Raw genomic sequence first — 115343 nt, forward strand, 5'->3', positions numbered from 1 at the left:
GTTACGTAAAATAGTATCAATGACCATTTTTGCAAAATGATCTGCCTTCTTTCTGTAATCTTTGACCCAATTTGGATCACCGAATTTTTCAATTGGGAATATTTGATAAATAATATCAACAACTTCGCCTGTAACAATTTCTACTGTAACAGATAGCTCAACCTCTTCGTACCCTTTGGCATCAACATCATCCATATTTTGTTCCTTCCAGCGATAGGTTGCATAGATTCTATCTGCATACATGTCCATCTCAAAAGCCTTTTTGAGGCCATCATGAACGGATTTGAGTTCTGCAGGTTCCTCTAGTTTAATTGGTAATCGGTATAGTCCAAGTTTGTAACCATGTAAAGGATAAACGCCACGCTTTGCAGTGGGAGCCTCCATGGAATAAACTCGATCTTTTAAAAGTAAAGACATCTGCTTTTGATGATTCTAATTTATTTAAAAAGGTTATCCGTCGTCATCTGGACAGGTTAACTCTCTAAGCTCCGTGTATTTTTTTTCCATGGCTTGCGCATGTTCTAATACTTGAGATAGATCGTAAGAGTCTTTTGAGAAATACCACCTAATTACTACCCAGTGTCCAATGCCATCCATATCATGAATCATTCCCTTGTCAGCTGTGACATTTAATTTCTCATCAACAGATGTCTCCTTTATGGTAAGACCGCGTTTTGTTTTGTCCTCCAAGATGAATTGGGAGTCACCGTCTTTGATAAAGTAGAAATTTCCTTTCTCAAGTACAGGAAGGTCTAGAAGCAATTTATTTTTCCACAGGATTTCCGATCATGTTGCCCCATTCAGTCCAAGAACCATCATAGTTTCGAACCTTGGGATATCCAAGTAGATATTTTAGAACAAACCAGCTGTGAGAAGATCTTTCTCCAATTCTGCAATAACAAATTACATCCTTGTCAGGAGTCACACCTTTTGGTTCATAGTTTTGTCTTAATTCTTCAACTGCTTTGAACGTGCCATCAGCATCATTAACTGCAGTAGCCCATGGAATATTATTTGCACCAGGAATGTGTCCACCTCTCTGTGCGTGTTCCATCGGATACTCTGGAGGAGCAGTGATTTGACCAGTAAATTCTGCAGGTGATCGGACATCAACCATTACAGTATCTTCTTTGTCCAGTGCTCTGCTCACATCAAATAGATATGCTCTGAGTCCTTCATCAGGTGGTTGTGCTATGTAAGTCGATGGTGACAATTGTGGCTCTTCAGTAGTATAAGATTTATTTTCTAATTCCCATTTCTTTCGTCCACCATTCATAATTTTGAGATTCTCATGACCGTAAATTTTGAAAACCCAGAACACAAATGCTGCAAACCAATTGTTAAAGTCACCATAAAGAATTACTTCTGTATCAGCAGTGATTCCATTTTTTGCCATCAAGGCTTCAAATTGTTTTTTACCAATGATATCTCTAGTAACTGGATCATTAATGTCACGTTTCCACCAAATCAGTGTAGCGCCATTTATGTGACCTTTTTGATAGCCATTGACTGGATCATAATCAACTTCGACTAGTTTTCTATTTTCATTTGGAGGATTTTGAGACACCCACTCAGTATCAACTAAAACTTCAGGATGTGCGTAACTCATGATGTTTTTGCCATTGTTTTCACACTTATTTGTTTTTTTCCAAAACAGACTAAAAATATCATTTTTAAGTACAATGAAATTCAATAGAACTGCTTGAAGCTTCAAAAAGTTGCAGTTGTGAGTAAAGTAGGTTCAAAAGATTCTGAAAAAGCTGCAAGGGAGGTAGCAAAAAAATTTTTAGCAAAAAAATCTACTGTTTATACGATTTCTCCAATTGAGGTAGAAGGGGCAGAGAAAATAGAAGATTTATCAGAATTAAAAAAAATAAAGCTGGATCTAGTAATAACTTTAGGAGGAGACGGAACAACACTCAGAGTCTTCAGAAACCTCCAAAACGAGACTCCGATTTTAACCATCAATGTTGGAGGGAATAGAGGAATTTTAGCTGAAATTACGATTGAAGAAATTGATAATGCAATAAATGAGATTTTAAAAGACAATTTCTTTTTGGATAAAAGAATCAGAGTTGTTGCATCTTGCGGCGGAGTGGAATTTCCTCCAGCATTAAATGAGATATACATTAGCAGAGTGAACCTGACTAAAACGGCAGAGATTGAAATCAAATTTCAAAATGATACAGTAAAGCAAAAAATGGATGGAGTAATCATCGCGACTCCCAGCGGATCAACTGGTCATTCATTTTCATTGGGCGGTCCAATATTACATGAAAGTTTGAATGTGTTAATTATCACACCTGTTGCACCAGTATACAGATTAGCATCCATTGTAGTTCCAGATGAGAAAATTGAAATTATTTGCTCGCATGATTGCAATATTGCAATGGATGCTCAAGTAATCAAAACAGTAGGATATGAAGAGCCAATAATTATCAAAAAATACAATAAACCAGCAGTCTTCATAAGATTAAAAAAACGAGGACTGAGGCAAATGAGCAAACTTGGGTTTTAGAATTTTAGATGCAAGTGCATTTTATGCAGGGGTCCCATTTGGATCAGCTGATGATTGTTATACAACATCTTTGGTTTTTGAAGAAATCAAGCACATAAAGAAGAATCAAGATGCACTTGGAACACTGCTTGAAACTAACAGACTAAAAATTAGAGAACCAGACAAAGAGTCAACTGTTGCTGCAGTAAAGGCTGCAAGAGATACAGGAGATTATCAACAACTATCAAAGCAAGATGTCTCAATTATTGCATTATGTATTGAGATGAATGGAGAAATAATTAGCGACGATTTTGCAATTTCAAATGTTGCAAGAAACCTAGGACTGAAAATATCACCAATTATGACTCAGGGAATCACAGATGTTGGCAAATGGGTTCATTATTGTCCAGGTTGTAGGACTAATCACACATCTGGGAATGAATGTCCAATGTGTGGAACGCCATTAAAAAGAAAATTACTCAAGGGGTAACTTTTTGCCATTCCACTCTACAAAAGAGCCATCATAGAGCCTTACATTTTCAAACCCTGCAATCTTTAATTGTAAAAATAGATTTGATGCTCTATGACCATGCATGCAATAGCAGACAATTGCTTCTTCCTTGGACACATTATTTTGCAAAAACAATTCATCAAGAAATTTTTTCTCTTGGTATAAGCTTCCATCATAACCAATCCCCTCAGTAAATGGAATCAATTTTGAGTTTGGAAGATGGCCTCCCATGAATTCTTGAGGACTGCGTGCATCTAAAATTTTAAAATCATCGAGATGTTCTTTTAGAAAATCAGATTCTATTCTAATTGCATTATTTATTTTTGGAATAAATTTTGCAGGTTTTGGGGCAAATAGTTTTTTTGTGAATTCGAATCCATATTTTTGCAAATCAGATACATTTGCGTCAAGTAGACAAGTTTTTTCATGTCCAAGATACAAAAATGTCCATGCAATTCTCGCAACAGATGGATCCATAGAGTCACCGACTAGGACAACAGTTTTTGTTTCATCAATTCCCAAGTTGCCAAGTAATTCAGCAATTTTTTCTTGCTCTAATACAAGATTAGAGCCGAACTGATCAAAACGGATTACTTGTTCTACTGAAAGTGATTGTGCATTTGGAAGATGGCCATAAAGAAACATTGTTTTTGGACGCGAATCTAAAATAACAACATCAGGATCAGTTAGATGTTCTTTTAACCAGTCAACGGACACTAACATGAATGATATGATTTTTCTAAATTATTAAATTATATCATGCAAAGTTTTTTGATCAGATTTTTTGAGATGCTTGCTTTTAGAGTCTAACATGTTTTTTATTTTCTTTGCTCTAGCTTCCCCCAAACCCTCAACTTTTGCCAAATCTGCAGTTGTTGCAGTTAATACTTTTAATGGTGTTCCAAACTTTTCTAGCATTCTAACTGCAAACTTGTCACCAATTCCAGGTAGGCTGCAAAGAACGGAGAGTTGCTGTCGTTCAATATCAGATGATTTTTTTATTTTTTTAAGATAAGGTCCCTTGTAGGATTCTTTTCTGGAACACATTGAGACTAGTAATTTTGCAGTGTGAACTGCACTAGGAGTTGGAATTACTGGAATTTTAAAATCCAAAACTACAGTTGAGATTGCGCCATAAAATATCAAAGGATTTTCTGTTATTTCCTCAATCTCGTCTACATTTCCCTCCATGAGAACAATCGGATTCTCAAAGTGTTCCTTTAATCTTGAGCATTGATCAAAGAGCCTTCCATCAAAGACAGAGGCCATAAGATCACGAATGCTTTTTCTCTCAACGATTGTTTCGGGTCCTACAATGTAATCTCCAATAGGTAGTGTCTTCATCTCAAGATTCAGCCCTACGGATTTTAAGAGTTCAGGAATTCCACTTTTGCGCTCTCGCTCATCTACAATGATTCGAAGATTTTCTAATTTCACAAATAACACTTGAAAGGAATTGTTAATATCTTATATGAAATTGAATTGAAGATTATTTTCTAGGGTTATCTTCTGCTGGGGGCGTACTAGTAGAACCGCCCTTCATCATCTCAGTAATTTTTGTTTCTTGTTCTTTGAGTGATTCTTTTAGACGTATCTCTTGTTTGTCAAGAACAGTGACACGTGTTTTTGCCATCTCTGCTCTCTCTTCTAATTCATCAATGAGTTCTTGTTTTTTTGCTTTAATCAAAACGGTTCCTGCTTGCTTGAAAACGGCATCGCCATCCGCAACTTTTTTTAGTTCATCTAATGCCTTTGCAGTTTCTGCTTTTTCCATTTCAAGATGTTGTTTTTGAGTCATCACTGACTGGAGGCTTTGTTGAGATTGTTGTAGTTTCATTATTTGTTCTTGAAGCCATGGAGGCATTTGCGGTGAAGACATGATTACTCAAAAAATTTATTTCATTATATCTTTACCGATTCAATTGAATCGTAGCTTGCCTGAATGAGTCTAAGTGTTGAATTAAGATTTGCCCGGAGATGAGTTAATTGGTCAGATTCTGCAGTGATTGTAATTTTTTTATCAAACTTTATCTTGGTTTTAACAGGATTTTCAGGATAAAAGTCGTTGTCAACATTTACAGAATCAAAAATTGCCTTTGTCTTGTCTTTTGCATCAACTGTAATTTTTGCACTAAAGTTTAATGTCATATGCAGTTCCAGCTACTTTATAGCTGCATTTTTTACAAGACCAAATTCCCACAGCATCTCTACCAAACGTTTTTGAACCGCACTCAGGACATGTTCTTTTTTCTTTTAATTGGAGATGAATTTTCGTATACTGTTTTCTAAGTTTAATTCCGTAACGAGCGCCCAATCCTTTCAGAGATTTCTTGGTTTTTGCCATTTTACTGACCTGCCATTTGGGCTTGTTTTAATTTTTCTCTTATTTTTGCGCCTACTCGTACTGAAATTTCTCCACATCGATTAATTTCGTCTTGTGTGAAACCATCAGAGCCTCCTTTTTGTAAAGCACAGATATTTCCATCAGAATCAGAAGTAATTGTAATTCTCGCATCCATGCTAGCCCACTCATCCCCATTTGGATCAACTATGATATAGTTTCCAATCTTACCCATAGTTACTGAGACGGGAATAGTTGCAATTGGCACTGAAGTTTCTTCACCTTCAACTAGCGTTGGAGCATCATCAATCCAATTCCATTTTGGGGTTTTTGATGAAAGTAGTGCCGCAGCTGCAGCATAAGAACATGCATCAAAGAGATTACCATCATAATCAACAACAACATTATCTGCAAAGACACCAATTACTGATTTGTTTTTCTCAATTACTAATTGAGAAACATCAATCATATGACTCTCTCTAATTCCTCTATCAACAACTCTTGCCAGTTCAATTACATCAGGTCCAGGCGGACCAGTTTCGACAGTTGGATGAGACAAGGGTAAAAGCTCAGCAGTACAAATGAAAATTCCTTTGTCACCCATATCAGGGAAAGGTCTATCAGGCTGGATTTTAACGCCACAAATTACTTCAGTTTCACCAAGGCGAACTCTTGCAGAGCCATTTGCTTTTGGGATTGCACCAGTTTCAATGAAGATTTCTCTTGGTTCGTCTAGTGCGCGTCCATCTACTCTTTTTCCTTGTTCAAGCAATTCAAGAATTTGTGATTTCTTTAGATCATCAAGAACAGAAGTGGATGTCATTTTTAACCTGCTCCGTTTCCAAAGTATTTGTCTTGTAATGCTTTCTTTTGAAGATCATAAACTAATTTACAACCTTCAACACCAACTTGAACACATTTCTTGTATTCTTCGGGTGTAAGAACTCCATCTAATTGCAATAGTGTGATTTTTTCTAGATTTGGCATATAGCCAATTGGCATATCTGCCTGACCTGCTTGGTCTTCTTCATTGTTTACATCAAGGATTACAGTATCTGCAACTTTACCTGCTGCAATTGCTGCAACCATATCTCTCATAGGAATACCTGCATCTGCTAATGCGACAGAAGCTGCTGTAAGTGCAGCACATCTGGTTCCACCATCGGCTTGCAATACTTCAATGAATACATCAACTGCAGTTCTTGGAAATTTATCCAACATCACTGCAGGCTCTAAAGCTTCTTTGATTACTTTGGAAATTTCAATCTCTCTTCTTGAGGGAGCGGGATTTTTTCTTTCTCCAACTGAGAATGGCTCCATATGATACCTAACTCGTAAAATTCCTGTATCAGTGTTTGACATGTGTTTTGGATGAACGTCTCTCGGACCAAAAACACCAACTAAGATTTTGTTATCGCCAAATTCAATGTATGCTGAACCATCTGCGTTTTTGAGTCCGCCAGCTTTAATCATTATTCGTCTTGGTTCGTCTACTTTACGGCCATCACATCTAATACCATTCTCGTCCAATAGGACCATTGTTGCGTCTCGTCCGCCCATTATGATTCACCTTTTGAGTCTAACATTTCTTTCACTTGATCAGTCAAATTAGCAACGTGTGCTTTTTCATTAACCATTTCGATTGCCTTTTTAGCCTTTAATAATCCCTCGGGCGACTCGCATGAAACTACTACCCAGCCGTTTTGACCAATAGTAATTGCAGCATCAGTTGCCATCTCTATCATTTGGATCATAGTACCTCTCTTTCCAATTAGGCGTGGGACTTTACTTGGTGATATTTGTAGTAGTATTCCGGTGTCAATTTTGCCTAAATCCCTATCAGAAATTGTAACTAGTGGATCACGTGTTCTATCAAAATTGGCAATTCGTGCAGCAACCAGATCACCTGACTTTAGCTTTGATGCAAGTTCATCTGCATGTGCAGAAAAGTCTCGTCCGAAGACATCTTGTGCTGGTAAAAATCCAACATAGCACGAATTAATGTCCAATTCCCACGACAGTGATGTATGAGATATCACTTTACCAATAACGAGATCATTGATTTTTGGAATGTATTTTCCAGTAAGCGGAATTACCTTAACGGAGTCGTCATAAATTTCAGAAATTCCAATAGTAGTTGAAATTATCTTATTTCCTTGAAGTTCTACATTTTGTTCAGGTCTGAAAGGCCCTGTGGTCACTACATCACCTGGAATAACGTATTTTCTTTTATTATCCATTATTTCATTACCTCAACTGTAGCAGAACCCTTGGTTATAGAGCCTAATCTGTCTATCACATTTGGCCTTGCTGCAGCGGGTATTTCAAGTATTGCTTTTAAAGATCCATTATTTTGCCATTCTTCTTTGTTTAGAGAACCTACAGATTTTAGAACGGCATATGATTGAGATGCAAATTGTGCAGGTATTGTTATTTCTAATTTGAGATTCTCAGATTTTAGAGCAATTATTGAACGCAATTTTTCAACAATGTCTTTTACTTGCTCATCTATAGTTTTGTGAGGATCTATTGATACTCGTCCATCTTTCATTGCTTGCTCAATTCTTAGTGGAGGATGGGGCAAGTGAGTTTTGGGATCCACGTATGTTTTTGCAATAAATGTTACAATCTGTTTTCTTTTCTCTTCAATCATTGTTCGTCTTTGTTCAGTTGTGAGATTAAGGTCACCTTTCTTGAGAATTATCTCTGCAATTTCTGCTGGGTCTTCAGTTTTGAAAGCATGAAGTAGTTTTTCAGCCGTGGGCCTTGTTCCCTTACTAGCATCAGTATAAATTTCATCAGAAACTAAAATTGACGAAATATCCTTTTTCTTACCTAATCTGTAATCTAAGGCAGGATCAGGCTTTACCATAATTTCAAATTTTTCTCCCTCGTAAGAATATCGGACCAATGTGTAATCTGCCATGTCTAAAGCATCTATGACAATTTGGTATTTATCTATACATAAAACTAGCTAGATTTTTATGTGGACTTTGAAGATTTTGTTCAAGATTTGTCATCCTTAGAGGTAATTAGCAAAGATAATCACAAAATAGCTATAAAGCTAAAAGGCATACCATTACAATATGCAAATGCATTAAGACGCGTGTGTCTTAACGGCGTTCCAGTCTTTGCAATTGATACAGTAGACATTATTGAGAATTCCTCAGTATTGCCTGACGAAGGGCTAGCACACAGACTTGGACTAATTCCATTAAAAACAGACTTGAATAGATTTAATGAGCCATCAAAATGTGATTGTAAAAGTGAGACAGGGTGTTCAAACTGCAGGGTGATGTTAGTGTTAGATTCTGGAGATTCGGATGTTACAAGAACCATTCTTTCAAACGAATTGTCTTCTGAGGATGAAACAGTAAAGGCAGTTTCAGATAAAATCCCAATTGTTCAACTAGCACCAGGTCAGAGAATCAAAATAGAATGCTATGCAAGACTTGGACGCGGAACAGAACACGCAAAATGGAATTCTGCAAACATTTCAACATTAATTGATACGGATAAAGAAAACGAGAAAGTGCTTACCGTAGAATCAACTGGTGCATTAGATCCAGAACAGATTGTTCTTGCAGGTGTGGAAGAAGTAAGCAACAAACTAGGCCAATTCAAAGAAACTATTGGTCAAATTGAAGAGTAAATAAAGCATAGACATTATATTTGGGTTTCAAGGCGCATTATTCACATGACTAATCAAGTAGTTATCCAGATGGCAAAGGATCTGAAAAAGGCATCAACTAAAAATGACGCTCCAATTTGGGCAAAATTAGCAGAGTATGCACTAAAACCATCTATTGCAAGAAGAGATCTCAACTTGAATAGAATTGGACAACTAACAAAAGAAAATGATATCGTAGTATTTCCAGGTAAGGTTCTAGGGACAGGCATCGTTCCTCATAAAATTACATTATTCTCATTTTCAATTTCAAATACTGCTGCAAGCAAAATCGTAGAGAAAGGTGGAAAGATAATTAGTTATTCAGATTTGATTGAACAAAATCCAACAGGAAAAGGAGTCGTATTACTTGGCTGAGCAAGTCATAAGAACTGATAGGCCAATAGTAGTAGATGGAACAAATCACATCGCTGGAAGATTATCATCATATGTTGCAAAATTACTAATCAAAGGAAATAGAGTTTCAATTGTAAATTGTGAAAAAATCATGATGAGTGGAACTAGAGTAAACCAAATCAAAGAATATAGAGAATTTTTAGAAATTAACAGTGTCATTAATCCAAAACACGGACCAGTGCATTATAGAAGACCAGATACGCTAATTGCAAAAATGATTCGACAAATGTTACCATTTGATAGAAAACCATCTGGAAAAGAGTCATACCAAAGACTAAGAACATACATTGGGTCTCCAAAAGAAATCAAATCACTAGAGAAAATTCAATTTGAAAAAGCAAAAATTAAAAAAACTGCTGCAAACTATACAAGCGTAGGCGAATTATGCAGAATTATAGGGTGGACTGAATGACAACTCCAAAAACAGAAATTTATTTTGCAACCAGAAAAAGAGCTAGTGCACATGTCTACATTACAAAGGGACAAGGTAAAGTAAGAATTAACAACATTCCGGTCGAAATGATTCCTCAAGAAACTGCTCGTGAAGTAATTCTAGGACCACTAGAAATCACAGGTGACTTGAGAGACAAAATTGATATTTCTGTAAGAGTTAGAGGTGGAGGTTTTATGGGGCAAGCCAGTGCAGCAGCAACTGGAATTACTAGAGCACTCATTGGATGGACAAAATCTAAAAAAGATCCAAAAGATCATCCTTTTCCAAAATCCACTAGAGAAGATCTTCGAAAACGAATCACGGATTTTGATAAGTACCTAGTCAGCGGAGATGCCAGGCAGAAAGAACCAAAGAAATTTGGCGGACCTGGTGCTAGAAGAAGAAAGCAGAAATCATACCGTTAGACTGTGAAGGCCATAATTTTAGCTGGCGGCAAAGGTACTAGAGGCAAACCATACACAGAATATTTTCCAAAGGCAATGTCACCAATTAATGGAAAGCCACTAATTGACTATGTCGTAAAATATCTAAAATCATTTAGTTTCATAAAAGAGATAATCATAATTTCTGATTTCACAGGATTAGGCGGACAAATCAAAAATTACTATGAAAATCAAGAGGGCGTCACCTTTGTTCAAGATTCTCAAAGTGGTACTGGAGGGGATCTGCTTCACATCGAGAACAGACTCAAAGGCGAATCAGAATTTGTATTATGGTTTGTAGATAACTTGTGCGCAATAGACCTAAAAAAGATGAAAGAGCAGTTTGTAGATAAAAAAAGTACTGCATGTATTGCAACAAGATCAAAAAGAAAAGAAGAAACTGGATTCGCAGTAGTCAAAGATGGAATAATTCAAGAATTCAAAGAAAAACCAGTTATGAAATTGCAGCACTCCGAATGTTTGGGAATCTACATGTTAGGGATTGATGTCATCAAAAGAATAAAGGCCAAAGCAAAACAAAAGGAGATCAATTTGTCATATGATATTTTGCAGCAACTATCAAAGGAAGGAAAAATTAGTGCGTATGACATTGGAGATGTAGAATGGATTGATGCAGAATCTCCAATGGTTTTAGAGCGAAATGGGAAAACAGTAAAGAAGATTATAAAACAGATGGGATTTTAGAGTTCTTTTCAAACTCTGTAATTTTATCTTCGTATTGAAAAGTCTGTGCAATATCATCTAATCCCTCTAAGAGAATCTTTTTCAAATGAGAGTCAATATCAAAATGAATTTCTTGAGAGGAAGTTTTGATGGTTTGGTTTTTCAAGTCTACGCTGATGGGATCTTTTTCGTTTTGAAGTGAATCAACTGTTTTTTCATCAAGGGAAATTGGCAGGATTCCATTTTTGAAGCAGTTGCTAAAGAAGATATCAGCAAAAGATGGTGCGATTATTACTGAAAAACCATAGTCTTTTAGAGCCCAAACGGCATGTTCACGACTAGAACCGCATCCAAAATTATCACCGGTAACTAAGATTTTAGATCCGTCATACTTTGACTCATTTAAGACAAAATCAGATTTTTTGTTTCCATTTTCGTCATATCTCCAATTAAAAAACAAGAACTTTCCAAATCCAGACTTTTGAACAAGTTTAAGGAATTGCTTTGGAACAATTTGATCAGTATCAACATTTACTTTATCAAGTGGTGTGACAATGCCGGATATATTTTGAAACGGTTCCATTCTAATTCAAATCCAATTTCCTAACGTCAACGAAATGCCCGTGTATTGCAGCAGCAGCAGCCATTACTGGACTTACTAAGTGAGTTCTTCCACCAGTTCCCTGTCTTCCTTCAAAATTTCTGTTTGAGGTACTTGCGCATCTCTCACCAGGGGATAGAATATCAGGATTCATTCCAAGACACATACTGCATCCGGCTTCTCTCCATTCAAAGTTGGCATCAATGAAGATTTTATCAAGACCCATTTCCTCTGCTTGTTTTTTTACCATTTGAGAACCTGGAACCACCATTGCTCTAACGTTTGGGGAAATTTTTTGCCCCCTTACAACTCTTGATGCTTCAATAAGATCTTCTAATCGTGCATTGGTGCATGAGCCAATGAACACTCGGTCGATTTTTATTTCTTCAATCGGAGTTCCGGGTTTAAGATCCATGTAATCAAGTGCTTTTTGTGCACCCTTCTTTTGATTGGGATCACCTTTTGAATAATCATCTGGAGATGGAATTGATTCAGTTACATCACAAGTCATTCCAGGATTTGTTCCCCAACTAACTTGAGGTGCAATATCATCAATGTGTAAAGTGAATTGTTTTTCAAATTTTGCATCAGCATCAGTCTTCAGATATACTTTCCATGTGTCAACTAGAGACTCGTAATTTCTCGGAGTGTACTTTCGGCCCCTTAGGTAATCAAAGGTTTTCTCATCAGGCGCAATCAAACCTGCTCTTGCGCCTGCCTCGATGGACATATTGCATATCGTCATCCTCTGCTCCATTGATAGATCCTCTATTCCCTCTCCCCTGTACTCAATTACTGTGCCTGTTCCACCTCCAGTTCCAATATTTTTGATAATAGAAAGCACGATGTCTTTGGCAGTTACTGCATGAGGGTTCTTTCTTTTTCCCTCCACTCGGATTTCAAAAGGTTTTGGTTTTTCTAGCCACATAGTTTGTGATGCCAATACGTGTTCCACATCACTAGTTCCAATTCCCAATGCCAATGCACCAAATGCTCCATGAGTTGAGGTATGACTGTCGCCGCAGACAATTGTAGAGCCAGGTAAAGTAATCCCCAACTGAGGTCCAATCACATGTACTATTCCCTGATTTGGGCTGTTAATATCAAATAGGGTAATTCCAAAATCTTTGCAATTTTTTTCTAGTGTTTGAATTTGAACAGCAGATGTTTGATCCAATATTGGCAGAGATCTATCATTTGTTGGAACATTATGATCCATGGTAGCTATAGTAAGATCAGGTCGGCGAACCTTTCTGTTATTCATTCTTAATCCATCAAAAGCCTGAGGAGATGTTACTTCATGTACTAAGTGTCTGTCAATGTAAATTAGAGAAGGACTGTTTGGTTTTTCAACTATAACATGAGATTCCCAGATTTTTTCAAAAAGAGTTTTACCCATTTTAATCCTGGTCAGGCTTGTACTTGAAGAGACCACCTGCAGCAATAATTTTCCCTATAATTTCTGAGAATGGTTTCATTGTGTAGGTCTGGTTTTTTGTAATATTTTTAATTTCATTTGCAGATAGATTAATTTCAACTTCGTCGCCTTCTGCAATTCCATCATATGCATCTTGTTCAATTTCAATTGGCAACAAAAATGCACCATCTACTGCATTTCTGTAAAAAATTCTTGCAAAAGATAATGCAAGTACTGCCTTTATTCCTGAATGAGACAATGCAATTGGCGCATGTTCTCTACTTGAGCCACATCCAAAATTCTTTCCAGATAAAATAAAATCGCCTTCTTTTACTTTTGAATGAAAGTCAGGATCGAGTCCCTCCATTGCATGAGTTGCAAGTTCTGCATAATCATGTACCTTGAGATACTGACCTGGGATAATTACATCAGTGTCGATGTTATCTTGAGCATATTTTATGATATTTCCTTTCATTCTAAATCCCTCGGATCAGTAATTTTGCCAGTAACTGCAGAAGCAGCTGCGACCAGTGGAGAAGCAAGATACGTCTGAGATTCAACATGCCCCATTCTGCCAGGAAAATTTCTGTTTGTAGTACTTATGCAGATTTCATCTTTTGCCAATACTCCCATATGTGCACCGCAGCAAGCACCACATGTAGGTGGACCTACTGTCGCTCCAGCATCAAGAAATATTTTCAATAATCCATTCTCCATTGCACGTTTGTAAATTGAAATTGCTGCAGGTAAAATTTCAGTTCTAATCTTCACTGTTCTTCCTTTGAGAATTCTTGCAGCTGCTTCCAAGTCTTCATATTTTGCTCCAGTACAAGAGCCAATGTATGATTTGTCCAATTCAACATTTGGAGATTCCCGTACAATTGAAACATTTTCAGGAGAAAATGGTTTTGCAATAGTTGGCTCCATCTCTGATGCTTCATACTCAAAAATTTTGGAATACTCTGCATCATCATCTCCTTTAATTAAATTAAAATTCGTAGCGCCTCGGCTTGAAAGATAATCAACTACTTTTTGGTCTGGCTCCACAATTCCATTTTTTGCACCAGCCTCTGTAGTCATATTACACATTGTCAATCTGCTCTCAACAGACATTGCATCGATTCCGCTTCCACCAAACTGCATTGTTCGGTATGCACCACCATCAGTTCCAATATCCCCGATAATTTTTAGAATCAAATCTTTGGCCATAATATGATCTGGCAATTTTCCATTTAGCTTAAAATACATAGTTTCTGGAACCTTGAACCAAATCTTTCCGTTTAACAAAACATATGCAACATCAGTGTGTCCCAGTCCACATGCAAATGCACCTAATGCGCCAGTAGTATTTGTATGAGAATCTCCTCCCACATACACATCTCCAGGCATCACCATTGCCTCTTCATGAGAAATAGTATGACAAATTCCATATTGCCCCATTCCATACTTGAAGTGTTTTTCAATTCCATACTGTTTAGTAAAATTTGATAGTTTCGCAATATTTTCAGCTGATACTTTTTCAGCAGATGGCACAAAATGATCTTCGGCAACCCAAACCTTGGTAGGATCCCATAATTTGTCAACCGAGATTCCTTGCTTCTTTAGTTTATCAAATACCTTGATTACGCCTGGTCCAGACACATCATGTACCATTACCTTGTCAACATTGGCAAAAACCACATCATCAGGGGCAACTGATGATTTTCCAGAAGCACGTGCAAGAATCTTCTCAGCAATATTCATAATCCAAAAAGCTTGCTCTACAGATTAAAAGCTTTACAGAGTTTGTAAGAATAGTTATTCCGCATCGCCTTAAAAGAAATAACTAGATTTTGAAAACCAAGATAATTTTCTAAATATCACAGTAATCGGTTTAGAAAAATTACATATTCTGATTTTCTAAAACTTTCTTTACAGAATTCAGATATTGTTTTCTAGTCGTAGGTATTGATCTCCATTTTGATACCATTATTTCATCTAAAATTTCATAGACTTGAGTGATTTCGGTACCGGATTCCAGTTTGTCTCTTGCAATATTTGCCAATTCTTGTATTCGTAATTGTCTTCTCCAAGTTTGCACACAGTCAGCCATGGAAGTTTTTTAATTTAATGATCTAAAAGGATCACTATCAAATCATAACGTAGGGGGTTTAGCCGTATTTTTGAAATTACTTTATTTTGTATCTAAGAATGGCTATAACTGAATTATCAAGTTCTAGTTTTTGGATAATTTTTGGAGAAGATGCAAACTCTATTTTGCATGAGGTGTTTTTTGCAAGCTCCAACATTTTCATTATTTTTTTAAATTGGGAATCACTGTAATAATTTGCAGAGACAATTAGAGTATCAACTGCTCCAGTTTCCAAAGCTTTGAAGATAACATCATTTCTTTTTGCTGTGAGTCCTTTTTTGACTAGACTTTCATATTTTTTAATAATTTCTGCTACGTATTTTCTTCGATGCTGATAAAGATGATGAATTATTTTCTTTTCAATGTCATTGATTGATGTTGAAAAAGACAAATTTTCTACAAACACACATTTTTTTGCCAACTCTGAATCAAGTTCATCATAGAATTCGGTTTTTGCTTGACCGTTCCCACCCAACAGAATCAAATCTGAATTCAAATCCACCTCACATAGTCTCTTTGCAATTTTCTTAAAGAAAACATGAATTTTTGTTTGCCTTGCCCTTAGGAACCTTCCCTGACTCTGTCCCCCTTTTCTATGTCTTCCTTGTAAGTCAATTCGAAGTTTTGATTCCAATACAATTTTACTTCCATGGAATTTTTGTATTCGTGCAGATTTTTGATCTAGTGTTACTAACAAAACATCATAATTGGTTTTCAAAATATCTTTGAATGGTTTGATGAATGGTTTTTTGCTTGCCATGTATACATATGGGAGTTTTTTTGATGTCCCAATCACTTTGATGTTTACTTTGTTGTTTTTTATCCATCCAAAAATACACAGTGTTTTTGCAAACTTGCCTACAGAAATTGGGTTGTCTTTGAGATCTGCAATTTTTTGTTCAATTTTTGATTCAATTTTTTCAAAGAATTCATTTCGCTTTGTTTCTTCTAGCAAAGACATAGTTTCTTGTCCCTTGCCATACGGATAATACACAGATACGCACAAAGTATCAATCTGTTTAACTTCATACAGAAATCGGTTAATTGATAGCCACTCAGAAGGAGAAATGCCAGTATTGGAATTATTTTTCACACAATACAATATTGTTTGTCTGTAAATAACTAATTCTTTTTAACCAATATTCATCAAGACATCAAAGAAAGGAGTCATAACAATAAAAAAGAAATACCCTATTGAGAAATTATGCAGTTAACCGTTTTACCATTATTATCGGAAAGAAAGGAAGAGAGATTTGATGTTTTCGATGCGTTACTTGAAACTTTGGAAAAAAACAATGCAGAATTGCAAGAAGGCGATGTTTTAGTCATTTCAACAAAATACATTTCAAACTCACAAGGAAGAATAGTTGATCTTTCAAAAATCAAAGCATCTCAAGAAGGTTTGAAGATTTCAAAAAAATATCAATTAAAGCCAGAGATTGCAGAAATCATCATTAGAGAATCAGACAAAATTTTCGGGGGAATTGGAGGATTTGTAATTACATCATCAGACAACATAATGGCACCAAATGCTGGCATCGATAAATCTAATGCAAAAAAAGGCAATGCAATTCTGTATCCTCAAAACCCATATCTAATTTCAGAGCAAATTCGAAGAAAAATTTTCTTAAAGATGTCAGTTCATGTAGGAATAATTCTTGCAGATAGCAGACTAATGCCTGCAAGAATTGGAACGTCGGGAGTTGCAGTAGCATGTGCAGGAATAGAGCCAGTTTTAGACATGAGAGCAAAAAAAGATCTTGATGGCAATCCATTAAAGGTCACATTTCAAGCAGTAGTTGACAACATTGCAACTATTGCAAATTACAAAATGGGTGAAGGTGGAGAATCAAAACCATTTGCAATTGTTAGAAACTCAGAAGCTAAACTAACTGATAGAAAGATAAATCCTTCAGAAACGGCAATATCTCCAGATCAGTGCGTCTATGTCAGAGGATTATCAAATCATCCATAATATTAGGTATTTTTTGGTTCTGCTTTAAATAGAGGTATTTTAGTGAAAAAATTAATGGAGTATCTCACCACATACCCAAAGACAGTTTCATTTTTGGATGGACTAAAACACAAAATTCATGTCGATAACAAACAGGGAGTAGAACAACTTCATGTTGTCGTAAAGAAAAGTTTTGAAGAACTAATGAAAATTTTTACTGCAGAAGGGTTTACCAAAGTAAAATTTGAGCATAAACAACCAGGACAAATTGGGAACGGTTTGAATTTAAAACTAAAGAAACCATGGGAGATGCACATTAGAATGGTTGATCTAAAAAAAGGATTGATTGGAATTCATGCCGAAGTTGAAGTATCTAGAGATTATCTTCAGCACTTGTTCTCACAGAGAACGCCAGTAGTTTACGAAGTAGAAGAGATTCTAAAAAAATATTATATAGATTACAGTTTATGGCATGATAAAATTAAGAAAAATGTTCATGTAATTGTTGATAACTATAAAGTAAAACTTGCAACTCCAAGCATTCCAGTATTTGCATGGAAACCAATGTTATTTGTAATTGGAACAATCGCAGCATTTTACGGTTGGAAATATTTCAACACTATCTTGTAAATCTAAACGCCTAAAGATTCTTCTTTACTTAATTCCAAAAACACCTTATCTCCAACTGATAGACCCATGTCTTTGTATTCATGCATCTCAAGTTTTAGCTGAGTAACACCTTGCATGCCCATTCCACCACCCATTCCAGACATCATTTTATTTAGATCCTTCATCATATCGTTCATGTTTGTGAATCCCATAACTTTTGGTGCGCCAAAAGGTGATTGTTGATTTTGGGCTGATTCTTTAAGATCTTTAATGGATGATAGTGATACTACAACATATGGTGCTCCATCTGGTGCTGAATCAATACTTTTTACTACAAATTCTTTCTTCATGAAAAGTGTAGCTTTTCCATGTAATTTTAATTTTAAGGTCAATTTCGACCAATTTACGTGGTTCGAAGCTTTAATTACGATTTTTGAGATTTCATAATGATGACTGAGGGATTAAAAACAACACTTCGATACTATGGGATTTCACCATGGGAGATTGAAGTGCTATATGGTTTTCTAAACTCGCATTTTACGGTTATCCAAGACGAGATTGAGCAAGACGACAGTGATTTTGTCAGTTCCTTGGACGTAGAAATTCCACTTGCATTTAATGAGGAATTCTTCCAGTGGTTTGATTTTAAACGCTGGGAAAAAGTAAAAGCGGTTTTCAAAGAGATGAAAAGAAGAAGAGGAACCAACAACGCACTAAAAGTCAAAATTAATTTTTCTGGAAATCCTAAAATTGTTTTTAGTGTCGATGTAGAAGACAAACAATGGTTTGATAATGCAATTGAAAAGATTGATTTTGTTTTAGAATTATTACCACATCATCTTGATCCTCAAAAACTCCCATCAGAGATATCAGAGATAAATTACAAGTTTGATTCAGACTCAATTAGATGGCGACTAAATTCTGCATCATCGAAGAGTAAAAAATATTCTTTTACCGGAAATTCTTGGAAAGAGATTACTTGAGATCTTTTTGCAAGGGTTCTAATAATTCATGAAGTTCTTTGTATTTTGATTCTAAAAATTCTAAAGCATCATCTAGCTTTTTGGATTTGCCATACTTGAAACGAATTAATTCACGATGATGCCAAAATGTTTTGCCTTCATCAACCGAGATAGTTGTAAAGTAATCAACTCCTTTTAAATTATCAGGGATTTTTACATCATGAGGAAATAGAAGCTCTACAATAAACCACTCATCACCATCGGGATAATCACAACCTGTATCTACATCAAAGAAGACATGGAGTAAATCAGACTGCATAAGACCGTCATCATTAATTGTAGGATGTTTTATCGCAGATTTTTTAAAATCTAGATTAACCAATTGGGGCTCAAAAAAACCCTTGATGATCGATTTTCGAAATATTTTGTTAGCTTCGTAGATATTCAAAGACAGAATACACTACAATGAAACTTGCCTATAACTTGTTAGGTTTGTAGCAGAAATTATACTTCCAGTGAATCCAATATTGTAGAGATATCCGTCATAGGTTGGCCATTTTCAGATATGGTTTGTTTAGCAGGGGGATTTTCAAGATAGTTTGGAATCTTGTCTTGCAATCTTTGAGTGTAAGGAGAGATAGTCTCATTTTTGTAAAAAACACCAATTGGAATCTTGGTGTCCCATTCTAGAGATTTGATTAGTGATTGGGATAATTTTTCATTTGCTTCTGCTACTGAATCATAATGAACTACGGGATCATATCCTTGCTCTTCTAGTTTGTAAATTCTAGAATGCCTCTTTTGTGCCTCATCAACTAAATCAGCTCCCGCATACCAATCTCGAGTATTGATATCATTGTAAGTTGGACATGGCTGCAATACATCCAAAAAAGACAATCCTTTGTGTTTTACTGCCTGAATAATCAAGTCTTTGAGATGTCTAACATCATATGAATATCCTCTAGCAACAAAAGTGAATCCACTTGCAACAGCCAATCCGATTGGATTAACGTTGAAATTTGTATTTGGGGAAGGCAATGATTTTGTCTTCTCTCCTAGTTTGAGTGTAGGGGATGCTTGACCTTTGGTTAAACCATAAACACCGTTATCAAAAATTATGTAAGTCATGTCCACATTTCTTCTTCCTGCTGCAACAAAATGCCCTGCGCCAATTCCCAACCCATCACCATCACCACCAACGGCAACAACAGTCATCTCAGGATTTGCAATCTTTGCACCTTGTGCAAATGTCAAAACACGTCCATGCAAGGTATGAATTCCATAAGTATTGATGTAGTGAGATGTCTTTCCGGAGCAGCCAATTCCAGAAAACATTGTTGCTTTATCTCTTTGAATGCCCATCTCAGCTAAAGCCATCTGAATTGCATTTACAATTCCAAAATCGCCACATCCAGGACACCAATCATTGTGTACATCTGTTTTATAGTCTGCAAGTTTAAGCGCCATGCATTAAAACCTCCCGTTTGTCAGCTTTATTTTCAACAATTTTCTTAAGTGAATCATAAACTTCAGTACAAGTCATGGCTCTTCCAGTGTATTTTAAGATAAAGTAATCAATATCACGACTCACATTTTGCTTGAATAGTTTTCCTAGTTGGCCTGAGTGATTTGCTTCAATATCGATAATTGTCTTGGCATCTTTGAGCAACGAAGTTACATAATCAGCTGGAAATGGATGCAGTAGTTTTAACTGGACATATCCAATTGAGATTCCCTCTTTTTTTAGCATGTCAATTGCATCCAAAATTGGACCCTTTGCAGAACCCCAAGAAATTATTGTGTAATCTTCAACACCAAATGATACTGCCTGTTGTGATTGCGGGATATCTTTGAGAATCAGATCTAGTTTGAACATTCTCTTATCCATCATTTTTACACGTAAAATTGGGTCTTCAGTGATATGACCCCATTCATCAGATTCATCACCAGTATTCCAAAATATCCCATTATCTATTCCCAATCTAGAACGTGGTGATATCCCATCTTCTGTAAATTCAAATCGTCTATACCCATCCTCTACTTTTTCTAAGAGTTTACCACGGTTTATTGTGACTTTAGAAGGATCAAATCTCTTACAGGTAATCACAGAACTCGCATGGAATTTATCCATCATGTGAATTACCGGAACTTGAAAAATATCAGCATAATTAAAACAGTTTCCAGTGTCATAGAAACTCTCTTCGATATCGCCAGATGCATAAACTATTTTTGGAAAATCTCCATGTCCTGCATATATAGAAAATAACAAATCATCTTGGCCATGCCTTGTTGGAAGTCCAGTTGATGGTCCACTTCTCTGATAATTTGTAATTACTATTGGGACCTCATTCATTCCTGCCCACCCCAGCATCTCAGTCATCAATGAAAATCCGGGACCAGATGTACATGTTGAAGCACGCGTTCCAGTCAATGCCGAACCAATGGTCATTCCTATAGAACAAATTTCATCTTCGCATTGAATTACGGCAGTAGAACCAGGTCTACCGCCAATAACTTCTACTATTTCATTTGATTCAAGAAATACTGATTCATCTGATGCAGGAGTGATTGGATAGTAAGGCTGCATTCTACAACCACACACCATCTTTCCCAATGCAGTTCCTTGGAATCCTTGGACTAGAATTGTGTGAGGTTCTTTTTCAGTACCACTCAACTCATAATTGAAAGATTCAAACTTTGCTGCTGCATAATTATATGAATAAATCGCAGTTTCTTGATTAATTTTTGCAATCTCTTCTTTCTTTGCAAAAATATCCCCGATTGTTTTTTTCAGTGAATCAGGAGGCATCTTTACTAATCCCAATGATAATGCGACACCAATTACATTAAACATTCTAACTAATCCTTTAAGACGAGGATTACCAGTTTCTTCAGCAAGAGTTGCAAGAATAGACTTGAAAGAAACTGGATATAGTAAAACACCTTTTTCTTTTGCAATCTCTAAAACTCCGGCAATTGTAAAGGGTTTATTTTGTAACTCTAATTCTTTATGCAATCTTTCTTTGAATGGAGCATCAAGAGTGTGAACATCACTTGTTTTTGTTTCAAACAAATCAGAATCATAAATTATTCCACCACCAGAAATTACTTCATCATAGTGACGAAAAATTGTTTCAGCATCGAAAGATACCATTAGAGATACATCATTAACATTTGAGTTGATTTTCTCATCACAGATCCTTACTGTAAAGTAGCTATGTTCACCTTTAATATTAGAATAAAATTCACGTTTTCCAAATACATGATACCCCATCTCTGCACAAACCTTTGAGAAAATATTTGCACCTGATTCTACACCACTTCCCTGTGGACCACCAATTAACCAAGTAAAATCTGATGTGCTCACAGTAAATTGCCTCTATTTTTAAGTATAATATTCTGTATTGTCAATATGATTAACCTCCAGTAGCTGCATCAAATAATGCGCATTCGCATTTATCTCGTTCACCACAAAAAGGACAAACACATCCACACTTATCAATAGAATTACCACATTCTACACAAATGGCAAATTCTTCCTCTTCTTCAGATTTAGAAGACATACGAGATTTAGAAAGAAATCGTATAAATGGTTTGAGTTGAATCTCAAGACTGATGAAAAAAGTCTTTCTTACAAGAACCTTACATGATTTTGCATTAAATGAATTGAAAAAAAAGTATCAGATTGAAGTTCATTCGGGGAAAATTCCTATTTCTCAAACAAAACTTAGATCAAAAATTAAAGATGTAGATGGAATCATTTGTTTTCCATATGACAAAATAAATAAAGAAACCATAGAGTTAGCAAAGAATCTAAAAGTAATCAGCACTTATAGCGTAGGATTTGATCACATTGATGTCAATTATGCCAAAGAAAGAAAAATTCGCGTAGGATATACTCCTGAAGTACTAACTGATGCAACTGCAGATTTAGCATTCTCATTGTTGCTTGATCTTCTAAGACGAGTGTCTGAGGGTGACAGAATTATTAGAAATGGTAAATGGAAAGTGATCTATGGCGCACATGATTATGTTGGGGTTGATCTTCAGGGAAAAACTCTTGGTATTTTGGGTTTGGGAAGAATTGGTAAAACACTTGCAAAAAGAGCAAAAGCCTTTGAGATGAACATCATATATCACAACAGAAAACCACTCTCAAAATCGAAAGAAAATGCATTAGGCGTAAAATTTGCCTCATTTGAAAAGATAATCACACAAAGCGACATCATATCAATACATGTTCCACACACTAAAGAGACAGACCAGTTATTTGACATGAAGGTATTTAATAAAATGAAAAAATCGGCATTTCTAATTAATACTGCACGAGGAAAAATTGTAAATGAAAAAGAACTTGTAAAGGCACTAAAGAAAAAAATTATTTCAGGTGCAGGACTAGATGTATTTGAGCAAGAACCAATCGGAGTGAAAAATCCTTTGACAAGATTGGAAAATGTTGTTCTTGCACCACACATTGGCAGTTCAACAAAGGAGACCCGAGCCAAGATGGCAGAGATTACTGTTAAAAATCTGAATCTAGGAATGAATGGAAAAAAGCCGATCTATTCAGTAGGATATTGAATTTTACGCTTGAGTGATCAATTAAAACAATGTGCGGTTTTTATATTGAAATCGCAGTATAAAATCAGATTGAAAAAATTCAAACATACTAATGAAGAATTAGAATTAGCTAAGTTACAATCTGAAAAAGAAAAGAAGAAAAAAGAATTAGAATAACATTTTTTCTCCTTGTCTTTTTCAGACAAGGTTTTTTTTAAAAATTAATGATGGAAGAATATTTTTGGTTTAAATCCTCATAGAGTTTTTTTCGTGAAGGGATTATTGTTTTTGTTCCATCATACATTTTTGTAAAAAATGCAGCCAAAACACGATCCCCATATCCATCAAAGAATTGTACGCTAAAACTAATCCGTTCAGGTTTTTCTTCTTGTAGAAATTTTGCAGATTTTATCAATTCAGAATCAATATGCATGTGTGCAGGATCGTCATTATCACCAATTGTAATCCATTTTTCTTTTTGTTTGATATTAAGAGAGTCGCTTCTAACCTCACATGTTGCGGCGTTACTTTTTACGATGAATAAAACATCATCAGTTGCAACTATATCAGATAACAATTCGAAAAGCATCACATATACTTTAAATCAAAATTATTTCAATTTTTAGAAGATTTCATGTCAATTTGAACAAAATCGGATGAATCTCCATGAATACAGTCGGTTCCAACTGCTTTTACGGGTGAAAAGAGAATTTTACCTTCACGCATTTTTCCTTCATTTTGCAGTATTCCAATTTTACCGGATACTATTTCTTTGTGTTTGTTGCATGTTACTCCAACCATATATTCATCTTCATCTGCAACAATAGATACAATAAATTCAGGAGGATTAACACATTGTTTTCCTTCTTCCATTACGGAGCATCTGTCAGGCAACATACTTGATTTGAAATTTTATTGGATATTAATCTTAATTCTCAGTGACTGGATTTAATATTGACTAAGGCAAAACATGTGTGAGACAATGGTTCATGATTTTGACATAGTAATTATTGGTGGAGGCATACTTGGAACATCCATTTCATATTTTCTCTCTCAGCTTAACAAATCAAAAAAAATAGCAGTCGTTGAGCAAGCACACAGTGTTGCATTTCATACAAGTGGAAGAAACACAGGAAAAGTTCACGCACCATACTTGTACAATCCCGAAAAGAAAAAACTGTTTGCAAAAGCTGCATTTCATGGATATGAGATGTGGGAAGAATATTCAAAATTACGAGACTTACCTTTCAAAAAAGACGGGGTAATTGAAGTTGCTTTGGATAAAAAAGGCACTGCAGTTCTTGAAAAATATCTAAAGTGGGGAAAACAAAATGGCCTGGAAGACAAAGATATCAAACTGATGGACAATGTAGAATTAAAAAAGATAGAACCTGAAATAAAATGTGAATCTGCTCTATATGTATACAAGGATGGGTCTGTGGATTATTCCGTATTTACAAATTCTGTAATGAAAGACAGTAAGGCAAATGGAACAAATTTCATTTTAGACACTAAGGTCACAAAAATAAAAAAAGAAAACAACAAGTGGGCAATTACATTAAATGGCGAACACGAGATATGTACTAAATTTTTAATTAATGCTGCAGGCGGAGAAGCAATCAACATTGCACATGACGTAGGAGTCGCAAAAAAATTCACAGATGTGCATTTCAGGGGAGAATATTGGAGAGCGCCAAAAGAATATCATGACTTGACTAAAACAAGTGTTTACTCTGTTCCAGAATTTCCAGACTATCCATTTTTAGATCCACATTGGATAATCAGAATAGATGGCAGTTGTGAGATTGGCCCCAACGCTGTTCCAGTTTTTAGCCCATATGGATACAACAAATCAGAAAACATCAAAGAATTCATCCCAAAAATTCTAGAGATGTTAGGTTCTGGTGCAAGAAAAGCAATTTTCGACAAACAGTTTCAGGAGCTTGCAATTAATGAGATACAGTCATCAATGTCAAAAACAACAATGGTTAACAGAGTCAAAAGGTTCTTGCCAAAGATTGATCCAGATAAAATTACTGAAAAGGGGACTGCTGGAATTAGATCTTCTGTAATTGATGATGATGGAAAGTTTGTTTCAGATGTAATCTTAGTTGATGATGAGACATCATTTCATATTTTAAATTACAATTCACCAGGGGCTACTGGTGCATTGCCATTTGCAGTACACATCATTAACCATCTAAACAAAACAGGACTCTTTGAGAGTGAAACAGTGGATGCTCAATGCGGCCCATGGAATTTCTCTCAAATATTAGAAAAATTGGGCGAATAAACCAGAATCGTATTTTAAGATCTTCAAAATATCTAAACTTGTGAGTACAAAGTTAATTTTGATAGTTTGTTCAATATTGTTTGTAGTTTCGTTTTCTCCAGTTCATGCACAACATCATTCAGGTTCTCTTGCTCCACCTATTGATTTTGATGGGTTAAAAGTAGCATTAACTACAATCCTTTTTCCAGAGGATTTCACTTCTGACGATTCAAATAATGCCAATTTATCAATTAGGTTTTTTGATAGTGAAACAAATGCAAACATCAAAAGTGTCACATATCGCGTTGAGATATTTCATGAAAACAACCTAGTTGCCAATGAGTATTTTTTTGATGAAGATGGAAAATTGGATTTAGAAATAAAGCCAAAAACAGGATGTCAAGAAAAAGAACTTTGGAAATGTACAAAGTATTATGGTGAAAAACATGCGATAGCTGGTGCTTACTATGCAAGAGGAGATTCATTTCCAGTAATTCAAGGCCCTGTTTTTGATAAAAGCGGACAATACAACATCAAAGTCTCCATAGTGGGTGCAACAAATCCAAAAACAATGACTACGAAAGACTTACTTTTTGAGACTTTTGTAAGCATTCCGCAAAAGGAAATATTTCTTATCAAAACAGCAAATGCTCAAGAATACCCAGTATCAATAAAATCATACAACAGCAAAATTTCTAATTTTAATTATGATGAACTAGCAGATAAAATATCATATGAAATACACTTGGATAACGAACATGCAATGCAACATGATTTCATTAGCAGACATGCAGTAATACTTCAAAAAGATTTCTCGTCTTTCAAGCAAGGATATGATTTGAATGTATTTGTACAAGGAATAAAACTGGAAGACGATTCTATAGAGTTCGATATTTCATCTCCGGATCAAAACATAATCAGAACAAACATCACTCATGACGAACTAATGCAGATTGAAGACAAAGCAGGTATTAGCAATCCACTAAAAGTTGAAATTTTATCAGGAGACAAAAAGGTATTCAGTGAACGTAATTTCATCTTTGAAAATGGATTTTCTGCTAATGTGTCATGGGATTCAAATTCAGACGTAGGTAAGAAAATCCCATTCACATTTTCTTTTTTTGATGCAATAAACAAGCCAGTAAACGAAGTATTGTTTGCATATAGCATTACAGACTCTGCTGGAAAAGAGATTTGGTCCAATATTGGAACAGGGGGAAAATATCTTGGAGTTTTGGCACCACATGGAATTTCTCAAGAATCAATTTTAATTCCAACTCAAGGACAGTATAAAATTAAACTAATTCTAACGGGTCAAAACTCTAAAAACTTTGCAGAGTTTTTAACATCTACGGCAGATTTTAAGATAGGTCAACCATCAATGCAACAAAAGACAGATGGAGTTCCTTCTTGGATAAAAAACAATGCAGGATGGTGGTCTAATGGGATTGTAGGGGATCAAGAATTTGTTCAATCAATTCAATTTCTAATGAAAGAAAAAATTCTCAACATTCCAGCAACTAAAACAAACCCATCAGAATCTCAAGAGATCCCCACATGGGTAAAAAACAATGCAGGATGGTGGTCTCAAGATTTAATTTCTGAGAGAGATTTTGTCAAAGGAATTGAGTTTTTAGTCAATCAGGGAATCATCACAGTAAATTAATTTCAAATTTTCCCAGCATACAGACATAAAAAAACGATGACTATTTTTTGATGATCTAAAGCATTTGATGCTTTGATAATAATTTGAATAAATTAATCGTACATTTTATGATGTTTTAAAAATAAAAAATCATTGGGAGAAACCCGAACCATCAACATTTCTATCCCATATGTCTACCATGGGATTTTGTCTTCTTTCAAGTTCGTCCCAATATCCGTTCAATAGCCCCGAAGGAACATTAAATGTGGCAGATACCGTGTCACCTACTTGTGCACTGCAGTCAGACACAACAACACTCATTCCGTATTGGGATTCTCCAACACAACCATGCTCCGTAACTGCTATTACAGTTACATTTTCAGTAACTTCAGTAGGAACATAGTTCCACGGGGTTACAGTGAAAACTACGGCAACTGCAATTCCTGCAATCATTGCAGACAAAAGCACACGTCGCGATAGTCTTCCTTCTTGTTGTTTGATTTGAACCATGTTTCTCAACCTGTATTGGTGAATATTAGATATAATATAGAAGACTACAGTGTAGTCAATTGCACTTGAATTCTAGGCCTGAAAACTAATTGTTATAGTGTCCTCAGTTATAGTAGTATCACAGTCTTTCTCCAAGGTAGTTTTAATTAACGACTCTAGGAATTGCTTCAAAAACAAAGAGCCTTTTTCTTTCAGATCATGATGTACACTAAAGACGATATTGCTTGCTGTTTTTTCTAGACTGCATCTCCCATATCCACAAAGATCAAAATAAATTTTAATAAAATCAGTCACAGAGTCTAAAGTAATCTTTTTCCATTTGAACAAAATGAATTCTTTTGCTTCTTGAGCACCGCCTCTAGTGGCTATATCAATTAGAGTTTTTTCGTCAATATTATTTAAAATTCTTCGAAGTGTATCAGTACTCATTCTCAAAGTACCAAATTTTTTGGCATAAATCTCAAACTCCACATAATTGCCGAAGATTTGATTTGCCAGGGTATTCAGACTGATTTTATTTTCTTTGGCAATGGTTCTCAATACTTTTTCATATTCTTCATCAATTCTAAATGAAATACTGGATGTCTTTTTGCTACTCATATAACAATGCCTTGAGTTTGTATAGATTTATCTATTTAGCTGCACTTAACCACAATGCAGTCTTGGATTTTAAATCATTCAGAGACATAACATGAGATGTGTGTTGATATGGCAAAACAAAATCTTTTTTCTTTCAAAAGATCCAATTGCCTATGCGGATAATGATTACCGCAACTGTATTGTTCGTCCTACTCTCAGTGTTGGATCTACGCCAATATCAGCACATACTTCAGTTAATGTAGAGAATATCAAAAGTCTAGTTTTCATTTTGGTATTCCCAACTTTTCATTGATTCTTTTTGCAATTTCTTCACTGTTTGTAATCTCCAAGATTATCTTAGAGTAAAAATTGGACTTTAGAACCAAAACAAGAAAGTTATTTTTTCTTCTTTTAATATAACAGAACTGTTTTTGTGTGCCGTAAAGAAACGTGCCAAGCTCAATTAATTTTGGAAAATTCGTTCCTGCAAGCTTGAAGCATACAATTTGATGCGGAGGTTCAGAGAATGCAGACACAATGTTAGTATACGGAATGTAAAATGATGTCTTGGCAGAGCCAAGCATCTCTAAAATATTAAGATTGATTCGCATATGATCATCAAAGAGAATTATTTTCATCTTCTACCCCACATACATATTGCAACACATAGAATTTCTCTGCAGACATAGTAATACCAATTCCGATTTTAGAGGCATTAGGATGAAAGATTGTTTCATAGTTGTTCGGATCAGATATTGAGAAAATCACGTAATAGTTCATATTGTATGAAATTTTGATCGGTCATTGAAAAGTGCTTCTACTTCAACTCAAGTTACATCTAAAGCAGTTATTGCCGGCTGAACAAAAATATCACATAAACAACATAGCCTGCTACCAGAATTACGCCTTCTCTTCTGGATATGACAAACCCACTACGCATAATTGGAATCAATACAAGACTAAACGCCAACATTATTCCAACATCCACTAATACTTGTTCAGTAACTGTGATGCCTGAAATCAATGATGAAATTCCCAATATTGCTAAAATGTTGAATATGTTACTGCCAATTATATTTCCAACACTAAGATCGGCATGACCTTTTCTTGCAGCAACCACTGACGTTATTAGCTCTGGAAGTGAAGTTCCTATTGCAACAACTGTCAATCCCATGAACAATTCGGATATTCCAAAACTTGCACCAATGATTACAACATTATCTACTGTAAGAAATGATCCTCCAGTTAGGAGCAATAACCCAACTATTATGAAAATTATAGATTTGGAAAAAACATTTTTTTGTAATATTTGCGATGCAGGTATCACTTGTGTATCTGTGTCTTTTTTTGAGCTACGATAACTATATCCTGTAAAAACAATAATTCCAATTACAAATAACGCTCCATCAACAAAATCAATTTTACCATCTATAATAATTCCAAGTAAAAGGAATGAAATGCCTATCATTATTGGAACTTCTTTTCTTATGGCAGATTTTGATACAATAATTGGACTGATTATGGCAGACATTCCTAGAATTGCTCCAATATTGACAATATTGCTTCCCACTACATTTCCTAAGGCAATATCAGACAATCCTTGCATTGCAGATGAAATACTTACTGCAAGTTCTGGTGCTGAAGTTCCAAAAGCAACGACAGTTAGACCGATAACCAATTGACTAATTCCAAATTTGTTTGATAGGGCTATTGATCCTTTCACTAACCAGTCTCCTCCAAAATATAACATAGTTAATCCTGCACCTACAAGCAAAAAATTGAAAATTAATTCCATAATGATTATGTAAAAAATGATTATTTGTCATTTTAAGATACTTTTTTACTTAAATTAATAATTGAAAAACTAAGAAGATAGACATACACAAGTTGTCTTCTAGCGGGTTTTAGTCAACTGATTCATAGTTAATAAATAGAATTGTGGTTAGTTAATCATGTTAAAGAATCTATTTGCAAGACTGAAATTGAAACAAGGCAAGACCGCACATGACATTAATGCATCCAAAGAGGTTGCAAAAAAATCAGAGAACATAGAAAAATAATGAAATACAAGTTTAGATATGCCAAATTCTAATAAATGGAGAATGGCAGTTGATCTTTCCACATTACCAGTAATAATAAGTTCCATCACAGCTACAATATTTGCAATTACTTTGATAATTACCTGGAAAAATATCAAAGAAAATACAAGAGCTACACATTCACAATTATTACGAAGCTTTCATGAAGATTTGCTTAACAGATTAAATAAAAATACTATTCTTAAAACAACTGAAGATTGTCAAAGATATGCAAATGATTATTTGAATACAGTGGACGAAATTGCTTATTTAGAATTAAACAGGAAAATCCCATCACATATTGCCACTTATCTGAAGAGATTTTTTGCTTATGGCCTTATGATAGTAGATTGGTATAATGAAATGGTTGGAGAGGATTTTAGGGAGACAGCAAAGAAAAACTGGCCAAATTATATAGAATATTGTAAAAAATACGATATAGTCTCAAACCCTGACGACAAGTTACCAAAAGTAATGCTAGACTATAACAAGTTAAGAGAAAACGAATCACAGTCAAAATAGAATTTTTATTTTATAAAAGCAAGCCATGCAGGAGGGATTCATCTACCGTGTTGGGGATGAAAATGGACGTAAAATAAAAAAAATACTAGACTGTTTTTTCATTATTTTTTCTTTTTATCCAAGATGCTCACTTCCACAACTAATTAGATTGGTTTGATAAAACCTGTATTTTTTTTGAATTGGCTTGGATTATTCGTAACTAGTTGATAAAAAAAGTACAGGAAATCAATTGATTTGCAAAAGTATCTTCATTGCCAATTTCCGTATTAGGCATTATACTACCACGAAAAGGATTCTTTATGGCTTAAGCGTATAAAAGCATCAGATAAAGATAATTTTGATGATTGTAAAACTGGTTCTGATGAAAACTAGGATCTAATCAATCTTTTTTATATCCATTTTTAATCTACAAGTTTTTATCTGAGAATTACAATGCACGTCTGTCCTCGATGGCACTTTCGTCCTCTGTAATCTATGCTTTAAAACTGCTAAAACCAGATTCAATTAATTCAGTATTTTTGTCCTTTTTTGAATACTTCAAATATGATTCTGATGAAATTCGCACTCAGCAAATTATTTTAAAAGAAGATATTCTTGAACAGTTTAAAAAATCAGATAGGCAGAAAGGCAAAACTCTTCCAAAATCGCTCTCAGAAGATTTTGATGAATTAGTAAAGATCTTATCAAAACTTCGATTACTTGAAGAAGATGGTGATGTTTTACAAAATATAAAATGGGATAAAATTATAGATGTTTGTAATATTCTTAGAAAAATTGAATCTAGCGATGAGAGAAAAGTCAGATGGGGATTGTTGCATTTACTTTCTCACGATAAAGATGAAATTAATATCAACGAACTAAAATTATTGTTAAAAAATTTCAAATTAACTAATATTGATAAAATTCTTCAAAAAATCATTAAAATTGAATCAAATTCGGGTTTGATGATTACGAATGACAACAACAAAATCAAATTTGAAACTGAACATAAGATAACAGATCACTATATAGCTGATGCAATTGAAGAAAAATCCAGAAGATCTCCCGGTGAAATTGAGAAAGACATTCTGGAATTGTTAGATGAGGGTTCTTATTCAAATCAAGAAATATCGCGAATTTTAGAACTTGATGAAGCTGTTGTTTCTAGGACAATGACTAAATTAAGAAATCAAAATAAATTAGTATTATCAAATTTTGGTACCAATGGGTTTAGATATTATATAACAAATTGTCAAAACTGTCCTTTTGGAAAAACGGTATCATCGTGTAGAAAAGATGCTATTTCTTATATTGTTTCAGCATTCAAAGAAGCATATGATGTTGAACTGACATCTCAGCATTTTGATGATGTTGAATCTAATCAGGCGTTATTAAGCATTAAACGAATTACTAAAATGTCTAAAAAATACTCAATGACGAAATTTGAATCCAATCTTTATGAAAATTATGAAAAACTATTACAAATTGTAATTAAAAATTCGACCAAAAAAACTATGAACGCTGGAAATAATGACGAAATTGCTGTTTTGCCGAACTTGTCTAAATTACCAAAAATATTCCAAATTGGATTCAAATCTGGAATACAGTATGAAGTGCAATTGATGAAAAAAATTCTCAATGATCCTAAAAAGAAACAATCTGACTTTGCTTCATTTTTATCCAAATTGATTCAAGATAGTAACAAAATGCTCCATCTATTTGGGCACTAATTATTCTAGTTGACTTTGCGAGTCAGAATAATCAAAAATTGACATGTGATTATTTCCAAGGTTAGTATTTATTCCATGTTGGCTTTTGGAAAAATTTTTGATAGGATTAATGATTGATTTTAGATGTAACGATAGAGGAATTGTTGTTTGATTTAGAGATATGGTTGAGATCTTTTTTAAAAATATATCCTAACTATGAATCATTCCACAAAGTCATCTAAAGAAAAGGATGTTAGAAAAAGGAAAACAAGGGATTAGACATTATAACCTTATTTTGAATTTGGAATTAGAGTTGATTTAACCTTGATTCCATCTGAGAATAAGTTGTTGCTGGAGAGGATGGGAATTTTTCTCCAACCCTATTTCCTGCAATTACTGCTGCTTCTTTTAAAATGGCATCTGTTTCTTCATTTGAAGTATCACTTAATTCAAAGTCTCCTCCAAACGAATCACTAGTTATTTCACCCAATAAACCAGACATTGCTTCAAATTCTGCACCAGCTTGTGGCATGAATTTACTTAATGCTGGTCCCATCGAACGTAGAACTGCAATTGCCGGTCCAATTGAAACCATAGCATCACCAAGTTCATTCATAGTTGATAGTCTGATCTGAATTTGCTCAAGTGCTAGTTTGATATTTGTTAATACATGTTCATTTTTTCTAATTTCAATTAATTCGTTTGCTAAAACTTTACTTGTGTACTTATCATGTCTCTGTTGAGATTCAACAATTCTCTTGAAAATCTTTTTGTCCTTTTCTTGTAATTTTTTAAACATAAAATCCATTTTTGAAATTGTTTGATTTAGTTTTCCTACTGATTGTTGTATACGAGGTTTGAGTGGCGGTTCTTTTTTAACTGTGTTAAGAATATGTTGATTTAACCCAACAGTTGGAGGTTTATTCCAATTATCTTGAAATGTTGGCATAGTTGTATTTCAGAAATCTTTCTCAAATGATCCACAGTATACAAAATTATACTAACAGAATAAACATTTTCGTATGGGTTTTTTTATTTATATTTAGAATTGATCTGTATTGCACATCTGATCAACTAGTTATTGTAACGTGAATTATATTCAAAAAAATTCTAGTTAATTAGTAAACTTGACATTTTACAGTTTATGATAAATAAAAAAACTATTACATCGCATCTTGCAATTATTACATCTTTAATTCTTTTATCATCAGTATTATTTGGAAATAATGTATCTTTTGGTGATACAGCACAAGAAACAACAAAGGCACAGATTACAAAACAACAGGCACAATTAAAAGCAGAATCAGAATTTTCAAACTCTGTTGCGGTGGCAAAATCCCAATACGTAGATGCAAAAATTGCTGCAAAAGATAATCCTGAAAAATTAAGACAAGCCAAGATTTCTTATAATAAAGCAATTCAAATTGCTAAAGAAATATTGTATCAAAAACTTACTTTAGCTAATGAACAATACAAACAATCAATTACTAAAAACAGCCCAGTTAAATCAACACCCACATCACCAGAAACTAAATCAGGAACATCTCAAGCAAAATTAGCATATGCCAAGACAATAAAAGATGCAAAAAACTCTCTAGATAAGAATTTGACTGCGATAAAATCAAATTACAAAAAAGCATTAGATTCTGCTAAAAATGAATTCGATGAAAATAAAGCTGAAAATAATTACAAACTTGCAACAAAGAAAGCAATGGACGAATACAATATGGCCATATCAAAAGCAAAAATTGCTTTAGATAAAAGTACGAAATAGCCTATTTTTAATCTAAATTCAATAGTCAAGGCAGTATGGAGTTGGAATCAGTATATGCAAATATTCTATTTTTTAACAAAGGCACGTTGTAGAAGATATAAACTATGAATGAAATTGGTTCTATCATAAACTCAAACATAGAATTCTTTATGAAGAATTACACTAGCTTCTTAACGTGAAAAAGTATGATAACTGAAGATGCAGGTTTAGTATTGGCGATCTTCATTTTGGCAGTGGGTTTTATTGCTACTCTTATCGGCGTTGCAAATTTGTTTGATTCTGAACCCAATCCTCTGATCTTCGTTGGTGGAATTAGTGCGTTAATCATTGGCGGAATTCTTGTAAAGTTTTCCACTTGATTTTACAAATTTTCATTTTACAATTTCCCCAAATACAGGAGTGTCAAAGTCATCAGGGGATTTCACCCAATGTGTTTTTCCAAATATTCCCTTAAACTCACAAAATTTTTCTTCTCGCGTGTTAAACTTGCCAGAAAATATACAGTTATCAACACATTCAGACTCGGTTGTTATTCCCTGCGAAGACGAACCGCTAAAATTATCATCACCGTTATAGCTTCCAGATTTTGTAATACACCCGCCTTGTTCCAGCTGAGGAATAACATACCCACTTGGCAACGCAACGGTAAGAGTGACAATTATCAAGATTGAAATCAAGACAAGTTTTCTGTATTTTTCTTGTTGTGGAACAAGGGATGGCTTGACATAAACTAGTGCAAGATACAAAAACAACACCATGATTCCAATTCTCACACTGTTAAAGAAAAAGTATGACGATACAGGGTCTGGCAATGGAGCATAGGATAGTTTATGATAAAGCAAACCTAACGGGATTATACCAAAATAAGATGCAAAGATTCCCAGAATTACAATGATTATTCTTTTTCGTAGATTCGCAGTGTTCAATCTTTTCTCAAAAGTTTTTCTCATTAGAATTTACTGACATGATGCAGGTTCACCTTGTATTGTTCCAAACTTTCCAAGATCTTCTGCAATCATTTGGTATTGAATAGAATCATGATCCCACAGACCGGATATTGAAACGGTGTATCCAACAGAATTTTCAAAAACATCTATGATGCGTTCTTCAAGAAAATAAGTTTCTCCAAACTGTGCAATTGTGCTTTGAACTGAATTTTTAACATACACCGTGTCTAGAACCTCAGTTGTTTCTATATTCCAACTAGTCTGACACCACATATCATTTTCACTTATTGCGTCAGGAACATTCACTGGAGATCGTTTTCCCTCAATCTCATGTGGTGTTTCTAGGACATCATCAATTTCTTCAACAAAATTTTTCCCATCAGTTGTTCTGCATTGTCTTGGGTATGACTCCATAACAGAATTACCAGCTAAAACACATTCCTCAAAGCTTGCAATAGGTTCTGCTCTGTTTTGAATTTCTCGAAGGACAACTATAAGTTCAGAGAGTTCTGGAATTTCATCCCCATTTTCAAATTCAATTCTTTTTGTTTTATCATCGTATGAAATTTCAATCCATTCAACTGGAGCATCAGCACAGCCAGGACATCCGATTTTGTCAGGAAGAGATCTAAATTGATCAAAATTAATCAAATCTACCAATCCACTCCATTCTGCTTGAGATAGTGTGAATTCTTTGGTTTTCTCAGGAAGATCGGACCATTCATCAGAAACAAAATCACGACCATTTTGTGAAAAGATGATTTTATCAGGAGTTATCAAGAACTCTTTTGCACAATATCCAATACAATGTCCCGCATAGGTTCCAGTTTTAATTATTGGATTAACGTAGAGGGTATTTTCATCTGCCCATCCACGTAAAGACAATTTTTCTGCAGTATTTGGTGTCACACACGCAGGACTGAAATTACTTGACTTGATGACAAGTACAAGATCTGCCTTACAGTGAATATTGTTAATTGAAATTCCAGTATTGAATTGTTTTAATGGGGCATCTATTTTCATTTCGTTTATCTTAGAAACAAGAAATGTCAGTACATAGTCAGAGGATTTGATTGGAACAGTACTTGATGGATAAGGTTCCACGGTAATTAATTTAATAAAATAGCCGGCAAAGATTTGTTTATCATCCTCACTTTCCCCTAACAGAATTGTATGATTGCCAAGATCTAGATCATCTCTGATCAGATTGACTTGTACGGATACGGCACCTTCCCACACACAAGTAACATCAGAAGGACACCTAGAATCCTCAACAGCATCAAGTACAGTAAGTCGTAACTCTGAATCTATTTTTGCAGTATCTTCAATCTTTAGAGTAAAAGGTGAATCCAATGCAACGTCTTTTGAAGAAGAAGCAAAAACTGTTGGTTGAAAAGCCAAACAAAATAGTGTAAGTCCTACAAGGAATGTAATTTTGCTTTGGGTAAACTCAAACATCATTATCAATCATGTGATAAAATATGAGATTATAATCTTTGATGAAAATCAAATTTTACCAAAAAGAATCAAGGATACTCTTTTTACTGTCATAATGGGTGATTTCAGATTAAATTACAAAAAATCTACCAAAGATTGTGATTTAGTTGAGGCTTGAGTCGTTATTGGGAAAAAGTTGATTTGACATTACGTGAATTAAGATACTTTTTGGACATATTTTCGTCATCTTAATTATCATACAACGACATAGATAGCAAACAATGCGTTGCTCAGTCATAAGACAATCTTACAAATTGGATAAAGATTCTTCAAAATAGAACACATAATTAACTATCAATTATGGTAAAAAAGCAATTGAGTACTGAACAAAAAAAGAAAACAGAGACAATGTCATTTAGACTAGACAGTCAAATATTAGACAAATTACGAGCAGAATCAGAATCTCAAGGCGTTAGTTTGAACATATTGGCGAACAAAATTTTTGCAAGATATGTTGATTGGGGCATGTTTGAGCCCAAAGTAGGGATGGTTCCAATAGCTAAGCCCATTGTAACGGCATTATTTCAGAAACTTTCAGAACAAGAGACTGTTGACCTGGCAAAACAAATTGGCAAAAGCATTGTATCAGACATAGCCACATTCATGAAAGGTTCACTTGACCTAGACTCGTTTGTATCATGGTTCATCACAAGAATGAAAATATCGGATTTTGAGTTGAACCACACAATACAGAACTCAACGCATAGTTACATCATAAAACATGATTTAGGATACAACTGGTCATTATATCACAAAACAGTGCTGGAATTAATTTTCAATGATGCATTTGAGAAAAGGATTGACTTTAAGATAAAAGACAGAATGATGGAATTAACTTTTGAAAAATAATCAAACAGTTTTGATTGTTCCAGTCATCCATGGATGAAGCATGCAATAATACTCATACAATCCTACACTTTCAAATGTCTGCTCAAATGTATCTCCAGGCATCATCATTCCAGAATCAAACAATTCATCATTGCTTGTCACAGTGTGAACTGAAACATCCTTGTTGGTCCACGTTACGGTGTCACCTACTTGAATCTGCGTTAGTTTAGGATAGTATGACTTGTTGGAAGATTTTATCGCAGAACCTTCTTCCACTTCACAAAGAGTGGTTTCAACTATATGTGACTCATCAGTGTTTTGTGCAAATGTGAGATGTTCCTCATGAGAAGATGTGCTTGCAATAGTTTTTGTAATTTCTGCATCATCATCAGGCATTTCCAAGTCTGTCAAGATTTGTTTTTGCCAATCCCACATGTCAATGGATTTAGTCTTTGCAATATCTACACCATCAATTGCATCAGAGTCAGCATCTCGAACATCAAAGTATGCCATAGTACCCTTTTCTTCTGGGATACCATGCAAGTGGAAGAGATACCTTCCAGGATCTTTCCATTTTGCTTCAAATATTGCAGCATTGCCAGGACCTACCTCCCAGGTCTGAGTCTTGATGGGGGCATTCTCCCATATTCCTGAGACGATGGTCTCAAATATAGTACCATGAATATGGAATCCAAATGCAGGGATAGCACCCATGTCAACATAGTATAGCCTTACCAACTCATTTGTTTTTGCGGGTAATGGGTTTGTCCAATATTGATCAGCATACCCGTTAAAGAAAACATAATCAGGAGTCCACGTCTCTTGGTCTTCCAAGTCGTATTCACCTTTGACAAGCACATATTCACGTGCAGGTTCTAATCCTTCTTTAGGATCTACGATAAACGCACCATACAAGCCATTTCGGATATGTTCAGAGACGGGCATAACATGGCAGTGATACATGAACAATCCAGCGGGTTCTGCTGTAAAGTCATATGTGTAAGATTCACCTGGAAGAACTTCTTGGAATACACCATCATTTTTCTCATCATGGTCTCCATGAAAATGCATCGTATGTGGAAGTTGTCCATTATTGATAAAATTGATAATTACTCTATCGCCTTCAGTTGCACGCAATGTTGGACCAGGAATTGTACCATTATACGTCCAGGCTTCAACCCTGAGACCAGGTGAAATCTCCAAGGTTGTATCTTCTGCAACCACAGTGTATGTACGAGTGACGGGGGAATTGTGGACAGAATTATCTTCAGCAAAAGACTGTAAAGGTATCTCTGTATTTAAGAAAAAAATACCAAGCGCCACTCCAAGAGAAACAACACCTATAAGCATAACAGTAGTTCTGTCCACGAAAAGCAATACCAGATATTGTTTTTAATTAAGAGGTTTATTTTGCAAACAATTGCAAACATAACCATACATTGTTCTTATGTACTTTGATTTTCTTTAATTTATCTTGGCCCCAAGATGTAAAGGACATTGTGTCGATTTTGTAACAAAAAGATTTGAGAATGGATTAAAGTATAAAAATGGATTAAAATGGTGTGCGATATGTTCAAGATTCATTAAAACAGAATTGATCAGATGCTCTTGTTGCAACACAAAACTACGAATTAGAGCAAAAAACAGAATATATCACAAAAAGTTAAACAATCAAGAAAATAATTTTGTTGTTTGAGTGTTTGTATTGTGTTTCATCACACATGATGATAAGATAGAGTAAGCTAAGTAGCTTACCGCACTCTATCTGCAACTAGTTCTAAATAGAATTATGAAAACACCACAAAACTCAAACTGGGATAGTATGGTTCACGCCCCTTTCAAAAAAGTAGTAAAATATGATCTCATCTGCATGGGAATCGGCGTAGTGATTGGAATGGGTGCTGGAGCATATCTTGTTGCTAGTGGTTTGTTAGGCTAGCAACAAAATTCCTTTTTTATGATTAACATGAATCACACCTCAGAAAATGAAGAGTCATAATTGTCACGAAATTCAAACCATACACAAGACATCATGCATAGCTCTGGCAATTCTTGTACAATAGTCATGAATTGATGATTTTGTAGGCGAATTAGCCTTTGTTTGTTGTATTGTAGCCAAGGACATACAGTACGGATGTCGGAGATTTATAATTGAGTGGCGCCGGGAGGGAGATTTGAACTCCCGTTCCCTTGCGAGAACGCGCTTTATGGTTAAACAATTTCCAGGCGCGCGCCCTACCAGGCTAGGCGACCCCGGCACAAGTCTTACGACAAAAGTCTTCGGTAAAATGTGATTATAAATTATGTTACTTCCAAATTGTAACTGTAGTTGATTTTTCTACTGAATTTCCTTTCTCATCTGTCCCTTTTGCAGATATTTTGTACAGACCCTCCAATGCAACATTGCCATCATTTCTTATCTGATCCCAATACAATACAATTTCATCACCAGGTTCAAGATTAGAAATTACTGGTACGCCAACAGGTGTGTACATCAATATTCCAGATAGTCCAGTAATTCTAAGGCCATAAGATGTATCAGAGAAAGTCAAAGGAGTTGTGCCAGAATTCACTACTCGAATTTTAATTGATTCACCTTTTTTAAAATCAAATTTTTCAGTAACTAATGAGATTGATGGACCATCAACAAATACTAGTTGACTGGTGTTTTTCACATCCATCAAGTAAACACCGTATGCAAACCCAGAAACTACTCCAATCACAATAAAAATTACCAGGCTTTTTGCTAACATGTCTTCAGAATGATTTTAAGTTAATCCTTTGAATGAGTTGGTTTTGTTCTCCATTTTTTAGGATATGTATTTGGAGCCATGATGATTCTCTTTGTTTCAAATGCATATCCCTTTGTTGCATCACGAATCTCTTCTTCAGACATTGTAGATTCAGCCAAAGCAACCGCCTCACCTTTTTGCGTGTAAATCCCAACAAGATCTCCCTTTTTTAGATTAGGAGAAATTTTCAAAACACCAGGAATTGCAAGTTGTGCACCATGGCACATTGCATCTACTGCAGAATCACGAATTACTACTGATTTTAGTTCACTTAGTGCATATTCTACTGGCTTTATCATTTGCATTAATCTTGTTTCATCTTTGTTTTCTTCCCATAGTGCAAATGCATTTGCTAGTTCATGAAGGGTTACTAGGCCATCAGTTTCATAAAATTGGTCGACTCTGGTTCTTCGAAGCTCAATCATTGTAGCTCCAGGTCCAAGAATTTCTCCTATATCATAATATAATTTTCTAATATAGGTTCCAGCTTCGCACAAGACTCGAGTCAAGAGCAGTCTTTCTTTTTGCTCGATTAATTCAAATTCATAGATAGTTCTTGTTCTTGTTTGTCTCACAACTGCAGAACGTTGTGGGGGTTTTTGAAAAATTTCTCCTTTAAACAAATTAATAATTTCTGAAAGTTTTTCCTTTGAAGGAAGAGAATGCACTCGTCCTAATGCAACATATTCTTTAGGACCCAAAAGTAAAACTCCTAGTGCTTTTGTTGCCTCACCTAATCCTAATGGCAATACTCCCGATACTTGAGGATCAAGTGTTCCACTGTGACCAATCTTGGGAAGTTTCAAAATTCGTTTTGCCCAAGCCACAGTCTCATGACTTGTAGGACCAGGAGGTTTGTCTAGTAAAATAACACCATAGTTTAGTAATTGTTCAAGTGTTCTTTTGTCATATGGTGTTCCATATGCATCATCAGTTATATCCTGATCAATTTCAATTAGATTTTCAAGTTGTTTGAGTGTCATAGTAATTTTCTCACAGTTTCTTTTGCAACATCAATTACTTGCTGAGCTGTTAGATGATCGGTGTTTATTATTAAATCAAAGACAGATTTATCTTCACCAAAATCAAAATCATAAAGTTTTTTGTATAATGCTTTATTCTTGTCAAATCTTTCTTTTGTGATTTCATATGCCTCTTGCGGACTCATGTTATCCCTTGTTTGCATTCTTTTTGTGCTGCTTTCATGGGAACCTTCTAACCAAATTTTAATTCCATCTGTAACTAACCATGGCAAAGTGTAACTAGTAATTACCACTCCACCCTTCTTGAAGAGCAGAGTTAATTTTTCATCTAACGCTCTGTCATACTTTGAATCTTGTTCTCGTTTATTTAGAAATCTCATTCCTTCTTCAGTGTCCCACCAATCATCACCATCAGAATCAAACCCTTCATCCATTGCCATCTCTTTTAACACATCACCGCCACTAAGATATTCTAGTTGAAACTCTTCAGCCAATCCTTTAGCAACAGTTGTTTTACCTACTGCGGGAGGACCAGAAATTACTATAGATTTGGTCAACTGAGATCCATTGAGGTTTTAGTCAGTTTCATAACAATGCCACTAAATGCAATAGATGAAAGGAAGTACCATGCCCAGAGATACAATGAATTTTCATGCCCATAGCAAGGATCACCTTCTATTGCCGCATGTTCTGCAGTACAGGTTAGTTGGAAGAAATCTCCTGGGATTACATTTAGAGGAATTGGAGATAATGCTACAGTGTAAGAGAACAATTGAGGCAATACAAAATAAAATATCAAAATTAAAGGTACAAAAGTAATCATCATTGGTCGCATGTTCATCTGCATCATCTCCATTGACATTTTGTTCATGTATGCAGACTTTTTCCCAAGTTCGGCAATTTTGGCTTGGTCTTTTGCTCTCATTGCAGCCATTCTTTCTTTTTGCCATCCACGTGTTTCCTTCATTATTCGTTTGAGTTTTGTTTGATCAACCATCTTCTTTCTAACAGCAGAATTGAAGAGATTCAGTAAAATTCCAAATCCAGATACTGCAAACATTGAAAGAATCAATCCTTTGATAATTGGATCAGCACTACCTAAGGCTTGTCTGCTTTGACCGCCAAAGATATCAAATTGCAAATGTATCGAATCAAGAAATAGTAGAATAAAGTTAAAGTCCATTTTTTACAGTCCTATCGCATTAATTATTTTGTCTATAGCTTCATCAATCTTTCCTTCTCTATTAAGAATATGTTTCACAGGCGAGCCTGTAAGCACAGTGCAGGCAGATATCATTGCTGATTGGATGTCAAGTTCTTTATTTATATTTGGCAAAGTAATTTTGTCTCGATTTCGTGTTTCATCTTTCATTCGCCTATTGTAGATCTCTTCAGGTTTTGCTGAAACTGAAACAAAGTTAGTTGGTTTGATAATTTTTAAGACATGTTCTGGTAATCCAGGATAGTAGCCTTCTGGCGAGTTGATAAATGCATGAGTGTCTACAATAACTACTTGTTCATTATATGCAGCAATTTTTTCAGCGGCAATTTTTTGAAGTTGTTGTTGTTTCTCTACAGGCAAATGTCTAAGCTCATCTCTATCTTTAAGACCATTTTCTTTGGCAACTTCAAACATCAAAGTTCCAAAACTTACTACATGTACAGTTTTATCATGATCTTTTAGAATTTGAACCATTTTAGAAAGAATTGTCGTTTTTCCTACACCGGGAATTCCTACTAGAATTATTCTTCTATTTCCTTCCAAGTAAAGCACCCAAACGCGGCATAACGACTTCTACTTGTTCTTTTACTAATTGTGTGTAATAGTTGATGAGAATATCCACCATAAGCAAAATTCCAATACCAGATCCAAATACACCAAGAACATCAGATACGCCGGCTAGCAGACCTAAAATCATTGAGCCAATAATAGTAACCGATGGAATGTACTTGTTTAGTAATGCTTCAACGGGTGCATTCGATCTTCTAAATCCGGGAATTTGTACATCAGCATCAAGTAAGTTCTTAGCTGCACTCTTTGGAGATAATCCTCCAAGCTCTACCCACAATCTACCAAATACAACTACAATTCCAACCATAAACAAAATGTAACCGACCGCACGCATTGGATCCAATGCTGCCACATCCAATCCTCTTGGAGGAGTAATGTAGTAGATAATTCCACCAACGGGTGTAGATGGACTTGTAGGATCAAACTGTGCAATAAAATTCATGAAGAAATTATTATTTCGCGGGTTCATGTGCGCCCACAGCATTTGGAAAATGAAAACAGCGTTTGCAGTAAGGGCAGATGCCAAAATTACTGGAATGTTAGAAACATACATCAATTTGATAGGATATACTGCAGAGAAACCTCTGTATTTGGTAGAGACGATTGGAATTTCAATTTTCATTCCCTGTGTGAATACCAGAATTAACAATATTCCTGCAGTAAGAAATACACCAAAGATGCTAGGAAGCTGATTTTGACGGAAGAATACATTAGACAGATCCCCATTAAGTATTGACTGACTGAGATACGGAATAATACCAATCGTTCCTCCATCTCCTGCAGGTAGCGGGCTAAACATACTCCATAGAATTTGTTGAGCAACACCTGCCATAATGAAAAGACTGATTCCACTGCCAAGCCCCCACCCTTTCTGAATTAATTCGTCTAAGAACATAATGATAATTGATGCTGCCATCAGCTGTCCAATCATGACATACAAAAAGTAAGGCTCTGTAACGCCAGGCCCATAGACAGCAGTAGCGTATACAATCGATTCTGCCACAATTACAATGTATGTAACAAGTTTAGTTGCAGTCTGAAATATTCCTCTCTCTTCAGGTTTTTTGAAATCAAATTTGAGAATATCTGAACCTCTCAGCAACTGCATTAAGAGTCCAGCAGTTACAATCGGCCCAATTCCTAATTCAACAAGAGTTCCTTGTTGTGATGCAAAAATTACTCTAGCAAATGCTAAAAAGTCAAACTGAGGTGCTGTTGCTCCAAATAACGGAGTTTGACCCATGATCATGTAAATTAGTAATGCTACTCCACACCATAACAATCGAGTTGGAAGTGGAATTTTCTTTTTTGGTTTTGGTACTTGAGGAAGATAAGGTTCTGCTTTGAAAACAACCTTTCGAATAATTGTGGTAATACTACCCTCAGCCATTATTAGATAGCACCTCTCCCCCAACAGCTTTTAACTTTTCTTCTGCAGTTGCAGTGAATTGTTTTACTTTGACGGAATATGCATTAGTTAATTTTCCGCCACCAAGGAGTTTTTCGTATCCTGCGCTTTCAAGGTCTACGATTTTCTTTCCTCCTTCTTCTTTACCGAACTTTAGGAACAAGTCATCAAGGTCTCTGACGCTAGTCCATGTTTTGGCAATATTTGGGTGAGGTGTTTTAGGGGAATCATGACCATAGTGATCTGGATCATATTTTAAAGTAGAACTCCAATGATGTTTCATCATACCAGTAACTCCAAGACCGCCTTTGTGACCACTTGCTCGATGTTGGCCTACTTGTCCCCATCCCATGTGTCGTCCACCTCTAAGTCGTCTTGTTTTTCTTAGCCTAGTTGCCATATCAAATCATTCTCCTTACAATAGCATCAAGTTCTTTGTTTTGTCCAAGAATACCTTTATTTCCATAAAGTCTCTTTGTACTTCTTTTGAATCCAAGTCTAGGAGGCGCTAAAGCAAACCAAGGTTTTAGAGGTTTTAGTTTAGACAGAGTAGCTTTTCCTTCTGCTAGTGCAGTTCCTAATTCATCAGAATTTGCAAATCCTAGTTCTTTAAGATCTTCAGCAGTAATTTTTTGATAACCGCCTTTTCTTGCTTTTTTATCAATCAATTCTTTTGCCAATGATGCATCAAGTTCAACCCAAGAAACATAGTGCTGAACTTTTCTTAGCATTCCCAAAGTATTTTCTTTGGCAGGAAGAATTGTGGCACGGTATTTTTTATCTAATTTTAACAAAGTCATAGTATGAGTTGCCCAATAAGGACAGTCAGCTTGACCTTTAATTCTAACAACAAGATAAGCGTTTGCCATTTTCTATCAACCTTGACTAAACGTCTGTCTCAGACAGTCCAAAATTGCTTTAGAAGTTGAATTCATTGTAGGAGTAGAACCCTTTGCAGTAGTCCATGCGTCTTTGAGACCTGCCAATTCCAACAATCGTTTAATTTTACCACCTGCAACAAGACCTAATCCACGAGGTGCAGGAATAATTTCAATTGTGACACTTCCACCTTTTCCTTTTACTTTGAATGGAACAGAATGCTTTTGTTCACATTTACATTCCCAACTACCACATCCCATTTTAATTGGACTAACATTAAGGAAAGCCTGGCTAGTTGCTTTTTCAATTGCAATTCTCATCTGTTTTGATTTTCCTTGACCTATTCCCAAGTAACCGTTTTCATTTCCAGTTGCGACTATTGCTTTGAATCTAGTTGACTGTCCGTTTGAAGTCATCTTTTGAATAATACCAACATCTACAACTTCACTTTTCAAGTCAGGTAATAGTTTCTTAATAATTCCAGATTCTTGAATTCTTAACCCGGATTCAATAATTTCTTCTAGGGAAGTAATTTCTCCAGATGCTACTTTTTGACCTAAGATAGTTTTTGGAACCCAAACCTCTTCTTCTGGTTCTCTTCTTGGTCTTCTAGGACGATCACTACCTGTTTTAGATCCATTTGATGGACCTCTTCCATAAACTGGTGCGCCTCGTCCTCTTTGGCCTTGTCCACCTTTTGATTGTGCAGTTTGGCTCATGTCTATTTGACCTCACTGTCAATGGCAGACTTTATTTTTGAAACTTCATTTTTTACTGTAAGATGTTCACCGTTGATTCTCTCATCTGGTGGAAATGTTTCAGCATCAGCTGGTACTGCAACTCCGGCGTCAATCACTCCTTTGAGAGCTGCTGCCATTCGTTGTGTGTATTTTCTAGTTCCAGTGTAAAGAATTGCATCTTTTGCGCCTTCACTTAGCGCTTTCTTGCCTGCAATATATCCAGTAAGATATGCTGCAGGTACACTTTTTCTAGATCCCTTCCATCCTTTTTCAAGAAGATATCTAGAGTGGGCAGAAGCAAGAACTTTGTCTCCCGTCATTCCAGGCTTCATAATTTGAACTTGAGTATTTTCATTAGTAATATTTACAGTGATAAAATCGCGTTTACCCATCAACATGGTACCACGTTTTTTATAATTGGTCTTTTGTTCCCTTAATCTTCGCAATATTGTCGAATAGGCCATCTATAGAAACCGAGTTTGAATCTGCTCTTATATACGTTAAGCGCGAATTAGTGCAGCTAACAAAGCCTTCTGAGTATGAAGACGATTTTCTGCCTCATCCCAAACAACAGATTGAGTACCATCAATTACTGATGACGTAACTTCTTGTTCTCGTTTTGCTGGAAGACAATGCAGAAAGATCGCATCATTCTTAGCAGTTTTCATCAGTTTGGAATTGACTTGGTATTTTGGAAGAAATTTTTTGATTCGTTTAGGATCATTGTTATGAATTGATGAATGTGTATCAGTAACTACCACATCGGAATTTTTTGTTGCAACGAATGGATCAGAAGTTAATTCAATGTTTGTGGATTTTTTGGATTTTTTTACAACATCCTTGTCAGGTGCAAATTCTTTCGGAGTTGCAATTGACATTTCTATTCCAGATAATGCAGCACCATAAATCATAGAGTTGCACACATTATTTCCATCCCCAATCCATGCAATCTTTAATCCTTCGAGTTTTTTCTTTTTTTCTTTAATCGTCATAAAGTCTGCCAAAATTTGACAAGGATGAAAAGAGTCAGACAGTCCATTAATTACAGGTACGCTAGAATGCTCAGATAAATTTTCTATCAAATCATGAGAATAAACACGTGCCATTATACAATCAACATACCTTGAAAGAGTTTTTGCAGTGTCCTCAACTGATTCACCGCGAGATAATTGCATGTCATTTGACGACAAATTAATTGCATGTCCGCCTAGCTGAAACATTCCTGTTTCAAAACTTACTCGTGTTCGAGTAGATGGTTTTTGGAAGATCATTGCCAAAGTTTTATTTTTCAAAATAGGTTTGTTTGATCCCTTTTTGAGTTCCTTTTTTAGTTTGATAGAATCATCAATTAATCCTAAAAATTCCTTTGGTGTTAATTCCGCTAAAGTGAGTAAATTTTTTGTTTTGAGTTTCATTTCTTAAAGAATCCAAACATACCTCGTTTCTTTTTAGGTTTTTCTTCTTTATCATGTTTTTGTGCATCTTCTGTTTCATTTTGTTCTTCATCTTGTTCAGTTTTAGAGTCACTAGGTGTAGGCTTGCCATTTTTAATCCACTGACGAATTTTATTTCCTAGTTTGAAAGCTTCATCATCGGTTTCAGGTGGGGCAACATCAAACAGATCTGAATAAGTTGCAATATCATCATCTTCAATTCCGTCAAAAGGATCATCAGAGGAAATTTTCTTTTCTGGTGTTGGTTCTGGTGTTGGTTCTGGTGTTGGTTCTGGTGTTGGTTCTGGTGTTGGTTCTGGTGTTGGTTCTGGTGTTGGTTCTGGTGTTGGTTCTGGTGTTGGTTCTGGTGTTGGTTCTGGTGTTGGTTCTGGTGTTGGTTCTGGTGTTGGTTCTGGTTTCTTTATTTCAACATCACCTAATGAACCAAAAATAGTTTCCAAGAAAGTTTTCTTGTCAAAAGATTTTAGATCAGGATACTCTTGACCAACTCCTACAAAGAGAATTGGGGTAGAAGTAATCTTCACAATGGATAATGCTGCACCACCCTTTGCATCTGCATCACCTTTAGTCAAAATGGAAGCATCAAATTTTACATGCTCATAAAATTCTCGTGCTTGATTTACAGTATCATTACCGGCCAATGAATCACCGACAAAAATTTTCATGTCAGGATTCACCACTTTGGTAATTTTGGCAATCTGCTCCATCAAGTTTTTACTTGTTTGCATTCTTCCTGCAGTATCTATCAAAACACAATCTGTTCTGTGGGAGTTTGCATAGAGAACAGCATCCCTTGCAACTGCAGCAGGATCTGATTCATAATTCTGAGCAACAAGTTTCAGATTAAGTCGGTTTGTATGTTCACGTAATTGTTCAATTGCACCTGCCCGAAAAGTATCAGCTGCCGCAACTACAACAGAGTATTTTGCCTGTTGCAGTAGATGTGCAACTTTTGCCAAAGAAGTAGTTTTGCCAGTTCCGTTAATGCCAACAAACAAAATCAAAAAGGGTTTTCCTTGTTTCTTTTTTTCATTAATGCTTGCAAACAAATCATACGTTCCAGCTGAATCAAACAACGTAGATATGCTTGAAATAAGACTATCCTTAACAAATTTTTCAATTTCTTTTTTATCAACTTTAGAACCAATCAATTTCTCTTTAAGATCAGATTTGATGGATTCAATTACTTCAGTAGCAACATCAGATTCTAAGAGAGATATTTCTAATTCAAAAAGAACATCTTCAATGTCTTTTTCATTAAGTTCTTTCTCACCAAGACTTTTCGCTGCATTAGAAAACGCATTACGAAGTTTATCAAACATGTTTTATCCCGGTTTTTGTTGTTGCATTGCCTGCATCATTTGATTCATTTGTGCCCTTCCTTGCTCTAATCGATTTGCCGCATCTTGTTTTTTTGCAGCAGTATCTTGTAAAGCAATCTCAATTTCTTTAATTCTTGCTTCAAGATAGTTTATTGCTGAAGGAAAATCTTTTTCAACTGCAACTCCTGCACCGATATTCAAAACAATTTTGCTATTTGATGAAATTTTTGTTGGAATATATGTTCCCATTCCAATTGGAACTAGAGTTTCTGATTCAGGATTTTTACCAAGTGATTGAATGGATTCAATTGCAGCAGTTGCCTCTCTCAAAATACTAAAGAAAGTTGCTTCTCTTTGAGATAAATCTGAAAAATATGTTTCAAGCATTTGCATTTGCTGCATTAATTGCTCTGCCTGTTCTTCACTCATTTACAACCAACCTTCCTCAGATGGTTATAAATTCATTCATGGATTAGTAATTGAAAATCAAAATATGTAGTGAATAAAAAAATAAAGATTAGAACTTTATTTTACTTTAGAGAATCTATCTTCTACTTCATCCCAATTAACTACATTCCACCATGCGGCAATATAGTCCGGTCTTTTGTTTTGGTAGTTGAGATAGTATGCATGTTCCCAAACATCACAGCCCAACAATGGTACTAATCCCTCAGTTCTTGGACTAGTTTGGTTTGGCATTGATTTGTATTCAACCTTTCCGGAAGAAGGGTTGTAAACTAACCATCCCCAACCGCTACCTTGTATTACTGCTGTAGTGGATGAAAATTTCTCTTTAAAGTCAGAGAAGCTTCCAAAAGAATTCTTAATTGCATCAGCAACAGATCCTCCAGGTTCTCCGCCTCCATTTGCTTTCATGTTGTTCCAAAATAGCCTGTGGTTATCATATCCACCACCGTTGAAATTAACTGCGCTTCTTTGAGCTTCCGGTACTGAATTAATATCAGACAGAATGTCGATGATATCTTTTGATTGGATATCAGCAGGACATGCTTCAAGAGCTGCATTTAGTTTGTCAGTGTATGCTTGATGATGTTTTGTATGATGAATCTCCATTGTTCTTGCGTCAATGTGAGGTTCCAATGCATCATAAGCATATGGCATTTCAGGAAGAGTGTATTTTCCCATGAATACCTGAGAGGATTTATTCAATTTATTGCTTTAGTAAGCAATTCATTTTTACTTGCAAAAATCATTAAAAAACTTGTGAAATTCCTAGTTTTTTCATTAATCGTAGTTATTGTAAGTGGATTTATTTTGTTTCAAACAGTTCAAACAGAAAACGAATTTCGAGCATATTTGGATAAAAGTGTTCCATATATTGGAACTGACATTCCCAGAATGGAAGGAATTGATGGAACAGGAATTAAAATAGCAGTGATCGATACTGGTGTTGATTTTAATCATCCAGATTTGTTTGGATGGGGACCAAACGGCAAAGTCATAGGAGGATACAATTTCATTGATGAAAATCAGCCACCTCTAGATACAAATGGTCATGGTACTCAAGTAGCAGGGGTAATTGCAGCGGATGGACAAGCAGTCGGAGTTGCACCCAAAGCAAAAATTCTTGCTTACAAAGTTTCAGAGAACGGAGAAGGAGTTGCATCAGATTTGATTATCAGAGCTATTGAAAAAGCCATTGAAGATGAGGCAGATATTATCAATATTAGTTTAGGTGTTAATAGAACAAATGCAAAGATTGAACGTGCAGTTAATCTTGCATTAGAAAAAGAAATTTTTGTAGTGACTGCAGCTGGAAATGACGGTCCTGAATTGCATACAATTGGAAGTCCGGGTAGAAATCACGGTTCCGTAACTGTAGGTGCAACATATAATAACCTCACATCAAGCTTGGTTGCAACATTAGAAGTGGATGGAAAACCATTCACAGTAATTCCAATGATTGGTTCAACAAAATTAGATGTACCAATAACAGGAAAAATAATTTCAGCAGGATATGGAAAAATGGAAGACTTTGAAAAACTCAATGTAAAAGATGCAATTGTAATAGTTGAGAGAGGAAGCGATGTTGAAGGGGAACTGTTGTTTTTTTCAATCAAAGAAAGTAATGCGGCTTATGCAGGAGCCAAAGCCATGATAGTCTATAACAATGTGCCAGGAATTTTTTTGGGTGAACTAATTCATGAATTTATAGAACCAGATTATGCACCACAAATTCCAGTCGTGTCAATTGACAGAGAAGAAGGGTTAAAAATAATAGAATCAATCAAAGAAGAAAAGACTGCATCTTTGCATCTGTTTTACAATCCAGACTTTGTAGCACATTTTAGCTCAAGAGGTCCAGTATCACCATTTTACATAAAACCCGAACTTGTGGCACCTGGGGCATATATCAACACCACACAAAACAATGCAGGATATAATTTCACAAGTGGAACAAGTTATGCTGCCCCTCATGTAAGCGGAGCTGCTGCTTTGTTGCTTCAGAAAAATCCACAACTTCACCACCATGAGATAAAATCATTACTTTTAACTACAGTTGAGCCTGTTTCAGATGCCTACGGTAAGGAATTCTCCCTAAATGATGCAGGTGCAGGAAGATTGGATATAGGAAAAGCGTTTGGGGCCAAATTAATTATCATGCCACCAAATTTTGTATCAACAGCATCAACAGACAATCGAGTGGTTGAAAGACAACTAGAATTAAAATTGATTGAAGGGACATTAGATAATTTGGACATAAAATTTGAAGGGCCTGAATTCATTAAATTTGCGCATATTCTTGAAGGAAATATTTTAAAAATCAAAATGAATATGACTGAAGAAAATTTTGGAGAACATGAAGGAAAAATCATAATCAATCATGACGGAACTAGATACACCATTCCATTTTTGATACACTATACACAAGGTTCAATTTCTGTGAGTCAACAAAATCAAAAACTTTCATTTGATATTTCTTATCCAGGTGAATGGAGTTTTGCAAAGATTTCAGTCATAAACAGCAAAGACGGTAAAGTTGACACTACAACTATGTTACCAAATAAAAAAACAACAATGGAAGTCTATGAGAATGCAGAGTATTGGATTGAGGCAAAAATAAGAACCAATGAAAATACAACAAGTGCATATAATACAATTGAGATAACTACACTACCAGAAAACGTTCAAAGATTAGACATAGACATTCCAACAAAACAAATTGGAATAATTGCAGTAATAGTAGCTGCTGTTGGAATTTTTGGAATTATTAAAAGAAGATAATCTATTGCGTAGCTTTTGGTCCTGCAGCAATTATGTCAGGTGAGACATTTTCAAACCGCTTAAAATTCTCAATGAACATCTCTGCTAATTTTTTGGCAGATGATTCATACAAGTCTTTGTCATCCCATGTGTTTTTAGAATCCAATATTTCTGGAGGAACTCCATCTACTTCAGTTGGAATATCCAAATTAAACAAATCATCATGACGATACTCTACAGTATCCAATGCGCCTGATAGTGCAGCAGTGACCATAGCACGGCTGTACTTGATCTTTATTCTTTTTCCGATTCCATATGGACCACCAGACCAACCGGTGTTTACAAGATAGACTACAGTGTTGTGTTTGTCGATTTTTTCTCCAAGTAATTTAGCGTAAACTGAAGCAGGTCTAGGCATGAATGGGGCGCCAAAACACTCTGAAAATACAGATTTTGGTTCCTTGATACCACGTTCGGTTCCTGCCAATTTACTTGTATAACCAGATATAAAATGAAACATTGCTCCTTCTCTTGTCAATCGAGAAACAGGTGGTAAAACACCTAATGCATCAGCAGTCAAAAATACAATGACTTTAGGATTTCCACCAACACTTGGAATTACTGCACCAGGAATGAAATCTAATGGATATGCAACTCGAGTGTTTTCAGTTAAGGTGTTATCATCGTAATCAGGAACATTATCTTTAAGCACAACATTTTCTAAAACTGCACCAGGTTTGATTGCATTCCAAATTTCTGGTTCTGCTTCTTTACTAAGATTGATACATTTTGCATAACATCCACCTTCAAAGTTGAATGTTCCATTATCAGACCACCCGTGTTCATCATCACCAATCAAACTTCTATTTGGATCTGCAGAAAGGGTAGTTTTTCCAGTACCAGATAATCCAAAGAACAATGCAGTATCTCCCTTTTTGCCAATGTTTGCAGAGCAGTGCATTGGGAATATTCCTCGTTCCGGTAGAAGAAAGTTCATTACACCAAACATAGATTTTTTCATTTCACCTGCATATTCTGTTCCTCCAATCAATACAATTTTTCTTGTCAAATCAATTAGAATAAAGACATCCGTTCTAGTTCCATCAACTTCTGGAACTGCAACAAAGTCGTTAATACATAGAATGGTAAATTCTGGTTCATGGTTTTCCAACTCTTCTTTTGTTGGCCTAATGAACAAGTTTCTTGAAAACATACTTTGCCAAACATGATCATTTATCACTCTAATTGGCAAACGATTAGCGGGATCAGCTCCTACAAAACCATCAAAAACATAAAGCTCCTTGTCATCAACAAACTTTTTCATTTTTTCTAAAAGTTTTTCAAATTTGTCAGATGGGAATTGGTGGTTGATTTTTCCCCAATCAATTGTATCTCGGGTTTTATCATCAAAGACGATAAATCGGTCATCAGGAGATCTTCCAGTATATTTTCCAGTATTTACTGAGAGAGAGCCTGTTGAATTTACCACACCCTCCTCTCTTTCAACTGCAATGCGCACCATTTCTTCAACACTTAGGTTTCTGTGAACTTTGGATGGGTTTATTCCAAATTTAGATAGTTGTGAGGAAAATTTGTCGGTTACTGCAGTACCTACTACTTGAGTCAGAGGATTTTGCCTCCAATAGTGATTTTGTCAATCCCAGGCTGATTCATGAGATATCGATCCGCCCAAAGTTTCCTTATTATCTTTTTCTTATGAGAAACGTATTTTGTATCTAGGAACGTATTTATTCCAAAATTCAAAAGTCAAATTGATGCCTATCAACAAGGACAAGATTGCAAAGAGACAGGAAGTAAAAGAACACAATCCAGACTTTGTTAGACCAGAAAGCTGGCGTTATGTTAGATTACAGACTAATTGGAGAAAACCAAAAGGTATCGATCATCACCAAAGAAAACAAAAGAGTAGAGGTCGTCCAGGACTTGTCAAAGTAGGATATGGAGGACCAAAAGAAGCAAGAGGATTACATCCGTCAGGATATACAGATAATTTAGTTTTCAATTTATCAGATTTAGAAAAACTTGATCCAAAAAAAGATGGAGTGAGATTCGGACACAGTGTTGGTACTAGAAAAAGAAAAGAGATTATTGTGAAAGCAATTGAAAATAAATTCAAAATTTTTAATGCGAGAGTGAGTGCAAGTGGTAGTAAATCTTAACGCAAAGAAAAGACTCGCATCCAGAGTCACAGGTGTTGGGATTCACAGAATTAAGTTCGATACTGATCATCTAGATGATATTGCAGATGCAATTACAAGAGAAAACATTAGAAGTCTCATCACTGCGAATACAATCAAAATTAAACCATTTGTAGGCACATCAAGAGGTAGAGCACAACACAAGAAAGATCAGAAAAACAAGAGAGGTATAACTCAAGGTTCAAAACAAGGTAGAAAAGGTGCAAGGGTTGGAAAAAAAGAAGTTTATGTTGCCAAGGTTCGCTCATTGAGAAGATTGCTAAAGATTGCAAAAGACAGAAAAGACTTGACCAATCCAGAATTCTGGGCACTATACAAGAAAGTGGGAGGCAATACTGTGAGAAACAAAGCACATCTCAGACTCTTAATGGATGAAATCAAAGAGAAGAGAAAAGACTAGAACCTGTAAACCGTATTTTCTAAATTCAAAATTTTACCATTCTTAATTTCAACACCTTCATCAATGAGCATTTTTGTTTTAATGTGCTCCCCATATGCATAGCCACCAATTTTCCCAGTCGACATTACTACTCTATGACAGGGAATAATTACAGGATATGGATTTTTGTTCATGATTTTTCCAACTACGCGTTGTCCGTTTTTTAGTCCAACTGCCTTTGCTAATTCACCATAAGTTGTGATCTGACCTTTTGGCACTTCAAGTAATTTTTTGTAAATCTTTTGTTCAAGATTCAAAGCTTGATTACCTCAAGATTTGTAGTTTTAAGAAGGTCAAGAATTTTTTGTTTGTCAGAACCTAGACCTCTCCAATCTAAAAGTGCAGCAGTTGCCATCTTGTTTTGCGAAATAATGTGGGAAAATAATTCTGTATCAAGATTTTCCAATGCATGTTTTGGAATGACTGTACCTAATGCATATTTTCCATCAAGTAATTCATCAGTAAACTTTGAAGGATAATGAGTTCCACCAAAACAAACTGCAACTGGGTTTTCTGGGATTGGTTCAGACATTACTTGATGAACTAGGGAAGCTACTGAATTACATAAAGATTCATCAGTCCATTGTTTTTCAGTGGTTCCTATCTCAATGAATATTGATGGTTTTGTTAATGCAGAAGGACCATGATGCGTTGCCTCTATGGTAATTTGAAATTCTGGGAATTTGGGTTGGTTTTTCTTCAATGTTTGCAGATATTTCTTTTGAAGATTAGGGTGAGGAATTGCAATTTCTCGATCACGTCCCCCAAACTTTGCTTCAGAAAAATTTCCTGTGCTATGGCATGTCAAAGCCAATTGTCCAGACTCTGCAGCATGTTTTGATAAAAATACAAATCCGTCATAATCATATTTTTCTTCTAACCAATCAGCAGATATGGCAGGGGTTGGAATAATCATCAAGTCATAATATTTTCCGTGGAAAATATCACCATCTTTGGTCATTTCCTTTGAAAGAAATTTGGCCATGTTGTGACCTGCCGGGTCATCTTGATACGCAACTAACAGTTCCATGAGATAAGAGATATAAAGACACCTTATTAATTTCCAGCAATGAACCCTAGGCAGACTTTGAAAAATATGGTAAATACCATGAAAATGGCTAAAAAACCAGACAAAGATGAGTATCAACAGCATCTCAGATTAGTTTTGATGGGAATTGCAGGTGTTGGAGCTATTGGATTTACTATTCAGTTTGTCTTTTCGGTAATTACATTTGGAAGGTAAAATTGTCTGAAGAAATAAAATCACATTTGTTTGCAATCAGAACCACTGGTGGACAAGAAAAAGTGGTAATGCGATTATTAGAAGCAAAGGCTAACGCTAATCAAATTAATATTCAATCAGTGCTGCTAGTTGACAATCTAAAGGGATATGTCGTAATTGAGGCAATCAATCCAAGTGATGCATATATGGCAGTTGAAGGAGTTAGACACATTCGGGGCCAATTAAGAGGAGAATTAGAGTTTAAAGATATAGAAGGATATCTAATTAAGAAATCAACAGTTTCACAATTAGCAGTAGACAACATAGTAGAGATTACAGGCGGTCCATTCAAGGGAATGAAAGCGACAATCACAAGAATTGATGTTGACAAAGAAGAGGCAACCGTAGTTTTGCTTGATGCGTCATACCAATTACCAGTAACAGTAGATGCAAACTACCTAAAGATCTCAAGTGAGGCTTAGGAAGGATTAAATTTTCAATTTGAGTTGACAAGATAATGGGAGAACAAAAAGTATCATCATTAGTAACAGGTGGAGGAGCATCAGCAGGTCCACCATTGGGTCCAGCACTTGGACCATTAGGGGTGAACATCATGGAGGTCATTCAAGCAATTAATGATAAAACAAAAGACTTTGAGGGAATGAAAGTTCCAGTCACAGTGATTGTTAATACAGATACAAAAAAGTACGATATCGAGATTGGCATCCCATCAGCTGCTGCACTGATCATGAAAGAAGCAGGAATTCAAAAAGGTTCAGGTGCTTCAGGTTCTACTTGGGTAGGAGATGTAACATTAGACTCAGTAATCAAAGTAGCAAACACAAAGCTAGAGAAATCTTATGCATCATCACTAAAGTCAGTTGCAAAAACAATCATTGGAACGTGTCTTGCATTAGGAGTCAAAGTAGAAGGAAAGACTCCAAAAGAAATTACAGCTGAAATTAATGAAGGCAAATGGGACGCAAAATTCCAATAATAATTCAGCTCTCAAAATACAAGTTCTTTAAATTTTAAAAAAATTGCAACTAAACATGTCAATTCCCACATACAATGACAAACGCATACAAATCTTTGAAGTAAAATCAGATTCAAATCTCGATGTTTGATCTGTGGAAAAAAACACAATGTTATCACATATCAAAAAAGTTCAGAGAAAAAGTTTCCCACAGACATACTAAGTATTTCAGATTCCTACTTCCATGATTAGTTTCCCAAAGGATAGCAACTAGAGAAACATGGAATCAAAATAAACAGCAGATAATTTATTTCAGATTCAAAGTTATTGGATAAGATAAACTGGGTCTTTGTCTGTTTTTTGTAACTCTACAAAGGTTTCAGAATTTTGAATTCCTGGCACCTTTCCTATTTTTTCAATGACTATAGTATGAAGAGCTTCAAGATCTTTTGCATAGACCTTGATAATAATATCAAATCTGCCAGTAACCTCAGAAATTGATACTACTTCCGGTATTTCCATAAATAATTTGTGAATGGCATCCTTTTGTTTTGGATCTCGATTAATTCCAACTGATGCCTTGACCCCAATTCCTAACAATGAATCATCTATTACAACTGTGAATTTTTTGATCAATTTTTTCTTCATCAATCTCTTGATTCTGCTATATAGTACAGATGCGTTTATTCCAAGTTTTTTAGATAATGTAGGAACAGAAATAGATCCATCACGAGTCAATTCAAAAAGTAATTTCATATCAAGTTCATCAAAACGGTGCAACTTAATCGAAAACAGATTTTATGATTTAATATATGTAGGTTTTGAGAAATAATTCCTCCAGATTTACAAGATTTAATTGAAAAATTGTAATTTTTCTAAAATTGTGGGCAACTAAAAACCTCATTCTCTAAACGATTTTAAGTAGGCTTTTTTGAAAATGTTCGTAATGATCACAGAGACTCAGTTGGCAGACATGATAAAACAAGCAAAGGCTGCTACAAAACCAAAAAAGTTTACGCAGTCAATTGAGTTAATTGCCAATTTCAAAGATATCGATGTAAAGAAAGGATTTGCCCTAAACGAAGTAGTTCAACTTCCAAAGACTACTTCTCCAGCAACTGTTTGCATAATGGCAACAGGAGAGATGGGTCAGAAAGCAAAACAAGCAAATGCAGATTCTGTGATCGGAACTGAAGAATTAGATAAATTTGCATCGAACAAAAGAGAATCTCGAAAATTCATTAACAAATATGATTTCTTTTTAGCAGATACCAAAGTAATGCCAACAGTCGGTAAGACTTTGGGTCAACTTTTAGGCCCTAGAGGAAAAATGCCAACGCCGGTTCCTTTTGATGCACCAATTGACGCATTCTTATCAAGATTTAGATCATCAATCAAAGTTAGAACAAGAGCATCGTTGTCAGTTTCATGCAAGATTGGAGATGAAACAATGGATGACGGAGATTTAGCAATTAATGCACATACTGTTCTTAACGCAATTGAAAAGAAACTACCAAACGGTGAGAAGAACATGAAAAGAATAATGATAAAAACTACCATGGGTAAACCAGTAAAACAAATCCAAGAGGTTAGAAAGAAGTATGCATGAAAATAGAACTTCTTATCCTAAAAGAAAAACTCAGATGTATCAGCAATTACAAGAATTGCCAAAAAAATACAAAGTGATAGCAGTCATTAAATTACACAAGGTTCGCTCTACACAGATTTTACCATTAAGAAAAATCCTCAAAGACGATGTACAATTTGTAGCAATCAAAGACAAGGTTGCACAAAAGGCATTGGATTCACTTGACATTCCCGGAATCAAAGAAATCGCAAAGGATCTAGAAGGACAATGCATGTTCTTGTTTACAAACATGTCACCATTCAAACTCAACGTACTTTTGGCAAAAAATAAAGTAATGATGGCAGCAAGAGGAGGAGACATTGCAAGTATCGACATAGTCGTACCAGCAAAGAATACAGGAATTGCACCAGGACCAATGCTCACAGAATTCAAAGAAGCAGGAATCCCAACAAAGATTGATCAGGGAACAATTTGGATTGCAAAAGACAGCACACCAGTATTGAAGGGAGAGACGATCAACGAAAAATTAGCATCAATTTTAGGTAAATTAGATATCAAGCCAGTAGAAGCAGGAATTTCACTTTACACGGCATTAGAGGAGGGTCTCAAGTATGCAGAAGAAGAAATGATTATAGATGTTGAAAAGGTCAGAGCACAATTCTCACAAGCTCACCAAGAAGCAGTATCACTGTCAATTGAGGCAGCATACATCACAGCTGATAACATTTCACAGATTCTCACAAAGGCGGCACAATATGCTCGTTCATTATCCATAGAATCAGGATTTATGACAGATGAGACAAAGGAACAAATCTTGCAAAAAGCAAATGCGCAGGCAAGAGCAGTAGCAGGCCAAGCAAAAGACTACACACCAGCATAACCAAAGCCAATCAAAATTACAATACAGCAGTATTCTGAAATAACTACACCTACAAACTGCCATAAATCCATGTATTTTTAAAGTTCAAGATTTTTCAAACATCAATGCCGATTTTCTTAGACATGCATGAATTGGGAGACTATACCAAAGAACAGTTAGTTGCAGGACTTGAAGAGGATGCAGACGAGTTCGGAGTTTTGGTTCACCAGATGCTTTTTAATGAAAAAGAGAATATCTTACATTGTATTTGTACAGCACCAGATGTAGCGGCCATAGAAAAACATCATGAAAAATTTAATGTGAAATGCAAAAAAATTATTCCAATTAACCAGATAAAAACAGACAAAGTTATCAAAGAAGAGAAATTAAAAACTATTGGAGAACTTTCATCCAGATTGTCACATGACATAAGAAATCCTTTAACTATACTTCAAACATCTTTGGACGTTTTAAGATCAAATAATCCAGAGACATATGAAAAAAATATTTCAAGATTCAATACAATGTATGATGCAATAAAACGAATAGATCATCAGATATCAGACGTGTTAGGATTTCTTGGTACAAGAAAACTGAATTTTACTGAAACAGATCTAGATGATATTTTAAATTCAAGTATAGAAGGAATGAAAATTCCAACTCAAATAGTTGTGGAGATGCCTCAAAACAAAATTTCGCTTAATTGTGATTTTGAATCTATGAGAACAGTTTTTTCAAATATCATTCTTAATGCAATTCAGGCAATGAATGATACTGGGAAAATTATCATAAAAGCACTCAAAAAAGAGGATTCCATTTCAATATCTTTTGAGAATTCAGGACCGGCAATTCCAGAGAAAATCATCTCAAAAATATTTGATACTTTGTTCACTACAAAGCAAGAAGGTACAGGTCTTGGTCTGGTAAGTTGTAAAAATATTGTGGAACAGCATGGAGGCAAAATTGAAATTAAAAACAACCCCACTACATTCACTGTTATTTTACCTCAAAAAATAAAATAAAAGGCGATTATTACAAAATTATTCTGTCTTTTCCGAGATTTTTTTATTCTATTCACGGATTTAGTTCCTGATAACGATTCTACTTACAAATATGACAATAGTTTTCCGACATTCTTGCGGCGAAGGTTGTAAATGCATATCATGTCATTAGAGAAATAATCCCACAAACAGTTCAGTTGATTTTAAATTGGGTAAGAAAATAACCAATCACGGAATGATGGCTCTTGACAAAAATTAACAATGTAGATCTTGACAAAGTTGCAAATACCATAACAATGGGAAAAGAAGACAAAAAAACGCTAAGAAAACCAGTCAAGATGCAAGGTGAGTGGAATTTAGACTCCAATTCAGAATTTCAATTCAAAACAGAACTGCCTTTTGAAAAGGGAAGTCAAGTAATTGAGATTGATTCGCCATCATTTTTGGGTGGAGATGGTAACAGACTAGGCCCAATGGCGTATTGTATTGCAGGAATAACATCTTGTTTTGTAGGCACATTTGTAGGAATTGCAGCCAATCAAGGCATAAAATTAACAAAACTAAAAGTAAATACAGAATGCAACATCAATTTTGCAAAGACCTTTGATTTATCAGAAGAACCAATCACCGAAGGAATTAATTTTAAAATAGATGCTCAAAGTGAAAATGCAGATAATCAAAAACTACAAGAAATACTGAATATGGCAGAAGAACGTTGTCCTGCCATGTACAGCATGACTCATAAAATTAACATTGATGCAAAAATTGTGTAATTCATTATTCAGAGATTAAGAAATGCACAAAAAATCTCAAAACACAGTGTAATTAAGCAAAGTTGGTTTTTTAAAAATCTATTTCATTTTAGATTTACAATTATGACAATAACCATATAATTCAAAATTACTCTTCAAAATTAGATATTTTGATTTTTTTGCGGCCTTTGCTTGAATCTCTTTTAGAGAGTCTTCATCAACATCATCAATTTTACCGCATTTCATGCAGACCAGATTGATATGTTCATCAATATGAGCATCAAACCGTGCTCCTCCTTCTACCTCAATTTCGTTTACAAGTTTTTTTTCGCGGAGCAGATCTAGTGTTTTGTCGACTGTAGACAGGCTTACCATGGGGTATCTCTTTCTAACAACCTTGTGAATCAATTCAGCGCTGGGATGATCTTCAGTTTTAAGCAGATAATCCACTATCGCTATTCTCTGAGGCGTAATCCTAAACCCTTCATCCCTCAATGATGAGACTATTTCCTCTAGATGTTGCATGATACTGTACCACTGCGATCCTATTTAATATTTATTTGTTATTAAGAATAATTCCTAATAGATAATAACACTTAATTAGGAATAATTCCTAATAACAGTATGCTAATTCAAGATTTACAATTTGGTTCAAATAAGAAAACGGTAAATGAAGCAATCAAAATTTGTGTTAATTGTGGAAACATTGCTGTAAATATCCAAAATCACAGAATATTCTGTAAGAACTGTGGTTCATTTTTTAAGGTGGAGAAAAAGCATGATGAGTGAGCATTCCTGTAGAAGTGTATGTGGGTATTATGATGCCGATGCAAAATTTAGAAATTCAGTGAATAACACATTTAGGAAATATTGTGCAGTTTGCAATTTAGAATTAATTTCAAGATATTCTGTTTGCCCCTGTTGTCACAAATATTTTGAGGGTGTAAAATAATGGGATATTCTTGTAAAGGCATATGTGAGGAGTTCAGGGGAGACAAAATTCCAAACGGTTCAAAATATGAATATGGGCAAAAAAGATGTACATTGTGTAGTATTTTTTTGAGTGTATCTGGGGTTAGATGTCCATGTTGTAGTGTTCTTTTGAGAACAAAACCCAGAGGCAAAAGATCATAAAAAATCATTTGCACTAGTTATGGGGTCTTTATTGCTATAGTATTTGTCGACATTCATATTCCACACAACATTTGACATGTCCAATAATTTTGTAAGTACATGCATTCAGCGTAGGTTGTCTTAGACATATTGGATAAATGCATAAGTTGGCATGCATGGCAAATTCTCGGCAGAGTTTTTCAAAGACAAAAATGAAAGGGATCAAACCAATTCTGCATTATTTAGAAAAACCTGATCCTATTCGGATGAATCAATGGATGGTTTTGATTAAAAATTTGTTCATTTTTTTGTGCAATTTTTTACAACAATTAAGAAACTAAATAATGAAATTTATCTTCGATATAGTGAATTGGTTATCTGTGCATTCAGACATACGAGAAGAGATTAAGAATTTAGAAGATAACATTTTACGATTAGAAGACAACATTGCAGAGTTTTTGAGTATGAAATATGATGAGGGAGTCAAAAAATTACTTCACTCACTAGAATCAGATTTAAAATATCTGAGCATTCTTGCAAACGGGGCCCCAATTGACAAAAACGAAGATAGAAAGATCATGGATTTTTTAAGAACACATTATGCACGTTTGCAAAAATTATCTGTTCCAGCATGATGTTTTATTTTTAAAATAATTCAAGTTTCTCTAACTTTGGGCAAATTCCAGTGATACTTCATTGCAAGTAATCGAATTCCAGTAGCAGAAACGATTCCAATAATTGATGCGATTTGGATTTCCATACCAGAAGATAAAGCAACATAAAAGATTACAATTCCAATAATTGATGCTACTGCATACACTTCTTTTACAAACACAATTGGAATCTCTCTTACAAAGACGTCCCTTAGTATTCCACCACCAATTGCAGTGATCATTCCACCAAAGAGCATTGGAAGGAAATTCAATCCAACTACATGATATGCAATTGATGCCCCAAGTATAGAAAACACACCCAATCCCACTGCATCGAAAACTAGCCATACATTCATCTGTTTTTTCATTTTGGCAAAAACAAAGAACATGGAAGCACCTGTGATGACAGTAATAGAGACATAGATCGGATCTGAAAAAGCAGTTGGGAATCGTCCAAATATTACATCACGTGTCACTCCACCACCAACACCAACTACTGTTGCCAAAACTATGATTCCAAAGACGTCAGCTTTATGAGAGATTGCTTTGGAGGCTCCTGTTACCGCAAATGCAATTGTGCCTAGATAGTCTAAAATACTGATAAAGCCATCTATGGGAAAAGAGAAATCTACCAATCATTACAATGGCAGAAAGATTACTAATTAAGATTAATGAAGATCGAGCTAGAAAAAATAAAGATCAAAAATTAAATTGAAAAAAGATTTGTTTAGCCAAATAGTGAGGATAATCCTTCCATGGCTGCTTCTTCGGTTTTACCTTCATCTTTAGGTGCTTCTTCTTTCTTTGCTTCACCGGCTGCCTCTGCTGGGGCGGCTGCTGCAACTGCTACAGGTGCGGCTTTGACTGCCTCATCGATGTTAACATCGGCTAGGGCTGCTACTAGTGCTTTAACTTGAGCATCATTTACCTCTGCTCCAGATGCTTTAACAACTGATGTGAGGTTTGCTTCGTTAACTTCTTTGTCTAGTTTGTGAAGAAGTAAAGCAGCGTAAACATATTCCATTATATCGAGATTTTCTTAGTGCATAATATAAAACTATGGAGATCTCAGGTTCTGTTTCGTTGTCGGTTTCCGAAAGGGGTGTTACCTAACGGTTGCTAAATTTTCTACTAATTCCTTTTTGAGAATTGGTGGGGGTGTATTTGTTTGATAGAAAATATATTAACATTCGTTCTAGTTTGTGGATTAAGTTTTGGCTGTTTCCTATATGGTAGACAATATGAATCTGAAAAACTAAGGTCGTCTATAATAACCAGCAATCATTGAACCTATCCCAATTATAGATAAAGCCAAACCAAAATCCCAAACAGGATTTTTTTGTTGGGTTGATTCTTCATCAATAATTGATGTATCAGTATTATTTTTATTGTTAATTTCCGTTTCAGTAACCATGTTAGGAGAGATAATGATTAACCCGACACCTATAGCAGTTAATAAGATTCCAAAAGGAAATAATTTCTTTTTACCTTTATTATTAGTCATGACTGATCTAATATTCCGTAATAACTGATATAATAGAATTTATTACAAAAATAACCATATCAAAATTCTAATAAACAAGTGGTTTTTTGATTCATTTTTTACTTGCATTTTGAATTAGTGTTTTCCATTTGTCATTTCCCTTAACTTCAATACCACACATTTCTGATGGTGTTTTACCCTCAAGACTCATGTGAGGTCTTACGTAATTATGGTATAGTTGGTAACCGTCAATTAATGGAGAATCCATTTTCTTCAAACCTCTGGTTACTTTTTCCCTATCTCTAAATTCACCATTCAGTCTCTCCATAGTGTTATTGTTTTTATCTCCTGTAATGTGGATATGACGAATGTGGGTTGTTCTTTGACTTCTCTCCCTTGCCCAAAATTCCCTCTTGTATGCTTCTGAATATGAAGCCAGACCGTCAGTGATGAAGACTTTGGGAGTAATTTTGGTAACCTGTTTTGCCTGTTGTAACAAACCTCTTGCATTATGACCTTGTTTTCTATGTGAGACTTCTTGTGCAATCCAGAATTTAGTTTGGTCATCCATTAGTGAAAATACATATTTCAACTCTCCACGAATTTTCACATAGACTTCATCAGCACGCCATGTATCCCCTACACTTGGAGTGATTTTATCCAAGTATGATTTCATTAGTTTGGTGTATTTTACAACCCAACCATAGATAGTCTTATGAGATACATTTACTCCTTGAAGTTTTAGGAATTTCTGAACGTTTCTTAATGATTCGCCTGTGAAATAGAGTTGTAATGATTGGGTTATGATTTCAGGGCTCGATTTCATCTTCTCAAAGCCTAAGTTAATTGAGAATGTCTTTTTACAATCCTTGCAGGCAAATCTCTGAATATCGCCAGACTTGTTGTGTCTGATTCCTGATTTCTTTAGGTTGTCACTATTGCAGAACTGACAGATTTGAATGTTGATTGGTTCTATGGTTACTTTGTTTTGTTCTCTTACCTGTTCTCGTAGTTTGATTGAGATTTCAACAGAGTGAATATGTTTACAGCAAAGTTTTCTAAAAATGTGATCAGGGCAGTTACAAACAAAGCCTGAATTTGTCTTGGTTACCGTATAGTTTACGTGTCTTGTTTGGGAACGAACAGAATAGGTTGATTCATCAATTCTTCTGATTTGATTTCCTTGTTCAGCAATCACTTTGCCCTTTTCTTGTCTTGGATTTGTTTGTGTTGTCATATCTACGTATATAGTATATCTACGTAGATATATTAACTTTACTTAACTACGTAGATATGTTTAAATACGTAGATAGGTTATTTTGAGTATTGCCCAAATGGAAAGAAGATGCTAAAGAGTTTACAGTTAGTGTGAATTATAATGAAAACAGAGGTTATCAAAGTTCAATACCAAAACCGATAATGGATTTACTTGGTGATCCTGAAAAGGTTACTTTTGTTATTGATGGAAAAATAATCAAAATAAAATCAAGTGATGAACTTAGTTTTAAGGAGAAGAAAAGATTACGATGACAGAATTTTCTTGTAAACAGTGTAATCATCCTTTTGAAGTATTTCCACCAGATAAAACATTCACTAAAGCAGAAAGTAATGAATGTGTTGTAAATGGTAGTGGTTTAATGAAATGCGATATGATTAGAGAGTATAGATGTGAGAATTGTTATGTGGTAAATCATGTATATTGGCATCATAATGAGGGACATGATAAAAAAATACTGAAAAAGGCTATTGAATTACTTGGTGATAATTTTTCCAGAAGTAATGCGTATAAGGTAGAATATGACTAAGTTAGTTTTCTGTATGGATTGTGGTGAATGTCTTGGTGAAGATAGACCCAATCATGCTAAACATCATTTGAAAAAACATCCTAACCATAGAAAATATCTAACTATACCAATCATTGATCCATTACTTTTACCAAATCCCGATGAATGGTTTAGAAAACATGAAAATAGATTAAGTCAAAGATTCTATGGGCAACCGAAAAGTAACACGGAGAAAACAACCGATGACGAAACAGAACCAGATCTCACGCCTGAAAATCAAAAATTCAGTTTAAAATCTTCAGACTTCGGCAAACGGCATAGAGGGTTCGTTTGAGATTTTTATCAATCAAGGTATCCATTCGGTTTCGCAATACTCGCTTTGCCTCATCTCGCTCTGTACCTTGAGGCAAGGACAAAACTTTGTTGAGAAATTCTGGCAGTGATTCGCGAATCCATCCATCAAGCATAGCATAAATTTTGGGAGGCAAGATATCACATTTGTCTACATCAAGATCCAGAACTCCCGTAAAGTTTTCATGCTCTACTCTGTACACAAGGGCCAATACAACATTGTCTGGGGTCGGATGTTCTAGTATTTCTCTGGAACGCTCTCCAGTTTTTCCCTGTTCAATCTTGTTTTTCAGGCCAATCGGATTAACAATCACACCATTGATTCCCACTTTTTTTCCGTCTACTCCAGTGACTACGCCGAAGATAAAGTCATTGAATTCGCCATTCTTTTTTACAGAGAAAACATGAACTCCTTCTTTCAGAGTAGGTTTCTTGCCAAACATGAAATTACTGCATTATGTATTCTATTTATTGTTGCTCAATAGGCCATAATTGGCATCAATTACAGTCATAATAAAACCAAAGTAGCGTAAAAAAATTTTTCTGAAGATCTTTATCAAAATATCACAAAAGATATGATGGTTACTCTTCTTAAAATATGACGATATTAGGAAGAATTCTAAAAATGAACAGAAAATATGTTATTCTAATCCCTCTGATTCTTGCAACTTTTATCCATCTCATAAATCCGGTTGGATTCCCTGACATCTTTTTTGACGAGGGAATCTACATGCGAAGAGCAATGAACATGATAGAAACTGGAAACCCGCAGGAGGGTTATCTTTATGATCATCCGTATTTTGGCCAGATAGTACTAGCAGGAATACTACAAATTGCAAACTACCCACCAGACACATCTACTGATCCTGCATCACTTCAAAATCTCTATCTCGTTCCAAGAATATTCATGGGAATAATTGCAGTTGTAAGTACTTTACTTGTTTATCAAATAGCTAAAGAAAAGTTTGGCAGGAATGCAGCATTACTGTCATCCTTACTGTTCGCAGTGATGCCATACACATGGATATTTGGCAGAATATTACTTGATTCGATTTTATTGCCGTTTTTGCTTGCATCAATTCTATTTGCCATACGGTTTAAGCATGGGGGAAATGTTTGGTTTGTCCCAATATCAGGAATCATGCTAGGACTAGCAATATTTACAAAAGTTCCAGTATTTGTTTTCATTCCTCTAGTAATTTGGTTGGTTTACCAAAAGAGAAAAAAGTTTTCAGATATGCTAATTTGGATAGTTCCCGTATTACTGATTCCGTTATTGTGGCCTGCAAACAGCATATTTTTGGATCAATTTGATTTGTGGGTAAGAGATGTGTTATGGCAAAGCCAGAGAAGCAACAGCGTTTTTGAAATTATTGGATCTTTTCTCATAATTGATCCGGTATTGTTTGTAATAGGAATAGCAGGAATCATCTACGCTGCAGTTACAAAAAATAAGTTTGTGTTGTTTTGGTTTGTTCCGTTTGTTTCATTTTTGTCACTAATAGGATTCAAGCAGTATTTCCATTGGATTCCAATAATTCCAATCATGTGCATTGCTGCAAGCGTTTGGTTATTAGAGATTCCCAAGAAAATAAAATACCTGCAATCAAAAATACACTACGTCATTATTGGAGCAATTCTGATATTTGGATTTTCAAGCACAATTCTAATCATAACAAATGATTTGTCGTACAACCAATTTGAAGCCCTGTCATATGTTATCGAAAACCACGATGGGCAAAGTACGATATTGGCAAGTCCAGTGTACACTTGGATTCTTTATGATGTTTTTGATATGGATGATATCCCAAGAGACTATGCAATGATTCTATTCGAACCAGTCAAAACCAGGGGAATCACGGTAGTTGCAGACTCACATTTTATGCTGGATCGAAATAGAGGCACAGAACTGGTAAAGGCATACAACGACACACATTCAGTGCAGTATTTTCAGGGCAAAGCAAAGGACTTTGATACCAGAATATATCCATATACCAACATGAGAGTAAATCACGAGGCATTCTCAATTGATATCAGAGCAGGTGACTGGAACATAGCCGGAAATCAAAAAAATCAACCTTAACATTTTAATCCAAACCAGAAAAAACCAAATTGTTGCAGTCTACAGAAATATCAATAATTGTACCTACATATAATGAATCAAAGAATATTTGCGGAATTTTAGAGCACATTCAAAAATCAATTCCCAAAAATCTCAAGGCTGAAACAATAGTAGTAGATGACAACTCACCAGACAAAACAGCAAAGATTGCAGAAGACTATTTTTATTCAATAAAAGAGAAGACTGACCACACAATCAACGTGATTAAGAGAAAAGCCAAAAACGGGTTGAGTTCAGCAATATTAAATGGAATTCAGCATGCAGCTGGAAATACCATCGTAGTTATGGACAGCGACTTTTCTCATCCACCACACATAATTCCAAAGATGATTGAAACCCTAAGACAGACCAGATGTGACATTGTAATTGCTTCAAGATACATCAAAGGAGGCTCCATTCAAGGATGGCCATTTAAGAGAAAATTGATGAGCAAGATTGCAACTGGCATTGCAAAAAGAGGACTAGGCATACAACCACATGACCCAATGTCCGGATTTTTTATGTTTAAGAAAAATATCATCAAAGGGTTGAAATTCGATGCAATAGGATACAAGATGCTGCTTGAAATTCTTGTGAAAACAAAGGGTGCCAAAATTCAGGAGGTTCCATATACTTTTACTGACAGACAAGAGGGCGCAAGCAAACTTGGAGCATCAACTGTTCTTGACTACTGCAAGTCCGTCTGGAAACTATACAAGTATGGAAGAAGCATAAAAGAGAGACGCATATCAGTGAGATTCCTTTCAAAGGCTGCAAGGTTTTTCACAGTTGGTGCATCAGGACTTGGAGTAAACTATCTTGCATCAATGCTGTTTTCATTAAGCGCAGATATGTGGTATATTCATGCAACAATGATGGGAATAGCGTTTTCAATAACCAGTAATTTTGTTCTCAACAAGTATTGGACATTTGAGGATAAGGATTTTTCCGCAAAAAGAACCATTACCCAATATGGAAAGTTTGCAGGATTCAGCTCCATTGGAGCACTGGTTCAGCTTGGAATGGTGTATTATCTGGTAGATGAAGGCGGTATATCATATCCAATTTCACTGGTATTGGCAGTAGCTGTTGCAGCATTTAGCAATTTTATACTAAACAAAAAGTGGACGTTCAAAGAAAAAGTCTGGAGCTAGATTATCTCACATAATCATCTTCTAGTCTTTTGATATCGGATTCTTGGAACAGTCCAAAAGATATCTCCAAAATTTTCATGTCAGTTATCGCCTCTAGTCTGTGAATTGCCTTTGTTGGGATATGTATTGTATCGCCTGCACGTATTTTCTGCCTCTCATCAAGTACTGCATATCCTTGACCATCTAGAACATACCATTTTTCAGATCTGTACTCATGGAACTGTAAGCTGGTCCTGTTTCCTGCAAGTATTGTGATTATCTTTACAGTAGTTGTCTCATTGTCAGTCAATTTCTCAAAGAATCCCCAAGGTTTGTTTACTTTCACTACCTTGGATATTTTGTGTCGCATTATAACTCCATTGAAAAACAGACTCACATTTTGTTTTCAAAAATCATACCAATAGTAATAATTAGATTTGTTTTATCCATATTCATAATATTCATAATGCACACATTATGCTTTAGACAAGACTGTAGGATGCTGTTTCGTTGACAACATATCGTCAAACAAGTTTACGAACCTTCTCTATTAGAAAATCATTTGATATATCCAATTCCGTGGAAATCAACAAGAGTTTTTCATGGTTGATGTGAAAAGTAAATCTCTTTATCCTGTCGTATTCTGCAAGAGCATATTTTGGCATGCCTATCCACTCATTCATTTCCAATCGTGTATGCCATCTCATAAAGGACTGTTCTACTGACAGTTTTGTTATTGATTCAGGTGTAAGGTTTTCCACTCCTTTTCTCATGCCTCCTGCAATTTGCTCTATCTTTGAATTGTAAATCGCAGCAAATCTTATTTTCTTGTCAATATCAAGAACATCCCTGCATAATTTTTCATACTCCATTACTTTATGAATTTTCTTGAAGAATTAAACATTGCTAGTATTTTGTATGGTGCTGTTGTGTTGACATTTTCCATATTGACCATGATTCTATTCGCCTTTGCTTAATTCTTTGGTGTGGCTAGGATCGTTTTTTACTGCTTCCCGCATTCTTTCTTCAAGTTTCGCTATATGGGAATCCCTGCAAACATTGTCACAGAACTTTTCCCCTTTTCCTTCAAAGGATTTTCCACAACCCATACAGACTGTCTTCAATGTGGATACTCTGAAATTTTTGGCTACTTAAAGTAAGAACGAATGTCTCAAAAATGGGATCAGAGATTATTCGTTAGAACCCACATTTCAACAATTGATTCCAGAGAAGATATCAGTATAAAATAGCAAGTTCTATTCGTCAGCAAGAATCATTGATTTTTGTTAATCTAGATGAACCAGGTAACAGTCTCTATATACCACATAGGTAATACTGCAATCAGAATTTCTGAAATGCGACAGGCATCAAACAGGAATTTATGATGTTTATCCTATCACAATATCATATTTTAATAATTAAAATAAAGGGTCTATCACACTATGATTGTATTGTTGGAATTTGAATGCAAGATATGCGGAGTCATATTGACCAGCGAGGGGTTTCTGAGAAGGCACTACAAAGTGGTGCATAAGGAAACCATATGAAATGGAGCGATGACTTCTATCTAGGGAGCTTTGCAGAGGATAGTATTGAGTATGTGAATGAGCAGAACAAGACTAGGGAGCAGAAATATCATGTTTTCCTACTTTCTCGAATGTATGCTTAAAAGTTGAACCAGACATGAATAATCCAGAATCAACCTAGCAATAATCTCGGGTCATGGTGTTTGTCTTACTATTGATGATTATGAAACTACAGTCTTTTTTTAGAGATGTGATTTGACTAGAGAATTCTTATCAAAACGCATTTTCACTGGAAACACATATAGATATATCCTTGTGCCTAAATCGGACATAAAATACTCAGTTTTGAAGATCAAAAATCATTATTTTCAGACAAAGCCTGGTTTACCCCATTAAGATGGAATCCAACTAACAATTACTTTATCGGTCATTCAAGAATTGTACTTTTACACATTTTTTTAAATTTGCTTTATCTTTTTTTGCTGAAACAAATTTTGAATAAAGAACTTTTAGATGGGAGTTTGGGCAATTTTATTTTGAATTTCTGTTCGAAATTCCATTAACCGCTCTTTAGGTTCAAAAGGATCACTCCAAATATCTACAAACTCATCATCTCCATGAACAAAAAATTGATTTGGTAATCTCAACTTGAATCGTCCAAATAAAGACAACTGTCTTGACCATTTTGTCAGCGGTAATTCTTAATATCGGAATAAGACAGCCTTCATCGTTGGACAAAAAAGAGATTCTGAAAGAATTTTCGTCAGATCCTGACAGATATTACAATGTCAAGTTATTTGCAGAACAAGGTTTTGTAAGAAAATCATGCACAAAATGTGGCAGATTCTTTTGGACATTAGATTCTGGACGAGATTTGTGTCCAGATGATGCAGATGACACTTATTCGTTTATCGGCGAGCCTCCAACTTCAAAAAGATTTGATTACACTCAAGCTTGGAAGCAAGTGGAAGAGTTTTTTGTAAAAAACAACCACACCTCAGTAAGTAGATACCCTGTAGTGTGCAGATGGCGCGATGATCTATTCTTCACTATTGCATCAGTGGTAGATTTCCAGCGAGTAATGGGCTCTAAAGTAGTATTTGAATTTCCTGCAAACCCTCTAGTGGTCCCACAGACTTGTTTGAGATTCAAAGATTTAGAAAATGTCGGAGTAACCGGCAGACACTTTTCTAGTTTTTGCATGATTGGACAGCACAGTATTCCAGAGGGAAAAGGATACTGGAAGGATGAATGTATTGACTTGGATTACAGATTACTAACTGATCAGTTTGGAATTAAAAAAGAAGAAGTTGTGTTTGTTGAAGACGTATGGGCTGGTGGCGGCTCGTTTGGTCCATCATTAGAATATTTTGTAAGAGGATTAGAACTAGGCAATGCAGTATTTACAGAATTCCAGGGGGAACTAGGACAGCACACCACACTAGACCAGAGAGTAATTGACATGGGGGCGGGACTTGAGAGATTTGCATGGATTACCATGGGCACTCCAACTGCATATGACTGCTGCTTTGGCCCAATTAATCAGAAATTATTCAACACAATTGGAGTTGACTCAGATTCCGAAATTTTACGAAAATACTTTACAGAAATTGCAAAAGCGCTAGATGATTACGAAGATCTTAATGATGTTAGACGTCATGCAATAAAAAAAGCTGGACTAACAGAGGATCAACTAAACAGAATGATAACACCGCTAGAAGGAACATATCTAATTGCAGATCATCTTAGAACTTTGATATTTGCAATTACTGATGGTGCTCTTCCAAGCAATGTTGGTGGTGGATACAATCTTAGAATGATGTTGCGAAGAATTAATGCGACAATTAGCAAGCTGAACCTTAAACTAGACATCGATGATTTGATTGACACTCATATTGATTATCTCAAAGATACCTATCCCGAGCTTGATGAGAAAAGGGAAGACGTCAAAAAGATTCTAAAAATTGAAGCAGGACGTTATGAAGAATCCAAAGTCCACATGAAGAAAAAGGCCGATAAAATTCGTGAAAGAGGAACTCCAAGTGTGGACGAGTTGATTACTTTATACGAATCAGATGGAATCACGCCTGAATATCTCAAGGAAGTGGATGCAATTGCAGAAATTCCATCATCATTTTATTCCAAGTTATCTGATTTGCATCAGTCTGAAAAGAAAAAAGCAATTACAGAATTACCATTAGAAGGAATACCTGAAACAGATACACTATTCTACAAAGATGACCCGATGGAGTTTGAAGCTAAGATCATCAAAGTATTTGATGACCAGGTTGTGTTAGATAGAACTTCGTTTTATGCAAGGGGTGGAGGACAAGAACCAGACCACGGCACCATTGCAGGATTCAAAGTGATTAACGTAGACAAACATGCAAACATTATCGTTCACCAACTAGAAGGCGGCACTCCAAAAGAAGGAGATACTGTAAAGTGCAAAGTTGATGAATCAAGACGTGCAAACATTACAAAAAACCACACCAGTACTCACATCATTAATGCATCCTCACGCGGTGTGTTGGGCTCTTGGATTTGGCAACACTCTGCATTCAAAGACGATGATCATGCCAGACTAGACATCACACATCACTCTTCATTGACTGATGAACAAGTACAACAAATAGAAGATGCAGCTAACAAAATGGTAAAACAAAACCTTTCAGTAAACATTGATTATTTTGATAGAGGAACTGCAGAGCAGACGTACGGATTTAGAATTTACCAGGGAGGCGTGGTTCCAGTAAAGTCAGTAAGAATTGTATCAATAGAAGATCAAGATGTAGAAGCTTGCGGTGGAACTCATGTTAAAAAAACAGGAGATATTGAGTTAATCAAAATCACAAAGACTAAAAGAATTCAAGACGGAGTGGTTCGTCTGGAATTTGTTTCAGGCCCTCATGCGTTTGAATATGTGAAACAACAGGAGAGCGAAGCAAAACAAAAACAGCTGGAAGATGCACAAAAACAAGAACTAGAAAAGAGAAGAGAGGAAAATAAACAAAAAGCAAGAGAGCAAATTCCCATCATATTAGAAAAAATTCTAGCCGGGGAATCAGGTGACATTAATGGTATCACAGTCAAAAACAAACTTTGCTTTACAGCAAGCGAAAACTATGATGAATATTTTCATCTAAACTTTGGCAAAAAGCTAGTGGCCAAAGATGCAACTACAGCATTTTGTGGAATTTTCGAATCAGGCCCTACAGTTCGCATTTTAGTGTATGCAGGAGAACAATCAGGTGTAAATGCAGGCATGATTGCAAAGGAGATAGCCTCAATTTTAGGTGGATCTGGTGGCGGAGATTCCAAATTTGCCCAAGGCGGTGGAAAAGACACATCTAAAACGGAGCAGGCAATAGCCAAAGCAAAATCAATGATTTTAGGATGATGCTATGACAATTAACTGGAATGAAATAGAGACCAAATGGCGCAACAGGTGGATTGAATCAAAAGACTTTGAGACAAACCCAAATGATAAACCAAAAAAATTCATTACAGTTGCATATCCTTATCCCAACTCTCCGCAACACATTGGACACGGAAGAACATACACACTAGCTGATGTGCACGCAAGATTTTACAGAATGAAAGGATACAATGTGCTATTTCCAATGGGATTCCATTATACTGGAACACCCGTACTTGGCATGGCAAGAAGAATTCAAGCTGGAGAAAAAGAAATTCTCGACGGACTGCGAAATATTTACCATGTACCAGAAGAAGACATCAAGACATTTGTTGAGCCAATAAAGATTGCGGATTATTTTCATGAAGAGATAAAATCGGGAATGATCGAGATGGGCTATTCCATTGATTGGCGTAGGGAATTTACAACCATAGTTCCAGGGTATCAAAGATTTATCGAGTGGCAAATTACAACACTCAAAGAAAAGGGCAGGATCATCCAGGGAAGCCATCCAGTTGGGTGGTGCCCTGATGATCAAAACCCAGTATCACAACATGATACAATGGGCGATGTTGAACCAAAGATCGATGATAAAAATTTCTTAATCAAATTCAAGTTTGGTGATTTTATTTTTCCAGTAACAACACTAAGACCTGAGACAATTTTTGGAATTACAAATTTGTGGGCCAATCCAAATGTAACCTACAAAAAAGTTGCAGTAGATAATGAGAAATGGATAGTTTCAGAAGAGTGTGCAAAAAAGATTTCATTTTTTGAAAAACAAGTGACAGTCGAGGGAGAAATAGATGGAAGCGAGATTATTGGAAAATATGCCACAAACCATGATGGACGAGAAATCCCGATATTGCCAGCTGATTTTGTAGAGCCCAGCATGGGAACAGGACTTGTAATGTCAGTGCCAGCTCATGCACCAAAAGATTATCAGGCTTTGATGGATTTAAAGGCAAAAGGGCATGAATTAGCCTCAAAAATAGAACCCATACCAATTATTGCTACTGAAGGATATGGCACCATTCCTGCAAAAGAGATTTGTGAAAAATTGGGAGTGTCAGACCAAACAGACCAAAAACTAGAGGAGGCAACAAAGGAATTGTACCTCAAAGAATTCACAGATGGAAAGCTAAATGAAAAATGCGATAAATTCAACAATGAAAAAGTACAGTTTGGACGAGATAAAATTAGAGCATGGCTGCAAGAGAATAATCATCTAGAAAAATTCCCAGTACTTGAGAATGCTCCAGTGCATTGTCGTTGCGGGGCAGAATGCGTTGTCAAAATATTGAACAACCAATGGTTTCTCAATTATGGGGATGAAGAGTGGAAAGAATTGGCTAGAACTTGTCTTGACGAGATGAACATTCTACCAAATAATATCAAAACAGAGTTCAAAGAGGTAATTGATTGGTTGCATGAAAGGGCATGTGCAAGACAGCAAGGACTAGGTACAAAACTCCCATGGGACAAAGATTGGATCGTAGAGTCACTATCAGACAGTGTAATTTACATGGCATACTATACTCTTTCACGATTTGTAAATGATGGAACAGTCCAACCTGAGAACTTGACAAAAGAATTCTTTGATTATGTGTTACTAGATAAAGGAGATATGTCATTGGCTGCAAGTACTTCGAAACTTTCTGAAGAAGTCATTAATACAATGAAAAAGGAATTCACCTACTTCTACCCAGTTGATTCGAGACATTCAGGTAGAGATCTGGTGCAGAATCACTTGTCGTTTTTTGTGTTAAATCATGTTGCAATATTTGATAAAAAATTATGGCCTAAAGAAATTGTGGTTAATGGCAGTGTCATGATGGATGGTGCTAAAATGAGTAAGAGCATGGGAAACATCATTCCGCTGCGAGCTGCAATTAGGGATCACGGTGCAGACCCAATAAGACTAGCCATCATCTCATCAGCTGAGTTATTGCAAGATGCGGATTTCAACATGGAATCAGTTACAGGTATTCAAAATAAGTTAGAATCATTACTTGAGGAGTGCTCTAGGCTCAAAAATGAGCCTATTTCAGAACTACAAGCTGAAGATAAATGGATTTTATCAAAGGCACAGAATTTGATATCTCAAGTTACTGAAGCAGTTGAAAAGATGAGATTACGTGAAGGATTACATGACATACTATTTTCATTTGAATCAGATTTGAGCTGGTACAACAAAAGAATCCAGGCTAAAGAAAGAAAAGATGTTTCTGGAATTCTGTACAAGATCAATTCATTCAGAGTGGCAATGCTATCACCATTTGCACCACACATAGCTGAAGAGATGTGGGAAAAATTAGGCCAAACAGGGCTAGCATCAAAGTCACAATGGCCAGAATATTCTAAAGAAAATGTCTATGCAACATCAATTCAATCTGAAGAGTTGTTAAAATCAACGATCAATGATATAGCAAATATTCTCAAAGTTACAAAAATTACTCCACAGAAAATTGTAATATATGTAAATTCGGATGAGTTCAAAAAAACTGTGTATCGGAAGATATTGGAAATTATGGTAGGTGGTCAAAATAACATGGGTGTTGTAATGAAAGAATTGATTGCAGATCCTAAAACAACAGATGCCAAGAAAATGCCAGAATACATACAAAAAGTAATCAAAGACTTGCATTCCGAATCTGAAGAAATAAAACAAATGAAGTTAGAATCTGCAGAATTTGATGAAAAGAAATTCTTGTCTGCAGAATTATCAAGTATTGGAAAGAAGGAGTTCGGCGTAGAGATTCAAGTGTATTCAGAGGCAGATGATGACATCTATGATCCTAAAGGAAAGGCAAGACATGCAAGGCCGTTCAAGCCTGCAATTTTGATCGAGTAAAATTTAAGATTTGAATTCGACTAGCAGTAGAGCAAGTCGTCTCTGAAAAAAAGTCCCATTTACACGTGAAAAAGTCTAGTTCTCATTTTTTATCAATCATACCAAAGAATTTCTAAAAATATTTTGAATTATTTACGCAGATTTTATCCAACTACCATTACACTGACCACATTTTATTTTCTCACTCCATTTCTCAAAAGTTTTTCCAGAGGGGATTTTCACTACAGTTATTCTTTGGCATCCAGTACATTGCACTTTAACTGAATAATTACCAGTCTTATCATCTACAAACCAATCCTTGAATCCCATCTATTCACATCCGTGTTTTACAGCCCAAGATTCTCCACCAAACTCACTAGAATCACAAAATCTGAATTCCATATAGCCTAAATTCGAATCTAATAATTCAGAATTCAAATTAACATCATTACATGTAACCATACCTACTAATCTACCATAGCTACCAAGAATTTGTCCATCATCTTCATCAACTATTGCCATAGAGCCAACAGGACAGATCGTTTCAATGAAATTCCTAGCATCTACACCACCATAACCTTTTATCTCAGGTGCAGAAGACAATGCAAATCTGACTGATTGCCCATCAACTTTGATGGTATCACCATCAATAATTTCAGTTACAGTTCCAATAAAACATTGAGCAGTTCCCAAACAATCTAAATCAGACACAGGTTTTGCAGATAATTGTAAGGGTGGAGCAGTAGATGTTAGTTCAGGGTTGAGTGGATTCAATCTTTGTTCTTCTGCAACTCTATCAAAACAATCCTGCATCGCATCAGGTTGACCCATGTACTTTTCCTTACACTCTGAATCAAGATATGTTTTTTGTAACAGTTGCCATGCTGCTTCATCACTGTCAGTGGCAGAATTTTGATTTGATTCACTAGCAAAATGACCAAACACAGCAATTGCAACAACACCAAGTACAATACCAAAAATTATTTTCTTATTCATCATCTATACTCCAAATGTTTTAGTACATTTGGGGCATGCCATTCCGCCAGTCTCAGTACCACACTTTTTGCAAACCATAGTCATTCCAGCAATTTCGCGAGGATTAGTCTTGGTGGCCTTTATTATCAAAATCGCAACAATCAAAATTCCCACTGCAATCCCAATCCAGACTATCACCATAAAGTACTAGAATCATTTATCGGATAAAAACCAAAAGGTTACATTTTCACCAAATAGTCAAGAAAATTATTTTCCAGTCTCAAAGTTTTTTTAATTTATCATAATTGTGCAAGTATTAAGACCAGAAAATCGACTATGCCAAGATATCATAAAAATGGACAAAACCATTCGGTTTGTAGGAATTCTTTGCAAGTGTGGGAGGCTAAAGGCATACGACAGAAAAAAAGGAATCACTCCGCAGCTAACAGTTCCAGAGACAAAGCTAGTCCACAGAGAAGCGCTCCTCAAGGCAAAGATGAACAAAGTGTTTGACGCAAAATTAGGAAAAACAAACTGGTCAGTAGAATCAAGACATAACGTAAAGTGGATTACCGTTTATCATGATAAAGATCTCATATTGGTGTCAACTGAGATTTTGTCAAATCATGATAGTATAGTGCAAAAAATTATTGCAATGGTAAATGCAGGGCTTTAACCACTGTCTTGCAGATAACAACACCCAATCATCCATGAAACTCGTAAATGAATTCAGTTCTACATACATAATTTTGGAATAGATTTGGCACATAGCAAAGACTGTGTTCAAATTTTACACATTAGAATTATCTTCGTTTCAGAGACAGTTTGCTTTTTAATTTCCTGGCACGTGGTTTTGTTCGCAGTAATCTACCACAGCAAGGACACCACAGACTATCCCACAAAATAAAAACTTCACATTCAGGACATCGTTTTTGGCCCTGCTCGTATCTGCCGCCGTCAAGATTGCTCTTTGCAATGTATTGTTTGCAGTTACCATTACAATGCATAATAGAATCACACAATGGAGCTAGAAAATATTGTCGATTCTCATAATAATTTCTGATTTTGAATTTTTTCTCGATTTCTGTACGTTATCAAATGATATCTAATGATGTTTTTGAGTTTATCCTCAACTGACAAATCCTCTTCAATGCAGATACTAAGAAAGTCAAGATAGTCTTGGTCTTTTACATCAAGATGGATTTTTCTCAATTCATAACATGAATCCCAATAATACGCAATCCCATGAAATCAGTTTAGCATGAACAATACAAAATCCCAGGATTTGCTCGCAGTATGGTTTTAGATGCCCTTCAAAATGGCAAAGCATTGCTTGGGCGCATGCCGCAGGGTCACATTCCAGCACGTTACAAATCATGAGAGTGTATCTAGGAGGAACCAAGCCTAAAAGGGCAGGTTATAGTGATAATCAAAAAGACAGAGCATCAACTAGGGGTTTGCAGTTATTGCATAGTCAACATTATCAGAATGCAAATAAACAAAAAACCATGAAAAGTCAAAAAGAGATACACGAATTTAAAAAAGAATTAATCAAGACACTCAGATCTGGGGACAGTCCATATTTTGGATTATCACTGGAGAGTTTAGTTAATAATTGATTGAGTTATTTGAGCAATCTTTTGAGTTCAGTATTAATTACATTAGAAAAACTCACTGCTCTTTCTGATTTACTAATCCTCTTTGCTTGAAGGATTCTTAATTTTTTTATGATTTCATCATCCAATACAATTGTAATGCGTTTTCCCACTTCAAATTTTGACGATTTGTATACATATTAAAACAATTCCATCATGAATGCAACTTCATACTTGCATCATTGATGAAAAGTTTAGAATCTAATCCAAAAAAGGATTATTGATCATTCCTCTTGCAAGGAATATCATCAGAGACACTGCAATGCTGCCAACTGCAAAGATTCCAAGTAAAACAAGACTATCGCGCTTATCCATAGAAATGCTGCACGAATAATCAAATTAAGCGTATTGGAATCTAGTTTGGTTTTTTAAATTTCTGTTTCTGTCTGATTTTATCACAGCTATCAGAGTCGATGGCATTTCCAAATACCGTGAGATGCACTATCTATTCCACAATTTTTGCAAATGCATTACATCAGAATGAATTCTCAAAGACCACGTCAGATAATGGAATTTGTCCACCACGTGGTGCTGCCTCCTTTGCAGCTTTTCCAACTACTATCATCATTGTAACTATATGATCATCAGGAAGATTGATCAGATTCCCAACCTTTCCATAATCAAATCCCTCCATAGGACAGCTATCATACCCCATAGATTTTGCAGCAAGCATGATGGTCTGGGCAGCTATCCCGCAAGAGCGAATTGCCTGTTCTTTTTCCAGAGTTTCATTACCAGAATAGGCCTGCCTTATACCGCTAACTAGGTAATTTCGAGATTCTTCAGGAACATTTTTCCAGTATCGTTCAGGATTTCTATCCCATGCCTTCAAGTCAGCACACAACACAATAACTAGAGAGGCCTCTGCAACTTGTCTTTGCCCATAGGACAGTTCAGAGATTCGGTCTTTTAGTTTCTGCTCAGTAACAATTACAAATCTCCAGTTCTGAATGTTGTATGAAGTTGGAGATAAAATTGCAGCTTCCAATAACTGGTTGATTTCGTCTTCGGTCATTTCATGATTTTTAAAACTCTTAATTGAACGTCTAGACTTTATTGCATCAAATGTATCCATGATGGAGACAAAACATGTGCCAAATTTAACTTAATAAAAAATAAAGGTGAGCTTAAGATCCGCCTCCAAAAGGAATGCAGATGACAGCTCTTCGCTTAAGATCAGTAACTAGAGTTATCTGATGACAGCGATTGTCTTAAGGCCTGAAACTATTGTATTCAGACGACAGACGCCTTTTCAAAATGGATTTGTGAATTTGATATTTAACCAGTACTACTTTTTCCTACTAGTGGCAATCAACGTAACATGCTAAATTTTCAGATAGTGTATTTATTAGGCATACAAAGATCGCAAGACATCTTGAAGATTGCAGTGATGGGAATGGGTGTTGCAGGATCCTATCTAATGGCCAGACTAAAGGATTCAGAACACGAAGTTGTAGGGTATGAAAGAAGTACCGAAGATAGACATGATTCGATTTGTGCATGGGGAACAATAAAACCAGTACTGACAGACTTTTGCAAAAAGACGGGCAGAGATTTTAATGACTTTTTGATTCATGATGGAAAAAACATGCATGTCAAAATGAACAATGATGTAAAGTTTGACATTGGACTCAAAGGATTATGCACATATAACAAATTAGGATTAATCAAAGATTTCATAAAAGATTCAAAGATAATTTATGGTGAATCCCCAAAGCTTGAAGAGCTGGAGAAAGAATACGACATGATAGTTGACTGTACCGGATTTAATAGAGTCTATCTGCCAAAGCTAAAAGAAGATTTCTTTTTGCCAACATATGAATACAAAGTGGAATATGAAAATGGGGTTCCATATGATGACTTTTACATAGAACCATTTCCTGGAATGTCAGGATACTTTTGGTATTTTCCGCTAGGAGAGAAATGGGCACATATTGGAGCAGGAGATTACAATAAAAACCACATAAAGGCAACTGACGAATTTTTGCAAAAACACGGGGGCAAAGTAATTGCGACAAAGGGCAGACCAATCAGACTTGCAACTCCAGATAGATGCAAGCCATACTATTCAGGAAAAGTAGTGGGGGTTGGCGAATCAATAGGAACAGTTTATGCATTGCTAGGCGAGGGAATTATCCCATCAATGCAGTGTGTTGAGATATTCTTAGAAAACATGAATGATTTCAAAGCATATGAGAAAGCAGTAGAGCAACACTACAAAGTGTACGCCAAAGTGTTTAATTTTGTTCGAGCAAAAATTCACAAGGACTTTAGTTTCCTCAAAGCACTACCGGACTTTATTGCAATATTTCGCTATATGAAAAAGAACGAAGACAGATTTGGAATGAACATCAAAATTGCAGATTTGCTCAAGGTTGCCAAAGCCTAACTAAAACTAACAGAACCAAATCCTTCTCTGTTTGTTCTATTTGATGCCATGTTGTAATCGTAAATTGTTTTGGAATAGTCCTTGAATTCTTCTTTCATAGGGTCAAGGGTTTCTGCCAGATAAAATCCAGGACAATCCCCAGTAAACTGGTATGTGGCATGAACACGTGCAATTCCATTTTCATTTTCAAGCCAGCTAGAAAACGGATAAAGATAGCACACTCCAGGTCTGTCTGGATGCATGCTGCATCCACCCTTTTCATCTAAAAATCTGCAAGAGATATGGGTTCCGTCATCTTTCGGAGTCTCGTCTGTTTTTCTCTTCAAATTTATGGTAGTCATTGTAGTTAGTTGGCCTGAGGGTCCGGGCTCCTGATATGTTACAGTAAGAGTTTCATTTTTTATAAAATCAGACGGTTTTTGATATTTCAAACCTTTTCCAATTGTAATTAGATCATCAGATGTTAATGGGAGTCTTCCTTGTCTATCGCAACAGTTGTGACAGTCAGGCCAAAAGCATTTCCACAAGATGAATTTTTTCTCAGAATTAAGATACGGAACATGAAAAATCACATCTTTGACTTTGAGTGGATAGTCAGACACATCGGTGATTTTACCTAACATGAATTTTCGTAGTATTGGATCAACATCCCAATCTTTTTCTAACAAGTTTAATGATTCTTCAATTTCATTTTGAGACGACAATTAAGATATAACATCTTTTGAAGATATTATTAATGTTGAGTGAAAAAGGAAAACATGCATCAGCTACTCAAAACAGAAGATGGGTGTGGAGTGAAATTATCTGGCCTCTGGTGTTAGAAGTCAATGATGTATCATTTACGCTAAAGCAATTTCAAAATAAACGTCAAAAAATATGTCAGGAACAAAATATTTCAATTAATGTTCCATCAAGAGGACTTGTATCATTAATGCAAAAAGGAATTCTATTAAAGGAAGGAGAAATTTATTCAATCCATTATAGATTGATTCCATACATGCGATTAAAAGCTGAGTGTGATTATTCAACTGCAATTCACGAAGTTAGAATAAAGTAATCACATCGTTTCAAAAAATCCAGAAAAATAATTCATAAAAATTTCAAACAGAACAACAAATGAATATATTCTAAAACACCAAAATTTCTTCAAGTAGCCCGATAGTCTAGTGGTCAAGGATTCTGCCCTCTGGATCTCAAGAGTGGATAGGCGGAGACGGCAGTTCGAATCTGCCTCGGGCTACTGAAAAAATTTTTAAAAAATTACTATCGTGATGCTTGCGCTATTCTTTCTAGCTCATTTTTCTTCTTAACAGAAGGAGCGTTAGGATCATTTGCTGCTGCAAGTATCAGGTGTTCTGCCATGTGTTCCTCAATTGGTTTTGGATTGGAAAATGTTGCCTCTTTGATTGCGTCAGAGATGAATTTCAGTGCCAAGTCAACTCTTCTAATTGGAGCAACATCAACTGATACGTGATAGACAGTACCACCATAAACAATTCTGGTTGTATCCTCGTTTGGTGCAGAATTCTCAATTGCTCTAACTAAAACTTCAACCGGATTTTCTCCAGTCTTTAGTGCAATAATATCAAATGCAGTTTTTACTGTATTGAGTAGTTTAGATTTCTTACCAGTCATCCTGCCAGTGTTCTTTGCGTACTTTTTTCCAAAGTGCATTGTTTTGTTGATTAATCTCTCAACAATGTTGACATCTGCTTTGTTGAATCTCTTCAAAGCTGAGCGACCATAAGTATATGGCAAGATTTGTTTTCTCAAAGAAATTGCAGTTTTTAATCCAGGATCTTTAATTTCAATATTTGATAAATCCCATTTTCTAAATAATAACAAGTTTTTAGTTTCAGCCATTTCTATCTCCTTGGTTTCTCCTTCTTTCCAATTACTAATTCATGAAGTGATGTACCGTTAACTTTGAAAACTTTGAATCTAACACCAGGAATATCTCCCATTGCGCCACCCTGTGTTGCACCCATTCCTTGAATGTGAACTTCGTCATGTTCATCAATAAAGTTCATTGCGCCGTCTCGTGGTAAAAATGCTGTAACTGTTTTACCGTTTTTAATTAATTGAACTCTAACACATTTTCTAATAGCGGAGTTTGGCTGTTTTGCAGCAATACCTACTTTTTCTAAGACAATGCCTCGTCCTTGTGGAGCCCCTCCAAGTGGATCTGCTTTTTTATCAATACCAAGTTTTCTTCGCTTGTATGTAGAGATAGCCCATCGCTGTCTCTTCTTTTTAGTAGTTAAAACTCTGCCAGCAAATAATCCAAGTGGTGATTTTCTCATATTTTACATCTCCATAGTAGCACGTTCAGGACTATTAATCAGTACGCTGGTAATATCAAAATATCGTTTTGCAAGCAGTCTTGCTTTTTCTGCATTTCTGCCTTCTCTTCCAACCACGATTCCTTTCTTTCTTGGGTCGACCATAACAATTGCCTGTTTTGTCCCATCTGCTCGTGTATTTATTTTTACTTCAGAAATGAGTTTTGAATTGAGTAATGAAGAGAGAAATTTGGCAGGATCTTCATCATATTCTACTAATTCCACATTTCTTTTAACAATATTTTGTAATGATTTGATATGAACTCCACCCTTGCCAATTGCCAGTCCCATTTTACCAGTATTAACAACAAAAATTACTCTATCTTGTTTTTCATCTTCAACACAATCACGTGCTGTTGCACCAGTAACATTTTGAAAAAGAGACATCATACGCATTTGATCTGTTGTTAGTTTGATTGACTGTGTCATAAGAAATCCTATTTATCTCCGACCAAAATTGTCTCATTTAAACTTTCATTAATCAAAACGCAACTAATCATTTTTTTTCTCAGCTTCTGTATCTTTTAAAATTGATTTGATATTTGCATCAGTTATTGATGTGAATGAAATTGTTGAAATTCTAAATTGCAAGCCACATAATCTTCCTAATGCGACTGAAGTTCCTTGAAAGTTGACTAGAGGTACTTTTTCTTTTTTTGCATCTGATTCAATTTTCTCAATTATTTCTTTATTCACTGATTGAGACAATACAATTAGCTTGGAATTTTTTATAGAGTTCAAAACTTGTTTCGTGCCCATTGTTAATTGATTTTCTTTATGGGCATCCTTCAATGATTTTTCAAGTATCTTACTCATTTACGTTTCCTTAAAACGATCGTCTTAACAGGGCTTTATAGGTTTATTGAAAAAATACGCACATAGTAAAAAAGTTAGTTTAGAAAACCAAATAGAGAACCCAAAGCGGAAATCACTACACCAACCTCATCAAAAAAAGTTGCTGGTTTTTCCGGATTATCATTCATTTGATTGATTATTTGTGGCAAATTAGATTCAGAGTAAACCACTTTTTCAATATCAGATTCTAAAGACTCATCCACTAATGAAACAACTGGAGATTGGAATGATAATGCAAGAGCAAGATTTTTTCTTGCAGAAAGATAGTTAGGATTTTTCGTTAAGATTTCTTCATATAATGAAATTGCATTATCGTAATCTTTCAAATTTGCAAGAGCGTTGGCCTTGTTATTTTTGGCAGGTAGAAAGTCAGGATCTATTTTGAGTGCATGATCATAATACACTATAGCCTCAGTAAAATATCCCAATTTCCCCAAGGCAGAACCTTTGTTTGTAAGAATTTCCACATCATCAGGATTTTCAATTAATGATTCGTTGAAAAAATTCAAAGAGCCATCAAAGTCACATAAACGATACAATGCAGGACCCATTCCATCATAATATGAGATTGTGTCTGTAAATACACTTGAATCACATTCAAGATTCATTTGATTTAAAATTATTCCTAATTCAATATCTTCAACAGAAAGATTAGTTGATTTTTTGTTGTCATCAACTAGAATTTTTTTTGAATTATCTTTTTCATTTATTGTTTTAATTTGACTATCAGAATTTTTTGTTGTTGGAATATCTTCTTGATTAGTTTTTGTAATTATCGAATTATTTTGAGATTTTGATTTAGTATCTTTAGAAGTTTCTTTGATTGATGGGTTGTCATCAGATACAATAATTTCTGTTTCAGTTGTTTTTTGAATTGTATCATCAATTGTTTCATTATCATCAATTGTTTCATTATCATCAATTGTTTCATTATCATCAATTGTTTCAGTAGTATCAATTGTTTCAGTAGTATCAATTGTTTCAGCGGATTCTTCGATTACAGTTTGAAAATCTTTATGATATTCAAAAAAAGAAACTGCTTCAGATTCGGCATAATGAGCTTTGATGGAATAAGTTCCTTCTGTTCTAAAATTTACACCATCTTTTACAAGAAAATTAGTTGAAAATTCCAAATCAGAATTTATTGTACCAAAATAAAATCCAGCAGGCATTCCATACGGATCATATACTCCTATCAACGCGGTAGGAGAACCCAATGCGGAAACAATACCTGTGATGTATATTATTTCATTGTCAGCATATTGCTTTTTGTCAGTGGAAAGAAGGGTTATTTCCGGCTCTGCAGATATCGGAACAACAAGTTCAGATTCAGATTCGCCATTAATTACAAAATAATGATCCTCAGTGATTTGCCCATATGCTAGTTTAAGTTTGTACTCCCCAGCTTTTGCATAAAATGGAGAATCAAGTGAAAGCGTTTTTGTGAAAGTTTTTTCAGGGGATATTTCCAGATTATTAGCAGTTAAAATTTTTCCGTCAGGATCATAGATACTCATGGCAATTACTGGCATTCCAAAGTCAAGGATTTCACCAGAAACAGTCAGTGAATCACCAACATCGTAAGATTGCTTGTCAGTATTTACGACAAATGTCTCAGCAAAAACATCTGAAACAAAAGGAGACAGTACGGTTAACACTAACGTAATTCCAAGAAGATATCCTAACACACACAAAATTTTGTAATTTTCTATTTAATAATCACGTAGAAATTATACTTTTCATTCAACTGTGATCAGAGTGGACATTATCGGTGCCAATCCAGTTGGTTCCGCAATAGAATTCCATACAAATGTTTCAATTTTGTAATTTCCAGATGTTTTTGGAGTCCATGATTGCGACACATCCAGACTTTGCGCAGAGGACAGTTCACCTTGAACCCACGATATTGATTCTACAATATTTTGCTCATTTTTTACTTGGAAGAGATAAACAAATTTCTGATCAAACTCATTTGGATTAGCTATTGTTCCAACTATTTGTATTTGATGATTTTCTGTAAATGACTGTAATGGATTTCCAAGTGAATCAGAGAATGTTATTGACAGATGGTCTATTCTTTCAATTGGCGGAACAGCGGAATCAACTATTGCAAAAGTTTGAAGGGAGAGATTATCTGAAATTGAGTAAGGCTTTGGCAATGTATAATCATCATATTTTGCAGAAATTTTGTCACCAGGTATTGCATATAGCCGATTACCACTAGTTGAACTCTGAGTTAAAGAAACGGTAGCGACAAACATTCCTGAACTTTCAGATGTTTCAATGCCATCAACTTCAATTCCTGCAACATCAGAATCGGAGATAACTTGGATTGGAATATGATCTAGTGCTTCAGGATTGAGATTCATATCAGGATCAACCATTCTAATATTCACAGAATCTGTTGTGAGAAAAATCTCTTGCATGAATTGAATTGTTCCAACATTCCATGTTACTGGAGCAGATTCAGTTAACACTACACCATCTGCAAATTCAAAGGATATTGTAATTGCAGAATCCCTTTCAACTTCTAAAAATCCACTGGTCGGACCATTACCCATAGTTCTAGGATTTGTATCAAAATCACCATCACCGTCTGCATCATGAAAGAATCCCGTAAGAATTACCTCGGCTGTAAAAATTCCAGAATTCACATCAGTCTCTGTAAATTTATAGGGTTCTAGCGAATGCTCTCTTGTTGAAATTTTAATTGGATGGTCTTTAGTGTCTCCGATGGAATCAATCAAGTCATTATCGGTGTTCCAGCTTGGAGCAATGATCGTCATCTTTACTTTGTCAGTCCACGTGTACGATGACTTGTCTGTAAAAATTGGAGAGTACGGATTATCATAATCAGGAATTGTTGCACCAAATGCAGGGAGTAAAATTAATGAAATCAAAAATAACAACATGACAAAAATTATCACATATTGAATTTAATGTTTGATGAGTTTAAGATTCTTCTTCAGGGAGAGACACTAGTAGAATGTTATCACCACGAAGTAATACTTTGCCAATCTTTTCATGTTTTTCTTCGGTAACATCTTCAGCATCATCTAATGTTAAATTCATGTGAATGTCAAAGTCTTTTAGAACGCCTTGAACAGTTCGTGCGTTTCTTAATCGAAGCAAGACCACTTTATCCTTGTTGTTATTCATGAGATTTGTAATTTCATCGGCCATAATTATTACCAGATTATTTTTTCTTGCTTACTTGCATGTATAGATCAACAGTTCCACTGCCGATTGGAATGTTGCTACCAACAATTACGTTTTCAGTAATACCTTTGAGTTGTTCAATTTCACCACCAAGTGCAGCATGTGCAATTGTAGGAACTGTAATTTCAAATGCGGCTCTTGCAAGAACACTGTCTTTAGTACCGGCAATTCCATGTCTGCCAATTTGTTGCATGTAACCTCTAGAGCACATTAAATCAGATACTAACATGATGTATCTATTATCAACTTCTAATCCCTGGTCACCCAGAGTATGATTAAGTTCATCAATCAATGCGTTTCGTGCAGCTTCAATTCCCAGAGTTCCTGCAATTTCAAACACATTGTTTGTTCTGACATTTGTTTTGTCAATGCCTTTTACTTCAAGAACTTTGGCAATGTTAGAGCCAGTTGTCTGGATAACCCATTCATCGTCTTTTTGAACAAGAGTTACACGTTCAATGTCTGGAACACCTTTTACAGTGGTGTTTAGAACTTTATTTCTGATTGCAATTACTGTTGCAGTATCAGATTCTTCAACTAGTTTGAGAGTAATTAGTTCACCGACTGTTTCCATCTTGAATTTCTTATTTGATGCAAGTGATGCTTCAACTTCAGCAATTGAACATCCTCTCTCTTTTAGTCTGTTCTCACTTAGAATTAATTTAATTTCAGTAGAGTAATCAGTTTCACTGTTTGCAATTAATGCGCTGATTTTCGTTTGCAATACATTTCTTGCAACTTCGATTGCTTTTTCTCTGGATTTCTTTGACTCGTTGTCAAGATAGATATCCATAGTTGGCGTAACTGGTTTCTTTCTTGCATCAACTAGCTCAATTAATCTAGGAAGACCCAAGGTTACGTTTCTTTCTTTAATTCCTGCAAAATGGAACGTTCTCAAAGTCATCTGAGTACCAGGTTCACCAATTGATTGAGCAGTGATAATTCCCACTGCTTGTCCAGGTTCTACTTTGGCTTTGTTGTAAAGTAATAATCCTTTCTTACATACTGCCTCTACACCATCTTTACTTAGGTTTGATTCATGCAATGCTTCAGATACAAGTGACGTGAGTCTTGGACTGAACGTCTTTGTGTATTTTTTAATCATGGTATCAATTTCATCTTTTGTTGCCTTTTTGCCTGAATCAATCATTGTTTGAGATTCAGCTAATCTGTGAGCATTGAATGCTTCACCATGGTCACTTTTTGCAACATCTATTCCGTCTTCACCGTAAAGGAATTGAACAATGTGACCGTGTGGATCCCTAACGGTTCCATCATATTCCAATCTAATGTGTTCTAGTGCATTAATCAGCCTACGCTGCATGTATCCACTTTGTTGTGTTCTAACTGCAGTGTCGACAAGCCCTTCACGACCACCCATTGCGTGGAAGAAGAATTCTAATGCAGAGAGACCTTCTCTGTAATTGGATTTTACAAATCCGTGTGCGTCCGGATTATTATCATGTTCTTGGAAATGTGTCAATGCACGATTGTGGTAGCCATCATGGAGTCGATTACCTCTTCTTGATTGCTGGCCTAAAGCACCTGCCATCTGACCTACGTTTAGCGACGAACCTCTGGCACCAGTGGTTGCCATAATTTTTCCAGCATTAGAATTATCGAGTGAGTTGTTTGCAGTAGAGCCTGCCTTGTCTCTTGCTTTACCTAATTCGTTTACAATGTATGCTTCAAGTGCCTCTTCAGGTCTCATACCTCTGGTAAGTTTGAGAGTTCCTTTTTCATATTGATTAGTCAAATCAGATACGATGTCATAGGTTTCTTGAATATCATTGAGAATCTGTTGTTTGTCTTTTTCTGGTACTTCAAGATCACCGAATCCATAACTAAATCCATAACTTGTGATGAATTGTTTTACCATAATTAGAATAGAATTTAAGAAGTTTTTACCTACTGCATTTCCATAGTCTTTTGTAATTCTGTGTAAGACACTCTCTGGTTCTTCTGCGCCAATTGAGGTTTTATCAATTACACCACTGATGAGTTCGCCATTTTTAATTACAACATCTTTCGCAGGACCGTTTGTTCCCTTTGACCATTTTGATGTGAGAACATAATTGAAGTCTTTTGGCAAGAATAGTGAGAATAGTTGTTTTCCAGTGTATGCTGGACCGTCTTTTGTTTTAGTAGCAGGTTTTGGAAGTGCATCTTTGTAACCTCCAAGCATTGCAAGATTGGAGAAATCCTGAATAGAAAGAGTTGTTTCGTCTTTTGTTAAAAGATATGCTCCAGTTACAAAGTCTCTGAGTGCACCAATAATTGGACCACCATATCTTGGAGAGATTAATTGATCTTGGACTCTCATCAAAAGAATCGCTTCTGCTCGTGCTTCCTCACTTTGAGGAACATGGAGGTTCATCTCATCCCCATCAAAGTCTGCGTTGTATGGAGGACAAACTGAAGGATGTAATCTGAAAGTCTTACCTGGAAGTACCCTCACATAGTGAGCCATAATAGACATTTGGTGAAGTGAAGGTTGTCTGTTAAACATGACAATATCACCATCTGCAAGATGTCTTTCAATCAGATAACCAATCTCAAGAGTTTCTGCAATGGTAGAACGATCTTCTACAAAGTCTAATCTAATTTTAACACCGTCAGGTCTAACGATATAGTTTACACCAGGGAATTTCTCAGGTCCATTAATTACAAGTTTTCGCATTCTTTCAATATTCCACTCTGTAACGATTTCAGGAATTGTTAGTTTCATAGCAACTTGCTCAGGAACTCCAACTTCAGACAAATCCAAGTTAGGATCAGGTGAAATTACAGTTCTGCTTGAAAAGTCGACTCTCTTTCCAGATAATGAGCCTCTAAATCTGCCTTCTTTTCCTTTGAGTCTTTGAGTTAATGTTTTGAGTGGACGTCCAGAACGATGGTGAGCTTGAGGAATTCCAGAAACTTCATTATCAAAATATGTTGTAGAATGATACTGTAGCAGATCAACCAAGTCTTGAACAATTAGTGGTGGAGTTCCAGCTTCTTTGCTTTCCTTTAGTCTTTGATTAACTCTAATGATGTCTACCATTTTGTGTGTCAAGTCATCTTCAGATCTAATTCCTGTTTCAAGAATGATTGATGGTCTTACAGTTACAGGTGGGACAGGCAATGCCTGAAGAATAAACCATTCAGGTCTTGCAGTAATTGGATCATAGGATAAAAGAAGCAAATCTTCATCAAGAATTTGTGAAAATCTTTCTCTAATTGTAATTGGAAGTAATCTATGTTCACCAATCTCTGTTTTTTCAACGAAGATGGTTGGTTTTGTAAAGACTAATTCGTATTGGGTTTTACCACAATGAGGACATTCTTTTGCTTTCTTTGCTTTTTCTATAATTTGTTCTGGGATACGTTTTTGAGAAATTACAGTGTATGCAGCATGTTTGTCTTTGATTTTTTTGAATTCATCTAAATCTTCTTGTGGTACTTTGAGTCTTGCACAAGAACGGCATGTTGATTGTAATAGTTTGTAGATGTTATCAATAAATGCAATATGTAAAATTGGCTCTGCAAGTTCAATATGTCCAAAATGTCCAGGACATCTAGCAGCAGTATTTCCACAAGTTAAACATTTTTGTCCTGGTTCAAGTGTACCGAGTCTTCCATCCATAAGACCTCCTTGAACTGGCATTCCATCTTCATCATATGTTTCAGGTGCAGTAATTTCAGCAACAGAATATTTTCGAACTTCGGTTGGAGACCATACGGAAAAACGGATTCCATCGATTGATTTGATAGCTTGAAGCGACATTAGATTTTCTCCTTGATTAATAGACGTGGTGCGACATTAAGACTCTGCATTTCTTGTAAGAGTAGTTTGAATGCATACGCCACTGAGACTGAAGAGACTTTGGCTTTATCACCACAAACCCGACATACATATTTTCTTTGTTTAACATCATGATAAGCAACCAATCCACATCTTTCACAGACAAAAATATCAGATTTATCAGATTCGTCAAGTAATCTATCTTTTAGAATCATAGAAGCTCCATAAGCAATCAAACAGTCTCTCTCCATTTCACCGAATCTTAAACCACCACCTCTTGCTCTACCTTCAGTTGGTTGTTTAGTTAACATCTGAACTTGTCCACGTGCTCTTGCATGGATTTTGTCAGCAACCATATGATGGAGTTTCTGATAATATACAACTCCAATAAAGACATCTACTGGGAAGGGTTTTCCAGTTCTACCATCATACATTATTTCTTTGCCAGAATATTTGAAATTGTGTGCATCCATTACTTCTTTTACTTCATCCATTTTTTCTCCGACAAATGCAGAGCCATCAAATCGCTTTCCACGAAATGCAGCAGCCTTGCCACAAATAGATTCCATCATCATTCCAACGGTCATTCTAGATGGAAATGCGTGAGGATTAATCAAAACATCAGGAGACATACCTTCTGCAGTATATGGCAAGTCTTCGGCTTTGGCTAAAATTCCAAGTACACCCTTTTGTCCATGTCTTGATGCAAATTTATCACCAATTTCAGGAATTCTCATATCTCTTGCGCGAATCTTGTACATTTTTCCACCTTCATTTGATTGAGTCATAACTACTGTATCTACAACTCCTGTTTCAGATGGTCTAACACCAATAGAAGTATCTCTTCTGTATGGACCAGATGATTCAAACTCTCTATATTCTTCCATAAATCTTGGAGGACTAGTTTTTCCAATTAAAATATCTCCGCCCTTTACTGGAGCTTCTGATGCAACAACGCCATCTTCTTCAAGTAATCTATATGCACGCTCTCCCTTGTAACCTCTAATGTTATCTTCAGCGTTAGGAATCTCAAAGGTATCACGCATTCCGCCGGGGTATTGTTTTGCTTCAGCATCATAAATTCTAAAGAAGAATGTTCTTCCCAATCCCCTATCTACAGATGCTTTGCTAAGAACAATTGCATCTTCGATGTTATATCCGTCGAATGGAAGTACTGCAACAACACAGTTCTGACCCGCTGGTCTATCTTCCAATCCCAAGAGTTTCATTGCTTTTGTATTTACAATTGGAACTTGCGGATATAGCATAAAGTGTTGTCTAACATATGTACTAGTATTCATCATAGGTGTTGAAAATCCTAAGCTCTGTTTTGCCATTGCAGATTCATATGTATTTCTTGGAGATTGATTATGTTCTGGATACGGAATGATAGAAGCTCCTGCACCTAAGATTGCTGGAGGGAATACTTCAAGGTGAGTGTGTTTCTTTGTATCTTTTTCATCTAATGTAACATAACAGTTTTCTTCTTCATTTGCATCAATCATTTCCAAAACTCCCATTCTCAAAAGATCAGTCCAGGAAAGTAATTTCTTGGAGATTTTATCTAACAAATCTTGAGTTAACAATGATTTGTTATCTTTGATAATTATTAATGGTCGTAAAACACGTCCTGCATTACAATTCACATAAAGTCTTCTTGTTGAACCTTCGATATCAGATTTATGAAATGACACTCCAACATGAGGATGAATCTTTGAATTTCTTCTGAGTTCTCTGAGAGATTCAGCTATCTCTTGACCATCTTTGAAATATCCAATTAAACGACCGTCAACAAAAACTCTGGTTCCATCTTTTTTCAAATCTTCTTTGGCATCAAAGAAATGAACAGTTCCAAGATCATAGAGTTTTTCCACAATTTCTTCTGATGGAACATTCACTGAGATAATTCCAGATAGAGCGAGGTTTTTCACCAAACCACAGTTTGAGCCTTCAGGAGTTTCACTTGGACATATTCTTCCAAAGTGAGTTGCATGCAAGTCTCTTGCCTCAAAGTTGGGCTGGGTTCTACTAAGAGGAGATTGAATTCGTCTAAGATGACTAATTGTTGAAAGATAATTTGTTCTATCAAGTAATTGAGTAACACCAACACGTCCACGTCCCCAGTTTCCAGTAGCTATCGCATTGTTTAGTTTGTCAGTAATAATTCCAGGACGAATTGCAGCAGCTACTGCATTAATTCCTCGTTTTTGACCTGATCTTTCTAATTGGTATTTCATGTCTCTAACCAAATTCCTAAACGCAGTTCTAAAGAGATCTGCCAACATTTGTCCTGCAAATTTGATTACTTTGTTTCCATAATGATCCTTGTCATCAGGGGTAATCCAACCAAGTTTTAATTCTAATAATTTACAAGCGGCTTCACCTAAGAATTGTGCTTTTTCTTTTCTATTTTCTGGATGTTTACCCAAATGTGGCAACAATCCCCAATCAAGTAAAGTTTCTGCACGTTTAATTTGGAATTCCTCCAACATTCCAGGTGCAATTCTTTTACTAATGTAAACAATGGCGTCTTTAGATGTTGGAACATCTCCCGCTTTTTCAAAAGAGCCTTCCAGTTCATCTTGAAGATCATCCACCAAAGAGACAACTGCTGCAATTTCTCTATCAGATTCTAATCCAAGTGCTCTCATCAATGTGACAACTGGAATATCAACTGGAGAACCAGGAATTCTAGCTACAATCAACCCATCGTTTTTCATTACAAGTTCTAATTTTGCACGATATCCAACAATTGATGAATATACTTTAGCTTTGAAAACAATATTTCCACCAACAGTTTCTCTATCTACAATAATTTTATTGTAAGAAAGATCTTCTAATCCTACAATTACTCTTTCTGAACCATTAATGATGAAGTAACCACCAGGATCATTGGGATCCTCACCATGTTCAATTAATTTTTGAGTAGAGAAATTATGTAAGATGCAGGCATTTGATTTTGCCATTACTGGTACATCGCCAATATGAACAAATCTGGATTCCAAAATTTTTCCATCCTCTACAACACTTGCCTCCATCATGACAGGGGCAGAATATGAAACGTTTCTCAATCGTGCCTCAGCTGGAGTAATATGAGTAATAGAACCATCAAGTTCCATCATTCTTGGTTGTTGAAGTTTGACTTTACCTAGTTGAATTTTGTAAGGGTATTCAGCATTTTCAATATCAATTTGTCCTACTTCATTGATAATACTTTGAAGTCCTCTCTCTAGAAATTCATCAAATGAGTTTAGGTGTTGACGTGCAATACCCTCACGTTTCAGAATATCTTGAATTACTGGCCAACGCTTTGTGGATGGATCTGCCATTATACTTCCACCACGTATCTGTAATAGAGACTTTCACCAGCAGTTGGACTTTTTCTGGTAATCTTTATCATATCACCAGGTTTTATTCCAAGTCCCAAAATTGCAGGATCATTTACAAAGATTAATGGTAATTCGGTTGGTTTGCAATTGTATTTTTTTAAAACTTCTTCAGCTTCTTGTTTTGAAATAATCTCATGTTTTGGAACATAGATATGATCTGGCACTAGAACTTGATTTTTTTTAGTTGCCAACTACAAAACCCCCATTTAGAACATTAAATGTAACGGTAAATAATACACACAAACTGTCAAAATCTCACGCTCGGGTTAATATATATCTAATCTGAAATTCGTCAGCGCTTAGTCTTTTTTCTTTTTAGTCAATAAATTTTATCGTAACCTTAAATAGCATTATTTTTCGCGTAAAATTGATGAAAGCTCATCTAACGGTGTTTACCTTATCTGCAATTTTGATTGTAAGTATTGGTATGGCACCAGCATTTGGACAAATACAAAACTCGATTGTTGTTACTACGGACAAATCATCATATTCAGAAGGTGAAACAATCATAGTAACAGGTGAAGTACGAGATCTGTATTCAGGAACCCCAGTAAGTTTGATAGTTAAGAATGACAACGCAATTGTCAGTCTAGCTCAATTAACAATAGGTGCTGACAAAAAATTCAGGACTGAATTGACTGCGGGCGGAACAATGAAGACAGCTGGAACTTATACAATTGAAGTGACATATGGAACACAAAATCGTATAGCAACAACGACATTTGAATTTGGTGGATCTACAAGTACTCCACCAAAGAATACAGGAGTAACCGATACAACTGTTTCAATTGAAGGTTCTAGTGACTTAATAGGATACACAATAACGGGTGGAAAACTATTAGGTATCATGCCTGATGTAGAAGCAAAATCACTCATCGTATCTATCGATGCAACAAGTGATGGTTCACTTACCTTGACAATCCCTAGATCAATATTGGATGCAACAATGAATGGTGAAGATGACGAATTCTTTGTCTTAATTGACGGAGAAGAAGTAAACTTTGAAGAAACAACATCAGCAACGGAAAGAATTCTCACCATAGCGTTCCCAGTAGGAGCTGAAGAGATTGAAATAATCGGTACATTTGTAATTCCAGAATTTGGTACAATTGCAGCCATGATTCTAGCAGTAGCAATTATCTCAATAATTGCAGTATCTGCAAAATCAAGACTTAGCATTATGCCAAGATACTAAATTTCATCTTTTTTTCTATTTTTAATGAGTAAACTGAGGGAGTTTACAAGCCATACATGTTTTTCTAGATCTTACCACTTTACACTAAAAAAATATGAACCCAAGACCTGCTAACTTAACAGAACCATTTTTAAATATACATAAATAACAAGATATCTGAAGTTGAATTAGGATGAATTTTAAACGATCTACAACATCAATGGCGATAGCCCTTATGGCATTGTCATTAATTTCAATGACCTCAATTCAACAAGATGTTTTTGCTCAAAGTCAAGGAATGAGCCTTACAGCTCAGGCAGATAGAGATTCAGACATCATCATGGTAACAGGCAAGACAATTTCAAAAATCACAGATGTTACATTTAGAGTGACATCCCCAAGTGGAAATAATGTAGTAGGAATTGCTCAGGTTTCACCAGATGTAAATGGAGAATTTGCAACACAATTCAAAATTGGTCCAACATGGACTGAAAATGGATTCTATACTGTAAAGGCTATGCAAAGCCCACAGCAAAACTCATTGTACACACTAAAAGTGCTTGTTGAAGTAGTAAACGGAATGGCAAAAAAAACGCTTGTGACTGAAACCAACATGGAATCAGGAATAGTGTATACCACGCCAAATGTTGCAACAGACAAAGGAATTGAAATTTATGCAGATGCGGTCATAGGATCTACAACCATCAATATCGAAGGTACCACTGACAGAGTAAGTCAAGATGTCACTTTGACTGTTACTGCACCAAATGGAAATGTGGTATCTGTAGCTCAAGTATCACCAATGCTGAATGGAGAATTTACTAAAGCAATCACCACTGGTGGACCATTATGGAAACAAGATGGATATTATACTGTAAGCGCAAAACAATTTGACGATCCAAAATATACCGCTTCAATCCAAGTGGATATCAAAGATGGAGTGGTAGTACCAGAATTCGGTACAATTGCAGCCATGATTCTAGCAGTAGCAATTATCTCAATAATTGCAGTATCTGCAAAGTCAAGACTTAGCATTATGCCAAGATACTAAGTTCACAACTTTTTTCTCTTTTTAAATATACATAAATAGAGACAGGTTCAATTCGCAACAAGATGAACAGTCGTACGTCGTTCGCGCTACTAGCCATTTTGACTGCAGTCGGTACCCTAACTATGTCATCAGCATATGCAGTGGAACTTCCACCAGCATGTGTAGGATGTGCTCAGGATGAGGCCAAAGCATCAGCAAACAAAATGTTGATGGCGGCAATTCCAATATCTGTTTGGACAGATAAAACAGAGTACAATCATAATGAGATGATTATGGTATCAGGCCAAGTAGCAAATATAGCATCTGGATATCCAGTCACAGTTACTGTTGTGAGTCCACTCAACTCCATCGTTACAGTTAATCAAATCACTGTAGCAGAAGACAAGAGTTTTGAGACTATGTTAAACACAGCAGGTGCAATGTGGAAATACGACGGTACCTACACCATTAAAGTAAACTATGGCAGTGTTGAAAAAAGCAATAGTGCAAAAGTTGAACTAACTGGTGGAGTTGTAACAACACCAACCCCAAGTAAATGTGGAGTTAACGAAATAACTGCAAGTGGTCAATGCATACCATTTAGCATTTCAGGTGGAGTAGTAAAAAGTGCAACTATCAATACTGATGACAAATCGATTGTCATTAACATCGACGCCAAAAAAGATGGAACATTAACAGTAACCCCATCAAAGAAAATCCAAGACGGTATCTTCATGGTATTAGTTGACGGAGAACAATGGGATGATGTTGAAATTGACAAAGCTAGAAATAAAGTAACAGTCATGTTCCTAGCCGGCGCCGAGAAAATTGAAATTATAGGTACCTTTGTGATACCAGAGTTTGGTACAATCGCAGCCATGATTCTAGCAGTAGCAATTATCTCAATAATTGCAGTATCTGCAAAATCAAGACTTAGCATTATGCCAAGATACTAAAATCACACAACTTTTTTCATTTTTTCATTTTTTAGTAGTAAAGAAAATATACAAATGAGCATTTGAAACTTTGTGGAGTTTAGAATATTTTACATTCTAGCAACATTATTGATAATTTCTACAAGTACAGTATTTGCACAAGAGTCCATCATAACTATACAAACAGATGATAACCATTATGATGAAGGAGATACAATTGTAATTTCTGGAAATGTGAATACTGTAATTGGTGATACACCAGTTTTGATACAAATTGTTCAAGAAGGTGCAATAATTGAAATTGCACAGATCATCGTGGCCCAAGATGGTACTTTCACAAAAACAATTATCGCAGAAGGAGGAGTATGGAAAAAAGGCGGCGAATACACCATCAGAGCGTTTTATCAGGAACACATAGCAGAAAGCTCATTTTCATTTACTCCGAAATCAGAAGCATCTGAAACTACAACCAATTTTGAAGTAGATGCGGGAAGCAGGGGAACATTTGATGTGGAATATACCATCAGAGGTGGAACGGTAAAAAACATGGTAGTAGATTCTGAAATTTTTGCGTTAATTGTACAAGTGGATTCAATAGATGAAGGACTGATCACACTGAATTTACCCCGAGAGTTCATAGGAGCAGAAAAACAAGACGGGAAAGATGACACATTCATTATTCTAATAGACGGAATAGAGGTAGCATACCAAGAATCAGTTGTAGGTTCAGAATCCAGGGTAATAACAATCAATTTTGAACAGGGAGATTCAGATATTGAGATTATTGGAACTTATGTAGTTCCAGAATTCAGTACAATTGCTGTAATGATCCTCATCGTAGGAATTATGACAACAATTGTAATGACTCAGAAGAAATTTCAACTCAAAATTTAGTGTAAACCAAAAGAATATTTTTCCTTAAAGGGAGAAACTGAGCGAAGTTCGTTTACAACTTTTTTCAAAACCTCAACTGTTTGATCAATTTCTTTTTCATCATTAAAAATACCAATAGTTAATCTCAAGGATCCTGTTATTTGTTCTAGAGAGAACCCCATTGCACCTAAAACATGCGATGCCTTTTGTGTATTAACAGAACAAGCAGAACCAGTAGATGCAGCAATTCCAAATTCATCTAGTTTGATTATTAGATCTTCTCCATTAACACCAAGAAAGGTAAAATGGGCATTATTTGGCAATCGGTATTCAGAATTACCATTTAGTGTAACTTCGGGAATTTCACTTAATACTCTTTTAATCATGTAATCACGTAGTTTTTTCATATGAGACATATTTTCATCCAAACATGTTTTAGCAATCTCGCAGGCTGTTCCAAATCCAACAATATTAGCTACATTTTCAGTTCCAGAACGCAAACCATTTTCTTGACCACCGCCTAAAATTACAGGATCAATGGAAATACCGTTTTTGATATATAGTGCACCAACTCCCTTTGGGCCATAGAGTTTATGAGATGAAACAGACAGTAAATCTATGCCTAATTTTTTGACGTCAATTGGAATCTTGCCAACTGCTTGTACGGCATCAGTATGAAATATGATTTTTTTTTCATTACAAATTTTAGCAATTTCAGAGATTGGTTGGATGGTACCTACCTCATTATTTCCGAACATGATTGAAACAAGGCAAGTTTTTTCGGAGATACGATTTTCAAGTTCCGAATAATTCACCATTCCAAAGGAGTCAACTGGAAGATAATCAATCTCAAATCCATTTTGAGACAATTTTTTACAAGGTTCTAAAATTGCATCATGTTCAATTAAAGATGTAATAATCTTGCATGCAGGATTTTTCATGGCAATTCCGCATAATGCTGTATTGTTAGATTCTGTGCCACCAGATGTGATTAGAATTTCAGAGGGTTCAGCATTGATTAAGGATGCAATTTGTTTTCTGGCCTTTTCAATTGCCTTATGAGTTAATCGACCATAGCGATGAATAGATGATGGATTTCCGTATTGTTCTTTGAGATAAGGCAGCATTGAATCTAAAACAGATTCATGAATTTTAGTGGATGCAGCATTATCAAGATAAATCAATCTGCAATCACATTGATTTTTCCTGGTTTATATCCTTCCTGATCAATTTCAACTGAACTAAATCCAACGAGTTTTAATTTTTCAGTAATTTGTTCTAAAATAGATTCATCAAATATAGATATCATGTCTTTATCAACTTCAATTTTGGCAGACCCATTTAGATCTCTAACTCTTACATGTTTTAGTTTTGTAAGTTGTTTGACAATTGTTTCGCCAAATTCTATTCGAGTTAATTTTTCTGCGGTAACTCGTTGTCCCCAAGGGATACGCGATGCCAAACAAGAATTAGAAGGCTTATCAAATACAGATAATCCAACAGATTTTGCTGCATCCCTAATTTTCAATTTCGAGAATCCCGTCTCAACAAGAGGACTTCTGATTCCATATTGTTTCAGTGCTTCAATCCCAGGCCTATAATCTCCTAAATCATCAACATTTGTGCCATCTACAATAATCTGTACATCATGTTCTTTTGCTAATTCAATTAGATGATCTCCCAACTCCATTCTACAGTGAAAACATCGATCTGAATCATTTTTTGTAAAATATTCATTTTCAAGCTCATTGTAATCCAAGAAAAGTTGTCGAATTCCGATCTCAGAACAAACATCCCTGGCAGTAGTTAGTTCTTCCTCAGACAATGTTTTGTAATCAGCAGTAACTGCAATAGCAGAATCACCTAATTTTTGAAAAGCAGCGTATGCAACAAGTGCACTGTCAACACCACCAGAAAGCGCAACCATTACTTTATTTTTGCCCTCAAACCAGTTTACAAGGTCATCAAGATCAGTCATTTAGAGTTTCTCCAGTTCCTCAATCTCTTTCCTTAGTAATGATTCTGTCTCTTTAATGGATTTGCCAAGAGTGTTCGATATTTTCTTCAAATCATCAAATTCTATTTTAAAATCAGTTTTTCCTTTGAAAGTGGATTTTTTGTAATTAACTACAAATGATTTGCCGTTTAAGGTTAGAGAAATACTATGGGTTGTTCTTGGGACAATAAAGCGATTAGAATTAGAGATTCTAATTCCCAAAGTCCCAGTTTCTAAAACTAAAGAATCAATAATATCATCCATTTTGTCATCATCACAAATCACAGACACAAGATTTGTAGGCCTTCCTTTCTTGGTAATTCCATGATAAATTGAAACATCTTTTGCACCTTTACTCATAATTTTTTCAATTAGATTGCCAAGTATTTCACCAGAGACATCATCCACATTTGTTTCAAGAATCTTAACTGAATCAGTCACAAAATTATTTTGAGATCCTCGTATAATTTTAAGAGTATTTGAAAAAGTTTCAAAATTTTTTTGTCCTGCACCATAACCAATCGAATCAACTTTCATAGAAGGATAATATTCCACTGAATCATTTGTCAAATTTACTAAAATACATGCTCCAGTAGGAGTAGTGAGTTCATCCTTTGAATCATTACCTTTGATAATTAAATTTGAGTTTTTGAAAATCTCAAGAATTGCGCTTGCAGGATTAGACATTGTTCCGTGCGAGAAGGTAACAGTTCCACCACCAACTGAAACAGGCAAGCAGACAATTTTCTCTTCAAACAAACCTAAATCTTCTAATGCAATTGTTATTCCTACAATATCTATCAGAGTATCAATACTTGATGCCTCATGAAAATGGACAGAGTCTTCAGGAATGCCATGAATTTTAGATTCAGAAGAAATCAGGGTATCAATACAAGATTCTGCAAATTTTTGTGATTTTTCTAAGAGTCCTATTGATTTGACAGAATCAGTAATTGCCTTTTTAATTTCAGAACCTTTTCGTTCATGAGTTTCTTCGTCAATTTCTAAAATTAGTTGAAGAGATTCAATTCCATGTTTTTGAATTTTTTGAAAATCAATTTTTTTGATTGATGAATTTGAGAGAAATTTTTCAGATTTTTTAATTCCATCTATGACTCTTTTTTTGTCAGCACCCAAATCAACTAAAGAACATAGAAGCATATCTCCAGAGATTCCAGCAATTTGAGGATCAATTACTACAACCATGATTAAAAATTATTGAAAATACTTATAAATTCGTCTAAATGTTTGTGAATTTCAATTTCTGTTAAGATCTTGTGAGTGCTGCTAATTATGTTCAGACGCAATTCTTGGGTAGATTTAATTATTGAAAATCAGCGATGATTTTCATGATTACAATTATCGGAGCTGGGAAAGTAGGTGGAGATGCAGCATTATTCTCAGCTTTGAAGAAATTGGATGATCAAATTTTGCTACTTGATGTTGTTGAAGGACTCCCACAAGGCGAAGCAATGGATATCAACCACATGTTATCAGAGCAAGGAATTGATGTGGAAGTTAAAGGCTCAAATGATTTTGCAGATATGAAGGGTTCCAATATAGTAGTAGTAGTAGCAGGTTCAGGAAGAAAACCAGGAATGACTAGAATGGATCTTTTGAAAATTAATGCAACTATTGTAAAAAGTGTGGTAGAGAATGTCAAAAAATATGCGGATAACTCAATGATTATTCCAGTAACAAATCCGCTTGATCCAATGGCGTACATTACTTACAAAGTATCAGGTTTTGATAGAAGCAGAGTATTTGGAATGGGAGGAATGTTAGATTTATCAAGATTCAGACAATTCATTCACGAAGCAACCGGACATTCCAGGGATTCAATCAGAGCATTAGTGATTGGAGAACATGGGGAAAATATGTTGCCATTGCCAAGATTTTCATCTGTTTCAGGAATACCATTATCATCATTTCTTCCAAAAGAAAAACTAGATGAGTTAATTCAAAATACAAAGCAAGTTGCAGCCAAAGTGATTGAATTAAAAGGTGCGACAGTTCATGCACCTGGAAATGCAATTTCGGCGATTGTTGAATCGGTAATGAGAGATAGAAAACAAGTCATTCCAGTTGCAACATATCTTGATGGCGAATACGGTCACTCAGATGTGACTATCGGAGTTCCAGCAGTAATTGGGAGAAAGGGCGTAGAAAAAATAATCGAGTTAGATCTAAATGATGAAGAAAAACAAATTTTTGATAAAGCCGTTGAAAGTGTTAAAAGTGCCATCTCAGGTATTGAGATCTAAGCATTTTTTTATCCTGACAAATCAAAACTATCATTGGAAATTAATGAAATTTTAGAATCATTGAGTGCTGGAAAAATTTCAATTAACAATGCAAAAAAGCTCCTTTCATTATATTCAATTGAAGAAGTAGAGGGATTTGCAAAGATTGACATCAACAGAAGAAAAAGACGAGGGATTCCCGAAGTAATTTTTGCAGAAACAAAAGAACTAGATGAGATTAAGAAAATCATTAAAAAAACTTTAGAAAAAACAAATTCCGTAATAATATCAAGAATTAAGAAAAATGACTATCCAGAAATTATATCATTTTCTAAGAGATTGAAAGTAATAATAAAAACTGGAAAAAATGCATCCACATTATTACTGCTTAAAAAAGCAATCAAATCTCATGGGGGAAAAGTTGGGATTCTTACTGCTGGAACATCAGATATTGGAGTTGCTGAAGAATCCAGATTGATGTGCGAAGCCATGAATTGTAAATGCATTACAGGATATGATGTTGGTGTAGCAGGAATTCAGAGAATTTTTCCAATTTTGAAAAAAATGATAAACGAAGAGGTGGATTGCATTATTGTTGCTGCTGGAATGGAAGGGGCTTTGGCCACTCTTGTTTCGTCCATGGTAGATATTCCAGTAATTGGAATTCCAACATCTGTAGGATACGGGTATGGTGAAAAAGGCATAGCGGCTTTGGCATCAATGCTTCAGAGTTGCTCTTTAGGGTTATCAGTGGTGAATATAGATAATGGAATTGCAGCCGGAGGAATTGCGGCAAATATTGCTAATAGAGCAATAAGAAAAAAGTAGTTTACAGCCAATCATAATTAGCCTCGTAAATGATATATAACATACTTTGGCGAAGTCTGGTAGTTGGCCGGCAAACGTGTTGTTCTAACTGCTGATCGTAGTTTAATGACAAATTATAGAGGAAATTTTCTTTATGGGTTTATTGCATGTGGGCCATATGAAGTACTGCCTGAATGGGTTTTTGATAAAGTATTTTGTCCATCAGTTGAAACAGATCCAATCACAGGAGAAGTCAAAGTCGCCCAAGTCGGACTAAGAAGAATTGAGAGTTCATTGATACAGGGAGGATACAAAAGAGAAGATGTTTTCATGGCACATCCAGAAATGCTTCATAAATCAATTGGGCCAGATACCAAAGTTGTAGGAATTAATGTGATGGACCCATTAGGAATGGCCCCTGTTACAACAACAATGTCACCAGAAAAATTATCCTATGTTGCAATGAAATTCAAAAAAATGTGTGCCAACATCATTCAACTCAAAAAGAAATATGATTTCAAAGTAGTAGTTGGAGGTAATGGTGCTTGGGAATTAGCTAAATCAGATAGAATGAAAATACATGGAATAGACACAGTTGTTGTAGGGGAAGCTGACGAGTTAGCAGTAGATTTGTTCCAAGATCTGGAAAAAAATGATGCGCCAGAATTGATGCATTGTTTTGTTAGAAATCTTGAAAATATCCCAGTTATCGAAGGGCCTACAATCAATTCACTGATTGAAGCAATGAGAGGTTGTGGAAGGGGATGTGACTTTTGTGACGTAAATAAAAGATCAAAGAAAGATTTGCCATTAGATAGATTGCAACATGAAGCAAAAACCAATTTAGACTATGGATTTGATTCAGTTTGGTTGCATTCAGACGAGATGTTACTTTACGGATGTGATAATAGAGATTTTATTCCAAATAGAGATGCAATAGTGGATTTGTGGAAAGGACTCAAAGGGCTAGGGGCGAATTTTGTAGGAACCACACATATGACATTCTCTGCAGTGGCAGCAGATCCAGTATTGATGCAACAAATTTCTCAAATTAATGAACAAGATAAAACAGGAAGATGGCTTGCAACCAATTTAGGAATTGAAACAGTAGCTCCTGCAATGGTAAAGAAACATCTAGGTGTAAAAACAAAACCATTTTCATCTGAAGAATGGGGAAGTGTGGTAAGAGAAGGCGCAAAAATTCTAAATGAAAATCACTGGTTCCCAGCAGCTACAATCATTATTGGTTGGCCAGATGAAACCCCAGATGACATTCAATATACAATTGACATGATGAGTGACTTTAGAGAGATGGACTTTAGAGGATTAGTAGCACCATTACTTTATCAAGACTTTAGTGAAAAGAATTCAATGCATTTTGGTAACTTGAATGAGGCGCAGTTTACGCTGTTTTGGAAATGTTGGGAAAACAATCTACGAGTAATTAATGATATCATACCCATAATTCTCAGAAATAAGACATATGGTCCACCAATGAAGGTGTTCATGTATGGAATTCTCAAAGCAGGAACATGGGCGATAATGAGATATCTGAGAGGATTATGCAAAGATCTCTTTAACGGCAGAACCCCTGATGAAATAATTGACAAGTATGCAAGAAGTAGATCAGTATCTGTACCTAAAATTCAAACTAAAAAATTATAGAGTGTTAATAGCAGCATCCGCCAAAGTGTTTCGTTTTGGTGTTAAGCAGATAAAGTAAACTTTGTCGGCTCTTTCAATGCCTTCAACTTTTTTGTAGGATTTTGATGAAATATCAAATTCATAAATCCCAGGGTCAAGAGAACCACTTGTATAAATCATCAGATACGTTTCGCCAGTTGCAGGGCTAAGTGGAATAAAGGCCATCACATATCCTTTGTATGAATTAATGGGCATTGTATTTTTCATTGGAGGAGCTGCAGACGCCATATACATGAACATATCTTCAATATTTTCAAATTCTTCATATTCAGTATGCATTACAACTGGTAATGTGTCTCAATATAATAAGTTACTAGATAGAATTTATTAAAATTCTTTTCTGGATTTGAAGTGCTTGTGAACTTTAAACCCAATTAGTGCCGGTGCTGCAATATACATTCCCAGGTTTAGAGCAATTACAGAAATTCCCAATCCTAAAACTTCAACCTCTGAACCATTATCAGCTAATGACATTATAGATAAGGTAGAAAGCATTGGGGTAATGAAAGCCCTTACCGCTTCCTGGAACATTGGATTCTCTCTTTCCCAATCAGCAACTGTTGGGGCAAATGAATAGTATATTGTGTTAAATCCAGACATAAATGCAGTTCCAGAAGCAGTACTTAAAACAGTATTATCTCTAACTTCCCTTAAGAATTGAACTTGTGGTGCTAACTCAGTTCCATAAGCTGCAGTTGCAATAAGACATCCACCTTTTTCTTCAACACACAGACCATCTTTCATAGAATAACCTGTAGGACACTGTGGCTCTTGTTTTACTTTACAAAATCCATCTACCAGTTCGGTTCCAGGACCACATGTTGGTGGAGGTGGCTCATTATCAACACATTCACCATCGATTAGTTGTTGATTAGAGGTACATGTTGGTGGAGGTGGAGGTGGTGGTGGAATGTTATCTACACACTTGCCGTCGACTAATTGTTGGTTAGAAGTACACGTTGGTGTAGATGGTGGTGGAGGTGGTGGTGGAGGTGTATTAACAACTAATTCCCCACCCACATAATCAAGTACAAGTTCACTGGTATTTCCACCATACTTTACTTCAACAATATAATCACCACTCAGTTTCCAAAGTTGTCCACCTGCAATAAATGAAAATTCAAAAGAACCATTAGAATTTGGGATTAATTGACCTATAGATACAAGATTATTTTCTGGAGATTTCACTACATAAGTAACTGCACCGGCATTTAGTGCTGAAGGATCATAATCTTTCAGGGTACCAGAGATGATCACATTTGCACCATTTGCAATAATGCTAACGTTTGAAGAAATGTTAACAGGTAAAAGATTATGATTATCAGCAAAGACAGAACCATTAACACCATAAGATAGAACTGAAACAGACAATAAAGCAAATGCTAGGAATGCTGTTAGCCTCATTTTCATTTTGATTCATGAGTTGAGAGTATTTATGTTTTCAACGAAATAAAAATTGACCATATTATACTCTAATGATACCTTTTTTGATCAAAAACTGAAGGGATTTTATAAAATCTTCATCTGAAATTTTGTTGTCAGACCACCACTTTGCATTATTTTTTATCCAATCAGGAATTGTTTGATTAAAAGAAGAATTGCTTTCAGTGGAAGGAACAGTAATAATTCCTTCTTTAATGAGATATTCAAGTCCGTCTAAAAACTCAGAATTTGAAATCGAAGTAGTAGCCCAAGATTTTGCAGTATTCTTAACCCAGTTAGGAATTTTTGGTGGGATTACTTCAAAGGATATAGAACCCAAATCAAAGTTATTGTGAGACAGTTGAATTTCATAAACTCCAGATAAAGAATTTTCATTAATTGAAATCATCGATCTATAACCACCTCCACTAGAAAGAGTTGCTCCAAAAATCTGGGATTTTCCATCAGGAGAGATAATATTCACTTCCAAAGGAATTCCACGTCTATGATTATTCACACTGCCCGAGAGAATAATTTCCTCAATATTTCCTGAAAGAGGTTTTACTATTTCATAGGAACTTAGTTGTGGTGAACTAGAAAAAGAAGCAGATGACTGGCTTCTCAACAAACTGAATGTGTTGGCATTACCAAAACTATCACGAGAATCATAATATTTTGCATCTAAACTCCCACCAGCTGAAGAGATTAATGCAGTTCCAGACTTGTTACAAATTTGTGAAGGCATTTTGAAAACTCCTTGAAATATTCCAGTGCTAGGTCCTGTTTCAACAAGAGTGAATCCAGTAGCACCTAAGCCACCATACTCGATCCCATCTATTGTACAGCGTTTGTAACGAATGTCTTTAATCAAAACTTCAAGTAATTTTATCCCATCCTTTCCAACAGTGTCTACATTCGCAGAATTTGGATCGTTAATTACAAAATAAATGTCAACCAAGTCTTGTTTCAAATTTAGATCAGGATCCTTTAGAGTAATTGTTACGGGTTGTCCAAATCGAAATGTGCTTGCAGTTGAAACAGCACCAGAGTGTGTTGAGATATCAGATTGTGTGGAAGTCCTAGTAGTAACACCAGTTACATCAATATCTGAATAAGATATTGTAATTCCAGATTCATCAATTAATCTATTGGTAACAATAATTTTCACATCATCACTAATAGCATCTATAGTTTGAATAAATCCAGAATCAAGTATATTCAATTGATTTGTAACAGCATATTCCAAAGTACCTTCAAAAGTTGACGAATTATCAGCAGTTTCTTCTAATTCAAAACGATAAATGGAATTATTAATACTTTGATCATTTTCTAATCCAAAAGAGAACAAATCAAAAACAATTGGTTGTTTTTGGGTTTCACTAGAAATATCAATTACACCGGCATCGTTATGAGAAGAATCAAAGTCAATTACAAGAAATACATTTCCACTTTCAGCCAATATAGCATTTACATCAGAATCATCGATTTGAATAAATCCTTGTGCTGATGAAAGATCACCTGCATCAACAATTGTGATTGGCGAGGAACCAAGTGCTCCAAAAGTCATATTAATTGAAGTATCACTAAAGTCAGAAACGCCTAACTCTTTTTCAAATGATCGTAAATCGTAATTTATCCAGTTTGTTCCACTTGTATTAGATTTAGAATCATCAAGTAAAATTGAAGCAAGAGTAGATACAGAAACTCCCAAGTTTACAGAAAACATGTCATATGAAGCATTCCCCAATGTCGTGGAGTCAATTATCAATCTATCAGAATTAGAGTCAGGCACAGTAGAGGTTACACTAGTACCACCTGTCAGAGTAGGTGAAGTTGAATGAAATTGGACGGTATTTGCATTTTCTAGAGTTATTGGATTTCCAATAGTTATTGTAGGGATGATTGCAGTTTCTCGGAACACATCTAAATCATCATTTGCACCAGTGTTCAAATTTTGATCTGGATCAATCAAGATTACAGGATATTTAGTTCCTGGACGCAGCGCAGCACCATTTCCAATGGTTAATACTGGTTCATCATTTACGGAAACAGAAGCAGTTGAGGAACCAGTCAAAATAGAAACAGATTCATCATTGTAAGTAATTTGTCCAGTTTGTCCTCTTGGGGCATTATCAAGGATTCCGATTACAGACTGATCATTAAAATCAAAGCTTTCAAAAATTCCAGAGTTAGATTGTCGTTCAACTAGTGTGACTATTTCTGAAAAGGTATTTGCACCCCCGTCATTCACAGATGTTACAGGTTGATCACTGTTGGTTTTTAATTCCATTACATTTCCAACATTCAATGAAAGTTTTCCATTATTTTCAAATCCCAAAGATGAAAGGGATGGTACCAAATCTACCAATCCAGAACCACCATTGGCATCATTAGACCCCGTATTATCAAAGGCTTGATAGAATGTTGAGGGACTAGAACCAACATCAAACGTCCAAGAATCTTCATCAGTTGGATCTTGGTTTAATTGAAAATCATTAACAGTTAGAAAAACTTCAGCATTCGTTGGATAAAGAGATCTATCAATATTCAAAGAAATGTTCTGCATTTCATCATATTCTAATGATACCTGCTGTGTTGGACCTCCAGGATTATATTGAATTATCACATCGCCAAATGAATAAAGTTGAATCAAGGGCCATGCATTTGAGTTTAAACCAATTTGGCCAACAGGAATATTTGAATTTGTGTTAATCGATTTTGCTTTTCTTACTACATTGTTCATATTTGAAGAACCGGTAGGAATTCCAGTACATGAATTAAATGAAGAATCACCATTGGTAAAACCACCCAAACCAGTAGAACGTGGTACTGCAAATCCATCAGTTTCAGAAAGAGATATTCCAAATACTGTAGACGATGTGTCCCTACTACAGAAAACACCAAAATCCAATCCTTTTCCATTGGAACCAACTGTAGAATCTGCAGCTTTTGCTTTTTGTACATTTGCAAAATAGGCATACCAGTTACCATCTGTAGCTTGAACCATTCGTAGGGATTTTCCATTAATGGTAACATCAGGTTCACCCTTTCCCTCATCGGTATCTCTGAGATTGGGATCATTTACTACAACTTCAATCACCATAGAGCCTGAAAAATGATTGGCAAATTGAGAATTTTCAGCAGATACAAAGAGATTAGGATTACTTGAAGCATCAGCATCCATAATTGGAATTAGAGTAATTAGAGAAATAATCACCACGATAAATAAGAATTTCATGCCCAACATTACAAAAAATCACTTTATCACAAATAACATTGTCGTATCATTTATTCTTAGAAACTTGTAATACATGATTAGAATTATTAAAAATAAGAAAATGTTTGTTCAGAGAACCAAGGTATTACAGATTTCATTATTAGCCATATTTTCAGCATTTTTAGTAGAATTAATTTTCGGGTTGATCTCAAACAGTCTAGCCCTAATTACAGACAGCATTCATGCATTATTAGATAGTGTAGTAACAGTCGTCTTACTTTTGGCAGCTAGAATGGCAATGAAGCCAGCTGATGCAGAGCATACCTACGGACATGGCAAAATTGAATCATTGGGAGGAATGATTGGAGGAATTGCAATTTTTTTGATAGCGTGTTTTTTTGTTTATGAATCTATCAACAGATTACAAAGTCCTCCACCAACCATTCTACCAGGTCTTTTTGCAATAGTTGCAGGACTATACACAATAGGCATCGATATTTTCCGATTGATCCTGTTAAGAAATTCAATTAAGAAGATTGGAGGATCCACACTCAAGGCAGATTTTTATCATGCATTCATGGATCTGGGATCTACTTTAGTTGCAATTATCGGAATAGTTCTTGTAACTTATGGATTGTATTTCGGAGATTTTGTTGCTGCATTAATCTTAGGAGGATTTTTGGCAGTTCTCAGCATAAAGCTAGTCTACAAAACAGCGCTGGATTTAACAGACATCATTTCTCCCGAACTTGTAAAGAAGGTAAAGGAGATTGCTGCATCTACTGAAGGTGTAATAAACGCAGATCCAGTCCTAATGAGAAGATCAGGCGACACAATATTTGCAGATATTACAATATCATTAAGGGGAGACACAAGTTTTGACAAAGCTCATGAAATCAGCAATAATGTTGAGAAAAACATAAAAAATAAAATTTTAAACTCAACCGTAACTGTACATTTGGAACCAAATTGGCAAGATGTACCATTAGATTCAAAAATTCTGGAAATTGCAAAAAGAGTAAAAGGAGTTAAAGAAGTTCACAATGTAAACACTCACAAGACCAAAGGAAAAATATTTTCGAATTTACATGTAATGGTGGATAGAGAGATGAATCTTTTATCTGCACATAAAATTTCTGAAATAATTGAACAAGAGATTTATGAGAACATTCCAGAAATAGAACACACTACAATTCATTTGGAGCCTTTTGTAAAAATACCAGAAAATTTAAACTTGGAGGATAAAATTACTGAAAATCAAATTAAGAGAATATTAGAAAAATATTCAGAAATTAGAAAGATTGGAAGAATAATGTCTTTGAATTTTGAAAATATTCTAAAAATTGATATTGACTGCTCGTTTGATGGGGAATTGTCAATTGAAAAAGTTCATGATTTGGTTTCAGAAATAGAGAATAAAATCAGAGCAGAAATAAGCGATTCTGTAATAACAATTCATCCAGAACCCGTCTAAACCAGAATCTGATCAGATCACGACTAACATTTCTAGTGTAATTCCAGAGGGAATTTTCAAGAAAACAGTATTTCGTAGATTCTTTGTTTAAATCTAATCTAACTTTTAGATAGCCTAACTTTTCATAGAAGATTTTCATATATTGAAAAATTAGGTTTAAACTAAAGAAAATAGTTATGAATTTGTGCGAAGATCAGGAATCCTGATAGTTGGGTCAGGAATTTTAATAATTGCAGGATTGTTTACCCTAGTTTTAGGAAATCAAGCAATATTAGAAGGAATAGTTCAAGATAATGGAATGGTAAGTTCCAAACAAACACTTACGATCTCCACTGATTTTGATTCACAAATTACATCGATTGGAATTTTTGCAGTTCAAATAATGGAATTTGAAGAAAATACATTTTATGTAAAAATTTTGAATCCATTTGATATTGAAATAATTTCTCAGGAAATCAATGAAGAAACTGTTGAAGAAGAATTTGATGTTATAGATTCTGGCACTTACAAACTAATTATTCAAAGTAATAATAATGAAGAAACTCAAGTATTCGGAGCGATTGGTCCAACTCCCGATTCAGGAAAAAAAGCACTTGGTTTTATTCCAGTTTATGTGATTGTTGTTGGGATGATAGGATTAGCTGTAGTAGGAATTATTGAAATTAAAAACAGAAAAAGGTTAATTTAGATAACTATCCATTTTTTCAAGACCGTTAATAGTAGCATCAAAATTATCACTGTTTTCGACTATGCTATTGAGTTTTTCGGCATTTGCTGAAAGTATGCAATTTTCACCATCAAAATTTTGTAAAATGAAGCTATGTTCAATTAAATAAGAAAGTCTTTCTAAAACATCATTTTCAGATATAGAAGATTGTTTAGCCAAAAATGAACATTCTTTTTCACCATCTTCAAGTTCGGCTAAAATTGAAGAAGTTACTGGATCAAACATACAATCTACAACTTTTTCTTTATCAAAAGCAGATTCCATTTACAATAATAGATGTTTTAGAAATTATTAACTTTTTAAATTTTAATTCCAATAAGATAATTAAGAAAAAGAGAGCAGGATAATCATGCAAAAACTTTGTAATTATGATCCATCAGGTAAAGGAGAACACTGTTTCTGTATAGATATAGATACCCAACGAGGAATTAAAAAATGCTGTAAATGTACAATATGGAACGTTCAAGGGAATGATTGGACAGAAGATGAAGACTTGAGATAATTTCTATCAAAAATATCCAAAATAAAGCCAAGAAGACAATTAGATCTAAGAAACATGGAAAATTCGTCCAATTTGGTGCCTAGCATGGTTTTTATCGGGGTTTCTTTGAATTTTTGAATACTTGAGTACTCAAGAATATAGACACATTGTAAGGATTGTGGGTAATGATATACCAGGAGAGCGTAAAATGCTTGTAGGATTGACCCAGATAAAAGGCATAGGATACAATTTTGCCACTGCAATTCTAGATACATTAAAAATAAACACAAATTCCAATATAGGAAATCTTACAGAAGAGAATGTTCAAGCAATTGAAAAATTAATTACAGATCCAGTTGGAGGAAATTTTCCAACATGGTTCCTCAACAGAAGAAAAGATATTGAAACTGGTGCAAATTTGCATTTATTGACATCAGACATTCCATTTACATTAAGAAATGATATAGAAAGGGAAAGAATAACTGCAAGTTGGAGAGGATACCGTCATCTTAGTGGTTTGAAAGTTAGAGGACAAAGAACTAGAACCTCAGGAAGAAAAGGCGGAGCAGTAGGAGTTGCAAAAGGAGGAATGGCAGCTCCAGCAAAGAAAGGAAGCGCAGGAGCACCTGCAGCAGTAGCAGCCCCAACAGCAGAAGCAGCAGCTCCAGCACCGGAGAAATCAGAATAGGTGTTTTGAATGGGAGATCCAAAATATCCACGAAGAGTTTGGAGAAAACCAAAGAGACCACTCAATTATGAATTAAAAATGGAAGAGCTAAAAACTCTTGGCACGTTTGGATTAAGAACAAAAAGAGAATTATGGAAAGCACATACAGAATTGTCCCGTGTAAGACACCAAGCAAGATCATTACTTGCATTAAGACAAGAAATTAGAGAAGAGAAAGAGCCAATTCTAATGAAATCTCTTGCAAGAATTGGTTTGGTAAGTAGCGATGCAACATTAGATGATGTACTCAATCTAAATGCCAATGATTTACTTTCACGTAGATTACAAACTATCGTAACAAAGAAGTTG

The 115343-nt window shown here is 35.4% G+C and carries 135 protein-coding genes and 2 tRNA genes (2 of these 137 only partly in view); 52 read left to right on the forward strand and 85 right to left on the reverse strand.

What is annotated here, in order from left to right; all coding sequences use genetic code 11:
- The 3 genes in view from OO712_RS08000 to OO712_RS08010 are tightly spaced (at most 33 nt apart) and all read right to left on the reverse strand, a layout consistent with a single transcriptional unit that may run on beyond the window.
- A protein-coding gene (locus OO712_RS08000) for a 4Fe-4S dicluster domain-containing protein (protein ID WP_109876325.1) crosses the window boundary here: on the reverse strand, nt 1-417 show its 5' portion. The gene continues 531 nt to the left of window position 1, outside the view; only the first 417 of its 948 coding nucleotides appear in the window; it begins with the start codon at nt 415-417; its stop codon lies off the left edge, out of view.
- A 33-nt stretch (nt 418-450) separates the two neighbouring features.
- On the reverse strand, nt 451-762 hold the full coding sequence (locus OO712_RS08005) for a hypothetical protein (protein WP_109876326.1): 312 nt from the start codon (nt 760-762) through the stop codon (nt 451-453).
- A 1-nt stretch (nt 763) separates the two neighbouring features.
- Nucleotides 764-1609, reverse strand: coding sequence for a sulfurtransferase (locus tag OO712_RS08010; RefSeq protein ID WP_109876550.1), 846 nt, complete (start codon nt 1607-1609; stop codon nt 764-766).
- Between the two features lie 93 nt (nt 1610-1702).
- Between OO712_RS08010 and OO712_RS08015 the strand changes: the two genes are divergently transcribed.
- Both OO712_RS08015 and OO712_RS08020 read left to right on the forward strand, forming a co-directional pair.
- On the forward strand, nt 1703-2518 hold the full coding sequence (locus tag OO712_RS08015; RefSeq protein ID WP_109876327.1) for an NAD(+)/NADH kinase: 816 nt from the start codon (nt 1703-1705) through the stop codon (nt 2516-2518).
- Nucleotides 2508-2987 (forward strand): NOB1 family endonuclease, encoded by a 480-nt coding sequence (locus OO712_RS08020; RefSeq protein WP_109876328.1) that lies wholly within the window; start codon nt 2508-2510, stop codon nt 2985-2987. Before OO712_RS08015 ends, OO712_RS08020 begins: the two co-directional genes overlap by 11 nt.
- Here OO712_RS08020 and OO712_RS08025 read toward each other — a convergent pair.
- From OO712_RS08025 to OO712_RS08065, 9 genes are read right to left on the reverse strand one after another with little or no spacing between them, the layout of a single operon-like run.
- A complete protein-coding gene (locus tag OO712_RS08025; RefSeq protein ID WP_109876329.1) occupies nt 2973-3731 on the reverse strand; it encodes a sulfurtransferase in 759 nt (252 codons plus the stop codon). The genes OO712_RS08020 and OO712_RS08025 overlap by 15 nt on opposite strands.
- Nucleotides 3732-3755: 24 nt before the next feature.
- The gene (locus OO712_RS08030; protein WP_200829035.1) at nt 3756-4445 is read right to left on the reverse strand and encodes an ERCC4 domain-containing protein; all 690 of its coding nucleotides are present in this window, start codon (nt 4443-4445) and stop codon (nt 3756-3758) included.
- A gap of 52 nt (nt 4446-4497) precedes the next feature.
- Nucleotides 4498-4887: a prefoldin subunit beta gene (locus OO712_RS08035; protein WP_109876331.1), complete on the reverse strand. Its 390-nt coding sequence runs from the start codon at nt 4885-4887 to the stop codon at nt 4498-4500.
- Nucleotides 4888-4910: 23 nt separating this feature from the next.
- Nucleotides 4911-5156 carry a KEOPS complex subunit Pcc1 gene (locus OO712_RS08040; protein ID WP_109876332.1) on the reverse strand — a complete coding sequence of 82 codons (246 nt, stop codon included), beginning with the start codon at nt 5154-5156 and terminating at the stop codon, nt 4911-4913.
- Nucleotides 5140-5352 carry an eL43 family ribosomal protein gene (locus tag OO712_RS08045; protein ID WP_109876333.1) on the reverse strand — a complete coding sequence of 71 codons (213 nt, stop codon included), beginning with the start codon at nt 5350-5352 and terminating at the stop codon, nt 5140-5142. Before OO712_RS08045 ends, OO712_RS08040 begins: the two co-directional genes overlap by 17 nt.
- A 1-nt stretch (nt 5353) precedes the next feature.
- Nucleotides 5354-6172: an exosome complex protein Rrp42 gene (gene rrp42, locus OO712_RS08050; protein ID WP_109876334.1), complete on the reverse strand. Its 819-nt coding sequence runs from the start codon at nt 6170-6172 to the stop codon at nt 5354-5356.
- Nucleotides 6173-6174: 2 nt separating this feature from the next.
- Nucleotides 6175-6909, reverse strand: coding sequence for an exosome complex exonuclease Rrp41 (rrp41, locus tag OO712_RS08055; protein ID WP_109876335.1), 735 nt, complete (start codon nt 6907-6909; stop codon nt 6175-6177).
- Nucleotides 6909-7589: an exosome complex RNA-binding protein Rrp4 gene (gene rrp4 / locus OO712_RS08060; protein WP_109876336.1), complete on the reverse strand. Its 681-nt coding sequence runs from the start codon at nt 7587-7589 to the stop codon at nt 6909-6911. Before rrp4 ends, rrp41 begins: the two co-directional genes overlap by 1 nt.
- On the reverse strand, nt 7589-8275 hold the full coding sequence (locus tag OO712_RS08065; RefSeq protein WP_109876337.1) for a ribosome assembly factor SBDS: 687 nt from the start codon (nt 8273-8275) through the stop codon (nt 7589-7591). Before OO712_RS08065 ends, rrp4 begins: the two co-directional genes overlap by 1 nt.
- Nucleotides 8276-8335: 60 nt before the next feature.
- Between OO712_RS08065 and OO712_RS08070 the strand changes: the two genes are divergently transcribed.
- The 5 genes from OO712_RS08070 to OO712_RS08090 are packed head-to-tail and all read left to right on the forward strand — an operon-like array spanning nt 8336 to nt 11014.
- Complete coding sequence (locus tag OO712_RS08070) at nt 8336-9001, forward strand: DNA-directed RNA polymerase subunit D (protein WP_200829036.1); 666 nt, start codon at nt 8336-8338, stop codon at nt 8999-9001.
- A gap of 45 nt (nt 9002-9046) precedes the next feature.
- The gene (locus tag OO712_RS08075) at nt 9047-9394 is read left to right on the forward strand and encodes a 50S ribosomal protein L18e (RefSeq protein ID WP_109876338.1); all 348 of its coding nucleotides are present in this window, start codon (nt 9047-9049) and stop codon (nt 9392-9394) included.
- Complete coding sequence (rplM, locus tag OO712_RS08080) at nt 9387-9845, forward strand: 50S ribosomal protein L13 (RefSeq protein WP_109876339.1); 459 nt, start codon at nt 9387-9389, stop codon at nt 9843-9845. Before OO712_RS08075 ends, rplM begins: the two co-directional genes overlap by 8 nt.
- The gene (gene rpsI / locus OO712_RS08085; protein WP_109876340.1) at nt 9842-10291 is read left to right on the forward strand and encodes a 30S ribosomal protein S9; all 450 of its coding nucleotides are present in this window, start codon (nt 9842-9844) and stop codon (nt 10289-10291) included. Before rplM ends, rpsI begins: the two co-directional genes overlap by 4 nt.
- Before the next feature lie 3 nt (nt 10292-10294).
- Complete coding sequence (locus OO712_RS08090) at nt 10295-11014, forward strand: nucleotidyltransferase family protein (RefSeq protein WP_109876341.1); 720 nt, start codon at nt 10295-10297, stop codon at nt 11012-11014.
- Here OO712_RS08090 and leuD read toward each other — a convergent pair.
- The 6 genes from leuD to OO712_RS08120 all read right to left on the reverse strand — a co-directional run bounded on the left by leuD (nt 10992) and on the right by OO712_RS08120 (nt 16235).
- Complete coding sequence (gene leuD / locus OO712_RS08095; protein WP_109876342.1) at nt 10992-11576, reverse strand: 3-isopropylmalate dehydratase small subunit; 585 nt, start codon at nt 11574-11576, stop codon at nt 10992-10994. The genes OO712_RS08090 and leuD overlap by 23 nt on opposite strands.
- A 1-nt stretch (nt 11577) precedes the next feature.
- Nucleotides 11578-12993, reverse strand: a complete 1416-nt coding sequence (leuC, locus tag OO712_RS08100) for a 3-isopropylmalate dehydratase large subunit (RefSeq protein ID WP_109876343.1) — start codon at nt 12991-12993, stop codon at nt 11578-11580.
- A gap of 1 nt (nt 12994) precedes the next feature.
- Nucleotides 12995-13486: a LeuD/DmdB family oxidoreductase small subunit gene (locus tag OO712_RS08105; RefSeq protein WP_109876344.1), complete on the reverse strand. Its 492-nt coding sequence runs from the start codon at nt 13484-13486 to the stop codon at nt 12995-12997.
- Nucleotides 13483-14754, reverse strand: coding sequence for a 3-isopropylmalate dehydratase large subunit (locus tag OO712_RS08110; protein WP_109876345.1), 1272 nt, complete (start codon nt 14752-14754; stop codon nt 13483-13485). Before OO712_RS08110 ends, OO712_RS08105 begins: the two co-directional genes overlap by 4 nt.
- 139 nt (nt 14755-14893) lie before the next feature.
- Nucleotides 14894-15103 (reverse strand): hypothetical protein, encoded by a 210-nt coding sequence (locus tag OO712_RS08115; RefSeq protein WP_109876346.1) that lies wholly within the window; start codon nt 15101-15103, stop codon nt 14894-14896.
- 76 nt (nt 15104-15179) lie between these two features.
- The gene (locus OO712_RS08120; protein WP_109876347.1) at nt 15180-16235 is read right to left on the reverse strand and encodes a baeRF10 domain-containing protein; all 1056 of its coding nucleotides are present in this window, start codon (nt 16233-16235) and stop codon (nt 15180-15182) included.
- A 111-nt stretch (nt 16236-16346) separates the two neighbouring features.
- On the opposite strand from OO712_RS08120, the gene OO712_RS08125 reads away from it, so the two are divergent.
- Nucleotides 16347-17117, forward strand: a complete 771-nt coding sequence (locus OO712_RS08125) for a coenzyme F420-0:L-glutamate ligase (RefSeq protein WP_109876348.1) — start codon at nt 16347-16349, stop codon at nt 17115-17117.
- Nucleotides 17118-17171: 54 nt separating this feature from the next.
- Nucleotides 17172-17726, forward strand: a complete 555-nt coding sequence (locus tag OO712_RS08130; RefSeq protein ID WP_109876349.1) for a hypothetical protein — start codon at nt 17172-17174, stop codon at nt 17724-17726.
- Nucleotides 17727-17728: 2 nt separating this feature from the next.
- Here OO712_RS08130 and OO712_RS08135 read toward each other — a convergent pair whose 3' ends face one another.
- Entirely contained in the window at nt 17729-18055 is a 327-nt protein-coding gene (locus tag OO712_RS08135; protein WP_109876350.1) for a PH domain-containing protein, read from the reverse strand.
- A 99-nt stretch (nt 18056-18154) separates the two neighbouring features.
- On the opposite strand from OO712_RS08135, the gene OO712_RS08140 reads away from it, so the two are divergent.
- Nucleotides 18155-18688, forward strand: a complete 534-nt coding sequence (locus OO712_RS08140) for a hypothetical protein (protein WP_109876351.1) — start codon at nt 18155-18157, stop codon at nt 18686-18688.
- Here the strand turns inward: OO712_RS08140 and OO712_RS08145 are convergent.
- The 4 genes from OO712_RS08145 to OO712_RS08160 are packed head-to-tail and all read right to left on the reverse strand — an operon-like array spanning nt 18681 to nt 22230.
- A complete protein-coding gene (locus OO712_RS08145; protein WP_109876352.1) occupies nt 18681-19121 on the reverse strand; it encodes a hypothetical protein in 441 nt (146 codons plus the stop codon). The two genes, OO712_RS08140 and OO712_RS08145, sit on opposite strands and share 8 nt — an antisense overlap.
- Nucleotides 19122-19171: 50 nt before the next feature.
- Nucleotides 19172-20134 carry a 2-oxoacid:ferredoxin oxidoreductase subunit beta gene (locus OO712_RS08150; protein ID WP_109876353.1) on the reverse strand — a complete coding sequence of 321 codons (963 nt, stop codon included), beginning with the start codon at nt 20132-20134 and terminating at the stop codon, nt 19172-19174.
- Nucleotides 20124-22034 (reverse strand): 2-oxoacid:ferredoxin oxidoreductase subunit alpha, encoded by a 1911-nt coding sequence (locus tag OO712_RS08155; protein WP_109876354.1) that lies wholly within the window; start codon nt 22032-22034, stop codon nt 20124-20126. Before OO712_RS08155 ends, OO712_RS08150 begins: the two co-directional genes overlap by 11 nt.
- Nucleotides 22035-22083: 49 nt before the next feature.
- Nucleotides 22084-22230 (reverse strand): hypothetical protein, encoded by a 147-nt coding sequence (locus OO712_RS08160; RefSeq protein WP_200829037.1) that lies wholly within the window; start codon nt 22228-22230, stop codon nt 22084-22086.
- 49 nt (nt 22231-22279) lie between these two features.
- Between OO712_RS08160 and OO712_RS08165 the strand changes: the two genes are divergently transcribed.
- The gene (locus OO712_RS08165; protein ID WP_109876355.1) at nt 22280-23248 is read left to right on the forward strand and encodes a 2-hydroxyacid dehydrogenase; all 969 of its coding nucleotides are present in this window, start codon (nt 22280-22282) and stop codon (nt 23246-23248) included.
- Between the two features lie 193 nt (nt 23249-23441).
- Here OO712_RS08165 and OO712_RS08170 read toward each other — a convergent pair whose 3' ends face one another.
- Nucleotides 23442-23816, reverse strand: a complete 375-nt coding sequence (locus tag OO712_RS08170) for a ChuX/HutX family heme-like substrate-binding protein (protein ID WP_109876356.1) — start codon at nt 23814-23816, stop codon at nt 23442-23444.
- 26 nt (nt 23817-23842) lie between these two features.
- A complete protein-coding gene (locus OO712_RS08175; protein ID WP_109876357.1) occupies nt 23843-24124 on the reverse strand; it encodes a hypothetical protein in 282 nt (93 codons plus the stop codon).
- Nucleotides 24125-24209: 85 nt separating this feature from the next.
- Here OO712_RS08175 and OO712_RS08180 point away from each other — a divergent pair, with 85 nt between their 5' ends.
- Both OO712_RS08180 and OO712_RS08185 read left to right on the forward strand, forming a co-directional pair.
- Entirely contained in the window at nt 24210-25520 is a 1311-nt protein-coding gene (locus OO712_RS08180) for an NAD(P)/FAD-dependent oxidoreductase (RefSeq protein WP_109876552.1), read from the forward strand.
- 40 nt (nt 25521-25560) lie between these two features.
- Nucleotides 25561-27165, forward strand: coding sequence for a hypothetical protein (locus OO712_RS08185; RefSeq protein WP_146195975.1), 1605 nt, complete (start codon nt 25561-25563; stop codon nt 27163-27165).
- A 129-nt stretch (nt 27166-27294) separates the two neighbouring features.
- Here OO712_RS08185 and OO712_RS08190 read toward each other — a convergent pair whose 3' ends face one another.
- The 5 genes from OO712_RS08190 to OO712_RS08210 form a co-directional block, all read right to left on the reverse strand.
- Nucleotides 27295-27654 (reverse strand): hypothetical protein, encoded by a 360-nt coding sequence (locus OO712_RS08190; protein WP_225866821.1) that lies wholly within the window; start codon nt 27652-27654, stop codon nt 27295-27297.
- 72 nt (nt 27655-27726) lie between these two features.
- Entirely contained in the window at nt 27727-28254 is a 528-nt protein-coding gene (locus tag OO712_RS08195; protein ID WP_109876359.1) for a hypothetical protein, read from the reverse strand.
- Between the two features lie 263 nt (nt 28255-28517).
- The gene (locus OO712_RS08200) at nt 28518-28871 is read right to left on the reverse strand and encodes a hypothetical protein (RefSeq protein ID WP_109876360.1); all 354 of its coding nucleotides are present in this window, start codon (nt 28869-28871) and stop codon (nt 28518-28520) included.
- A complete protein-coding gene (locus OO712_RS08205; RefSeq protein WP_160049190.1) occupies nt 28852-29013 on the reverse strand; it encodes a hypothetical protein in 162 nt (53 codons plus the stop codon). The genes OO712_RS08200 and OO712_RS08205 overlap by 20 nt, the downstream gene beginning before the upstream one ends.
- Nucleotides 29014-29080: 67 nt before the next feature.
- A complete protein-coding gene (locus OO712_RS08210; RefSeq protein WP_109876361.1) occupies nt 29081-30028 on the reverse strand; it encodes a calcium/sodium antiporter in 948 nt (315 codons plus the stop codon).
- 307 nt (nt 30029-30335) lie between these two features.
- Here OO712_RS08210 and OO712_RS08215 point away from each other — a divergent pair, with 307 nt between their 5' ends.
- Nucleotides 30336-30833 carry a hypothetical protein gene (locus tag OO712_RS08215; protein WP_264953666.1) on the forward strand — a complete coding sequence of 166 codons (498 nt, stop codon included), beginning with the start codon at nt 30336-30338 and terminating at the stop codon, nt 30831-30833.
- A 449-nt stretch (nt 30834-31282) separates the two neighbouring features.
- Nucleotides 31283-32542 carry a hypothetical protein gene (locus tag OO712_RS08220; protein ID WP_109876363.1) on the forward strand — a complete coding sequence of 420 codons (1260 nt, stop codon included), beginning with the start codon at nt 31283-31285 and terminating at the stop codon, nt 32540-32542.
- 286 nt (nt 32543-32828) lie between these two features.
- Here the strand turns inward: OO712_RS08220 and OO712_RS08225 are convergent, their stop codons facing one another.
- Complete coding sequence (locus tag OO712_RS08225) at nt 32829-33470, reverse strand: Snf7 family protein (protein WP_109876364.1); 642 nt, start codon at nt 33468-33470, stop codon at nt 32829-32831.
- 195 nt (nt 33471-33665) lie between these two features.
- Here OO712_RS08225 and OO712_RS08230 point away from each other — a divergent pair, with 195 nt between their 5' ends.
- Both OO712_RS08230 and OO712_RS08235 read left to right on the forward strand, forming a co-directional pair.
- A complete protein-coding gene (locus tag OO712_RS08230; protein WP_109876365.1) occupies nt 33666-34295 on the forward strand; it encodes a hypothetical protein in 630 nt (209 codons plus the stop codon).
- A gap of 185 nt (nt 34296-34480) precedes the next feature.
- Nucleotides 34481-34654: a hypothetical protein gene (locus OO712_RS08235; RefSeq protein WP_160049191.1), complete on the forward strand. Its 174-nt coding sequence runs from the start codon at nt 34481-34483 to the stop codon at nt 34652-34654.
- 12 nt (nt 34655-34666) lie between these two features.
- Here OO712_RS08235 and OO712_RS08240 read toward each other — a convergent pair whose 3' ends face one another.
- Nucleotides 34667-35245 (reverse strand): hypothetical protein, encoded by a 579-nt coding sequence (locus OO712_RS08240; RefSeq protein ID WP_109876366.1) that lies wholly within the window; start codon nt 35243-35245, stop codon nt 34667-34669.
- 6 nt (nt 35246-35251) lie between these two features.
- Nucleotides 35252-36703 carry a WING-49 domain-containing protein gene (locus OO712_RS08245; protein ID WP_146195976.1) on the reverse strand — a complete coding sequence of 484 codons (1452 nt, stop codon included), beginning with the start codon at nt 36701-36703 and terminating at the stop codon, nt 35252-35254.
- A gap of 351 nt (nt 36704-37054) precedes the next feature.
- On the opposite strand from OO712_RS08245, the gene OO712_RS08250 reads away from it, so the two are divergent.
- Nucleotides 37055-37588 carry a hypothetical protein gene (locus tag OO712_RS08250; protein ID WP_109876554.1) on the forward strand — a complete coding sequence of 178 codons (534 nt, stop codon included), beginning with the start codon at nt 37055-37057 and terminating at the stop codon, nt 37586-37588.
- Here OO712_RS08250 and OO712_RS08255 read toward each other — a convergent pair whose 3' ends face one another.
- From OO712_RS08255 to OO712_RS08330, 16 genes are all read right to left on the reverse strand, one after another.
- Entirely contained in the window at nt 37589-38935 is a 1347-nt protein-coding gene (locus OO712_RS08255; protein WP_109876555.1) for a multicopper oxidase domain-containing protein, read from the reverse strand.
- 788 nt (nt 38936-39723) lie between these two features.
- Nucleotides 39724-39825: transfer RNA gene (locus OO712_RS08260), tRNA-Ser, on the reverse strand.
- A 48-nt stretch (nt 39826-39873) separates the two neighbouring features.
- Nucleotides 39874-40320, reverse strand: coding sequence for a cupredoxin domain-containing protein (locus OO712_RS08265; protein WP_109876370.1), 447 nt, complete (start codon nt 40318-40320; stop codon nt 39874-39876).
- A gap of 20 nt (nt 40321-40340) precedes the next feature.
- A complete protein-coding gene (locus OO712_RS08270) occupies nt 40341-41342 on the reverse strand; it encodes an RNA-guided pseudouridylation complex pseudouridine synthase subunit Cbf5 (RefSeq protein WP_109876371.1) in 1002 nt (333 codons plus the stop codon).
- Nucleotides 41339-41899 carry a cytidylate kinase-like family protein gene (locus OO712_RS08275; RefSeq protein ID WP_109876372.1) on the reverse strand — a complete coding sequence of 187 codons (561 nt, stop codon included), beginning with the start codon at nt 41897-41899 and terminating at the stop codon, nt 41339-41341. The genes OO712_RS08270 and OO712_RS08275 overlap by 4 nt, the downstream gene beginning before the upstream one ends.
- On the reverse strand, nt 41896-42525 hold the full coding sequence (locus OO712_RS08280) for an EMC3/TMCO1 family protein (protein WP_109876373.1): 630 nt from the start codon (nt 42523-42525) through the stop codon (nt 41896-41898). The genes OO712_RS08275 and OO712_RS08280 overlap by 4 nt, the downstream gene beginning before the upstream one ends.
- 3 nt (nt 42526-42528) lie before the next feature.
- Complete coding sequence (locus tag OO712_RS08285; RefSeq protein ID WP_225866822.1) at nt 42529-43116, reverse strand: adenylate kinase; 588 nt, start codon at nt 43114-43116, stop codon at nt 42529-42531.
- Nucleotides 43094-44524: a preprotein translocase subunit SecY gene (gene secY, locus OO712_RS08290; RefSeq protein WP_109876375.1), complete on the reverse strand. Its 1431-nt coding sequence runs from the start codon at nt 44522-44524 to the stop codon at nt 43094-43096. Before secY ends, OO712_RS08285 begins: the two co-directional genes overlap by 23 nt.
- Nucleotides 44517-44942 carry an uL15 family ribosomal protein gene (locus OO712_RS08295; RefSeq protein ID WP_109876376.1) on the reverse strand — a complete coding sequence of 142 codons (426 nt, stop codon included), beginning with the start codon at nt 44940-44942 and terminating at the stop codon, nt 44517-44519. Before OO712_RS08295 ends, secY begins: the two co-directional genes overlap by 8 nt.
- A gap of 1 nt (nt 44943) precedes the next feature.
- Nucleotides 44944-45411: a 50S ribosomal protein L30 gene (locus OO712_RS08300; protein WP_109876377.1), complete on the reverse strand. Its 468-nt coding sequence runs from the start codon at nt 45409-45411 to the stop codon at nt 44944-44946.
- A gap of 6 nt (nt 45412-45417) precedes the next feature.
- A complete protein-coding gene (locus tag OO712_RS08305) occupies nt 45418-46140 on the reverse strand; it encodes a 30S ribosomal protein S5 (RefSeq protein WP_109876378.1) in 723 nt (240 codons plus the stop codon).
- A 2-nt stretch (nt 46141-46142) separates the two neighbouring features.
- Nucleotides 46143-46625, reverse strand: coding sequence for a 50S ribosomal protein L18 (locus OO712_RS08310; RefSeq protein ID WP_109876379.1), 483 nt, complete (start codon nt 46623-46625; stop codon nt 46143-46145).
- Between the two features lie 36 nt (nt 46626-46661).
- Nucleotides 46662-47576: an ornithine carbamoyltransferase gene (gene argF, locus OO712_RS08315; protein ID WP_109876380.1), complete on the reverse strand. Its 915-nt coding sequence runs from the start codon at nt 47574-47576 to the stop codon at nt 46662-46664.
- Nucleotides 47573-48937 (reverse strand): signal recognition particle-docking protein FtsY, encoded by a 1365-nt coding sequence (gene ftsY / locus OO712_RS08320; RefSeq protein ID WP_264953667.1) that lies wholly within the window; start codon nt 48935-48937, stop codon nt 47573-47575. Before ftsY ends, argF begins: the two co-directional genes overlap by 4 nt.
- A 3-nt stretch (nt 48938-48940) precedes the next feature.
- Nucleotides 48941-49366: a prefoldin subunit alpha gene (pfdA, locus tag OO712_RS08325; protein ID WP_109876382.1), complete on the reverse strand. Its 426-nt coding sequence runs from the start codon at nt 49364-49366 to the stop codon at nt 48941-48943.
- A gap of 96 nt (nt 49367-49462) precedes the next feature.
- Nucleotides 49463-50083 (reverse strand): superoxide dismutase, encoded by a 621-nt coding sequence (locus OO712_RS08330; protein ID WP_109876383.1) that lies wholly within the window; start codon nt 50081-50083, stop codon nt 49463-49465.
- Between the two features lie 78 nt (nt 50084-50161).
- On the opposite strand from OO712_RS08330, the gene OO712_RS08335 reads away from it, so the two are divergent.
- On the forward strand, nt 50162-52183 hold the full coding sequence (locus tag OO712_RS08335) for a S8 family serine peptidase (RefSeq protein WP_109876384.1): 2022 nt from the start codon (nt 50162-50164) through the stop codon (nt 52181-52183).
- 1 nt (nt 52184) lies between these two features.
- On the opposite strand, the gene pckA is transcribed toward OO712_RS08335, so the two are convergent.
- Complete coding sequence (gene pckA / locus OO712_RS08340) at nt 52185-53726, reverse strand: phosphoenolpyruvate carboxykinase (ATP) (RefSeq protein WP_264953973.1); 1542 nt, start codon at nt 53724-53726, stop codon at nt 52185-52187.
- Nucleotides 53727-53937: 211 nt separating this feature from the next.
- On the opposite strand from pckA, the gene OO712_RS08345 reads away from it, so the two are divergent.
- Together OO712_RS08345 and OO712_RS08350 are read left to right on the forward strand one after the other, a co-directional pair.
- Entirely contained in the window at nt 53938-54342 is a 405-nt protein-coding gene (locus OO712_RS08345; RefSeq protein ID WP_109876556.1) for a 50S ribosomal protein L32e, read from the forward strand.
- Nucleotides 54326-54781 (forward strand): 50S ribosomal protein L19e, encoded by a 456-nt coding sequence (locus tag OO712_RS08350; RefSeq protein WP_109876386.1) that lies wholly within the window; start codon nt 54326-54328, stop codon nt 54779-54781. The genes OO712_RS08345 and OO712_RS08350 overlap by 17 nt, the downstream gene beginning before the upstream one ends.
- On the opposite strand, the gene OO712_RS08355 is transcribed toward OO712_RS08350, so the two are convergent.
- The gene (locus OO712_RS08355; RefSeq protein ID WP_109876387.1) at nt 54778-55077 is read right to left on the reverse strand and encodes a methylated-DNA--[protein]-cysteine S-methyltransferase; all 300 of its coding nucleotides are present in this window, start codon (nt 55075-55077) and stop codon (nt 54778-54780) included. The genes OO712_RS08350 and OO712_RS08355 overlap by 4 nt on opposite strands.
- On the reverse strand, nt 55074-55850 hold the full coding sequence (locus OO712_RS08360; RefSeq protein WP_109876388.1) for a D-aminoacyl-tRNA deacylase: 777 nt from the start codon (nt 55848-55850) through the stop codon (nt 55074-55076). Before OO712_RS08360 ends, OO712_RS08355 begins: the two co-directional genes overlap by 4 nt.
- A gap of 39 nt (nt 55851-55889) precedes the next feature.
- Between OO712_RS08360 and OO712_RS08365 the strand changes: the two genes are divergently transcribed.
- From OO712_RS08365 to OO712_RS08375, 3 genes are read left to right on the forward strand one after another with little or no spacing between them, the layout of a single operon-like run.
- Nucleotides 55890-56063 carry a protein translocase SEC61 complex subunit gamma gene (locus OO712_RS08365; protein WP_109876389.1) on the forward strand — a complete coding sequence of 58 codons (174 nt, stop codon included), beginning with the start codon at nt 55890-55892 and terminating at the stop codon, nt 56061-56063.
- A gap of 2 nt (nt 56064-56065) precedes the next feature.
- Nucleotides 56066-56524 (forward strand): transcription elongation factor Spt5, encoded by a 459-nt coding sequence (locus OO712_RS08370; protein WP_109876390.1) that lies wholly within the window; start codon nt 56066-56068, stop codon nt 56522-56524.
- A 35-nt stretch (nt 56525-56559) separates the two neighbouring features.
- Nucleotides 56560-57039: a 50S ribosomal protein L11 gene (locus tag OO712_RS08375; protein ID WP_109876391.1), complete on the forward strand. Its 480-nt coding sequence runs from the start codon at nt 56560-56562 to the stop codon at nt 57037-57039.
- A 303-nt stretch (nt 57040-57342) separates the two neighbouring features.
- On the opposite strand, the gene OO712_RS08380 is transcribed toward OO712_RS08375, so the two are convergent.
- A complete protein-coding gene (locus OO712_RS08380) occupies nt 57343-57774 on the reverse strand; it encodes an Lrp/AsnC family transcriptional regulator (protein WP_200829038.1) in 432 nt (143 codons plus the stop codon).
- A gap of 190 nt (nt 57775-57964) precedes the next feature.
- Here OO712_RS08380 and OO712_RS08385 point away from each other — a divergent pair, with 190 nt between their 5' ends.
- The 4 genes from OO712_RS08385 (at nt 57965) to OO712_RS08400 (ending at nt 61239) form a co-directional block, all read left to right on the forward strand.
- A complete protein-coding gene (locus OO712_RS08385) occupies nt 57965-58627 on the forward strand; it encodes a 50S ribosomal protein L1 (RefSeq protein WP_109876393.1) in 663 nt (220 codons plus the stop codon).
- Nucleotides 58620-59486, forward strand: coding sequence for a 50S ribosomal protein L10 (locus OO712_RS08390; protein ID WP_109876394.1), 867 nt, complete (start codon nt 58620-58622; stop codon nt 59484-59486). The genes OO712_RS08385 and OO712_RS08390 overlap by 8 nt, the downstream gene beginning before the upstream one ends.
- A 122-nt stretch (nt 59487-59608) precedes the next feature.
- Nucleotides 59609-60487, forward strand: a complete 879-nt coding sequence (locus tag OO712_RS08395; RefSeq protein WP_264953669.1) for a sensor histidine kinase — start codon at nt 59609-59611, stop codon at nt 60485-60487.
- Nucleotides 60488-60711: 224 nt separating this feature from the next.
- Nucleotides 60712-61239: an OsmC family protein gene (locus OO712_RS08400; RefSeq protein WP_109876396.1), complete on the forward strand. Its 528-nt coding sequence runs from the start codon at nt 60712-60714 to the stop codon at nt 61237-61239.
- Between the two features lie 78 nt (nt 61240-61317).
- On the opposite strand, the gene OO712_RS08405 is transcribed toward OO712_RS08400, so the two are convergent.
- Nucleotides 61318-61743 carry a Fur family transcriptional regulator gene (locus OO712_RS08405; RefSeq protein ID WP_264953670.1) on the reverse strand — a complete coding sequence of 142 codons (426 nt, stop codon included), beginning with the start codon at nt 61741-61743 and terminating at the stop codon, nt 61318-61320.
- Between the two features lie 932 nt (nt 61744-62675).
- Here OO712_RS08405 and OO712_RS08415 point away from each other — a divergent pair.
- Nucleotides 62676-62966, forward strand: coding sequence for a hypothetical protein (locus tag OO712_RS08415; protein ID WP_146195977.1), 291 nt, complete (start codon nt 62676-62678; stop codon nt 62964-62966).
- Nucleotides 62967-62986: 20 nt separating this feature from the next.
- On the opposite strand, the gene OO712_RS08420 is transcribed toward OO712_RS08415, so the two are convergent.
- The 4 genes from OO712_RS08420 to OO712_RS08435 all read right to left on the reverse strand — a co-directional run bounded on the left by OO712_RS08420 (nt 62987) and on the right by OO712_RS08435 (nt 65704).
- Entirely contained in the window at nt 62987-63619 is a 633-nt protein-coding gene (locus tag OO712_RS08420) for a trimeric intracellular cation channel family protein (protein WP_109876400.1), read from the reverse strand.
- A gap of 92 nt (nt 63620-63711) precedes the next feature.
- A complete protein-coding gene (gene rpl12p / locus OO712_RS08425) occupies nt 63712-64008 on the reverse strand; it encodes a 50S ribosomal protein P1 (RefSeq protein ID WP_109876401.1) in 297 nt (98 codons plus the stop codon).
- A gap of 231 nt (nt 64009-64239) precedes the next feature.
- On the reverse strand, nt 64240-64488 hold the full coding sequence (locus OO712_RS08430; RefSeq protein WP_109876402.1) for a hypothetical protein: 249 nt from the start codon (nt 64486-64488) through the stop codon (nt 64240-64242).
- A gap of 91 nt (nt 64489-64579) precedes the next feature.
- Complete coding sequence (locus tag OO712_RS08435; RefSeq protein ID WP_225866823.1) at nt 64580-65704, reverse strand: IS6 family transposase; 1125 nt, start codon at nt 65702-65704, stop codon at nt 64580-64582.
- Nucleotides 65705-65793: 89 nt separating this feature from the next.
- Here OO712_RS08435 and OO712_RS08440 point away from each other — a divergent pair, with 89 nt between their 5' ends.
- Both OO712_RS08440 and OO712_RS08445 read left to right on the forward strand, forming a co-directional pair.
- Entirely contained in the window at nt 65794-65997 is a 204-nt protein-coding gene (locus OO712_RS08440; RefSeq protein WP_109876403.1) for a hypothetical protein, read from the forward strand.
- The gene (locus OO712_RS08445; protein WP_109876404.1) at nt 65994-66272 is read left to right on the forward strand and encodes a hypothetical protein; all 279 of its coding nucleotides are present in this window, start codon (nt 65994-65996) and stop codon (nt 66270-66272) included. The genes OO712_RS08440 and OO712_RS08445 overlap by 4 nt, the downstream gene beginning before the upstream one ends.
- Nucleotides 66273-66535: 263 nt before the next feature.
- Here OO712_RS08445 and OO712_RS08450 read toward each other — a convergent pair whose 3' ends face one another.
- On the reverse strand, nt 66536-67045 hold the full coding sequence (locus tag OO712_RS08450; RefSeq protein ID WP_109876406.1) for a hypothetical protein: 510 nt from the start codon (nt 67043-67045) through the stop codon (nt 66536-66538).
- Between the two features lie 182 nt (nt 67046-67227).
- Between OO712_RS08450 and OO712_RS08455 the strand changes: the two genes are divergently transcribed.
- Both OO712_RS08455 and OO712_RS08460 read left to right on the forward strand, forming a co-directional pair.
- Nucleotides 67228-68685 (forward strand): ArnT family glycosyltransferase, encoded by a 1458-nt coding sequence (locus tag OO712_RS08455; protein WP_109876558.1) that lies wholly within the window; start codon nt 67228-67230, stop codon nt 68683-68685.
- Between the two features lie 32 nt (nt 68686-68717).
- Nucleotides 68718-69857, forward strand: a complete 1140-nt coding sequence (locus tag OO712_RS08460; RefSeq protein ID WP_109876559.1) for a glycosyltransferase — start codon at nt 68718-68720, stop codon at nt 69855-69857.
- A gap of 1 nt (nt 69858) precedes the next feature.
- Here the strand turns inward: OO712_RS08460 and OO712_RS08465 are convergent, their stop codons facing one another.
- The 3 genes from OO712_RS08465 to OO712_RS08475 form a co-directional block, all read right to left on the reverse strand.
- Complete coding sequence (locus OO712_RS08465) at nt 69859-70206, reverse strand: phosphomannose isomerase type II C-terminal cupin domain (protein ID WP_109876407.1); 348 nt, start codon at nt 70204-70206, stop codon at nt 69859-69861.
- A 154-nt stretch (nt 70207-70360) separates the two neighbouring features.
- Nucleotides 70361-70708, reverse strand: a complete 348-nt coding sequence (locus OO712_RS08470; protein ID WP_109876408.1) for a hypothetical protein — start codon at nt 70706-70708, stop codon at nt 70361-70363.
- Nucleotides 70709-70795: 87 nt separating this feature from the next.
- On the reverse strand, nt 70796-70960 hold the full coding sequence (locus OO712_RS08475; protein ID WP_160049192.1) for a hypothetical protein: 165 nt from the start codon (nt 70958-70960) through the stop codon (nt 70796-70798).
- A gap of 1132 nt (nt 70961-72092) precedes the next feature.
- On the opposite strand from OO712_RS08475, the gene alaS reads away from it, so the two are divergent.
- Together alaS and leuS are read left to right on the forward strand one after the other, a co-directional pair.
- Nucleotides 72093-74762 (forward strand): alanine--tRNA ligase, encoded by a 2670-nt coding sequence (gene alaS, locus OO712_RS08480; protein ID WP_109876410.1) that lies wholly within the window; start codon nt 72093-72095, stop codon nt 74760-74762.
- Between the two features lie 4 nt (nt 74763-74766).
- Nucleotides 74767-77634 carry a leucine--tRNA ligase gene (gene leuS, locus OO712_RS08485; RefSeq protein ID WP_109876411.1) on the forward strand — a complete coding sequence of 956 codons (2868 nt, stop codon included), beginning with the start codon at nt 74767-74769 and terminating at the stop codon, nt 77632-77634.
- A gap of 132 nt (nt 77635-77766) precedes the next feature.
- On the opposite strand, the gene OO712_RS08490 is transcribed toward leuS, so the two are convergent.
- From OO712_RS08490 to OO712_RS08500, 3 genes are read right to left on the reverse strand one after another with little or no spacing between them, the layout of a single operon-like run.
- A complete protein-coding gene (locus OO712_RS08490; RefSeq protein ID WP_200829039.1) occupies nt 77767-77943 on the reverse strand; it encodes a hypothetical protein in 177 nt (58 codons plus the stop codon).
- On the reverse strand, nt 77944-78612 hold the full coding sequence (locus tag OO712_RS08495) for a thermonuclease family protein (RefSeq protein ID WP_200829040.1): 669 nt from the start codon (nt 78610-78612) through the stop codon (nt 77944-77946). It lies immediately after the preceding gene.
- Nucleotides 78613-78789 (reverse strand): hypothetical protein, encoded by a 177-nt coding sequence (locus tag OO712_RS08500; protein WP_200829041.1) that lies wholly within the window; start codon nt 78787-78789, stop codon nt 78613-78615.
- Between the two features lie 154 nt (nt 78790-78943).
- Here OO712_RS08500 and OO712_RS08505 point away from each other — a divergent pair, with 154 nt between their 5' ends.
- Nucleotides 78944-79264, forward strand: a complete 321-nt coding sequence (locus OO712_RS08505) for a hypothetical protein (protein ID WP_109876412.1) — start codon at nt 78944-78946, stop codon at nt 79262-79264.
- Between the two features lie 127 nt (nt 79265-79391).
- On the opposite strand, the gene OO712_RS08510 is transcribed toward OO712_RS08505, so the two are convergent.
- The gene (locus OO712_RS08510; RefSeq protein WP_109876413.1) at nt 79392-79595 is read right to left on the reverse strand and encodes a hypothetical protein; all 204 of its coding nucleotides are present in this window, start codon (nt 79593-79595) and stop codon (nt 79392-79394) included.
- Between the two features lie 369 nt (nt 79596-79964).
- On the opposite strand from OO712_RS08510, the gene OO712_RS08515 reads away from it, so the two are divergent.
- Nucleotides 79965-80207, forward strand: coding sequence for a hypothetical protein (locus OO712_RS08515; RefSeq protein WP_109876414.1), 243 nt, complete (start codon nt 79965-79967; stop codon nt 80205-80207).
- A 511-nt stretch (nt 80208-80718) separates the two neighbouring features.
- On the opposite strand, the gene OO712_RS08520 is transcribed toward OO712_RS08515, so the two are convergent.
- Nucleotides 80719-81318: a nitroreductase family protein gene (locus tag OO712_RS08520; RefSeq protein ID WP_109876415.1), complete on the reverse strand. Its 600-nt coding sequence runs from the start codon at nt 81316-81318 to the stop codon at nt 80719-80721.
- Nucleotides 81319-81564: 246 nt separating this feature from the next.
- On the opposite strand from OO712_RS08520, the gene OO712_RS08525 reads away from it, so the two are divergent.
- Complete coding sequence (locus OO712_RS08525; protein ID WP_225866824.1) at nt 81565-82632, forward strand: NAD(P)/FAD-dependent oxidoreductase; 1068 nt, start codon at nt 81565-81567, stop codon at nt 82630-82632.
- Here the strand turns inward: OO712_RS08525 and OO712_RS08530 are convergent.
- Complete coding sequence (locus tag OO712_RS08530; protein WP_306307574.1) at nt 82629-83255, reverse strand: YkgJ family cysteine cluster protein; 627 nt, start codon at nt 83253-83255, stop codon at nt 82629-82631. The genes OO712_RS08525 and OO712_RS08530 overlap by 4 nt on opposite strands.
- Nucleotides 83256-83368: 113 nt before the next feature.
- Here OO712_RS08530 and OO712_RS08535 point away from each other — a divergent pair, with 113 nt between their 5' ends.
- Together OO712_RS08535 and OO712_RS08540 are read left to right on the forward strand one after the other, a co-directional pair.
- Nucleotides 83369-83689, forward strand: coding sequence for a hypothetical protein (locus OO712_RS08535; protein ID WP_109876418.1), 321 nt, complete (start codon nt 83369-83371; stop codon nt 83687-83689).
- Between the two features lie 95 nt (nt 83690-83784).
- A tRNA-Gln gene (locus tag OO712_RS08540) sits at nt 83785-83872 on the forward strand.
- A 23-nt stretch (nt 83873-83895) separates the two neighbouring features.
- Here OO712_RS08540 and OO712_RS08545 read toward each other — a convergent pair.
- From OO712_RS08545 to OO712_RS08590, 10 genes are all read right to left on the reverse strand, one after another.
- Nucleotides 83896-84495, reverse strand: a complete 600-nt coding sequence (locus OO712_RS08545) for a 30S ribosomal protein S7 (protein ID WP_109876419.1) — start codon at nt 84493-84495, stop codon at nt 83896-83898.
- A 2-nt stretch (nt 84496-84497) separates the two neighbouring features.
- Nucleotides 84498-84935 carry a 30S ribosomal protein S12 gene (locus tag OO712_RS08550; protein WP_109876420.1) on the reverse strand — a complete coding sequence of 146 codons (438 nt, stop codon included), beginning with the start codon at nt 84933-84935 and terminating at the stop codon, nt 84498-84500.
- Between the two features lie 3 nt (nt 84936-84938).
- Nucleotides 84939-85403: a NusA-like transcription termination signal-binding factor gene (locus OO712_RS08555; RefSeq protein ID WP_109876421.1), complete on the reverse strand. Its 465-nt coding sequence runs from the start codon at nt 85401-85403 to the stop codon at nt 84939-84941.
- A gap of 63 nt (nt 85404-85466) precedes the next feature.
- Nucleotides 85467-85790 carry a ribosomal L7Ae/L30e/S12e/Gadd45 family protein gene (locus OO712_RS08560; RefSeq protein ID WP_109876422.1) on the reverse strand — a complete coding sequence of 108 codons (324 nt, stop codon included), beginning with the start codon at nt 85788-85790 and terminating at the stop codon, nt 85467-85469.
- A 74-nt stretch (nt 85791-85864) separates the two neighbouring features.
- Nucleotides 85865-87517 (reverse strand): tetratricopeptide repeat protein, encoded by a 1653-nt coding sequence (locus OO712_RS08565; protein ID WP_109876423.1) that lies wholly within the window; start codon nt 87515-87517, stop codon nt 85865-85867.
- Between the two features lie 51 nt (nt 87518-87568).
- Nucleotides 87569-88741, reverse strand: coding sequence for a hypothetical protein (locus OO712_RS08570; RefSeq protein ID WP_109876424.1), 1173 nt, complete (start codon nt 88739-88741; stop codon nt 87569-87571).
- A 40-nt stretch (nt 88742-88781) separates the two neighbouring features.
- Complete coding sequence (locus tag OO712_RS08575; protein ID WP_109876425.1) at nt 88782-89012, reverse strand: LSM domain-containing protein; 231 nt, start codon at nt 89010-89012, stop codon at nt 88782-88784.
- A 13-nt stretch (nt 89013-89025) separates the two neighbouring features.
- A complete protein-coding gene (locus tag OO712_RS08580; protein WP_109876426.1) occupies nt 89026-92817 on the reverse strand; it encodes a DNA-directed RNA polymerase subunit A' in 3792 nt (1263 codons plus the stop codon).
- The gene (locus tag OO712_RS08585; RefSeq protein WP_109876427.1) at nt 92817-96164 is read right to left on the reverse strand and encodes a DNA-directed RNA polymerase subunit B; all 3348 of its coding nucleotides are present in this window, start codon (nt 96162-96164) and stop codon (nt 92817-92819) included. Before OO712_RS08585 ends, OO712_RS08580 begins: the two co-directional genes overlap by 1 nt.
- Nucleotides 96164-96415: a DNA-directed RNA polymerase subunit H gene (locus OO712_RS08590; RefSeq protein WP_048117695.1), complete on the reverse strand. Its 252-nt coding sequence runs from the start codon at nt 96413-96415 to the stop codon at nt 96164-96166. The genes OO712_RS08585 and OO712_RS08590 overlap by 1 nt, the downstream gene beginning before the upstream one ends.
- 179 nt (nt 96416-96594) lie before the next feature.
- On the opposite strand from OO712_RS08590, the gene OO712_RS08595 reads away from it, so the two are divergent.
- The 4 genes from OO712_RS08595 to OO712_RS08610 all read left to right on the forward strand — a co-directional run bounded on the left by OO712_RS08595 (nt 96595) and on the right by OO712_RS08610 (nt 100257).
- A complete protein-coding gene (locus OO712_RS08595; RefSeq protein WP_109876428.1) occupies nt 96595-97419 on the forward strand; it encodes a PEFG-CTERM sorting domain-containing protein in 825 nt (274 codons plus the stop codon).
- 172 nt (nt 97420-97591) lie between these two features.
- Nucleotides 97592-98449 (forward strand): PEFG-CTERM sorting domain-containing protein, encoded by an 858-nt coding sequence (locus tag OO712_RS08600; protein ID WP_109876429.1) that lies wholly within the window; start codon nt 97592-97594, stop codon nt 98447-98449.
- 122 nt (nt 98450-98571) lie between these two features.
- Nucleotides 98572-99384 carry a PEFG-CTERM sorting domain-containing protein gene (locus OO712_RS08605; protein WP_109876560.1) on the forward strand — a complete coding sequence of 271 codons (813 nt, stop codon included), beginning with the start codon at nt 98572-98574 and terminating at the stop codon, nt 99382-99384.
- 72 nt (nt 99385-99456) lie between these two features.
- A complete protein-coding gene (locus OO712_RS08610; RefSeq protein ID WP_109876430.1) occupies nt 99457-100257 on the forward strand; it encodes a PEFG-CTERM sorting domain-containing protein in 801 nt (266 codons plus the stop codon).
- On the opposite strand, the gene OO712_RS08615 is transcribed toward OO712_RS08610, so the two are convergent.
- Genes OO712_RS08615 through larC form a run of 3 tightly spaced genes read right to left on the reverse strand, consistent with a single transcriptional unit; the run spans nt 100254 to nt 103438 of the window.
- The gene (locus OO712_RS08615) at nt 100254-101420 is read right to left on the reverse strand and encodes a cysteine desulfurase family protein (RefSeq protein WP_109876431.1); all 1167 of its coding nucleotides are present in this window, start codon (nt 101418-101420) and stop codon (nt 100254-100256) included. The two genes, OO712_RS08610 and OO712_RS08615, sit on opposite strands and share 4 nt — an antisense overlap.
- Nucleotides 101417-102214, reverse strand: a complete 798-nt coding sequence (gene larE / locus OO712_RS08620) for an ATP-dependent sacrificial sulfur transferase LarE (RefSeq protein ID WP_109876432.1) — start codon at nt 102212-102214, stop codon at nt 101417-101419. Before larE ends, OO712_RS08615 begins: the two co-directional genes overlap by 4 nt.
- The gene (gene larC, locus OO712_RS08625; RefSeq protein ID WP_109876433.1) at nt 102215-103438 is read right to left on the reverse strand and encodes a nickel pincer cofactor biosynthesis protein LarC; all 1224 of its coding nucleotides are present in this window, start codon (nt 103436-103438) and stop codon (nt 102215-102217) included. It lies immediately after the preceding gene.
- A 143-nt stretch (nt 103439-103581) separates the two neighbouring features.
- Here larC and OO712_RS08630 point away from each other — a divergent pair, with 143 nt between their 5' ends.
- From OO712_RS08630 to OO712_RS08640, 3 genes are all read left to right on the forward strand, one after another.
- Nucleotides 103582-104496 (forward strand): malate dehydrogenase, encoded by a 915-nt coding sequence (locus OO712_RS08630; RefSeq protein WP_109876434.1) that lies wholly within the window; start codon nt 103582-103584, stop codon nt 104494-104496.
- 33 nt (nt 104497-104529) lie between these two features.
- The gene (gene larB, locus OO712_RS08635) at nt 104530-105303 is read left to right on the forward strand and encodes a nickel pincer cofactor biosynthesis protein LarB (RefSeq protein ID WP_109876435.1); all 774 of its coding nucleotides are present in this window, start codon (nt 104530-104532) and stop codon (nt 105301-105303) included.
- A 63-nt stretch (nt 105304-105366) separates the two neighbouring features.
- Nucleotides 105367-106947, forward strand: a complete 1581-nt coding sequence (locus tag OO712_RS08640; RefSeq protein ID WP_200829042.1) for a B12-binding domain-containing radical SAM protein — start codon at nt 105367-105369, stop codon at nt 106945-106947.
- On the opposite strand, the gene OO712_RS08645 is transcribed toward OO712_RS08640, so the two are convergent.
- Genes OO712_RS08645 through OO712_RS08655 form a run of 3 tightly spaced genes read right to left on the reverse strand, consistent with a single transcriptional unit; the run spans nt 106942 to nt 111646 of the window.
- Complete coding sequence (locus OO712_RS08645) at nt 106942-107265, reverse strand: hypothetical protein (RefSeq protein ID WP_109876436.1); 324 nt, start codon at nt 107263-107265, stop codon at nt 106942-106944. The two genes, OO712_RS08640 and OO712_RS08645, sit on opposite strands and share 6 nt — an antisense overlap.
- Nucleotides 107266-107313: 48 nt before the next feature.
- Nucleotides 107314-108396, reverse strand: coding sequence for a CFI-box-CTERM domain-containing protein (locus tag OO712_RS08650; RefSeq protein ID WP_109876437.1), 1083 nt, complete (start codon nt 108394-108396; stop codon nt 107314-107316).
- A gap of 55 nt (nt 108397-108451) precedes the next feature.
- A complete protein-coding gene (locus OO712_RS08655; protein ID WP_225866825.1) occupies nt 108452-111646 on the reverse strand; it encodes a peptidase in 3195 nt (1064 codons plus the stop codon).
- 100 nt (nt 111647-111746) lie between these two features.
- Between OO712_RS08655 and OO712_RS08660 the strand changes: the two genes are divergently transcribed.
- Entirely contained in the window at nt 111747-113099 is a 1353-nt protein-coding gene (locus OO712_RS08660) for a cation-efflux pump (protein ID WP_109876562.1), read from the forward strand.
- 184 nt (nt 113100-113283) lie between these two features.
- Nucleotides 113284-113787, forward strand: coding sequence for a hypothetical protein (locus tag OO712_RS08665; protein ID WP_109876439.1), 504 nt, complete (start codon nt 113284-113286; stop codon nt 113785-113787).
- Here OO712_RS08665 and OO712_RS08670 read toward each other — a convergent pair.
- Nucleotides 113779-114090, reverse strand: coding sequence for a hypothetical protein (locus OO712_RS08670; RefSeq protein ID WP_109876440.1), 312 nt, complete (start codon nt 114088-114090; stop codon nt 113779-113781). The genes OO712_RS08665 and OO712_RS08670 overlap by 9 nt on opposite strands.
- 85 nt (nt 114091-114175) lie before the next feature.
- On the opposite strand from OO712_RS08670, the gene OO712_RS08675 reads away from it, so the two are divergent.
- From OO712_RS08675 to OO712_RS08685, 3 genes are all read left to right on the forward strand, one after another.
- On the forward strand, nt 114176-114328 hold the full coding sequence (locus OO712_RS08675) for a hypothetical protein (protein ID WP_200829043.1): 153 nt from the start codon (nt 114176-114178) through the stop codon (nt 114326-114328).
- Between the two features lie 121 nt (nt 114329-114449).
- On the forward strand, nt 114450-114995 hold the full coding sequence (locus tag OO712_RS08680; protein WP_109876441.1) for a 30S ribosomal protein S13: 546 nt from the start codon (nt 114450-114452) through the stop codon (nt 114993-114995).
- 9 nt (nt 114996-115004) lie between these two features.
- On the forward strand, nt 115005-115343 hold the 5' portion of the coding sequence (locus OO712_RS08685) for a 30S ribosomal protein S4 (RefSeq protein ID WP_109876442.1). The gene runs 258 nt beyond the window's last position; 339 of the gene's 597 nt are visible here — the first part of the coding sequence; its start codon is at nt 115005-115007; its stop codon lies beyond the right edge, outside the window.

Origin of the sequence: Nitrosopumilus zosterae (assembly GCF_025998175.1) — an archaeon.
GTDB classification, from domain to species: Archaea; Thermoproteota; Nitrososphaeria; order Nitrososphaerales; family Nitrosopumilaceae; genus Nitrosopumilus; species Nitrosopumilus zosterae.

Coding starts and splice junctions, on each gene's coding strand:
- OO712_RS08010 (WP_109876550.1), bottom strand. CDS start 1,609: ATGAGTTACGCACATCCTGAAGTTTTAGTTGATACTGAGTGGGTGTCT.
- OO712_RS08025 (WP_109876329.1), bottom strand. CDS start 3,731: ATGTTAGTGTCCGTTGACTGGTTAAAAGAACATCTAACTGATCCTGAT.
- OO712_RS08035 (WP_109876331.1), bottom strand. CDS start 4,887: ATGTCTTCACCGCAAATGCCTCCATGGCTTCAAGAACAAATAATGAAA.
- OO712_RS08040 (WP_109876332.1), bottom strand. CDS start 5,156: ATGACATTAAACTTTAGTGCAAAAATTACAGTTGATGCAAAAGACAAG.
- OO712_RS08045 (WP_109876333.1), bottom strand. CDS start 5,352: ATGGCAAAAACCAAGAAATCTCTGAAAGGATTGGGCGCTCGTTACGGA.
- rrp42 (WP_109876334.1), bottom strand. CDS start 6,172: ATGACATCCACTTCTGTTCTTGATGATCTAAAGAAATCACAAATTCTT.
- rrp41 (WP_109876335.1), bottom strand. CDS start 6,909: ATGGGCGGACGAGACGCAACAATGGTCCTATTGGACGAGAATGGTATT.
- rrp4 (WP_109876336.1), bottom strand. CDS start 7,589: ATGGATAATAAAAGAAAATACGTTATTCCAGGTGATGTAGTGACCACA.
- OO712_RS08065 (WP_109876337.1), bottom strand. CDS start 8,275: ATGGCAGATTACACATTGGTCCGATATTCTTACGAGGGAGAAAAATTT.
- OO712_RS08075 (WP_109876338.1), top strand. CDS start 9,047: ATGACTAATCAAGTAGTTATCCAGATGGCAAAGGATCTGAAAAAGGCA.
- rpsI (WP_109876340.1), top strand. CDS start 9,842: ATGACAACTCCAAAAACAGAAATTTATTTTGCAACCAGAAAAAGAGCT.
- leuD (WP_109876342.1), bottom strand. CDS start 11,576: ATGGAACCGTTTCAAAATATATCCGGCATTGTCACACCACTTGATAAA.
- leuC (WP_109876343.1), bottom strand. CDS start 12,993: ATGGGTAAAACTCTTTTTGAAAAAATCTGGGAATCTCATGTTATAGTT.
- OO712_RS08105 (WP_109876344.1), bottom strand. CDS start 13,486: ATGAAAGGAAATATCATAAAATATGCTCAAGATAACATCGACACTGAT.
- OO712_RS08110 (WP_109876345.1), bottom strand. CDS start 14,754: ATGAATATTGCTGAGAAGATTCTTGCACGTGCTTCTGGAAAATCATCA.
- OO712_RS08115 (WP_109876346.1), bottom strand. CDS start 15,103: ATGGCTGACTGTGTGCAAACTTGGAGAAGACAATTACGAATACAAGAA.
- OO712_RS08125 (WP_109876348.1), top strand. CDS start 16,347: ATGCAGTTAACCGTTTTACCATTATTATCGGAAAGAAAGGAAGAGAGA.
- OO712_RS08130 (WP_109876349.1), top strand. CDS start 17,172: ATGGAGTATCTCACCACATACCCAAAGACAGTTTCATTTTTGGATGGA.
- OO712_RS08135 (WP_109876350.1), bottom strand. CDS start 18,055: ATGAAGAAAGAATTTGTAGTAAAAAGTATTGATTCAGCACCAGATGGA.
- OO712_RS08140 (WP_109876351.1), top strand. CDS start 18,155: ATGACTGAGGGATTAAAAACAACACTTCGATACTATGGGATTTCACCA.
- OO712_RS08150 (WP_109876353.1), bottom strand. CDS start 20,134: ATGGCGCTTAAACTTGCAGACTATAAAACAGATGTACACAATGATTGG.
- OO712_RS08160 (WP_200829037.1), bottom strand. CDS start 22,230: ATGTCTTCTAAATCTGAAGAAGAGGAAGAATTTGCCATTTGTGTAGAA.
- OO712_RS08170 (WP_109876356.1), bottom strand. CDS start 23,816: ATGCTTTTCGAATTGTTATCTGATATAGTTGCAACTGATGATGTTTTA.
- OO712_RS08175 (WP_109876357.1), bottom strand. CDS start 24,124: ATGTTGCCTGACAGATGCTCCGTAATGGAAGAAGGAAAACAATGTGTT.
- OO712_RS08180 (WP_109876552.1), top strand. CDS start 24,210: ATGGTTCATGATTTTGACATAGTAATTATTGGTGGAGGCATACTTGGA.
- OO712_RS08190 (WP_225866821.1), bottom strand. CDS start 27,654: ATGGTTCAAATCAAACAACAAGAAGGAAGACTATCGCGACGTGTGCTT.
- OO712_RS08195 (WP_109876359.1), bottom strand. CDS start 28,254: ATGAGTAGCAAAAAGACATCCAGTATTTCATTTAGAATTGATGAAGAA.
- OO712_RS08200 (WP_109876360.1), bottom strand. CDS start 28,871: ATGAAAATAATTCTCTTTGATGATCATATGCGAATCAATCTTAATATT.
- OO712_RS08205 (WP_160049190.1), bottom strand. CDS start 29,013: ATGAACTATTACGTGATTTTCTCAATATCTGATCCGAACAACTATGAA.
- OO712_RS08210 (WP_109876361.1), bottom strand. CDS start 30,028: ATGGAATTAATTTTCAATTTTTTGCTTGTAGGTGCAGGATTAACTATG.
- OO712_RS08215 (WP_264953666.1), top strand. CDS start 30,336: ATGGCAGTTGATCTTTCCACATTACCAGTAATAATAAGTTCCATCACA.
- OO712_RS08220 (WP_109876363.1), top strand. CDS start 31,283: ATGGCACTTTCGTCCTCTGTAATCTATGCTTTAAAACTGCTAAAACCA.
- OO712_RS08225 (WP_109876364.1), bottom strand. CDS start 33,470: ATGCCAACATTTCAAGATAATTGGAATAAACCTCCAACTGTTGGGTTA.
- OO712_RS08230 (WP_109876365.1), top strand. CDS start 33,666: ATGATAAATAAAAAAACTATTACATCGCATCTTGCAATTATTACATCT.
- OO712_RS08235 (WP_160049191.1), top strand. CDS start 34,481: ATGATAACTGAAGATGCAGGTTTAGTATTGGCGATCTTCATTTTGGCA.
- OO712_RS08240 (WP_109876366.1), bottom strand. CDS start 35,245: ATGAGAAAAACTTTTGAGAAAAGATTGAACACTGCGAATCTACGAAAA.
- OO712_RS08245 (WP_146195976.1), bottom strand. CDS start 36,703: ATGATGTTTGAGTTTACCCAAAGCAAAATTACATTCCTTGTAGGACTT.
- OO712_RS08265 (WP_109876370.1), bottom strand. CDS start 40,320: ATGTTAGCAAAAAGCCTGGTAATTTTTATTGTGATTGGAGTAGTTTCT.
- OO712_RS08270 (WP_109876371.1), bottom strand. CDS start 41,342: ATGACACTCAAACAACTTGAAAATCTAATTGAAATTGATCAGGATATA.
- OO712_RS08280 (WP_109876373.1), bottom strand. CDS start 42,525: ATGGACTTTAACTTTATTCTACTATTTCTTGATTCGATACATTTGCAA.
- secY (WP_109876375.1), bottom strand. CDS start 44,524: ATGGCTGAGGGTAGTATTACCACAATTATTCGAAAGGTTGTTTTCAAA.
- OO712_RS08295 (WP_109876376.1), bottom strand. CDS start 44,942: ATGGCAACTAGGCTAAGAAAAACAAGACGACTTAGAGGTGGACGACAC.
- OO712_RS08300 (WP_109876377.1), bottom strand. CDS start 45,411: ATGGCAAACGCTTATCTTGTTGTTAGAATTAAAGGTCAAGCTGACTGT.
- OO712_RS08305 (WP_109876378.1), bottom strand. CDS start 46,140: ATGAGCCAAACTGCACAATCAAAAGGTGGACAAGGCCAAAGAGGACGA.
- OO712_RS08310 (WP_109876379.1), bottom strand. CDS start 46,625: ATGGCCTATTCGACAATATTGCGAAGATTAAGGGAACAAAAGACCAAT.
- argF (WP_109876380.1), bottom strand. CDS start 47,576: ATGAAACTCAAAACAAAAAATTTACTCACTTTAGCGGAATTAACACCA.
- ftsY (WP_264953667.1), bottom strand. CDS start 48,937: ATGTTTGATAAACTTCGTAATGCGTTTTCTAATGCAGCGAAAAGTCTT.
- pfdA (WP_109876382.1), bottom strand. CDS start 49,366: ATGAGTGAAGAACAGGCAGAGCAATTAATGCAGCAAATGCAAATGCTT.
- OO712_RS08330 (WP_109876383.1), bottom strand. CDS start 50,083: ATGGGAAAATACACTCTTCCTGAAATGCCATATGCTTATGATGCATTG.
- OO712_RS08345 (WP_109876556.1), top strand. CDS start 53,938: ATGCCTATCAACAAGGACAAGATTGCAAAGAGACAGGAAGTAAAAGAA.
- OO712_RS08360 (WP_109876388.1), bottom strand. CDS start 55,850: ATGGAACTGTTAGTTGCGTATCAAGATGACCCGGCAGGTCACAACATG.
- OO712_RS08365 (WP_109876389.1), top strand. CDS start 55,890: ATGAACCCTAGGCAGACTTTGAAAAATATGGTAAATACCATGAAAATG.
- OO712_RS08375 (WP_109876391.1), top strand. CDS start 56,560: ATGGGAGAACAAAAAGTATCATCATTAGTAACAGGTGGAGGAGCATCA.
- OO712_RS08380 (WP_200829038.1), bottom strand. CDS start 57,774: ATGAAATTACTTTTTGAATTGACTCGTGATGGATCTATTTCTGTTCCT.
- OO712_RS08385 (WP_109876393.1), top strand. CDS start 57,965: ATGATCACAGAGACTCAGTTGGCAGACATGATAAAACAAGCAAAGGCT.
- OO712_RS08390 (WP_109876394.1), top strand. CDS start 58,620: ATGCATGAAAATAGAACTTCTTATCCTAAAAGAAAAACTCAGATGTAT.
- OO712_RS08395 (WP_264953669.1), top strand. CDS start 59,609: ATGCATGAATTGGGAGACTATACCAAAGAACAGTTAGTTGCAGGACTT.
- OO712_RS08405 (WP_264953670.1), bottom strand. CDS start 61,743: ATGCAACATCTAGAGGAAATAGTCTCATCATTGAGGGATGAAGGGTTT.
- OO712_RS08415 (WP_146195977.1), top strand. CDS start 62,676: ATGAAATTTATCTTCGATATAGTGAATTGGTTATCTGTGCATTCAGAC.
- rpl12p (WP_109876401.1), bottom strand. CDS start 64,008: ATGGAATATGTTTACGCTGCTTTACTTCTTCACAAACTAGACAAAGAA.
- OO712_RS08430 (WP_109876402.1), bottom strand. CDS start 64,488: ATGACTAATAATAAAGGTAAAAAGAAATTATTTCCTTTTGGAATCTTA.
- OO712_RS08435 (WP_225866823.1), bottom strand. CDS start 65,704: ATGACAACACAAACAAATCCAAGACAAGAAAAGGGCAAAGTGATTGCT.
- OO712_RS08445 (WP_109876404.1), top strand. CDS start 65,994: ATGACAGAATTTTCTTGTAAACAGTGTAATCATCCTTTTGAAGTATTT.
- OO712_RS08450 (WP_109876406.1), bottom strand. CDS start 67,045: ATGTTTGGCAAGAAACCTACTCTGAAAGAAGGAGTTCATGTTTTCTCT.
- OO712_RS08455 (WP_109876558.1), top strand. CDS start 67,228: ATGAACAGAAAATATGTTATTCTAATCCCTCTGATTCTTGCAACTTTT.
- OO712_RS08465 (WP_109876407.1), bottom strand. CDS start 70,206: ATGCGACACAAAATATCCAAGGTAGTGAAAGTAAACAAACCTTGGGGA.
- OO712_RS08470 (WP_109876408.1), bottom strand. CDS start 70,708: ATGGAGTATGAAAAATTATGCAGGGATGTTCTTGATATTGACAAGAAA.
- leuS (WP_109876411.1), top strand. CDS start 74,767: ATGACAATTAACTGGAATGAAATAGAGACCAAATGGCGCAACAGGTGG.
- OO712_RS08490 (WP_200829039.1), bottom strand. CDS start 77,943: ATGGGATTCAAGGATTGGTTTGTAGATGATAAGACTGGTAATTATTCA.
- OO712_RS08495 (WP_200829040.1), bottom strand. CDS start 78,612: ATGATGAATAAGAAAATAATTTTTGGTATTGTACTTGGTGTTGTTGCA.
- OO712_RS08500 (WP_200829041.1), bottom strand. CDS start 78,789: ATGGTGATAGTCTGGATTGGGATTGCAGTGGGAATTTTGATTGTTGCG.
- OO712_RS08505 (WP_109876412.1), top strand. CDS start 78,944: ATGGACAAAACCATTCGGTTTGTAGGAATTCTTTGCAAGTGTGGGAGG.
- OO712_RS08510 (WP_109876413.1), bottom strand. CDS start 79,595: ATGCATTGTAATGGTAACTGCAAACAATACATTGCAAAGAGCAATCTT.
- OO712_RS08515 (WP_109876414.1), top strand. CDS start 79,965: ATGAGAGTGTATCTAGGAGGAACCAAGCCTAAAAGGGCAGGTTATAGT.
- OO712_RS08520 (WP_109876415.1), bottom strand. CDS start 81,318: ATGGATACATTTGATGCAATAAAGTCTAGACGTTCAATTAAGAGTTTT.
- OO712_RS08525 (WP_225866824.1), top strand. CDS start 81,565: ATGCTAAATTTTCAGATAGTGTATTTATTAGGCATACAAAGATCGCAA.
- OO712_RS08530 (WP_306307574.1), bottom strand. CDS start 83,255: ATGTTAGGTAAAATCACCGATGTGTCTGACTATCCACTCAAAGTCAAA.
- OO712_RS08535 (WP_109876418.1), top strand. CDS start 83,369: ATGTTGAGTGAAAAAGGAAAACATGCATCAGCTACTCAAAACAGAAGA.
- OO712_RS08545 (WP_109876419.1), bottom strand. CDS start 84,495: ATGGCTGAAACTAAAAACTTGTTATTATTTAGAAAATGGGATTTATCA.
- OO712_RS08550 (WP_109876420.1), bottom strand. CDS start 84,935: ATGAGAAAATCACCACTTGGATTATTTGCTGGCAGAGTTTTAACTACT.
- OO712_RS08555 (WP_109876421.1), bottom strand. CDS start 85,403: ATGACACAGTCAATCAAACTAACAACAGATCAAATGCGTATGATGTCT.
- OO712_RS08560 (WP_109876422.1), bottom strand. CDS start 85,790: ATGAGTAAGATACTTGAAAAATCATTGAAGGATGCCCATAAAGAAAAT.
- OO712_RS08570 (WP_109876424.1), bottom strand. CDS start 88,741: ATGTTGTTATTTTTGATTTCATTAATTTTACTCCCTGCATTTGGTGCA.
- OO712_RS08575 (WP_109876425.1), bottom strand. CDS start 89,012: ATGGCCGATGAAATTACAAATCTCATGAATAACAACAAGGATAAAGTG.
- OO712_RS08580 (WP_109876426.1), bottom strand. CDS start 92,817: ATGTCGCTTCAAGCTATCAAATCAATCGATGGAATCCGTTTTTCCGTA.
- OO712_RS08585 (WP_109876427.1), bottom strand. CDS start 96,164: ATGGCAGATCCATCCACAAAGCGTTGGCCAGTAATTCAAGATATTCTG.
- OO712_RS08595 (WP_109876428.1), top strand. CDS start 96,595: ATGAAAGCTCATCTAACGGTGTTTACCTTATCTGCAATTTTGATTGTA.
- OO712_RS08600 (WP_109876429.1), top strand. CDS start 97,592: ATGAATTTTAAACGATCTACAACATCAATGGCGATAGCCCTTATGGCA.
- OO712_RS08605 (WP_109876560.1), top strand. CDS start 98,572: ATGTCATCAGCATATGCAGTGGAACTTCCACCAGCATGTGTAGGATGT.
- larE (WP_109876432.1), bottom strand. CDS start 102,214: ATGACTGATCTTGATGACCTTGTAAACTGGTTTGAGGGCAAAAATAAA.
- larC (WP_109876433.1), bottom strand. CDS start 103,438: ATGGTTGTAGTAATTGATCCTCAAATTGCTGGAATCTCTGGAGATATG.
- OO712_RS08630 (WP_109876434.1), top strand. CDS start 103,582: ATGATTACAATTATCGGAGCTGGGAAAGTAGGTGGAGATGCAGCATTA.
- OO712_RS08645 (WP_109876436.1), bottom strand. CDS start 107,265: ATGCATACTGAATATGAAGAATTTGAAAATATTGAAGATATGTTCATG.
- OO712_RS08650 (WP_109876437.1), bottom strand. CDS start 108,396: ATGAAAATGAGGCTAACAGCATTCCTAGCATTTGCTTTATTGTCTGTT.
- OO712_RS08655 (WP_225866825.1), bottom strand. CDS start 111,646: ATGAAATTCTTATTTATCGTGGTGATTATTTCTCTAATTACTCTAATT.
- OO712_RS08660 (WP_109876562.1), top strand. CDS start 111,747: ATGTTTGTTCAGAGAACCAAGGTATTACAGATTTCATTATTAGCCATA.
- OO712_RS08670 (WP_109876440.1), bottom strand. CDS start 114,090: ATGGAATCTGCTTTTGATAAAGAAAAAGTTGTAGATTGTATGTTTGAT.
- OO712_RS08675 (WP_200829043.1), top strand. CDS start 114,176: ATGCAAAAACTTTGTAATTATGATCCATCAGGTAAAGGAGAACACTGT.